This window comes from Acidipila rosea (genome assembly GCF_004339725.1).
Classification (GTDB): Bacteria; Acidobacteriota; Terriglobia; order Terriglobales; family Acidobacteriaceae; genus Acidipila; species Acidipila rosea.
This window is the reverse complement of sequence record NZ_SMGK01000002.1, coordinates 460,777-576,119: the sequence shown is the minus strand read 5'-3', so window position 1 is coordinate 576,119 and position 115,343 is coordinate 460,777. Positions and strand designations below refer to the sequence as shown.

96 protein-coding genes, 1 other RNA gene and 1 riboswitch (2 of these 98 only partly in view) are annotated in these 115,343 nt (G+C 60.8%); of the genes, 44 read left to right on the top strand and 53 right to left on the bottom strand.

What is annotated here, in order from left to right:
* The 4 genes from sdhA to C7378_RS07485 form a co-directional block, all read right to left on the bottom strand.
* Positions 1–709 carry the beginning of a succinate dehydrogenase flavoprotein subunit gene (gene sdhA, locus C7378_RS07500; protein WP_131994172.1) on the bottom strand. 1,061 nt of this gene lie to the left of the window's left edge, so the window shows 709 of its 1,770 coding nt (coding positions 1–709); the start codon lies at positions 707–709; its stop codon lies off the left edge, out of view.
* 19 nt (positions 710–728) lie between these two features.
* Positions 729–1,508, bottom strand: a complete 780-nt coding sequence (locus C7378_RS07495; RefSeq protein ID WP_131994169.1) for a succinate dehydrogenase cytochrome b558 subunit — start codon at positions 1,506–1,508, stop codon at positions 729–731.
* 187 nt (positions 1,509–1,695) lie between these two features.
* On the bottom strand, positions 1,696–3,303 hold the full coding sequence (gene bshC, locus C7378_RS07490) for a bacillithiol biosynthesis cysteine-adding enzyme BshC (RefSeq protein ID WP_131994166.1): 1,608 nt from the start codon (positions 3,301–3,303) through the stop codon (positions 1,696–1,698).
* A 28-nt stretch (positions 3,304–3,331) separates the two neighbouring features.
* Entirely contained in the window at positions 3,332–4,174 is an 843-nt protein-coding gene (locus C7378_RS07485; protein ID WP_131994163.1) for a Rossmann-like and DUF2520 domain-containing protein, read from the bottom strand.
* 38 nt (positions 4,175–4,212) lie between these two features.
* Here C7378_RS07485 and C7378_RS07480 point away from each other — a divergent pair, with 38 nt between their 5' ends.
* From C7378_RS07480 to C7378_RS07465, 4 genes are all read left to right on the top strand, one after another.
* On the top strand, positions 4,213–4,836 hold the full coding sequence (locus C7378_RS07480; protein ID WP_131994160.1) for an NUDIX hydrolase: 624 nt from the start codon (positions 4,213–4,215) through the stop codon (positions 4,834–4,836).
* A gap of 132 nt (positions 4,837–4,968) precedes the next feature.
* The gene (locus C7378_RS07475; protein ID WP_131994157.1) at positions 4,969–5,187 is read left to right on the top strand and encodes a cold shock domain-containing protein; all 219 of its coding nucleotides are present in this window, start codon (positions 4,969–4,971) and stop codon (positions 5,185–5,187) included.
* Positions 5,188–5,318: 131 nt separating this feature from the next.
* On the top strand, positions 5,319–7,061 hold the full coding sequence (gene polX / locus C7378_RS07470) for a DNA polymerase/3'-5' exonuclease PolX (protein WP_131994154.1): 1,743 nt from the start codon (positions 5,319–5,321) through the stop codon (positions 7,059–7,061).
* A gap of 26 nt (positions 7,062–7,087) precedes the next feature.
* Positions 7,088–7,636 (top strand): hypothetical protein, encoded by a 549-nt coding sequence (locus C7378_RS07465; protein WP_131994151.1) that lies wholly within the window; start codon positions 7,088–7,090, stop codon positions 7,634–7,636.
* A 50-nt stretch (positions 7,637–7,686) separates the two neighbouring features.
* Here the strand turns inward: C7378_RS07465 and C7378_RS07460 are convergent, their stop codons facing one another.
* On the bottom strand, positions 7,687–8,520 hold the full coding sequence (locus tag C7378_RS07460; protein ID WP_131994148.1) for a hypothetical protein: 834 nt from the start codon (positions 8,518–8,520) through the stop codon (positions 7,687–7,689).
* Positions 8,521–8,560: 40 nt separating this feature from the next.
* Here C7378_RS07460 and C7378_RS07455 point away from each other — a divergent pair, with 40 nt between their 5' ends.
* Both C7378_RS07455 and C7378_RS07450 read left to right on the top strand, forming a co-directional pair.
* On the top strand, positions 8,561–9,550 hold the full coding sequence (locus C7378_RS07455; RefSeq protein ID WP_131994145.1) for an NAD(P)/FAD-dependent oxidoreductase: 990 nt from the start codon (positions 8,561–8,563) through the stop codon (positions 9,548–9,550).
* A gap of 135 nt (positions 9,551–9,685) precedes the next feature.
* The gene (locus C7378_RS07450) at positions 9,686–10,819 is read left to right on the top strand and encodes a citrate synthase (protein ID WP_131994142.1); all 1,134 of its coding nucleotides are present in this window, start codon (positions 9,686–9,688) and stop codon (positions 10,817–10,819) included.
* Between the two features lie 55 nt (positions 10,820–10,874).
* Here the strand turns inward: C7378_RS07450 and C7378_RS07445 are convergent, their stop codons facing one another.
* Positions 10,875–11,426 carry a DinB family protein gene (locus C7378_RS07445; RefSeq protein ID WP_131994139.1) on the bottom strand — a complete coding sequence of 184 codons (552 nt, stop codon included), beginning with the start codon at positions 11,424–11,426 and terminating at the stop codon, positions 10,875–10,877.
* A gap of 63 nt (positions 11,427–11,489) precedes the next feature.
* Here C7378_RS07445 and C7378_RS07440 point away from each other — a divergent pair, with 63 nt between their 5' ends.
* Both C7378_RS07440 and mnmA read left to right on the top strand, forming a co-directional pair.
* A complete protein-coding gene (locus tag C7378_RS07440; RefSeq protein ID WP_131995596.1) occupies positions 11,490–12,662 on the top strand; it encodes a cysteine desulfurase family protein in 1,173 nt (390 codons plus the stop codon).
* A gap of 6 nt (positions 12,663–12,668) precedes the next feature.
* The gene (mnmA, locus tag C7378_RS07435; RefSeq protein WP_131994136.1) at positions 12,669–13,793 is read left to right on the top strand and encodes a tRNA 2-thiouridine(34) synthase MnmA; all 1,125 of its coding nucleotides are present in this window, start codon (positions 12,669–12,671) and stop codon (positions 13,791–13,793) included.
* Positions 13,794–13,797: 4 nt separating this feature from the next.
* Here mnmA and C7378_RS07430 read toward each other — a convergent pair whose 3' ends face one another.
* The 9 genes from C7378_RS07430 to rimO all read right to left on the bottom strand — a co-directional run bounded on the left by C7378_RS07430 (position 13,798) and on the right by rimO (position 23,240).
* A complete protein-coding gene (locus tag C7378_RS07430) occupies positions 13,798–14,022 on the bottom strand; it encodes a DUF2905 family protein (protein ID WP_131994133.1) in 225 nt (74 codons plus the stop codon).
* Between the two features lie 20 nt (positions 14,023–14,042).
* Positions 14,043–16,679, bottom strand: a complete 2,637-nt coding sequence (gene topA, locus C7378_RS07425) for a type I DNA topoisomerase (RefSeq protein ID WP_131994130.1) — start codon at positions 16,677–16,679, stop codon at positions 14,043–14,045.
* Between the two features lie 103 nt (positions 16,680–16,782).
* On the bottom strand, positions 16,783–17,970 hold the full coding sequence (gene dprA, locus C7378_RS07420) for a DNA-processing protein DprA (protein ID WP_243648129.1): 1,188 nt from the start codon (positions 17,968–17,970) through the stop codon (positions 16,783–16,785).
* A gap of 211 nt (positions 17,971–18,181) precedes the next feature.
* On the bottom strand, positions 18,182–18,655 hold the full coding sequence (locus C7378_RS07415; RefSeq protein ID WP_131994127.1) for a protein-tyrosine phosphatase family protein: 474 nt from the start codon (positions 18,653–18,655) through the stop codon (positions 18,182–18,184).
* A gap of 14 nt (positions 18,656–18,669) precedes the next feature.
* Positions 18,670–19,914: a competence/damage-inducible protein A gene (locus C7378_RS07410; protein WP_131994124.1), complete on the bottom strand. Its 1,245-nt coding sequence runs from the start codon at positions 19,912–19,914 to the stop codon at positions 18,670–18,672.
* A gap of 51 nt (positions 19,915–19,965) precedes the next feature.
* Positions 19,966–21,006, bottom strand: coding sequence for an SMP-30/gluconolactonase/LRE family protein (locus tag C7378_RS07405; RefSeq protein ID WP_165876701.1), 1,041 nt, complete (start codon positions 21,004–21,006; stop codon positions 19,966–19,968).
* A 42-nt stretch (positions 21,007–21,048) separates the two neighbouring features.
* Entirely contained in the window at positions 21,049–21,534 is a 486-nt protein-coding gene (locus C7378_RS07400) for a phosphatidylglycerophosphatase A family protein (RefSeq protein ID WP_341539131.1), read from the bottom strand.
* Entirely contained in the window at positions 21,527–21,739 is a 213-nt protein-coding gene (locus C7378_RS07395) for a DNA gyrase inhibitor YacG (protein ID WP_131994115.1), read from the bottom strand. Before C7378_RS07395 ends, C7378_RS07400 begins: the two co-directional genes overlap by 8 nt.
* A 4-nt stretch (positions 21,740–21,743) precedes the next feature.
* Positions 21,744–23,240, bottom strand: coding sequence for a 30S ribosomal protein S12 methylthiotransferase RimO (gene rimO, locus C7378_RS07390; RefSeq protein WP_131994112.1), 1,497 nt, complete (start codon positions 23,238–23,240; stop codon positions 21,744–21,746).
* Between the two features lie 138 nt (positions 23,241–23,378).
* Between rimO and ffs the strand changes: the two genes are divergently transcribed.
* Positions 23,379–23,476: signal recognition particle sRNA small type (ffs, locus tag C7378_RS07385), an RNA gene on the top strand.
* A 124-nt stretch (positions 23,477–23,600) separates the two neighbouring features.
* Positions 23,601–24,617, top strand: a complete 1,017-nt coding sequence (locus C7378_RS07380; protein ID WP_131994109.1) for a beta-ketoacyl-ACP synthase III — start codon at positions 23,601–23,603, stop codon at positions 24,615–24,617.
* 19 nt (positions 24,618–24,636) lie between these two features.
* Here the strand turns inward: C7378_RS07380 and C7378_RS07375 are convergent, their stop codons facing one another.
* The 5 genes from C7378_RS07375 to C7378_RS07355 form a co-directional block, all read right to left on the bottom strand.
* Positions 24,637–25,260: a YqaA family protein gene (locus tag C7378_RS07375; protein ID WP_165876700.1), complete on the bottom strand. Its 624-nt coding sequence runs from the start codon at positions 25,258–25,260 to the stop codon at positions 24,637–24,639.
* Positions 25,261–25,341: 81 nt separating this feature from the next.
* The gene (locus C7378_RS07370; protein ID WP_243648128.1) at positions 25,342–26,211 is read right to left on the bottom strand and encodes a menaquinone biosynthetic enzyme MqnA/MqnD family protein; all 870 of its coding nucleotides are present in this window, start codon (positions 26,209–26,211) and stop codon (positions 25,342–25,344) included.
* Positions 26,208–27,458 carry a TolC family protein gene (locus C7378_RS07365; RefSeq protein ID WP_131994100.1) on the bottom strand — a complete coding sequence of 417 codons (1,251 nt, stop codon included), beginning with the start codon at positions 27,456–27,458 and terminating at the stop codon, positions 26,208–26,210. Before C7378_RS07365 ends, C7378_RS07370 begins: the two co-directional genes overlap by 4 nt.
* Before the next feature lie 7 nt (positions 27,459–27,465).
* Entirely contained in the window at positions 27,466–30,603 is a 3,138-nt protein-coding gene (locus C7378_RS07360) for an efflux RND transporter permease subunit (protein WP_131994097.1), read from the bottom strand.
* Positions 30,604–30,616: 13 nt separating this feature from the next.
* Positions 30,617–31,765, bottom strand: a complete 1,149-nt coding sequence (locus C7378_RS07355; protein ID WP_243648127.1) for an efflux RND transporter periplasmic adaptor subunit — start codon at positions 31,763–31,765, stop codon at positions 30,617–30,619.
* A 207-nt stretch (positions 31,766–31,972) separates the two neighbouring features.
* Between C7378_RS07355 and C7378_RS07350 the strand changes: the two genes are divergently transcribed.
* Both C7378_RS07350 and C7378_RS07345 read left to right on the top strand, forming a co-directional pair.
* Complete coding sequence (locus tag C7378_RS07350) at positions 31,973–33,436, top strand: ATP-binding protein (protein WP_243648171.1); 1,464 nt, start codon at positions 31,973–31,975, stop codon at positions 33,434–33,436.
* A complete protein-coding gene (locus tag C7378_RS07345) occupies positions 33,405–34,073 on the top strand; it encodes a response regulator (protein ID WP_165876699.1) in 669 nt (222 codons plus the stop codon). The genes C7378_RS07350 and C7378_RS07345 overlap by 32 nt, the downstream gene beginning before the upstream one ends.
* Before the next feature lies 1 nt (position 34,074).
* Here the strand turns inward: C7378_RS07345 and C7378_RS07340 are convergent, their stop codons facing one another.
* Together C7378_RS07340 and C7378_RS07335 are read right to left on the bottom strand one after the other, a co-directional pair.
* The gene (locus C7378_RS07340) at positions 34,075–34,545 is read right to left on the bottom strand and encodes a DUF4149 domain-containing protein (RefSeq protein ID WP_131994088.1); all 471 of its coding nucleotides are present in this window, start codon (positions 34,543–34,545) and stop codon (positions 34,075–34,077) included.
* Positions 34,542–35,414 carry a zinc metalloprotease HtpX gene (locus tag C7378_RS07335; RefSeq protein WP_131994085.1) on the bottom strand — a complete coding sequence of 291 codons (873 nt, stop codon included), beginning with the start codon at positions 35,412–35,414 and terminating at the stop codon, positions 34,542–34,544. Before C7378_RS07335 ends, C7378_RS07340 begins: the two co-directional genes overlap by 4 nt.
* Before the next feature lie 287 nt (positions 35,415–35,701).
* Between C7378_RS07335 and C7378_RS07330 the strand changes: the two genes are divergently transcribed.
* Positions 35,702–39,112, top strand: a complete 3,411-nt coding sequence (locus tag C7378_RS07330) for a TonB-dependent receptor (protein ID WP_131994082.1) — start codon at positions 35,702–35,704, stop codon at positions 39,110–39,112.
* A 64-nt stretch (positions 39,113–39,176) separates the two neighbouring features.
* On the opposite strand, the gene uvrB is transcribed toward C7378_RS07330, so the two are convergent.
* Positions 39,177–41,165: an excinuclease ABC subunit UvrB gene (gene uvrB, locus C7378_RS07325; protein WP_131994079.1), complete on the bottom strand. Its 1,989-nt coding sequence runs from the start codon at positions 41,163–41,165 to the stop codon at positions 39,177–39,179.
* Positions 41,166–41,247: 82 nt separating this feature from the next.
* Between uvrB and C7378_RS07320 the strand changes: the two genes are divergently transcribed.
* Positions 41,248–43,995, top strand: coding sequence for a glycoside hydrolase family 31 protein (locus tag C7378_RS07320; RefSeq protein ID WP_131994076.1), 2,748 nt, complete (start codon positions 41,248–41,250; stop codon positions 43,993–43,995).
* A gap of 8 nt (positions 43,996–44,003) precedes the next feature.
* Here C7378_RS07320 and C7378_RS07315 read toward each other — a convergent pair whose 3' ends face one another.
* From C7378_RS07315 to C7378_RS07285, 7 genes are all read right to left on the bottom strand, one after another.
* Positions 44,004–45,332 (bottom strand): MFS transporter, encoded by a 1,329-nt coding sequence (locus C7378_RS07315; RefSeq protein ID WP_131994073.1) that lies wholly within the window; start codon positions 45,330–45,332, stop codon positions 44,004–44,006.
* A gap of 42 nt (positions 45,333–45,374) precedes the next feature.
* The gene (locus tag C7378_RS07310; protein ID WP_131994070.1) at positions 45,375–46,979 is read right to left on the bottom strand and encodes a DHA2 family efflux MFS transporter permease subunit; all 1,605 of its coding nucleotides are present in this window, start codon (positions 46,977–46,979) and stop codon (positions 45,375–45,377) included.
* A gap of 132 nt (positions 46,980–47,111) precedes the next feature.
* On the bottom strand, positions 47,112–47,783 hold the full coding sequence (locus tag C7378_RS07305) for a dienelactone hydrolase family protein (protein WP_131994067.1): 672 nt from the start codon (positions 47,781–47,783) through the stop codon (positions 47,112–47,114).
* 21 nt (positions 47,784–47,804) lie between these two features.
* Positions 47,805–48,926, bottom strand: coding sequence for a VWA domain-containing protein (locus C7378_RS07300; protein WP_165876698.1), 1,122 nt, complete (start codon positions 48,924–48,926; stop codon positions 47,805–47,807).
* A 16-nt stretch (positions 48,927–48,942) separates the two neighbouring features.
* Entirely contained in the window at positions 48,943–49,713 is a 771-nt protein-coding gene (locus C7378_RS07295) for a thiazole synthase (protein ID WP_131994061.1), read from the bottom strand.
* Between the two features lie 180 nt (positions 49,714–49,893).
* Positions 49,894–50,304, bottom strand: coding sequence for a DoxX family protein (locus C7378_RS07290; RefSeq protein WP_131994058.1), 411 nt, complete (start codon positions 50,302–50,304; stop codon positions 49,894–49,896).
* Positions 50,305–50,306: 2 nt separating this feature from the next.
* On the bottom strand, positions 50,307–51,215 hold the full coding sequence (locus tag C7378_RS07285; RefSeq protein ID WP_131994055.1) for an alpha/beta hydrolase: 909 nt from the start codon (positions 51,213–51,215) through the stop codon (positions 50,307–50,309).
* A 226-nt stretch (positions 51,216–51,441) separates the two neighbouring features.
* Here C7378_RS07285 and C7378_RS07280 point away from each other — a divergent pair, with 226 nt between their 5' ends.
* The 3 genes from C7378_RS07280 (at position 51,442) to C7378_RS07270 (ending at position 54,259) form a co-directional block, all read left to right on the top strand.
* Positions 51,442–51,750 carry a Rieske (2Fe-2S) protein gene (locus tag C7378_RS07280; protein ID WP_131994052.1) on the top strand — a complete coding sequence of 103 codons (309 nt, stop codon included), beginning with the start codon at positions 51,442–51,444 and terminating at the stop codon, positions 51,748–51,750.
* 90 nt (positions 51,751–51,840) lie between these two features.
* The gene (locus C7378_RS07275) at positions 51,841–53,475 is read left to right on the top strand and encodes a GH39 family glycosyl hydrolase (protein ID WP_131994049.1); all 1,635 of its coding nucleotides are present in this window, start codon (positions 51,841–51,843) and stop codon (positions 53,473–53,475) included.
* A gap of 58 nt (positions 53,476–53,533) precedes the next feature.
* Positions 53,534–54,259, top strand: a complete 726-nt coding sequence (locus tag C7378_RS07270) for an SGNH/GDSL hydrolase family protein (protein WP_131994046.1) — start codon at positions 53,534–53,536, stop codon at positions 54,257–54,259.
* A 48-nt stretch (positions 54,260–54,307) separates the two neighbouring features.
* Here the strand turns inward: C7378_RS07270 and C7378_RS07265 are convergent, their stop codons facing one another.
* From C7378_RS07265 to C7378_RS07240, 6 genes are all read right to left on the bottom strand, one after another.
* On the bottom strand, positions 54,308–57,439 hold the full coding sequence (locus tag C7378_RS07265) for an efflux RND transporter permease subunit (protein WP_131994043.1): 3,132 nt from the start codon (positions 57,437–57,439) through the stop codon (positions 54,308–54,310).
* Between the two features lie 13 nt (positions 57,440–57,452).
* Positions 57,453–58,514: an efflux RND transporter periplasmic adaptor subunit gene (locus C7378_RS07260; RefSeq protein WP_243648126.1), complete on the bottom strand. Its 1,062-nt coding sequence runs from the start codon at positions 58,512–58,514 to the stop codon at positions 57,453–57,455.
* 251 nt (positions 58,515–58,765) lie between these two features.
* Positions 58,766–59,452 (bottom strand): queuosine precursor transporter, encoded by a 687-nt coding sequence (locus C7378_RS07255; RefSeq protein ID WP_131994039.1) that lies wholly within the window; start codon positions 59,450–59,452, stop codon positions 58,766–58,768.
* Positions 59,453–59,632: 180 nt separating this feature from the next.
* Positions 59,633–61,249 (bottom strand): voltage-gated chloride channel family protein, encoded by a 1,617-nt coding sequence (locus C7378_RS07250; protein WP_243648125.1) that lies wholly within the window; start codon positions 61,247–61,249, stop codon positions 59,633–59,635.
* 183 nt (positions 61,250–61,432) lie between these two features.
* Positions 61,433–61,503: riboswitch (Fluoride riboswitch) on the bottom strand.
* Positions 61,504–61,627: 124 nt separating this feature from the next.
* The gene (locus C7378_RS07245) at positions 61,628–62,428 is read right to left on the bottom strand and encodes a glycoside hydrolase domain-containing protein (RefSeq protein ID WP_243648124.1); all 801 of its coding nucleotides are present in this window, start codon (positions 62,426–62,428) and stop codon (positions 61,628–61,630) included.
* A gap of 1 nt (position 62,429) precedes the next feature.
* Positions 62,430–62,738, bottom strand: coding sequence for a hypothetical protein (locus tag C7378_RS07240; protein ID WP_341539130.1), 309 nt, complete (start codon positions 62,736–62,738; stop codon positions 62,430–62,432).
* A 38-nt stretch (positions 62,739–62,776) separates the two neighbouring features.
* On the opposite strand from C7378_RS07240, the gene C7378_RS17665 reads away from it, so the two are divergent.
* Entirely contained in the window at positions 62,777–62,947 is a 171-nt protein-coding gene (locus C7378_RS17665) for a hypothetical protein (protein WP_165876697.1), read from the top strand.
* Positions 62,948–63,042: 95 nt separating this feature from the next.
* Positions 63,043–64,035 (top strand): LacI family DNA-binding transcriptional regulator, encoded by a 993-nt coding sequence (locus C7378_RS07235; protein ID WP_207901368.1) that lies wholly within the window; start codon positions 63,043–63,045, stop codon positions 64,033–64,035.
* Positions 64,036–64,055: 20 nt separating this feature from the next.
* On the opposite strand, the gene C7378_RS07230 is transcribed toward C7378_RS07235, so the two are convergent.
* The 3 genes from C7378_RS07230 to C7378_RS17660 form a co-directional block, all read right to left on the bottom strand.
* Complete coding sequence (locus C7378_RS07230) at positions 64,056–64,820, bottom strand: flagellar motor protein MotB (protein ID WP_131994030.1); 765 nt, start codon at positions 64,818–64,820, stop codon at positions 64,056–64,058.
* Between the two features lies 1 nt (position 64,821).
* Entirely contained in the window at positions 64,822–65,715 is an 894-nt protein-coding gene (gene motA, locus C7378_RS07225) for a flagellar motor stator protein MotA (protein ID WP_131994027.1), read from the bottom strand.
* A 140-nt stretch (positions 65,716–65,855) separates the two neighbouring features.
* Positions 65,856–66,629, bottom strand: coding sequence for a hypothetical protein (locus tag C7378_RS17660; protein WP_165876673.1), 774 nt, complete (start codon positions 66,627–66,629; stop codon positions 65,856–65,858).
* 156 nt (positions 66,630–66,785) lie between these two features.
* On the opposite strand from C7378_RS17660, the gene C7378_RS07215 reads away from it, so the two are divergent.
* A complete protein-coding gene (locus tag C7378_RS07215; protein WP_131994024.1) occupies positions 66,786–69,038 on the top strand; it encodes a sensor histidine kinase in 2,253 nt (750 codons plus the stop codon).
* Positions 69,035–70,387 carry a sigma-54-dependent transcriptional regulator gene (locus tag C7378_RS07210; RefSeq protein WP_131994021.1) on the top strand — a complete coding sequence of 451 codons (1,353 nt, stop codon included), beginning with the start codon at positions 69,035–69,037 and terminating at the stop codon, positions 70,385–70,387. The genes C7378_RS07215 and C7378_RS07210 overlap by 4 nt, the downstream gene beginning before the upstream one ends.
* A gap of 35 nt (positions 70,388–70,422) precedes the next feature.
* Here the strand turns inward: C7378_RS07210 and C7378_RS07205 are convergent, their stop codons facing one another.
* On the bottom strand, positions 70,423–71,313 hold the full coding sequence (locus tag C7378_RS07205) for a YqjF family protein (RefSeq protein WP_131994019.1): 891 nt from the start codon (positions 71,311–71,313) through the stop codon (positions 70,423–70,425).
* Here C7378_RS07205 and C7378_RS07200 point away from each other — a divergent pair.
* Positions 71,312–72,862 (top strand): FAD-dependent thymidylate synthase, encoded by a 1,551-nt coding sequence (locus C7378_RS07200; RefSeq protein ID WP_243648123.1) that lies wholly within the window; start codon positions 71,312–71,314, stop codon positions 72,860–72,862. The genes C7378_RS07205 and C7378_RS07200 overlap by 2 nt on opposite strands.
* Before the next feature lie 123 nt (positions 72,863–72,985).
* Positions 72,986–73,207, top strand: coding sequence for a twin-arginine translocase TatA/TatE family subunit (tatA, locus tag C7378_RS07195; RefSeq protein WP_131994014.1), 222 nt, complete (start codon positions 72,986–72,988; stop codon positions 73,205–73,207).
* Between the two features lie 91 nt (positions 73,208–73,298).
* Here tatA and mtnA read toward each other — a convergent pair whose 3' ends face one another.
* The 5 genes from mtnA to C7378_RS07170 all read right to left on the bottom strand — a co-directional run bounded on the left by mtnA (position 73,299) and on the right by C7378_RS07170 (position 78,522).
* Positions 73,299–74,357, bottom strand: coding sequence for an S-methyl-5-thioribose-1-phosphate isomerase (mtnA, locus tag C7378_RS07190; protein WP_131994011.1), 1,059 nt, complete (start codon positions 74,355–74,357; stop codon positions 73,299–73,301).
* Between the two features lie 239 nt (positions 74,358–74,596).
* Positions 74,597–75,124, bottom strand: coding sequence for a peptidylprolyl isomerase (locus C7378_RS07185; RefSeq protein WP_131994008.1), 528 nt, complete (start codon positions 75,122–75,124; stop codon positions 74,597–74,599).
* Positions 75,125–75,139: 15 nt separating this feature from the next.
* Positions 75,140–75,982, bottom strand: coding sequence for a peptidylprolyl isomerase (locus tag C7378_RS07180; RefSeq protein ID WP_131994005.1), 843 nt, complete (start codon positions 75,980–75,982; stop codon positions 75,140–75,142).
* 58 nt (positions 75,983–76,040) lie between these two features.
* Complete coding sequence (locus tag C7378_RS07175) at positions 76,041–77,549, bottom strand: sialidase family protein (protein WP_131994002.1); 1,509 nt, start codon at positions 77,547–77,549, stop codon at positions 76,041–76,043.
* A 64-nt stretch (positions 77,550–77,613) separates the two neighbouring features.
* Positions 77,614–78,522, bottom strand: a complete 909-nt coding sequence (locus C7378_RS07170) for an NADP-dependent oxidoreductase (protein ID WP_131993999.1) — start codon at positions 78,520–78,522, stop codon at positions 77,614–77,616.
* Positions 78,523–78,609: 87 nt separating this feature from the next.
* Between C7378_RS07170 and carA the strand changes: the two genes are divergently transcribed.
* The 6 genes from carA to C7378_RS07140 all read left to right on the top strand — a co-directional run bounded on the left by carA (position 78,610) and on the right by C7378_RS07140 (position 88,186).
* Positions 78,610–79,737, top strand: coding sequence for a glutamine-hydrolyzing carbamoyl-phosphate synthase small subunit (carA, locus tag C7378_RS07165; protein ID WP_131993996.1), 1,128 nt, complete (start codon positions 78,610–78,612; stop codon positions 79,735–79,737).
* 69 nt (positions 79,738–79,806) lie between these two features.
* Complete coding sequence (locus C7378_RS07160; protein ID WP_131993993.1) at positions 79,807–80,973, top strand: glycosyltransferase family 87 protein; 1,167 nt, start codon at positions 79,807–79,809, stop codon at positions 80,971–80,973.
* A 36-nt stretch (positions 80,974–81,009) separates the two neighbouring features.
* Positions 81,010–84,288 carry a carbamoyl-phosphate synthase large subunit gene (carB, locus tag C7378_RS07155; protein WP_131993990.1) on the top strand — a complete coding sequence of 1,093 codons (3,279 nt, stop codon included), beginning with the start codon at positions 81,010–81,012 and terminating at the stop codon, positions 84,286–84,288.
* Positions 84,289–84,298: 10 nt separating this feature from the next.
* A complete protein-coding gene (locus tag C7378_RS07150; protein WP_131993987.1) occupies positions 84,299–86,224 on the top strand; it encodes a sensor histidine kinase in 1,926 nt (641 codons plus the stop codon).
* Positions 86,217–86,654 (top strand): response regulator, encoded by a 438-nt coding sequence (locus C7378_RS07145; protein WP_131993984.1) that lies wholly within the window; start codon positions 86,217–86,219, stop codon positions 86,652–86,654. The genes C7378_RS07150 and C7378_RS07145 overlap by 8 nt, the downstream gene beginning before the upstream one ends.
* A complete protein-coding gene (locus C7378_RS07140) occupies positions 86,633–88,186 on the top strand; it encodes a hybrid sensor histidine kinase/response regulator (RefSeq protein ID WP_131993981.1) in 1,554 nt (517 codons plus the stop codon). Before C7378_RS07145 ends, C7378_RS07140 begins: the two co-directional genes overlap by 22 nt.
* A 33-nt stretch (positions 88,187–88,219) precedes the next feature.
* Here C7378_RS07140 and C7378_RS07135 read toward each other — a convergent pair whose 3' ends face one another.
* Positions 88,220–91,051, bottom strand: coding sequence for a PIG-L family deacetylase (locus C7378_RS07135; protein WP_207901367.1), 2,832 nt, complete (start codon positions 91,049–91,051; stop codon positions 88,220–88,222).
* 34 nt (positions 91,052–91,085) lie between these two features.
* On the opposite strand from C7378_RS07135, the gene C7378_RS07130 reads away from it, so the two are divergent.
* Positions 91,086–92,462 carry an APC family permease gene (locus C7378_RS07130; RefSeq protein WP_131993978.1) on the top strand — a complete coding sequence of 459 codons (1,377 nt, stop codon included), beginning with the start codon at positions 91,086–91,088 and terminating at the stop codon, positions 92,460–92,462.
* A gap of 444 nt (positions 92,463–92,906) precedes the next feature.
* Here the strand turns inward: C7378_RS07130 and C7378_RS07125 are convergent, their stop codons facing one another.
* Entirely contained in the window at positions 92,907–93,707 is an 801-nt protein-coding gene (locus C7378_RS07125) for a 2-keto-4-pentenoate hydratase (protein WP_243648122.1), read from the bottom strand.
* 166 nt (positions 93,708–93,873) lie between these two features.
* Positions 93,874–94,566, bottom strand: a complete 693-nt coding sequence (locus tag C7378_RS07120; protein WP_131993975.1) for a hypothetical protein — start codon at positions 94,564–94,566, stop codon at positions 93,874–93,876.
* 541 nt (positions 94,567–95,107) lie between these two features.
* On the opposite strand from C7378_RS07120, the gene C7378_RS07115 reads away from it, so the two are divergent.
* The 3 genes from C7378_RS07115 (at position 95,108) to C7378_RS07105 (ending at position 97,584) form a co-directional block, all read left to right on the top strand.
* On the top strand, positions 95,108–95,374 hold the full coding sequence (locus C7378_RS07115; protein WP_131993972.1) for a hypothetical protein: 267 nt from the start codon (positions 95,108–95,110) through the stop codon (positions 95,372–95,374).
* Positions 95,375–95,985: 611 nt separating this feature from the next.
* Positions 95,986–96,954 carry a protein-methionine-sulfoxide reductase catalytic subunit MsrP gene (gene msrP / locus C7378_RS07110; protein WP_131993969.1) on the top strand — a complete coding sequence of 323 codons (969 nt, stop codon included), beginning with the start codon at positions 95,986–95,988 and terminating at the stop codon, positions 96,952–96,954.
* Positions 96,955–96,960: 6 nt separating this feature from the next.
* A complete protein-coding gene (locus C7378_RS07105; RefSeq protein WP_131993966.1) occupies positions 96,961–97,584 on the top strand; it encodes a protein-methionine-sulfoxide reductase heme-binding subunit MsrQ in 624 nt (207 codons plus the stop codon).
* Positions 97,585–97,588: 4 nt separating this feature from the next.
* Here the strand turns inward: C7378_RS07105 and C7378_RS07100 are convergent, their stop codons facing one another.
* The 3 genes from C7378_RS07100 to C7378_RS07090 are packed head-to-tail and all read right to left on the bottom strand — an operon-like array spanning position 97,589 to position 100,369.
* Positions 97,589–98,218 (bottom strand): LutC/YkgG family protein, encoded by a 630-nt coding sequence (locus tag C7378_RS07100; protein ID WP_207901366.1) that lies wholly within the window; start codon positions 98,216–98,218, stop codon positions 97,589–97,591.
* Positions 98,211–99,635: a LutB/LldF family L-lactate oxidation iron-sulfur protein gene (locus C7378_RS07095; RefSeq protein ID WP_131993963.1), complete on the bottom strand. Its 1,425-nt coding sequence runs from the start codon at positions 99,633–99,635 to the stop codon at positions 98,211–98,213. Before C7378_RS07095 ends, C7378_RS07100 begins: the two co-directional genes overlap by 8 nt.
* Positions 99,632–100,369 carry a (Fe-S)-binding protein gene (locus C7378_RS07090; RefSeq protein ID WP_131993960.1) on the bottom strand — a complete coding sequence of 246 codons (738 nt, stop codon included), beginning with the start codon at positions 100,367–100,369 and terminating at the stop codon, positions 99,632–99,634. The genes C7378_RS07095 and C7378_RS07090 overlap by 4 nt, the downstream gene beginning before the upstream one ends.
* Positions 100,370–100,569: 200 nt before the next feature.
* On the opposite strand from C7378_RS07090, the gene C7378_RS07085 reads away from it, so the two are divergent.
* Together C7378_RS07085 and C7378_RS07080 are read left to right on the top strand one after the other, a co-directional pair.
* Positions 100,570–103,227, top strand: coding sequence for a glycoside hydrolase family 3 C-terminal domain-containing protein (locus C7378_RS07085; RefSeq protein ID WP_243648121.1), 2,658 nt, complete (start codon positions 100,570–100,572; stop codon positions 103,225–103,227).
* Positions 103,228–103,263: 36 nt separating this feature from the next.
* The gene (locus tag C7378_RS07080; protein WP_131993957.1) at positions 103,264–104,850 is read left to right on the top strand and encodes a carboxylesterase/lipase family protein; all 1,587 of its coding nucleotides are present in this window, start codon (positions 103,264–103,266) and stop codon (positions 104,848–104,850) included.
* 44 nt (positions 104,851–104,894) lie between these two features.
* Here the strand turns inward: C7378_RS07080 and opgC are convergent, their stop codons facing one another.
* Positions 104,895–106,091, bottom strand: a complete 1,197-nt coding sequence (opgC, locus tag C7378_RS07075) for an OpgC domain-containing protein (RefSeq protein WP_131993954.1) — start codon at positions 106,089–106,091, stop codon at positions 104,895–104,897.
* An 83-nt stretch (positions 106,092–106,174) separates the two neighbouring features.
* Between opgC and priA the strand changes: the two genes are divergently transcribed.
* Positions 106,175–108,640, top strand: a complete 2,466-nt coding sequence (gene priA, locus C7378_RS07070) for a replication restart helicase PriA (RefSeq protein ID WP_131993950.1) — start codon at positions 106,175–106,177, stop codon at positions 108,638–108,640.
* Positions 108,641–108,691: 51 nt separating this feature from the next.
* On the opposite strand, the gene C7378_RS07065 is transcribed toward priA, so the two are convergent.
* Entirely contained in the window at positions 108,692–108,961 is a 270-nt protein-coding gene (locus tag C7378_RS07065; protein WP_131993947.1) for an HU family DNA-binding protein, read from the bottom strand.
* Positions 108,962–109,137: 176 nt separating this feature from the next.
* Here C7378_RS07065 and dcd point away from each other — a divergent pair, with 176 nt between their 5' ends.
* The 8 genes from dcd to C7378_RS07025 all read left to right on the top strand — a co-directional run.
* Complete coding sequence (gene dcd, locus C7378_RS07060) at positions 109,138–109,692, top strand: dCTP deaminase (RefSeq protein ID WP_131993944.1); 555 nt, start codon at positions 109,138–109,140, stop codon at positions 109,690–109,692.
* Between the two features lie 43 nt (positions 109,693–109,735).
* The gene (locus tag C7378_RS07055) at positions 109,736–110,359 is read left to right on the top strand and encodes a LuxR C-terminal-related transcriptional regulator (protein ID WP_165876695.1); all 624 of its coding nucleotides are present in this window, start codon (positions 109,736–109,738) and stop codon (positions 110,357–110,359) included.
* 317 nt (positions 110,360–110,676) lie between these two features.
* Entirely contained in the window at positions 110,677–111,360 is a 684-nt protein-coding gene (locus C7378_RS07050) for a lipid-binding SYLF domain-containing protein (RefSeq protein WP_131993938.1), read from the top strand.
* Between the two features lie 96 nt (positions 111,361–111,456).
* Positions 111,457–112,359, top strand: a complete 903-nt coding sequence (locus tag C7378_RS07045) for a lysophospholipid acyltransferase family protein (RefSeq protein ID WP_131993935.1) — start codon at positions 111,457–111,459, stop codon at positions 112,357–112,359.
* A gap of 72 nt (positions 112,360–112,431) precedes the next feature.
* Positions 112,432–113,433, top strand: coding sequence for a UDP-3-O-(3-hydroxymyristoyl)glucosamine N-acyltransferase (gene lpxD, locus C7378_RS07040; protein ID WP_243648119.1), 1,002 nt, complete (start codon positions 112,432–112,434; stop codon positions 113,431–113,433).
* Position 113,434: 1 nt separating this feature from the next.
* Positions 113,435–114,085 carry a hypothetical protein gene (locus tag C7378_RS07035; protein ID WP_131993932.1) on the top strand — a complete coding sequence of 217 codons (651 nt, stop codon included), beginning with the start codon at positions 113,435–113,437 and terminating at the stop codon, positions 114,083–114,085.
* A complete protein-coding gene (locus C7378_RS07030) occupies positions 114,069–114,875 on the top strand; it encodes an ABC transporter ATP-binding protein (RefSeq protein WP_243648118.1) in 807 nt (268 codons plus the stop codon). Before C7378_RS07035 ends, C7378_RS07030 begins: the two co-directional genes overlap by 17 nt.
* 95 nt (positions 114,876–114,970) lie before the next feature.
* Positions 114,971–115,343 carry the 5' portion of a lipocalin-like domain-containing protein gene (locus C7378_RS07025; RefSeq protein ID WP_131993929.1) on the top strand. The gene runs 41 nt beyond the window's last position, so only the first 373 of its 414 coding nucleotides appear in the window; the start codon lies at positions 114,971–114,973; its stop codon lies off the right edge, out of view.

Below are 115,343 nucleotides of genomic sequence, written 5' to 3'. Positions count from 1 at the left end.
GAACCTGGATGAACTCCCCGTTCGCGTAATAGGCGCCCTGCTGATAAACAGCCGACTGGGCCGAGCCTGTGCAGACGACGGAGTTCGTGCTCTTGCCGAAGATGGCTCCAATGCCGCCGGTCGCGAGGACGATGGCATCTGCGGCAAAGGTGCGGACCTCCATGGTGCGCAGGTCCATGGCGCAGATGCCGCGGCAGACGCGGCTGCTGTCGAGAACCGCTGACAGGAACTCCCAGCCCTCATACTTCGTGACCTTGCCCTCGGACTCATAGCGGCGGACCTGCTCGTCGAGCGCGTAGAGCAGTTGCTGGCCCGTGGTTGCGCCGGCAAAGGCAGTGCGGTGATAGAGGGTTCCACCGAAGCGGCGGAAGTCCAGGAGGCCCTCGGGAGTGCGATTGAAGGGCACGCCCATGCGGTCGAGCAGATCGATGATGCCCGGCGCTGCTTCGCACATGCCCTTGACCGGTGTCTGGTTGGCAAGGAAGTCGCCGCCATAGATGGTGTCGTCAAAGTGCTGCGCAGTGGTGTCGCCTTCGCCCTTGAGATTCTTGGCGGCGTTGATGCCGCCCTGCGCGCAGACGGAGTGAGAGCGCTTGACGGGAACGATCGAGAAGAGATCGACCTTGCCGCCTGCTTCGGCGATCTTGATGACGGCGGCGAGTCCTGCGAGGCCGCCGCCTACGACGATAATTTTCGGAGCTGCTGGCATATTTCTGCTCTTTCTTCCTTTAGTTTGACGCGGGGACCTGGGCTCCGGCAGGCGCCGGAGCCATGCTGCCCTGTTCGATTTGCGCGGGACTTAAATCCGCGGGCGCATTTTTGTACATGGGTCCAACGAAGGCATAGAGACTGGCAAGACCGATGACCGTGAGCAGGACTCCGAGAGCGGCGCAGACAAAGCCGAAGCGGCGACGCGCCTTGTCACCCGGGGTGATGCCCCACTTGGCGGCAAAGAGCCAGACGCCGTAGGAGAAGTGCCAGCAGGTCGCGATCATGGCAATGGCGTAGACAGCCAGCATCCACGGGTGCGACAGCTCCATCTGCACCTTGTGAAAGGCCGCGCCCGGATGCTCAGGCAGGTTGACGCCGGAGAAGCGCTGCCGCCAGACATGCTGCACGATGTAGGCGAAGGCGATCAGTCCCGTCCAGCGCTGCATCATGTACATCCAGTTGCCGGACCACGGGTAGTAGATGACGTTCGACTTGCCGCGCGCCCAGATGTAGACGCCGTAGAGCGCGTGATAGGCGAGCGGGATGAAAATGAAAACCCACTCCAGAACTCGAACAAAAGGCAGCCCGTTGAGGAACTTGACCTGCGCGGCATAGGCGGCAGGGCCTTTGAGTGCTTCGAAGTTGGAAATGAGGTGCTCAATCAAAAAAGCGCCGATGGGGACGATGCCGCTCAGGGAGTGAAGCTTGCGCAGCAGAAAGGAGTTGCCCTGTCCGGCACGGAGTGGTTGTACGCCGCGGTGTGTGGTAGGCGCGACAGGACGTTGGGCTGTTGCCATGTGCGAGATGCTCCTTCAGGCGATCGGAAAATAAGCCGCTGCCAATGGTTCAAGGTGTGGAGATGATCAACACCCATTATTGGTATATGGAAGATCGACCGTCAAGGAAGCAGGGCAGTTGCAGGTCGATATGACGAAAAATGCAGGGATTAGGAGCATCCGGCCTGACGGGAGGTCGGCGCTCGGCCTAGAGGAAAATGGCGCGGTGCCCGGGGCACTCCTGCGCTGCATTCTCTACCAGCACGCCGGCCAGCCCGTCGCCGAACTGCGCGAGAAAGGAGACGGCGCCGATAGCGCGCTCCTGCAGGTGTTCACCGGGGTAGAGACTACGGTAGAGCGCGTCGATGTGGCGCCGGATGCTGGCGTCGCGCTCCAGTTGATGGTTCGCGGCCAGGCGGCGCAGGCGGTTCATCTGGTAGCGCATCTTGGACGCGGCGACGTTGGCCGAGCGGCCCAGGCCTTCATCGAGCGCATGCATCCAGGCCGTCAGCGACTGCAGCTCTTCGTCGAGCGCGTTGCCTGCCGCGGCCAGCTTGCGCTTGCCCTCAACTGGCATGGAGCGCGCGCCGATCCGCTGCGCAAGCTCCGCCGGTGGCGCGGCGAAGAGATCGGGCAGCGAGAGCCCATAGCGCTGCATCACGGCGGCGCTCTGCGCGTCGATCAGGGTTGCGCTCAGGCGCGGGAGCACCGGCGTGATGCGGCCGGAGAGTCGCTCATAGAGCACCGCCGATTGCGCGAAGTAGGCGATCTCAGCCGGGCCGCCGATATAGGCGCTGGTAGGCAGCAGCCAGTCCTGAAAGAGCGGGCGCAGGAGCGCGTTGGGGCTCAGCCGATGGGGTTCAGCGGCGAGGATGGCGAGCAGCTCCGCGGTGGAGTAGGTCTTTTTGCCTGCGGACCAGATGTTGTCGCCGCGCAGCTTCAACGAAAGCCGTTCGCCTGTCTCCTCATCGAGCAGGAAGAGCAAAGAGCCCTGCGGCTTGACCATTACCTGCGCGTCAAAGCCGCGCGAGGCCAGCAGCTGATTGCGTTCGAGCAGCGCGGCGTTCAACTCCACGGCGTGTTCGATGGCGTGCCGCAGCACCGGCTGGCCCAGCGCATGGAAATCGCGGGTGGAGGCGTCGATGACGATCAGTCCCTGGTCGGCAAAGACGGCGCTGATGAACCGGGCAAACGCCTGGCTGAAGGTCGCCTCAGGGGTGTAACAGCGTTCGAGCAGGTCAAGCGCTGGGGATGGCCCGAGCAGCTCCGCTGCCTGGTCGAGAGTGGCGCGTATCTGCGGCCCCAACTGGCGGCCGCCGACTGGCAGTCTGAGCGCGGCATCGGCTGTCTCAAGATGGATGGTCCTCACCTCGTGCTTTGAGGTGAGAGAAAGATGGTCGGCCTCGGCCAGGTCGTGATCTTCGCTGGCGAGCCAGAAGATGGGGACATGCGGATGCCCGGCCGCGGTGGCGTCCGCTGCCTTACGGATAGCGGTCGCTGCCTTGAGCAGCGTGTAGAGCGGGCCGCCGAAGAGCGTCACCTGCTGGCCGGTTACGACCGCGCCCGCGCCCGAGCGCAGCTGTTCGATATTAGACAGGACCTTTTCAGACGCCCCGAAGCTGCGGTTCTGTTCTGCAAGCAGGGTCGCGACGGCCTCACGCTGCGCTGAACTTGTTGTTGCGGCCTGCGACATCCACTGCTGCGACCAGGGCGTTTCGGAGTAAAACGGAGACAGCGGCTCGTGGCTGGCGGCGTAGGCGGTAAATAACTTGTTCTGCCCGGGCACGATTGAACTAGGGAAGCACTCTGTCTGCAAGACTGTTCTCCGCTCCTGTTTTGATGAACTAGTTTCTCATGCGCTTGAGGACGGTCTGCAAGCTGTGCCTGCGCGCTACCGGCAGAGCCTTGGTTGCGTAGAGGCCCAGCGAACGATAAAGCCCATGAAGCATCGGATGCCCGGCAAGGGCCCGAAGATGCAGTTCTATCGTCTCCACATCGCCGCGGGCAAAGGGGCCGCTGAAACTGTTCTCCGGGCCATGGGCAAATACGTTGGCGACGGTAGCCTGGGCGAGCGCCTGCACGAAGGCCGCAGGCTGCGCCACCCCGGCGAGCGCGGCTGTCTCCATGGCGGCGGCGAGGGCACTGACGATCAGTGGCGAGGAGAGTGTTCCGGCAGCATGGTAGAGGGCCTTCCGGCCGGATTCGATGCCGAACGGCTTGCCCCCCAGCCGCCGCACCAGCGTCGCAAGGGGTCGCTGCAGCGAGGGCGTCGCTTCAATGCCGAAGAGTACTCCGCGGAGCGGAACCGGCTGGCGGGTGGGAAAGGTCATGACTGGATGGACGGACCCGACTGCGGCGCCGGCAACTCTCGCCGGTTCAAGCGCTGCAGCTGTCAGCGCGCCGCTTGAATGAATCACAACCTGCCCCTTGAGGCGCCCTCGCTTCGCGGCGATGCGCGCGGCGGTGTCCGCGACTGCGCCATCGGGCACGCACAGCCAGAGGATCGCGGCATCGAGCTTCGCCTCCCGCCACGGGACGAATGGCAACGACTGGTCTTGGGTCAGAGGCTTCCGGGGTTTCTGCCTGACGACGATCTCCCGCAGAGGAAGTTCTGCGCTCACAAGGGCCTGCGCAAGAGAAGCACCCCAGTTGCCGTAGCCGATGATGCAGATGTCTCTGTTCTTCATTGAACCGGATGGTAACGTAAATCGAAGAGAGGACAGGAATGCCAAAGCAGATTGCAGCGCCAGCAAAGAAGACAACACGCAGACGGGGGAAGGCCGAGGTACTCTCCTCGAAGCTCGCCTATAACGGAAAGCTTTTCAAGGTCTTCAAGGATCAGGTGCGCGAGCCCGGCGCGGAGGATGCACATCTGCGCGAAGTGATTCGCCACAACGGCTCGGTCGTGATCCTCGCCGTGGATGCCAAGACGGGCAGCAGGGACCCTCTGATCGTAATGGAGCGTCAATATCGCCACGCCGCCGGGCAGTTTCTGCTGGAGGTGCCGGCGGGCAAGATGGAGGAGGGCGAAAAGCGACTGCCGGCTGCGAAGCGCGAACTCCTTGAGGAGACAGGCTTCCGCGCCAGGAAGTGGACCAAGCTGGTCCGCTACTTTGCCAGCCCCGGTTTTCTGGGGGAGTGGATGCAGGTCTTTCTCGCCGAGGAGTTAACGGCGGGTCAGGCAGCGCCGGAGGCGGACGAGAATCTCGAAATTGTGATGATGCGTCTTTCCGATGTGCTTGAGATGATTCACTCGGGCGAGATCCTCGACGGCAAAACGATTGTGTCGGTGCTGTTTTATGCGCGGATGCTGGACGAGAACAGAAAGCAAAAAAGAAAGACGGTGTGAAAAGCGCTGCGGCACTGATTTGCACCACTGAGCATGGGCAGGGAAACCAAAGTACTGCAGATCGCGTCTTTCTAGACAAGCAGGTTGGTCTTTCTCCAACCGTACTTTGCTTCAGAGAAAGGTTTGCGGCTCGTGGCTCAATATAGCGGTAAGGTGAAGTGGTTCAACAACGCGAAGGGATATGGCTTTATCGGACGCGATGACGGCCCCGACGTTTTCGTGCATTACAGCGCTATTCAGATCGACGGATACAAAAGCCTGAAGGAAGGCGACGAAGTTGAGTTCGACATCATTCAGGGGCAGAAAGGCCCCCAGGCGGACCAGGTGACGCGTCTGCGAGAGATCGCTTAGGTATCCTCGGTTAAGTTCGAAATTTTTATTTTGTGGTCTTCGTCGATGCGCAGGATCGCACCCCTGCTTAGCGATCCATAAACCCAGCTGGCCCACGGTGGCAGCTGGGTTTGTGCTTTATCCTGAGTGCAATGGACAATCGCACCATTGCGCAGCTGCTCTCGGAGACAGCCGACCTGCTGGAGATCAGCTCCGGCGATCCCTTTCGCATCCGCTCCTACCGCCGCGCCGCGGAGGCGGTCGAGTCGAGCACCATCCAGCTCTCCACCATCGCCGACGACCCGAAGAAGCTGCTGGCGATTCCCGGCATCGGCAAGGGGATGGCTGCAAATATCCAGGAGATGGAACGAGCCGGAACGCTGCCGCTGCGCGAAGAGCTGCTGGTAAAGTTTCGCCCGTCGATGCTGGAGCTGCTGAAGCTGCCCGGCATGGGGCCGAAGTCGGTCGCCCTCTTCTGGGACGCGCTCGGCATCGCCTCGGTGGATGAGCTGGCCGCGGCGATCGACCAGGGCCGGCTCAACACGCTGCCGCGCTTCGGGCAGAAGCAGATCGACAAGCTGAAGAAGGGAATCGAGGATTACCGCAGGAACAGCGGCCGCTTCCTGATCGACGAGGCGGAGACGGCGGCCGAAAAAGTAATGGCATATTTGCGGGCTTTTCCCGGCATCGACCGCCTCACCCCGGCCGGCTCCCTGCGGCGGGGGCGTGAGACCGCGGGCGATGTGGACATTCTGGCCACAGGGCCGGCCTGCGCGGAGGACTGCGTAGCCGCAGCGGTGGAGTATACGGCAGCGTATCCGCCCATCAGCGACCTGCTGGCGAAGGGGCAGAACAAGGTCAGCTTCCGGCTGCGCAATGGTCTGCAGGTAGATGTGCGGCTGCTCCCTGAGGCCTCCTATGGTGCGGCGCTCCAGTACTTTACCGGGTCCAAGATGCACAACGTCAGCATCCGGCAGCGCGCCCTGAAGCATGGGTACACCCTCAGCGAATATGCGCTGGCGCGAGTGGATGACGGCTCGACGGTTGCGGCGGCGACCGAGGAGGAAATTTACGCGGCCCTGGGCCTGGATTGGATTCCTCCGGAGCTGCGCGAGAACAATGGCGAGATCGAGGCTGCCGCCGAGCATCGCCTGCCCACGCTGATTGAGCTCAAAGACATTCGCGGCGATGTGCACATGCACACCGATGCCACCGATGGGCGGAATACGATCCGGGAGATGGCCGATGCGGCATTGGCGCGCGGCTACGAATACATAGCGATCACCGACCACTCGAAGAATTTGGCCATGACCAACGGCCTCGACGATGCGCGTGCGCTCGAACACATCCGGCGGATTCGCGAAGTCGATGCCGAGATGGGTGGCCGCCTCCGCGTCTTTCCTGGGATCGAGGTTGATATTCTCGGCGACGGCGCGCTCGATCTTTCAGACGAGGTGCTGGCGCAGATGGATGTGGTGATTGCCAGCGTCCACTCGCTCTTCAATCAGCCGATGGAGCAGATGACCGAGCGCGTGCTGCGCGCCCTGGAGAATCCCCATGTGAGGATTCTCGGACATCCGACGGGAAGGCTGCTGCTGCGGCGGGAGGCCTTCCAGGTCGATATCGCGGCTGTCATGCGGCGCGCGGCGGAACTGGGCGTGGCCATGGAGCATAACGCCTATCCTGACCGTCTCGACCTGTGCGACCGCGATCTGCGCCTGGCGAAAGAGCTTGGCTGCAGGATCGTGATCAATACGGATTCGCATCATACGAGCCACATGGAGAAGATGCGCTACGGCGTCCGGCAGCTGCGCCGGGCGTGGCTCACGAAAAACGATGTTCTGAACACGCGCCCGGCGGAGGGGTTTCTCGCCGCGCTGCGTCCAAAACCTTGAATGCAGGTCCTTGAAAGCAGGTAAGGATGAATTCTGTAACACGCGCTGTGTTGATCGTGCTCGCAGCGGTCGCCGTAATGTCTGCCGTCATCGGCGGCTATGTCTACATCAACCAGAAGCCGCCTGCCGCTGTCGGGCAGATCGAAAGCGTGCAGGTATCGCCTATCCACAGCCAGATGCGGGTCGGCGAGGGCGCGCAGGGAGTGCAGGGCGGTCTTGAAACCTATGACCAGCTCTTCGTTTTCACCAAGGTGAAAATTCACAACCAGGGAAAAATTCCGCTCTTCCTGAGTGATATGGCAGGTACCCTGACGATGCGGAATGGAGAGCAGCAGCGCAGCCTGAATGCCGGCCAGCAGGATTTTGAAAAGGTGTTCGTGGCCTATCCGCAGCTTGCGTCGTTTCGGGCGCAGCCGGTGCCGCGCGATATCACGATCTCCCCGGGGCAGACAGTCGAGGGACTTATGCTCTTTCACTACCCCATCACCCCCGCCGACTGGGATGCCCGTCAGGGATTCGTGGTGAATGTATCGTTCATTCACCAGAAAGACCTGGTCTTAGAGGCGAAGCGCTGACAGTAACAACCTCACCTCGCGCGCTGAACTCAGCCGCGGGGTGAGGCTTTTTATTTGGTCACCGTCACCGGCTGCGGAGCATTCTTCGGGGTTGAGATGTAACCCTGCACCTCGTTCTTCGAGATGCTGTTCACGACCAGTTCATAGAGAAGATTGTCTTTACCGGTGTAGAACTGCACCGGCTCATTGATGTTGCGATCCTTCTTCTCGATTTTCTTGTCGTCGGCGTAGACGTTGAGGGTATAGCGATTCCTCTTGGTGTCCGCCTTGCGCAACTCGAGTCCTACGGTCGAGACCGTGGTCGGCCGTTTGCCCTTGTGCAGGGTGAATTCGTAATAGTTGCGGTCGCCACGATGCTTCAGTGTTTCCAGTTCGCTGTGGTTGGTGGCGATAAGCCCACTCTGGACGCCTAGGTCACCCTTCATGCTCTGTAGCTGGCTTACAGCGGACTGCAGCTCGGTTTTGGTTTGCGCCACATCCGATTTCACGCCGCCAACGTCTGTCTTGACGCTGGAAACGTCGCTTGAGACCGCGCCGATCTGCTTCTGCGTATTGACCTGGGCGGCTTCAAAGCGCTGCGCATCTGCCTGCTGGCGGCGCAACAGGTCCTGTGCCCGCGCCTCCAGCTGTTTCTGCGTCAGTCCGAGGGAGTGGCCCAGCTCTTCCTGGTTGACCTTGAGGCGCGCGTTCGTCTTGTCGAGCTCAGCAGCGAGCTTGTCGTTCTGCTGCTCGGCGGTGAGCAGGTGCGCCTCTGTCTGCGAAAGCCGCGAAGACAGGGTGTAGCTCCACAGAAGCGCTGCAACCGCTCCAAGAAGCGCCATGGCAAGAAGAAAAAGGAAGAGCCCGGAATAGCTTCGCTGCTCGACTACCGTTTCGTCACTCATCGCGCGCGCCTTTCGTGTTCAACCACCATACAATAGACGTGTGGCTGATACGGAAGTATTGATCGCAGGTGGGGGAATTATTGGGCTTTCAGCGGCGCTGGAGCTGGCCGGTCACGGCCTGCGCGTCGCCGTACTGGAGCGAGGCAAGGCAATGCAGGAGGCATCCTGGGCGGCAGCCGGAATGCTCGCCGCCACCGACCCTGAGAATCCGCCCGCATTGCAGGCGCTCGCAGAGTTGAGCATTCGCCGGTACCCGGCATTTCTGCAGCGCGTGGAGCAGCTCTCCGGGCTGCGGGTGCCGCTGCGGACGGCGAAAACGCTGCAATATACCCATCAAGGCGAACAGCTTTGGCTGGAGGAGCACAGCTTTGATCCCCGCGACCTCTGCGCCGCTCTTCCGGCCGCGGTGCGTGCAGCGGGAGTGGAGCTGATCGAGGAGACCGAAGTCCTCCGCGTGACGGTGGACGGAGGCGGCGTGGTTGCCGAGACCGCCAGGGGGAGCTTTTCGGCAGCAAAGTTCATCAGCTGCTGTGGCGCGTGGCTTCCTCCGCTGGGTACGCTCCCGGTCTTTCCCGTGAAGGGACAGATGGCGACGGTTCGCCTGCCCGATGGCGTTGTGCTCGACCATGTCATCCGCACGCCGGAGCTCTACCTGGTGCCGCGCGGCGACGGACGGGTTGTGATTGGCGCGACGGTGGAGCATGGCGGCTTCGACAAGTCGGTTGAACGGAGCGCGATCGAGAGGATGCTGGCGAGCGCAACGAGGCTATGGCCGGCCATGGCGGCAGCGGAGATTGTCGAGACCTGGGCCGGGCTGCGGCCCGCGTCAGAAGACGGCCTGCCGATCCTGGGAGAATGCGTGGGAGAATTCGCAAATAGGTGCTGGGCAGCGGCGGGCCATTTCCGTAACGGCATTCTGCTGGCGCCCGCAACGGCGCATCTTATCGGCCAGTTGCTGCGTGGCGAAAAGCCCGATGTGGATATCGCCGCGTTCCGATGTGACCGTTTTGCAGTGGCCAACGTCCATTGATGAGCGGCCCGCGCAAGTGACAACCGTTTACTCACTGAGCTATAAACGAGCTTTAGACCCTTTGAAAACGCATGGTGCGCAAGGCGCATCGTAATCAGGTTTCACAGCAGGATTTACCCGAGGAGAAAAGAAAGTATGTCGACTGCAGTAGCGGCGAAAGGACTTGAAGGAATTGTGGCAGCCAACTCCGGCATCTGCTGGATCGACGGAGATGCGGGGGTCCTTGCCTACCGCGGCATCGACATCCATGAGCTTGCGGAGAAATCGACGTTTGAAGAGACCGCCTACCTGCTCTGGCACGGCAAGCTGCCGACGCAGGCCGAGCTGGCCGATTTCACCGGTAAGCTCGCGGATGCACGCCAGATAGACCCCAAGGTTGTCGAATTGCTGAAGTCGCTTCCGAAGTCCGCCACTCCGATGGAGGTGCTGCGGACAGCGGTTTCAGCGCTGAGCATGTATGACGCCGACGAAAAGGCCGTCGATCACGACTCGAATGTGCGGAAGAGTTTTGCGCTGACGGCGCAGATTCCCATGATCGTCGCGATGTTTGACCGCATCCGCAAGGGCAGCGAGATTGTCGCGGCAGACAAGTCGTTGTCGCATGCTGCGAATTTTCTGTGGATGCTGAATGGTGAAAAGCCTTCCGAGACGGCCACACGGGCCTTCGATGTTGCGTTGATTCTTCACGCAGACCACGAGTTGAATGCCTCAACCTTTGCCGCGCGCGTAATTGCCGCAACGCTGTCGGATGTTCACTCGGCGGTGACCGGCGCCATCGGCGCGCTCAAGGGCCCGCTGCACGGCGGTGCAAACGAGGCAGTCATGCGGATGCTCTTCGCCATCGACAAGGCTGGAGCCGATCCGGTGGAATATGTGAAAGAAATGCTGGCCCAGAAGAAGAAGGTCTCCGGCTTCGGTCATCGCGTTTACCACACTGAGGATCCCCGTGCGACGCACCTCCGCAAGATGTCTGAGGACCTTGGACGGGCGGCGAACAATGCCAAGTGGTTTGAGATGTCGCGCAAGGTTGAGCTGTTCGTGAAGGAAGAGAAGAAGCTCAACGCCAACGTCGATTTCTATTCGGCATCGACCTATACGACGCTGGGCATTGACCTCGACCTGTTCACGCCGATCTTCGCCATCAGCCGCATCGCAGGCTGGGCGGCGCACATCATCGAGCAGCTGGACGATAACCGGCTCATCCGTCCGCGTGCGGAGTATATCGGCCCCGAATATCCGGCGAAGTATGTTCCCATGGATCGCCGTTAGGAGCTGTACTCAGGAAGGGAAACAAGGGCGTCCTCAGCGGACGCCCTTGCTGTTTCTACATGCCGCTCTTGCGGCTGGCCGGCGGTATGATCCCGTTCATACGCAGGTACTCGACAAGCTGGCCGTAGTGATCCATGGAGTGCGCCATGCTGAAAGCAGCTATGCCGGCGCGGGTCTGCTTGCGCGCGCCCATCTGCTCAAAGGCGTTATCGGCGGTCATGGTGTTCATCGCGGCATGCGCGAAGGCATAGGAGTCGCGCAGCGCCTTCATGATGTCGTCCTTGCTGGTGAGCTTTTCAATGCTCTTCGGGTCCACGTAGTTGGGTGCACCCCAGTCCTTGAAGTAGTTGTAATTGGATTCAGCCAGATGCCTGACCTGTTCGCCAAAGGTGCGCACCCCTTTGAAGTCGCCCTGCGTGGGCGCAAAATTGTACTTGTCGGCCGGCATTGCGTCGGCTGCGCCGACAATTTCGCGCTGCAGGTTGGAGAGCAAGTGGTCGTAGACCTCTGCCGGAGCGGCTTTGGTGCCCATGGTGCCGGGCGATGGCTGAGCATAGGCGATCGGGCAACAGATGGCGAGGGCAAGCAGGGCAATGCGGAATTTCATGGAGCCTCCTCTAAAATGAACGACCTTGCAGCGTAGCAGATGAGCCCGTCTTACAATAGAAGTATGCGCCGGGTTTACATGGATGCCAATGCCACCACGCCTCTCGTTCCAGAGGTGCTGGATGTGATGCGCCCCTATTTTCTGGAACAGTTCGGGAATGCCTCCTCCGTGCACCGCCACGGCCAGCAGGCCAGGGGAGCGGTTGAGAGCGCGCGTGCAAGTGTCGCGCGACTGGTGAACTGCCGCCCTGGGGAGATCGTCTTTACCAGCGGCGGCACTGAGAGCGATAACCTGGCGCTCTTTGGGCTTATCACTCCCGGCGATCATCTCATCACCACCACCATTGAGCACCACGCCGTGCTGCATGCCGCCGAGAAGCTGCGCGATCGCGGCATCGAAGTGACCTTTCTTCCCGTGTCGAGCGAGGGTGTAGTCGATCCCGACGATGTGCGCCGCGCGCTGCGTCCGCACACGAAGCTGATCAGCGTGATGATGGCCAACAACGAGACCGGTGCGATTCAGCCGGTCGGGGAGATAGGCCGCATCGCGGCCGAGGCCGACGTATATTTCCACACCGATGCCGTGCAGGGCGCAGGCAAGCTGCCCATCGACGTAGAGGCGATTGGCTGCGACCTGCTGAGCATCTCCGGGCACAAGATGCACGCGCCGCAGGGAACGGGCATCCTTTATGTCCGCAAAGGTACGCAGCTGGAGCCGCTATTCTTCGGCGGAGCGCATGAGCGCCAGCGCCGTGCCGGTACTGAGAACGTGCCCGGAATCGTGGGGCTGGGCAAAGCTGCCGAACTCGCGCTGAAGGGTCTCGCAGATGGCTCCATAGAGCGTCTGGCGGCCCTGCGGGATGAGCTGGAGAAGGAAATCCTCGCGCGCGTGGACGAGTCCGGGGTCAATAGCGCCGGAGTTGCACGCGTGCCGAATACGACGAATCTGTGGTTCGATCATCTGGAGGGTGAGGCGCTGGTGATCTCCCTGGACCTGAAGGGGCTGGCGGTCTCCGGAGGCTCAGCCTGCGCGTCCGGCGCGACGGAGCCGTCGCACGTTCTCTCCGCCATGGGACTGGCGCCGTCGCGGGCGCGAGCCAGCCTGCGCTTCAGCCTGATGAAGCTGACTGCAAAGGAAGACGTGGAGTTTGCCCTCGAAGTAGTTCCCTCGGCGGTCAGCCGCCTGCGCGAGCTTTCGCCGGTTTACAAGCGTCCCACCGCTGTAGCAGCGGATTAGAGTTTCATGCCAGAGAGTTTCAACAACACGATAGCCATCGCCATGTCAGGCGGGGTTGATTCCTCCACGGTAGCCGCGATGCTTAAGGCCGAGGGCCACGAGCTCGTTGGCCTGACCCTGCAGCTCTGGAACCAGAAGCGGCTCGCCGGCAAGGAAGGCCTTCCCGTCGAGGTGCAGGGCCGCTGCTGCTCCATCGATGATGTCTACGACGCCCGGAGGGTAGCCGAGAAGCTTGAGATCCCCTACTACCTCGTCAATGAAGAGCGGCGCTTTGAGCAGGATGTGGTGCGGCCTTTTGTAAGCGAGTATCTGGCTGGCCGCACGCCGATTCCGTGCTCGCTCTGCAACAACCATCTCAAGTTCGACCAGCTGCTGACGACGGCTCGCCAGATTGGCGCTGATCGCATCGCCACCGGCCACTACGCACGCAATGAGTACGATCCGGCGCGGGGCCGCTGGATTCTGAAGCGGCCTGCCGACGCCAGCAAGGACCAGACCTACTTCCTCTTCGGCCTCACGCAGGAGCAGCTCTCGCGCACCATGTTTCCGCTCGGCGGATACACCAAGCCCGAGGTGCGCGACGTGGCCCGTGAACACGGGCTGGCACTCGCTGCCAAGCCTGATTCGCAGGAGATATGCTTCATTCCCGGCGGAGACTACAAGAAATTCATTGACGCCTACCTCCACGAGCAGGGCGAGCAGATGCCGGAGACCTCAGGCGAACTTGTAACGGCCAATGGTGAGGTTCTGGGGCGTCATGGCGGCGTCCACAACTTCACGGTGGGCCAGCGCAAGGGGCTGGGCGTGTCATCGCCCTCGCCGCTCTATGTGCTGCAGATCGACAGCGCCTCTCACCAGGTGACCGTCGGCGGCGAGGCGGAACTCGGCACCAGCACGTTGCGCGCGCGGGGCTTGAACTGGATTTCCATTGCCGATCTCGAAGCGCCGATGCGCGTCAAGGTAAAGATTCGCCACCGCCACGAGCCCTCCTGGGCCGTGATCGAAAAAATCGGCGAGGATGATGTGCTTGCGACTTTCGATGAGCCGGTGCGCGCTGTAACGCCCGGTCAGGCGGCCGTCTTCTACGACGAAGATGAAGTTGTCGGCGGCGGCTGGATCGCCGCCCTCTGAGCCGCTAACGGCGCATCCGCGAGAGCAGGTAAAATACCAGCGACAGCAGAATGCTGAGCAGGATGGAACTTCCCAGCGGGAAAAAGACGGAGACGTTTTTCCCACGGTAAGAGAAGTCGCCCGGCAGCCTGCCGAACGGCAGCCCCACCCTGCCGAGCAGCAAAACAAGGCCGCCTGCGATCAGCAGGAGTATTCCCAGTCCAATCAGCAGGCGGCCCAGATCATTCACACTTCAACTCCACCTGTGAGTTACGCAGGCTGTGGCTCTGGCTCGACCACCGGCCCATGTGTCCTGGCCGTTGGTTTCGCCGCGGCGGGTTTCGGCTCTTCCGGTGGAGGAGCATCGCCAATGCGCTTGGAGTAAGTACAGGCGACCTCCGTCTCCGGCTCGCCCTTCTTCTTGCGCTTCTTCGGAGCTTCATCTTCTCCGGAGGCAGGCTTCTTGTTATTGGGGCAGGTGAGGTAGACGCCTGACTTGAGAGTCTTCTCCATCAGGTACGGGCTGCCGCAATCCGGGCACTTCTGGTCGACCGGTTTGTTGTTGGCAGTGAACTCGCACTTCGGATACCGTGAGCAGCCGTAGAAGAGGTTGCCGCGGCGCGCCTTCTTCTCTACAATCTCGCCTTCACGGCACAGCGGGCACTTCATCCCGATCGTGTTCTGCTTGATGTACTTGCACTTCGGGTAGCCCGAGCAGGAGGTGAACTCTCCATACTGCCCGTGACGCAGCACAAGATGCTCGCCGCATTCCGGGCACTTCTCTTCGAGAGGCACGGCGGGTTTCTGCTGCTGCTTCTGGCTCAGGCGGCGTATCGTCTTGCACGGCGGATCTTCGCTATAGCCGGGGCAGGCCATGAAAGGCCCGAAGGGACCGTTGCGAAGCACCATCACGCGGCCGCAGTTTTCGCAGTATTCCTCTTCCTGTTCGCTCTCGCTGTCGGTCGAAGTGAGGTTCGGCTTGGCGGCAAAGTTTTCCTTGGTAAAGGTGCAGCTGTTCTTCTTCTTTTTGTCGTAGGCGCTGCAGGCGAAGAAGGAGCCGAACTTGCCCCACTTCAGAACCAGCGGGGAGCCGCACAGGTCGCACTTCTCATCCGTGGGCGTCTCCATGCGCTTGATATCAGCCATATGGGTGCTGGCGTGGGCAAGCTCCTCCGTGAAGTGGCCGTAGAAGCCGCTCAGCAGGTCGGTCCATTTCTCCTTGCCGTCTTCGATGTCGTCGAGCTCCTCTTCAAGCCTCGCCGTGTATTTCGTGTCGAAGATGTAGGGGAAATTCTCAATAAGCAGATCGGTGACAACCAATCCGATCTCCGTCGGAATAAAGCGGCCAGTCCTGCCGCCTCCCACCTTCTGCACATACTCCCGATCCTGGATCGTATTGATGATTGAGGAATAGGTCGAGGGGCGTCCGATGCCGCGTTCTTCGAGCACCTTCACCAGTGACGCTTCGTTGTAGCGCGGCGGCGGCTCAGTGAAGTGCTGTTCGGTATCGACGGAGTTGAGCTTCAGAGCTTGGCCATCCCTCAGGTCGGGCAGCTTGTTCTTGAGCGCTTCGTCGTCCTCGTCCTTCGCTTCCTTGGCCTCTTCATAGACCTTGAGAAAGCCGTCGAACTTCATGATGGAGCCGGTGACGCGGAAATCGTAGCGGCGGTCAGACACCGACTGCACCTCAACCGTCGTCTGGTCGAAGACCGCAGGCACCATCTGCGACGCAACGAAGCGCTGCCAGATGAGCTTGTAGAGCTTGTACTGCTCGTCGCTCAGGAAGCGCTTGATCTGATCCGGGTGCAGCTCAGGATTCGTAGGGCGGATGGCTTCGTGCGCGTCCTGCGCGTCCTTCTTTGACTTGAAGGCATTGGGCTGTGCGGGTAGATACTTCGCGCCCAGCTTGTTCTTGATGTATTCGCGAACGGCCTGGATGGCGTCCGGCGAGACGCGGGTCGAGTCAGTACGCATGTAGGTTATGAGGCCGACCGTGCCGTCCGGGCCAAGTTCAATGCCTTCATAGAGGCGCTGCGCCACGCCCATCGTGCGCTTCACATTGAAGCCGAGCTGGCGCGAGGCATCCTGCTGCAGCTTGCTGGTAGTGAAGGGCGGAGTGGCATTGCGGCTGCGCTCGCGCCGGTCGATGGAGCGCACAGACCACTTGCCACGCTTCGCCGCTTCCACAATGGACCGGGCCTCGTCGCCATTTGGCACAGAAGGAGCACCCACCGTTTCGATGGTTGCTTTCTTGCCGTCGATGCCGGTGAAGCGCGCAGTGAACTCCTGGCCGCTCGGGTCGGGAGTGAGCTTCGCATCGATCGTCCAGTACTCGACCGGCTTGAATTCCTTGATCTCGCGTTCACGCTCGACGATCAGGCGCACGGCAACGGTCTGCACGCGCCCGGCGGACAGGCCGCGTCGGACCTTATCCCAGAGCAGCGGAGAAATCTGGTAGCCCACGATGCGATCGAGGACGCGCCGCGTCTGCTGCGCATCGACGAGATTGGCATCGACCTTGCGCGCCTGTTTGAACGCTGCGGCGACCGCCTTCGGCGTGATCTCATTGAAGGTGACGCGATGAATCATGCTCGGTTTGACGACCATGCGCAGCTGGGTTTCAAGGTGCGCAGCGATGGCTTCGCCTTCGCGGTCAGGGTCAGGCGCGAGGTACACAGCGCTGGACTTCTCCGCCAGCTTCTTGAGGCGGTCGACGACCTTTTCCTTGCCGGGAATGACGATCAGCTCCGGCTCAAATGTGCCGTCGGTCAAATCGACGCCGATCTTGTTTTTGGGCAGGTCCATGATGTGGCCAATCGATGCTTCGACCACATAATCCTTGCCGAGATATTTGTTAATCGTCTTGGCCTTTGCTGGCGATTCGACGATCACAAGTGATTTGCTCATTGCGTTCCTTCTGCGCGGTCTGCGGGACCGTGCTTACCTTACCTTGGACGCGCTTGCGTCCACTTCGACTCATTGACTACTGTGGGGCACTCTGCGCGTGGTGTCAAAAGCACTTGACGTAGTTCTTGCCGGGAAGCTGCCTGACTCTTCCCGCAAGTTCCAGCTCGAACATCGCCGTGAAAACCTCGGAGGAGCTGAGCTCAGACTCCAGCTTTTCCATGATCTCGTCAAGTTGGAGAGATTCATCCGGTCGCAGCAGGCTGAGGATGCGGGCCTCGCTGGCGGGCAGTGGCGCCTCTGCAAATAACGATGCGGCAGCCTGCCCCTCGGATGCAATTCCCTCACGCTCTTCCACCTCGACGCGGATCTGGGTGGGGAGATCTTCCCACACATCCTCCCACGTCGCGGTGAGCTTGGCGCCCTGTTTTATCAGGGTGTTAGGCCCCCAGGCGTTCTTGGTCGTGACGTTGCCGGGAACGGCATACACGTCCCGATTCTGCTCCAGCGCGCAGCGGGCGGTCACGCGTGTTCCGCTGTTTTCGCCGGCCTCGACAACCAGCACTCCCACGCTCATGCCGCTCAGCAGGCGGTTGCGGCGGGGAAAGTTCTGCGGGGCAGGAAAAGTGCCCAGCGGGCACTCGGAGACGATGGCGCCGCCGCCTGCGATAATCTGCTCGGCCAGCGCCTTGTTTTCCTTGGGATAGATAACGTCAATGCCGGTGCCCCACACGGCGATAGTGGGCCGCTTGGCCGCGATGGAGCCCTTGTGTGCCGCTGTGTCGATGCCGCGCGCCATGCCGCTCAAAATAATGAGGCCGCGGTGCGCCAGGTCGCGGGACAGCATCTCCGCCATGCCGCTGCCATAGAGCGAAGGATGCCGCGTGCCCACGACGGCGATGGAAGGCCTGGCCAGCAGCGTCGCATCGCCGCGAATCCAAAGCACCGGCGAGGGATCGAAGATCTCACGCAACCGTTCAGGGTAGTTCGCGTCGGCGTAAGTAAGAAAACCGGCCCCGGCCCGGATGAGAAGCGATGCTTCCTCCTCCGCTGCCTTGTGGGCGCTGCCGCTGGCGATGAACTGAACCGCCGGAGCAGGGAAGTTGAAGGACTCAAGCTGCGTCAGAGGCATCTGCAGCAGGTGCGCTGCGGCGCCTGCGCGCTCCACCGCCTGCAGGATGCGCCGCGGGCCGAGCCCGGGCGTCAGAGCAAGGGCCAGCCATGCCAGCCGCTCCTCGCTGACAGGGGCAGTGGACGCAGTAGTGGAAGCAGGATCGACGTTCGCTTTGGCCAAGGTAGCAGTCCAGGCACAGCCCGGTAAGGGAGCGATGCGCTAAGGTATTCACTTCATATGCTGCTGGTTTTGTCGGAGAGTAGCCGGGGAACCGGGGAATGTCAAGCACTTAACTGGTGCGCCGGCCCCGCGTCCGTCCTCGCCAGCGGTGGCCCGCGTCTTTACGCGGCTGGAACAAATGAGGTTAAGGCTGCGAGTGGAGGCGCGGCCGTCAATCCAGCAAGCCCCATTTTTCCGTAAGGGATTGGCGAATGCCCTGGCCCGGACGATACTTCGCATACAACGTGACGAAGGCGGCCTCTGCCGCTGGAAAAGACTCCCCGGGAATTGCGCCGAGACGCTTCGCGAGAAAAAGCAGCGCCAGCGACGGCGACCGCGACTCGCCCTGGTTGCAGTGAACCAGCAGGGAGCCGCCCCGGCCGTGATGTTCCTCTGCGAAGGACAGGAAGTGCGAAAAGGTTTCGAGCCTGAAGAGCGGCAGGGGCGGATCGATGATGTTCAGGTAGAGATCATGGCTGTGCTGCAGGGCCAGGTACTGCGGGTGCTTCTGTGCGAGGCTCCCCTTGTAACCAACGGACCTCTGGTGACAGGGAGACTTGCACGCATGCGCCACGGCCAGCTCAGGAGAGCCCTGGCGGCAGCTGCCTTCATCGCCGACGTAAAGCCTTTCATGCACTTTCACCATGTCGGATCGAAGCGTTACATTAACTTGCGACGCACCAGATCGAGCGCCTGCTGGCTGGCCCACATGCGTATCCGCTCGCGGTCGCCGCTGAAGCGCTTCTCCACAACTTCAGTCTCCTTGCCATCGCTGAGGGCCACAAAAACCAGGCCGACCGGCTTCTCTTCGGTGCCTCCCATGGGACCGGCGATGCCGGTCACGCCAAGGCCGTAGGTGCTGCCCGCCCGCTTGCGAATGCCCTCGGCCAGCGCCACCGCTACCTCGCGGCTGACCGCGCCATGCTTCTCGATCATCTCCGGCGGCACATCGGCAAAGGCCGTCTTCAACTCATTGCTGTAGACGACTGCGCCGCCCAGGAACGACCGCGAGCTGCCGCTGATGCTGGTCAGCCGCTGGGCCACCAGGCCTCCAGTGCAGCTCTCGGCGACAGAAAGGGTAGAGCCGTGCATGCCGAGGTAGTAGAGCACGATCTGCTCCAGCGATTCGCCCTGCGAGGAGTAGATGAGATCGTCCAGCTCCTCTTCAATCCGGCTCGCCAGCTCATTCACCCGCTGCTGCGCCGTATCCGGCGTCCGCTTGGAGCAGATAAGGTTGAGCTGAATATCGCCCATGTGCGCGAGAATCGTCGTCTCGACGTCTTTGAACTTTGTGTAGATAGGTGCGATGCGCGTGTCCGCGGCCGACTCACCGATCATCGCCGCCTTCAGCGTGCGGGTCGCGATGTGGCGCTGCGGCAGAGCATCCCTGAGCAGGGGAATACACTGCTCGTCGAACATCGGTTTCAACTCAAGAGGAGGCCCGGGCAGCATCATCACCAGCTTGCGATGCTCGCCCCAGACGGTGTCGAGCCACTGGCCCGGCGCGGTGCCCCGGCTGTTCTCGAGGACAATTGCACCGTCGAGAATATCGGCCTGCTTCATGTTGTTGGCTGTCAGCGCGGACCGGCGTGCGGCGGCGCGGGAGTAGAGCTGCGCAACCAGGTCGGAATCGCGCTTCACCGACTTGCCCATCGCGTCAGCAACGGCTTCGCGCGTCAGATCATCTTCCGTCGGACCAAGGCCGCCCATCAGAATGACGATGTCGGCGCGCGACAGCGCAATCTTCACCGCCTCAGTCAGATGGGATCGTCGATCGCCCACAACTGTCTTGAATGCAACATTTACGCCGATCTTGTTAAGGCGTTCGGTGAGAAAAAGCGAATTCGTATCAAGTCGATACGGGGTAAGTAGTTCCGAGCCGATGGCGATGATTTCGCAGTTCATTCGAGCTGAGCAGTGCCTGAGGAGAAATAGGTATTTTGAAGGATTGCGCGTTTAGAAGAGACGCAAACCTTCAATCCCTAAGGCTAAATGATATATGGCGTTACTGGTGGAAAGAATCGTCATTCCATCAGGTGCAAAAGCCAGGCCGGAGATGCCGTTACCGGCAATAGCCAGGGACGCATCGCCTGCCTGGGTGATGCTGACGATGCCCCGCCGTCCGCCGATGGAGGCGGCGACGTGGATATTACCTGCAATATCAATAGCCAGACCCTGCGGACGCCCCAGCCCCCGGTAGAAGACGCTCGCGTTGCCGTCGCGATCGATCGCGTAGACGCAGTCGTGACTGGAGGTGGTGGGCCCGGTGACGAAGAGGGTACCATCCATGCCAAAGGCAAGATGATAGGCCGCGACGCTCGGCTCAAGCGTGGCAAAGACAAAAATCTGGCGGTCGGGGGCGATTTTGAAGATGGTTCCGCTGCGGTCGCCGACGTAGAGGTTTTGTTCGGCATCGAAAGCGAGCCCTGTGGCCACGCCCATGCCCTCGGCGTACTGCGAGGAGGCGCCGCTCGGGGAGACACGATGCACCGTGCCATCGTTACGCGAGGACACGTAGAGATAGCCATCCGCGCCCACAGCCAGGCCCGTGGCGTTGAGCAGGCCGCTCAGCAGTGGTCTCAGCTCGCCGTCGGCTCCAATGCGGTAGACGGAGACCGGCGTGCTTTGGCCGCGCGAGCCGGAGAAGGTGGTATAGATGTTGCCTTCAAGATCGACCGCCGGGCTCGTCACGGCGTGGATGCCCGTCGCCAGCAGACCGGCCACATCGAATTCGACGGTATTGCTTTGCGCGCCGTTCTGCAGCACCCGCAGGTTGCCGCTCCGGGCTTCTTCAGGAATGCGGACGGTGATCCGCTGGCTGCGGCTGAGCAACACCGGCATGGCGCTCTCGCCCAGCATTACGACCGGCTGATGATTGAGGATGGGGCCCAGATTTGCGCCCAGCAGGTCTACATCGCCGCCAGGCAGCGCGGCAGAGGGATCGGTAGACGCGATACGGGGCGCCGAAGAGGAAAGGGGTGATTCGATCTTTGGCATTCGGGGCATTTGCACTTCTTCACTTTACTTGGACGCCCCATGCTACCGCCAGTGGTGTATCAAAGCGAAAACCAGTAGTGCATACATGCCGGCAGCCATGTCGTCCATCATGATGCCGGAGCCGCCGTGTAGATTTTCCAGCTGGCGGGCAGGCCACGGCTTCGTAATATCAAAAATTCTGAAGAGCAGCAGCGCCAGCAGGGCATAGATGGCCGTCGGCGGGCAGAAGACCAGCGCCGTGAGCTGTCCCGCGACCTCATCGATGACCACAAACTGCGGATCTTCGCGGCCGTACTCGCGTTCAACCACTGAGGCGGCAGGGATGCCGATCGCCAGGGCGGCCAGGGCAGCGGCTGCGGTCGCCGCGTGCAGCAGCAGCGGTGACGGGTGCGTTAGCCGCGCAACGGCAAACCACAGGACGGCTGCTGCGACCGATCCCCACGTCCCGGGCCCCGGCTTGATCCGCCCAACCCCGAAGAAGGTGGAGACGGCCCACGCCCAGCCTGTCCGGGCCGCGGGCTCACTCATCGTCATTGCCTGGGCGCTGGGTGGAGTCCAGACCTTCGAGCACCTCAGGGTCGAGAATCGGGGAGGAGATACGATAGGCTCCGCTCGCCCATTTCCCCAGATCGATCTGACGGCAGTGGTCGCTGCAGAAAGGGAAGTCGGTGTCTTTGGTAGTCACCACGGCCCGGCAGGTCGGGCAGCGCAGGATTGTTTTCTTGGTTGCCATAGTCCTAGAGGATGCGCGCGACCACGTCGTAGTCATGCGCTTCGGTGATTTCACAGCTGTAGAAGCGGCCCGCTTCCAGGGCTTCATGGGGGCCGAAGTCGTTGATGTAAACCTTGCCGTCGATCTCAGGCGCATGGAACTCCGTGCGGCCCTCCCACAGCAACGGCGTCTCTTCCGATTCACCCTCGACAAGAACGTTCAGCGTGCGGCCCACCCACGCCGACTTGGCATTTTTGCTGAGCCCCTGCTGCAGCTTCATCAGTTTGCGCTTGCGGGCTTCGATGGTGCGCTGAGGTACTTTTTCATCGAGCGAGAAAGCCTGCGAGCCGTCTTCATCGGAATAGCCGAAGACGCCCAGCCAGTCGAACTTCGCCTCGCGAACGAAGTCGGCGAGGATGTTGAAGTCGGCCTCCGTCTCGCCGGGAAATCCGGCGATGAACGAGGTGCGCAGCGCAATGCCCGGCACCGCGGCGCGGACCTTCTCGATGGTTTTCAGGAAAATATCGGCGCTCGCCCCGCGCTTCATGCGCTTGAGCACATTGGGTGACGCGTGCTGCAGGGGAACGTCGAGATACTTGCAGATATTCGCATGGGTTGCGATGACCTCGAGCAGCCGCCCGGTAATCTTGTTCGGATAGGCGTAGAGGAAGCGCAGCCACACAAGCCCCTCGATTCGCGCGAGGCGATCCAGCAGTTGCGCGAGTCCATCCTTGAGGCCGAAGTCTTCGCCGTAGCAGGTCGTGTCCTGGCCGACCAGCGTAATCTCGCGGACGCCGCGCGCTACCAGCGCCTCGGCCTCCGAGACGACGGACTCGAAGCGGCGCGACCGGAACTTGCCGCGAAGATTCGGAATGACGCAGAAGCTGCACGGATGGTCACAGCCCTCGGCGATTTTGATATAGGCGGACGACTTGCCCGTGGCGAGCAGCCGCGGCGTCGTGTGGTCGTAGAGGTACTGCGGCAGCGCAGGCACTGCGCCGTCCCACTCGGTGCGCGAGAAGCGGCCCTGTGACTCGCGCAGGTCTCCCTCGGCGCGTGCGGCGACACCGGAGAGGATGTTGAAGGGTGAAGCTGTCTCAGTCGCGGGCGCGGGAGTATCGAGCCCCGCAGCGGCGAGGATGCTTTCGAGTTCGCCTGTGCCGACAACTGCGTCTACTTCGGGAATGTTTTTGCGGATCTCATCGCGATAGCGTTCCACCAGGCACCCGGCGACGATCAGCTTCTGCGCGTGTCCGGTGACTTTGTGCCGCGCCATTTCAAGAATCGTGTCAACCGATTCCTGCTTGGCGGAGTCGATGAAGGAGCAGGTATTGACGACCAGCACATCGGCGGACTCGGGCGATGTAGTCAGCTCCGCGCCTGCATGGGCCAGCAGCCCCATCATGACTTCGCTGTCGACAAGGTTTTTCGGGCATCCGAGACTGACGAAGCCGATGCGTTTAGGTCTTGCTGGTGTTTCGAGCACGGCTGCGGTGCTCTCGGAAGCGGATGGCGGGTTCACTTCACTATTTTAACGGAAGGGCGACCGGAGAAGATTGCGTTGGTCCGCCTCATGCAGATACGCTCCGTCTCGGCTCACGCATCGCGCTCAGTGGGTGGCCTTTAGCCATCCGTCCATCGTGTTGTATGATGAGACGTGTGCCGGGTCCTACGCGACACAATCCCGCCAACCCCGCCAGGTCCGGAAGGAAGCAACGGCAACGGGCCAGTGTGTGCGCAGTAGGTCACCCGGTACATAACCCCTCCTGATATTTCTCACCTTTCACATTCTGGACATTCCTCCACTCGCTTGGAGAGAATAGAGTTTCATTTTGCGAATGAAAAGTGGAAGTAAGCTATTGACTCAAGATGGAGAAAGCCATTGACCCTCGAACTGCGTCCGCGGACGTCGTGCCGCGCAAAGATAAGTGCCCTTGGGACGTATGTTCCGCCACGGGTTCTCACGAATGCCGACCTGGAAAGGATGGTCGACACCTCGGATGAATGGATCTACAGCCGCGTAGGAATTCGCGAACGCCACATCCTTGAGCCGGGCCTGGCCACCAGCGACATGGCAGTTGAAGCGGCGCGCAGGTGCCTCGCCGAGCGCGGCATCGATGCGACTGAGGTTGAGGCGATCATTGTCGCCACCGTCACGCCGGACATGCTCTTTCCGGCAACGGCCTGCCTGGTGCAGGACAAGCTGGGCGCGAAGGGCGCATGGGGCTTCGATCTTTCCGCCGCCTGTTCGGGCTTCGTCTACGCGCTGCAGGTAGGAGCAAAGCTCATCGAGTCCGGCGCGCACAAGAAGGTGCTGGTCATCGGCGCAGACACCATGTCGTCGATCCTCGACTACACCGATCGCACCACCTGCGTGCTCTTTGGCGATGGCGCGGGCGCAGTGCTGCTGGAGCCGGCGGCCGAGGGCGAAGTCGGCATGATCGACTATGTGCACGAGATTGACGGATCAGGCGGAAATGCCCTGAAGATGCCCGCTGGAGGCAGCCTGCATCCTCCCACTGCGGAGACCGTTGCCAACAAGATGCACTACGTTCACCAGGACGGACAGGCGGTCTACAAGTTTGCCGTGCGCAAGATGTCCGAGGTGACGGAGACCATCCTGAAGCGCAATGCGATCGGCGTGGGTGACCTCAGCTGCTTTATCCCTCATCAGGCCAACAAGCGCATCATCCTCTCCACGGCGGAGCGTCTGGGGCTGCCGCTCGAGAAGGTCATCATCAATATCGACCGCTACGGCAACACGACTGCCGCGACGATTCCTCTCGCCATCGGCACGGCGCGCGAGCGCGGCTGCCTGCAGAAGGGCAGTCTCATCCTGTTGGCAAGCGTAGGGGCTGGCTTTACGGTCGGCGCTTCCTTGCTCCGCTGGGAGATCTAAACATCGGGCCCACGTCTCTCTAGCCGGAGGCGTGGGCCGCGTTTTCTTCCGTCCGGCTTTTATTCTGCTCGTGCCGGTACTTCCAGAAGCCAAACAGCGCGCCTCCCGCAAGCAGGGCGATGAAACTCCACAGCACCACGTCGGACCAGCCCGCCAGGTACTGTTCCCATCGGTGGATGATGGGTCGGCCATAGCGCACGGCCAGCCAGGTAACAGCTCCATAGCGGGCCATCCGCGCGAACGCGAAGGACAGCACGAACTTCTTCCGCGACATGCCCAGCGCGCCTGCAGCCAGCAGGAAGGGAAGCAGGGGAATCGGGGGCGGCAGCAGGGCTGCGATGACAATGCTGGCAATGCCGCCGTTTTTCATCCAGCGCTTGATTGGTGAGAGCACCCGCGCCGGTACATACTTCTCCAGCAGCGCTTCGCCGCCCTTTTTTCCCGCGCCCCAGGTCAGGTAGCCGCCGATCACGCTTCCGCTGACAGCGGCCAGCAGCAGCAGCCACGGATTGGCCTGATGCGCCACCAGCAGCAGGATCAGCAGATCGGTGCTGCCGGGGATAGGCAGCGGAATGATGGATGAGTCGAGCAGTGCCACGACAAAGACGCCGAGCGCTCCTGTCTGGATCAGCCAGTGCGGCATGACGGAATGTTGCTTATGGGCAGCGGCGGCTGGCATCACGAAGGTTAAGACGCAGAAAGTGAGGGTTGCGTCTCGCCCTGATCATAAAAGCCTGAGCGAAGGCGTCACCGGCAGCGCCGAACACTCCGCGGCGTAGCGGTAGAAAAGCTCCAGACCCGCAAGGCAAGGGTCGTCGAGTACGTAGTGGATATTCCGCGTAAGGTACTCTTCGACCACAGCCGCGGGCAGCGACATCTTCGCCGACCACTCCGCGACCAGCTCTGGAATATGGGCCAGTCCATGGTCGCGCGACTGCTGAAAGTCGTCTACAAGCAGAGCAGTGCTCTTTCCCGCGAGCGCCTCGGTGCGCACGCCCCAGAATGCCGAAACCCACGGCAGACCGGTGCGCGAACGCCATTCATGGCCAAGGTCCAGATAGTGGAGACATTCCCCTGTCCGCTGCTGTCGCGCCTCACGATCCGCGAGCGCGTAGAGGGCCGGATCTCCGATCAGCAGCGCGGCGTCGGCACGGGCGAGCATCTCTTCAAGGTTCGGCGCGTGCGGAAGGAACTCCGCCTGCGGGTTCCAGTATTTGCGGAAGAGAATCTTCGTATAGGTTGCCGAGGTGCGCGAGGATGTGTCGAGCGCAACTGTCCGCGCAGCCTCTGGGCCATCCGAGCAGCGCACCACCAGCAGAATCGACCGGATGTGATCGAGCGATGCAATTGTGCAGCCGGGAACGATTGCCAGGGAAGGATCCATCGCATAGGCTGCGACCGGAATCAGGCCAATGTCTGCCGAGCCCTCGCGCAGCCGTTCGGCGCAGAGCGCAGGCGAGGTGTAGTTGATCGCGTAGCGCGTATTCAGCTCGCGCTGCACTGGCTCATGCTCAAAGTCCCACATCAGCGGCGCGGGATTCAGGAAGTTGATGGCGGCGATGCGAAGAAGGCTCACTTCACAGTGTAACGTCACGGCTCCACATCGGTTGCCGCGGAGTAGCTCAGCTGATGAATCGCCAGCCATGTCTGCGCGTAAGCATTCAGCGCGTCCGCCGCGGTCGAGCGATTTTCGCGGAGCGCATCGAGGTAGTCGACCAGCGCCAGCCCGCCGTGTTCGTAAGCAAACTGGGCGATGGAGAGCACATCTTTCGCTTCGTCGAGATAGTGGCCGTTGTACCGGTCGGAGAGCTCCTTCGATGTGGTGTAGCCGATCCACGCCTGGTCCACATCGGAGACCACCTGGTTGCGCGCGGCGATCTCCGCAAAGCGGCTCGACTGGGCCGCGTACTTGCTTGTCTCCTTGTTGCCCTGGTTGCGGTCAAAGATGCGCAGCGGAATGTTGATGCTGAAGCCTGCCGAGTTGTAGGTGCCGCTGCGATCGTATTCGCCCTCGAGTGTCGGGTCGGTGGTGCCGTTGGCGTACGCCAGCTTCACCCCGGCATCCGCCACACGCACGGCCTGCTGCGCGGCCTGGTAGTCCGGGCGCGAGGCGAGCGCCTGCTGCTCCAGCGATGGCAGCGCCTGCTTCACCACGGGCGGAACGACCTCTCCCGCAATGTCGAAGCCTGCACGCGGACGGTCATAGCCGAGCAGGGTCTGCAGCTGATCTGCCGCCTGCGCCACGGACTGCCTTGCATTCGCTTCGTCGCTCTCAAACTGCGCCAGTTGCAGGTCAAGCCGCTCGAAATCGAGCTTGCCGATATCGCCGGCCTTGTAGCGATCGCGGCTGATATCCAACTCCCGCCGAAAATCGTTCAAATTGTCCTGCGCCAGTTTGAGCGCGGCCTTCGCCACCAGCATGCTGGTGAAGGCCTGGCGGACATCAAGAGTGAGCAGCCGCCTCTGGTCGCGGTACTGCGCCTCCGTCTGCGCCATCGTGTCGCGCGCACTCTCCAGCCGCCACTTGCGCTTCTCCCCGCGCTCAAAGAGGCGCGAAACCTGCGCGCTATAGGTGTAGGGATTGGAGGCGCCCTGCGCAGGCAGCGTTACATCCGTTCCATAGAGAGTGAAGTAGGGATTTGCGCGAACTCCGGCCTGCACTTCCTGTCCGCGCTGCGAGAGCAGATTCTGCTGATAAGCCATCAGCGAGGGGTTATGCGCGATGGCCTCAGCGACGGCCTGCTGCATCGTCAGCGGAGCAGCAGGTTGCGTCTGCGCGAACCCGGGCTGCAGCAACGAACCAAGCAGCAGTACCGCCGAACATAGAGTGGTCTTCTTCATCGCAACCTCAGTTTTCAAACTCAAGCTCCGGCGTGGGAAGAATGTCCTGGTCGCGCGCGATCCACACGTAGAGTGTTGGCAGCAGGAAAACGCTCATCACCAGTGCCGCGAGCAGTCCGCCGACGATCACGATAGCGAAGGGGCGCTGCGAGTCAGAGCCGATACCGTGCGAGGTTGCCGCAGGCAGCAGGCCGAGTGTCGCGACCAGCATGGTCATCATGATGGGGCGCAGACGCAGCACTGCGCCCTCCGTCGCGGATTCTTCAATGCTGTTGCCCCGTGCCCGCAGCTGGTTGATGTACTCAAGCATGATGACGCCGGTCTGCACGGAAACGCCAAACAGCGCGAGGAAGCCGACGCCCGACGATACGCTGAAGTTTGTGTGTGTAATCAGCAGCGCGAGAATGCCGCCGATCGGCGCGAGCATTACATTCGCGAGGATCAGCACCGCCCACTTGCCTGACTTGAACATCGTATAGAGGATCAGGAAGATGACCAGCAGCGTGACCGGCAGAACGATCAGCAGCCGCTTGTCGGCGCGCTTCTGACTCTCGTATTCCCCGGCCCAGTCGATATGGTAGCCGGGCGGCAACTCTACCTGCTTGTTGACCTTGGCGATGGCCTCCTCGACCGTGCTCCCCAGGTCGCGCCCGCGCACGCTGTACTTGATGGCGACATAGCGCTGGCCCTCCTCGCGATAGATCTCTTCCGCCCCATCGAGGGTCTGTACTTTAGTCAGCTGCGCCAGGGAAACCCGCTCGCCGCTCGGCGCAAGCAGTCGAATATTTTCGATCGCTTCTTTCGTATCGCGATAGTGCGGCTGATAGCGCAGAGTCACGTCATAGCGGGCTTCTCCGTCCAGCACCTGCGTCAGCGCGCTGCCGCCCACCGCGGTCTGGATGGCATCCTGCACGTCGGCCACGTTGATGCCGTAGCGCGCGGCAGCTTTGCGATCTACGGTGAAGTTCAGGTTCGGCTGGCCGATCACGCGAAAGAGCCCAAGGTCCTGCACGCCGCGGATATGGCTCATGATGTCTACAATCTGGTTGCCCTTGGCCTCAAGCGTCTTCAGGTCGTCGCCGTAGACCTTCACCGCGAGTTCGCCCTTTACGCCGCTGACCGCCTCTTCCATGTTGTCGGAGATGGGCTGCGAAAAGTTCCAGATGACGCCCGGCAGATGCGACAGCGCACGATCCATCGCGGCGATCACTTCATCCTTGTTCTCATGGAAGACAGGCCGCCACTGCTCCTTCGGCAGCAGATCGACGAAGTATTCCGTATCGAAGAATCCGGTGGTATCGGTGCCGTCGTCGGGCCGCCCCGTCTGGCTCACAACATCCTTTACTTCAGGGAAGGATGCAAGAATGACCCTCGCCTGGTTGACGAAGTTCATGCTCTCTGTGGGGCCGGTGCTGGGCGCCAGCGTGCCGCGAACCCAGATCGCGCCTTCATCCAGATGAGGCAGAAATTCGGAACCGACTGCGCCGCCAAGAGCGAGATACATCGCAATGCAGAAGGCGGCGCCGACCGTGAGAACCGTAGTCCAGCGATGACGGATCGTCCAGCCCACAGCGCTGCGATAGCGCACGGTGATGAAGGTCATCACCGGGTTCTCCCACTCATGCGCGCCGCGCTTGAAGAGAAACAGGGACAACACCGGTGCAATCAGCATGGAGAAGATCAGCGCCCCCAGCAAAGCAAAGGCCACCGTCCACGCCATCGGCCTGAAGAGCCGTCCCTCGACTGCCTGCAGCGTAAAGATTGGCAGATAGGCGGTGATGATGATTCCAATCGCGTAGAAGACCGGGCGCTGCACCTCATGGGCTGCTTCCCGTATCTGCTCCCACGGGGACTTGCGCTGTGCCCCGCGCCGGTTGAGGTGCCGCACGATATTCTCGACCATCACCACCGAGCCATCGACCACCATGCCGAAATCGAGCGCACCCAGCGAGAGCAGGTTTGCAGGAATGTGCCGGAGATCGAGGCAGATCGAGGCAAAGAGCAGTGAGAAGGGAATCGTGAGCGCAACGATCAGCGCGCCGCGCAGATTTCCCAGGAAGAGGAAGAGGATGATTGAGACGAGGAGTATGCCCTCGGTCAGATTATGAAGCACCGTGTGCGTGGTGAAGTGCACCAGGTCTGCGCGGTCGAGGAAGGGAACTACCTTCACGCCGCGCGGCAGGATGTGCTCATTCAGCTCTTTCGTCTTCGCATGGATCGCCGTGAGCACCGGGTCGGAGTCGTCGCCCTTCTGCAGCAGGACGATGCCCTCGACCGTGTCCGGTTCATCGACGATCTTGCCATCGACACGATGGATCGCTTTGCCGATCTGCCCCAGTCGAATCTTCGGCCCCTGCACCACAGTAGCGATATCGCGCACACGCAGCGGTGTGCCGTTCTGCGCCTTCAGCACTGTGTTCTCTATATCCTGGACACTGGTGTAGAGCCCCACCTCGCGCACATTGATCTGCTGCTGTCCCGCCTCGATGAAGCTGCCGCCTGCATTGGTGTTGTTCGCCGCGAGTTGCTGCTCCACCTGTCCGATGCTGAGTCCATAGGTGACAAGCTTGTCCGGATCGAGACGGACCTGGTACTCCTTCGTGATTCCGCCGAAGCTCGATACATCCACAACCCCGGGCACCGATTTGAATTGCTTTTCGAGTGTCCAGTCCTGCAGCGACTTGAGCGCCATCACGTCATAAGCCGGGTTCGTACTCTCCAGCGTGTACCAGTAGATCTGTCCCACGGGGCTGAAGTCAGTGCCCATCTGCGGCTGCAGTCCTGCCGGGAGCGTGACCTGTGAGAGCCGCTCCAGCACATGCTCGCGGTTCCAGTCATTGGTCGAGCCATCGTCGAAGATGAGCATCACGCTTGACAGCCCCGCAAGCGAAGTCGAGCGCAGATGCTGAAGGTGCGGGATGCCCGCCATCTGAATCTCGATGGGGACCGTGACCTGCTGTTCAATCTCTTCCGCAGCGCGTCCCGGCCACTGCGTGATGATCTGCACGTAGTTATTCGCTACATCTGGATAGGCTTCGATCGGCAGGTTGTGGAACGAGATGATTCCCCACGCGAAGAGCAGCAGGGCTCCGCCCAGGATGATCCAGCGGTTCTTTAGTGCAAAGTCGACGAGCTGTCTGATCATTGGCCGCTACCGATCATTGCAGCTCCACCGTGCTCTGCATGGAGAGCGCGTTGGCAACAACCTGCTGGCCCGGCTCCAGGCCGGAGAGAATCTCCTGCTGCTGGCCCGGCAGCATGTCGCCGGCTTCAACGCTGATGCGCTTGAACTCACCCGCCCCGGCAGGCAGATAAACCCAGTCGCGATCATGCAGGTGGAGCACCGCCGACGCGGGGACCACAGCATGAGCCTCCAGCTTTCGTCCGTGAAAGGTAGCCGTAGCAAACATGCCGACGCGCATCAGGTGATTGGGATTCTCCACCTGGATGCGTACTTTGCCGGTATGAAGAGCCGGGTCAAGCACAGCTCCGATGTCGCTGATCGTTCCGGTGAGCACGCGGTTCGGATAAGCATTCAGGCGGATGTTTGCAGTCTCGCCCAGGTGCACCGTCGCAAGGTCGTTTTCATATACATCGCAGATCACCCACACATGCGAAAGGTCGGCGATGGTGAACAGATTCGGCGAACCGGCGAGGCTTGTGCCGGCGGCTGCGGCTTCCGTCACATTCTGCGCGATAATGACGCCCGTAGCAGGCGAATAGATATTGACGAGCGCCGAGGGGTTGTCCTTGTTGACGCCTAAAACGCGCAGCTGCTCCTCGGCAGCAGTCAGGTCTGCAGCTGCATCGGCCTCGCTGTTCTGCGCCATCTCCAGCTGCCCGTGGGAGATCGCTCCCTTGTCGTAGAGCAGCTTGGCCCGGTCCAGCTGCACCTTCGCCAGCCGCTCATCGTTGCGCGCTTTGAGGTACTGGTCAAAGGCGCCGGAGATGTCCGTGCTCTGCACCTGCATCAGCAGTTCGCCTTTTTTTACGTAGTCGCCCAGCCGCGTGCGGATTGAGACGACGCGACCATTCGCGATCGAAATTACCGGAATAGTCTTCGATACATCGGCGTTGACCGTCCCCGTTACGTTAAGGGTCGACTGAGCCTGATGGGCCTCTGCCGTCACCAGAGGAAACTGGTCCGGGTGGTCGACGTGGACCAGGTTCATGTCCGCTTTCGTCAGCACCGTCGCTTTAGGAGGCGCCTCAGCGGCCGGGTCATGGTGCTCGCTGGCGCATCCGGCCAGCAGCAGAGCGCCAAGAGAGATGGCAGACAGCATGGAATAGATGCGACTCATCATCATGAACTTAACGCTGCCCTTGTAAGTTTCGTCTAAAGAGAAAAATACGAATCTGTAAAATATGAGGCGATACCTCTTGAGTCTATTCAGTGCCAGGGCCGCCGCAGCCGTATCTTCAGTGGGCATCGCCTTATCTTCCGGGCAGCGGAACCCCTATCTTTCGGTCACAGTGAGCTGCACAAGCCATCGAAGTGCTAGCTTTGTTTGTCAGTGAACTTCATGCGCCATCACGTCTTCCGCGCTCTGCCTTTTCCAGGCAGCAGGAGGCGCGCAGCTCTGCTCGCTCAGGTTGTGCTGATGATGGCCCTCATCGCCTTTGCAGACTGGAGAGTCGATGCCGATGTCCCGCTTGGCTTCCTTTATCTGCTGCCGATGCTGGTGGCGGCGGGCACATTTGGGCCGGCGCCCATCGTGCTGCTTGCGGCTCTCTCGACAGCATTGACTGAGGCCTTTGACAGCTTTGGCTGGACACCTGCTTCAGGCATTCCGAGGGATGTTCTCTACTTCGCCGCCTTCGCGGGCTTCGGCCTCTTCGTGCATGAGATTGCTTCTCGCAGGCGTCTTTCCGCGGTTCATCTCGACCAGCTTGAGACCGAGATAAACGCACGTCGCGGCGTAGAGGAACAGCTCGAAAACCTGATCAGGAGCAGCCCCGTCGCCATCTTCACCGCCGATGGCGAGGGCCGCATTCTGAAGGCCAATGATGCGGCTGAGCCGCTCTTTCTTACCGCAGCGGGAGCCTTTGCCGGAGAGCAGATTCACCACTATCTTCCTGCGCTTGCCTCGGTCCCTGCGCTGGCTGCGGGCAAGCGGCTCTTCCGCACGGTCATGCAGTGCAAGGGGCATCGCGCCAATGGCAGCATCTTTCTGGCGGATGTCTGGTTCTCCACCTATCAGACCAGCGTAGGTCCGCGTCTTGCCGCGATGGTCGTCGATGCTTCAGAGAACCTGCGCGACCGCGAGGAGATGGGCCTGCACCAGCTGCTCTCTGGCTCGCGCATTCTCGTCGGCGCTATCTCTCACGAGATTCGGAACATCTGCGGAGCCATCGCTGTCGTGCATCAGAATCTGCTGCGCTGCGAACACCTCATCGAGAACCGCGACTTTGAGGCGCTCGGCACGCTGGTGCTCGCGCTGGAGCGGATAGCCTCCATGGAGCTGCGGCAGACCGCCGACATGGCGGTGAGCGTCGATCTCCAGTCGTTCCTTGAGGAGCTGCGGATCGTCATTGAACCAGCGCTCCTTGATGCAGAGGTTGTAATGCGATGGGAGATTCCCGTCGGCCTGCCGGCTGTCTGGGCCGATCGCCAGAGCCTGATGCAGGTCTTTCTCAATCTGGTGAAGAACAGCGAGCGTGCCCTCCATGCGCAGCCGCAGCCTCGGATCTCGATCCGGGCGGAGATCGAAGCGCATCGAGTTCTCATCTCGATTATCGACAACGGCTCCGGCGTGAGTTCGCCTGACCTGCTCTTCCGGCCTTTTCAGCCCAACTCCAAGGCCACTGGCCTCGGCCTCTATCTGTCGCGAGCTCTCATGCGCTCCTTTCGCGGAGATCTGCACTATCTCGCCCTGCCCCAGGACACTGCGGGTGCAGCCTTTGTAGTGGAGCTCGCGCGTGCCCCCTCCAGCGAAAATGATATTTATGACGAACAATCTCAAGCTGCTGCTGGTTGACGACCACAGCCTCTTTCGCGAGGGGCTGAGCAGGCTGCTGTCCGCCGAGCAGGACCTCGCTCTCGCGGGCGAATTTGCGAATGCCCGCGATGCCATTTCGGCCATGAAGACCTCGCCTGCCGACATTGTCCTGCTCGACTATGACCTCGGCGATGAGAGCGGTATGGTCTTTCTTGAGGAGGCTCGCCGACTCTATCCCGCGACCCGGATTCTCTTCGTCACCGCCGGCATGAGCGACAGCGATACCCTTCGCGCGCTTGACCGGGGCGCTGCCGGCATCTTTCTCAAGCACAGCTCTCCGGCCGATCTCTTGCAGGCTATCCGCACTGTCGCGGCTGGAGAAACATGGCTCGATCCCGGCGCCGTGCAGGCGCTCGTCTCCGCAGCCAAAGCCAGTCAGCAGAAGGTGCGCACGCGCGAGCTGTTCACAGCGCGCGAACGCGCCGTGCTGAGCGCCGTCTTCGAGGGGCTTACCAATAAGGAGATCGGCGCACGCCTCGGCATCTCCGAGGGATACGTCAAGGCCGTGCTGCAGCAGCTCTTCTCCAAGACAGGTGTGCGCAGCCGCAGCCAGCTGGTACGCATCGCGCTCGAAAACCGCGACGCCTACGGCCTTTCGCTGGAGGGAGATGAGTAAATCAGCCGCGAGCCAGCAGCACCGCGAGCGCCAGCCCCGCAACCATCACGCCCTCTTCCACGTGCACGGATGTGTTGTGTAGCTGGTTGAAGCCGACGCGCGCCGGATTGCCCTCCGGAACGCCCTCGATTGAGCCTCCGGCAGCGATGCGGAAAGTCTCCATCCGCGGAATGATGGAGAACTGGGAATAAGCCGTCAGCCCGAGCATCACGACCGTCAGCACAATGGGCGCGGCTACATGATGCAGATAGGCCTGAAGTCGATGCGCGGCCAGCAGCAGCACGATGATCAGCGTGCCGGCGATCAGGCCTTCGTAGTGCAGGAAGTTTAGACACTTGCCAACCACCGTACCGGCGGCGTGCGTGTCAGCGAGAGAGCCGAAGGCATTGGCTGCCACAACCGGGAAAAACAGCTCCCCGCCGAGCCAGATCACCACCAGCAGCAGAATCAACGCGCGTAGGAATATTTTCATTGTCCGTCCTGCACACCATAGATGCTCTTTCGCCCGATCAGGCGCTGAATACGTTCCGGAATCGGAGGATGAGTTGAAAACAGGCTTGCAAAGTCGCGTCCGCTCAGCAGCGGCGCAATGATGAAAAGGTGTGCCGTGGAGGCGGATGCCACCAGCGGAACCCGCTTGGAGTATGCATCCAGCTTCTCCAGCGCGCTTGCCAGCGCATAAGGATTGCCCGTGATATGCGCGCCCGTCGCGTCCGCTTCGTATTCCCTCGAGCGCGAGATCGCCAGCTGGATCAAGGTCGCAGCAATTGGCGCCAGAATCAGCATGAAGAGCCCCCCGAGGCCTCCGCCGCGCTCCCGGTCGCGGCTGTCACCATAGCCGCCAAAGATCGACGCCCAGTAGCCCATGCGGGCAATCAGCGTGATCGCTCCGGCCAGCGTCGCCGCAATCGAGCTGGTGAGGATATCGCGATTCCGTACATGACCCAGCTCGTGAGCCAGCACGCCCTCAAGTTCCTCGTCGTTCAATAAATTAAGGATGCCCTCCGTCACCGCAACCGAGGCGTGCTGCGGATTTCTGCCCGTCGCGAATGCGTTTGGGGAGTCGTTCGGGATGACATAAATCTTTGGCATCGGCAGGCCCATCTTCTGTGTCATCCGCTCGACCACCTGGTACACGCGGGGCAGCTGTTCGCGCGTGGCCAGCTGCGCCCGATACATTGAAAGCGCCAGCTTGTCCGAGTAGAAGTAGCTGAAGAAGTTCATCGCGGCGGCAATCGCAAACGCAAGGATGACGCCATTGCGGCCGCCAAACCGGTCGCCGATCGCCATCATGGCCAGGGTAAGAACGGTAAGAAGCAGGGCGGTCTTGAAGGTGTTCATTTTCCTATCACCTGACTCAATCTTACGCGAACCCTTGAAAGACTTTGCGTGACATCAATCTATTGTTTTCCATATACAGGGAGGGAGGCAACGCTATGACATTTAGAAGGTTGAGGGAGGGTTATCGTAAATAAGAATTATATGTAGGCTTAAACCCCTTTAATTCGAACAAATTAACGATTGGAGGGATATTTCGCTTTTGGCGTAAAAATTGCAAGTAAATTTACCGATTGTTAACCTGCTCGGCAGGTTTTGTGGTTCGTTTGAGCATCATACGGAGGGTGTAAATGCAAGGTGGTTTCGTACGGAAGTCCGGCCTCTGGTTCGGCCTTCTCGCTTCGGCGGGTTTAGTAGCAATGCAGCCATGGCTGGCGTCCCCTGCCTACGGGCAAACCGCTGTGACCGGCGCATTGACTGGTGTCGTCATTGATACGACAGGCGCAGTTGTTCCCGCCGCAAACGTTACGGTGACAGACACCGCAACCGGTGCGGTGAGAAAAGTTACGACGAATGAAGCGGGCCGCTACACGGTGTCCCTCCTCAAGCCTTCTAAGTATGAGATCAGCGCAACCGCAAATGGCCTGGAGTCGAACAAGACCACGGTTGTAGTGCTGGTAGGTCAGACGCCGAACGCAGACATTACAGTGAATCCGGCTGGCTCCAGCCAGACCGTGACCGTTTCGGCGCAGACCATTCCGCTTACGGATACACAGACCCCCTCGCAGATCACCACGTTCACCGAGCAGCAGGTTCAGAATCTGCCGGCGCCGGGTGGCGACATTACCACCGTGGCGTACACCGCTCCTGGTGTGGTTGTGAATGCCGGCGGTTCCTACGGCAATTTCAGTGCAGACGGTCTTCCTGGCACCTCTAACCTTTACGTGCTGAACGGCTTTGACAATCAAGATCCGTTCCTCAACCTGAACAATTCGGGTTCGAGCAATCTCACGCTTGGACAGGGCGAAATATCAGAAGCTGCTGTTGTGCAGAACGGCTATGGTACGCAGTATGGCCGCGCAGCAGGCGTGATCATTAACTACACGACCAAGTCTGGATCGAACCAGTTGCATGGCATGGCCAACTATTACTACAACGGCGATGTTCTTAATGCGAACGACTGGTTCCGCAACAATGCCGGTGCTCCGCGTCAGCGCGCGATCTCTAACGAGTGGGCAGCGAACGTAGGCGGTCCGATCATCAAGGACAAGCTCTTCTTTTTCGCCGACTATGAAGGTTTGCACTATGTGCTGCCGGCCTCTGGCCAGGCTATTTTCCCCAGCCAGGCATTTCAGAACTATGCTCTGGCCAATGTTCCTGCCGATTCGCTTCCGCTTTACAAGCAGGCCTTCGCCCTCTACAACTCATCGCCTTCTGCCGCTCATGCCGTCCCGGTGACGACCGGCAATGGCCAGCTGCAGGATTCAACCGGCAATCTCGGTTGCGGTGGCCTTGCCGGCACGCCAACTGGTACGGGCGGCATCTTTGGTGTCGATACCTCCTGCGAAAACGCAGCCGAGGGCAGCGCCTCTAACATCAACAAAGAGTGGCTGCTCACCAGTCGCGTCGACTGGCACATCAGTGACAAGCAGACCATCTTCGGACGTTACAAGATGGATCGGGGTACCCAGCCTACCTATACCAACTTTGTCAGCCCGCTTTTCAATACCGTATCCACCCAGCCCTCGTACGAAGGCCAGCTCAACGATACCTACGCGTTCAACTCGCATCTGACGAATCAGTTCATTTTTGCGGCTAACTGGTATACGGCCTACTTCGGCCCTGCCAATCTGCAGCAGACATTGAATACCTTTCCCACTTATCTTTACTTTGCTGACGGTGCCATTAACACCGGTGCAACCTTTGGTTCACTCGGTGCTCCATACTACTTCCCGCAGGGTCGCAATGTAACGCAATATCAATTTGTGGATGACCTTTCGTGGATCAAGGGGAACCATACCTTTCGTTTCGGGTATAACTTCCGCCGCGATGATATCTCAGACTATGACGCTCAGCAATTCGAGAATGGGCTCTACGAATTCTTCAGCCTTGCAGACTTTGCAAACGGTCAGGTCTCAGGCAGCAACTCGATCTATCAGCAGAAATTCGCTTCACAAAAGACCGCATATCTCGCTCTTTACAACATAGGCGTGTACGGCGAAGATGAGTGGCAGGCAAACCAGCGGCTGAAGGTAACACTGGGTCTTCGCTTCGATCGCACCGGCAATCCTGCTTGCAACAATAACTGCTTTGCAAGCTACAACGGCAGCTTTCCGGCCACTGGCGTGACGAACGACACTCCTTATAACCAGTCTGTTACCGCTGGTCAGCGCAACAGCTTCGCTTCGATTGAGAGCGTTGTTGCACAGCCCCGCTTCGGCTTTAACTATGACATTACTGGAGATGGCAAGACGGTTGTTCGCGGCGGTGTAGGTCTCTTTGCCGATCTGCCGGCAGCTACTTTCCTCGACAGCTATATTCAGAACTTCCCGCAGCTCTACGCGGCAACTGTTCAGAGCGGCCACATTGCTCCTGCAAATTCTCCGACCAGCGCCCCGTATTACGCTGCCCAATCCAACACCCTGCTGGGTGCAGGTTTTTCTACCGGACAGAATGCAACCCAGATCTCCAACACGCTTGCCGGTATCGGCGTGCCATTCTCCCCGCCGAACTTGGCTACGGCGCCCCATCAATGGCGTAGCCCCAAATATGTCGAGTGGAGCATGCAGATTCAGCGTCAGCTGACCAATACCGATGCCGTTATCATCGGTTACGCCGGCAACGAAGGCTATGACGAAATCATTCAGAATACAGCGCTGAATGCTTCATCACCCACCGGCTTCGGCGGCTTGCCTACAACGTCTCCAGATCCCCGTTTCAATGCAGTAACGAAATATCAGAACGAGGCGAACTCCAACTATAACGGTGTATCGGTAACCTATAAGCACATCGACCGCCATGGTTTGTCGGCAGACGTAACCTATACGTACAGCCACGCCATGGATGACGTCTCCAATGGTGGCGTAGGCGAGTACTACAATATCGGTTCAAGCACGGCGCAGCTCTCACCTTTCAGCGTTTCTGCTCTGAACTATGCAAACTCGGACTATGACATCCGTCATAACCTGGTCGCGGATTATGTGTACGAGATGCCGTTCCGTGGTCACAGCAAGTTGATGAATTCGCTGGTCGGCGGTTGGCTGTTCTCCGGCAAGACATTCTGGCGCACCGGTCAGCCCTTCTCGGTCTTCAATACGGGCCTTGCAGCTTCGGCCACGAACAGCACGATCGGTAATAATCAGATTCTGGCTGAAGTAGTAAATCCCAATATTCAACGTAACTGTCAGTGGCGCGGTCTTGACCATCCGTGCTTTAGCTCCAGCGACTTTGCCTCCTCAAGTGCTCAGAACACCTTCGGTAATGTGCGCCGTAACTACTTCACTGGCCCGCATTATTCAGACACCGATATTGCACTCAGCAAGAAGTTCCTGAACACCGAAAGAGTAAACCTGCAGATTGGTACCTATGCATTCGATGTCTTCAATCACCCGAACTTTCAGCTGCCTGCAGCCGATATAGCTGCTGGAAGCGTGGGATTGTCCGGATCGATTGCCGGACCGCCAACCAGCCCTTATGGTTCGTTCCAGGGTTCCGCAGTTTCTGGACGCGTACTTCAGGTCTTCGGCAAGGTCACGTTCTAAGCGCATCACTCACCTACAAAAAGGGCAGCCCTCGGGCTGCCCTTTTCTTCCCGCTATCCCTTTTCTAGCTGAACAGAAACTCCTTCGTCCTCAACTCCTTGACCTTATCGCGCAGCTTGGCTGCTTTTTCGAACTCGAACTTCTTCGCAGCTTCGCGCATATCGCTTTCCAGGTTGGCGATGTAGCTGTCCAGCTCCGCCTGGCTCTTGAAGTCGGGCATGTCTGCCGTCTCTTCGGTGAGGTCGGCGTAGTCGGCCTTGAGTATCTGCGCCAGCGACATATCTGTGGGGCGAATGATTGATTCCGGCGTAATGCCGTGCTCTTCGTTATAGGCACGCTGCACGGCGCGTCGCCGATCCGTTTCGCCGATGGCCTGCTTCATTGAGTCGGTCATCTTGTCGCCGTACAGAATGGCGCGGCCGTTCAGGTGGCGCGCAGCGCGGCCGATGGTTTGAATCAGCGAACCCGAGGAGCGCAGAAAGCCCTCCTTGTCAGCATCGAGAATCGCCACCAGCGAAACCTCAGGCAGGTCGAGTCCCTCGCGCAGCAGATTAATGCCGATCAGCACATCGTACTCACCCTTCCGCAGATCGCGCAGCAGTTTCACCCGCTCGAGCGTTTCAATCTCCGAGTGCATGTAGCGGCAGCGAACGCCGACCTCCGTATAGTAGCCGGAGAGATCTTCGGCCATACGCTTGGTGAGCGTTGTCACCAGCACGCGCTCGTTCTTTGCAACGCGCAGGCGAATCTCCGCCAGCAGATCATCGATCTGTCCGCGTACCGGGCGCACCTCGATCTCCGGATCGACCAGCCCAGTGGGACGGATAATCTGTTCCACGACCACGCCGGCGGACTTGGTCAGCTCATACGGACCCGGCGTTGCGGAAACGTAAATGACCTGGTTCGTGCGCGTGTCGAATTCCTCGAACTTCAGCGGACGATTGTCCATCGCCGAGGGCAGGCGAAAGCCGTAATCGACAAGGTTCTGCTTGCGTGAGCGGTCGCCGTGCCACATGCCGTGCAGCTGCGGCACCGTGACGTGCGACTCATCGATGAAGACGAGATAGTCGCGGGGAAAATAGTCGAGCAGTGTTGGCGGAGGCTCTCCAGGCAGGCGTCCGGAAAAGTGCCGCGAGTAGTTTTCAATGCCATGGCAATAGCCCATGGACTTGATCATTTCGAGATCGAAGCGAGTGCGCTGATGAATGCGTTGTGCTTCAACCATTCGGCCCTGCGATTCGAGATCCTTTTCCCACCAGGTGAGCTCATCGAGGATAGTGTTGATCGCCGACTGTTTCCGCTCCGGCTGGACGACGTAGTGGCTCTTGGGATAAATGGGCAGGCGAGCGAATTTTTGCTTGACCGTGCCGAAGAGCGGGTCGATCTGCGAGAGGGAATCGATCTCGTCACCGAAGAGCTCGATGCGAAAAGCATTCTCGTCATAGGTAGGGAACACTTCAATCACATCGCCGCGCACGCGAAAGGTGCCACGGCGGAAGTCGGCATCGTTGCGTTCGTAAAGTATCTCTACCAGTCGCCGCGTAATGTCTTCGCGCCTGATTCGCTGTCCCTTTTCGAGCAGCAGCAGCATGCCGTAGTAGGCTTCCGGCGATCCCAGGCCGTAGATGCAGGAGACGGAGGATACGATGATCGCGTCTCGCCGTTCAAACAGCGAGCGCGTCGCTGAGAGGCGCAGCTTGTCCAGCTCCTCGTTGATCGTCGCTTCCTTTTCGATATAGAGATCGCCCGAGGGAATATAAGCTTCCGGCTGGTAGTAGTCGTAGTAGGAGACAAAATACTCGACCGCATTCGAGGGGAAAAACTGTTTGAACTCGTGGAAGAGCTGTGCCGCGAGGGTCTTATTATGCGCCAGCACCAGCGCCGGCCGATTGAGCTCTTCGATGATCTTCGCCATCGTGAAGGTCTTGCCCGAGCCGGTGACGCCAAGCAGCACTTGGTGCTTTTCGCCCGAGTTCGCGCCCGAAACCAGCTCCTCGATGGCGCGAGGCTGGTCGCCGCGCGGTTTGTAGTCGCTTACTAGCTGAAAGTCCATACTTCTTTATCGTACATAGCTCAGCGGCGGGTCTGCTCCCATGCTAGGAAAAGGCTGCCCCTGCGCGTTATTCTTGCTTGTCATGAAAAATAGCGCTCGCCTTGCTGCGTCTCTTGCCCTGTTGCTTTGCTTCCACGTTTTTCAGGCCCGGGCCACCCCTGCGCCGGCAGGCAATCAACCACCGGAGGCGAGCTACAGTCCCATCGCTAATCCAGCAGCCGTGGTCACTCTCGGCCACGCCCGCTTCACCGTGCTTACGCCGCAGCTCCTGCGCATGGAGTGGGCGGCAGACGGCAAGTTTGAAGACCATGCCTCCTTCGTCTTCCTCAATCGCAAAATGCCGGTGCCAAAGTTCACTCATACTGTTCAGGCAGGTAAGCTGACGATCGATACCGGAGCGCTTCAGCTCACTTACGCTCCCGGCAGCGGCGACGGCAAGTTCACTGCAGACAATCTCAGCGTCTCGCTCACCCTGGATGGCAAGCCTGTCGTGTGGCATCCCGGCGATCCGGATACGGGCAACCTGCAGGGAACCACGCGCACGCTCGACGGAGCGCTCGGCGGCAAGACGAAGGAGCCTATCGGTGAGGGGCTTATTTCGCGCAACGGATGGGCGCTGGTGGATGACTCGAAGCGTCCGCTCTTCGATTCGGATAACTTCACCTTCTCTCAGGGTGAAAAGAGCCCGTGGCCGTGGGTGCAGCTGAGGTCGGCTGGCGCGCGGGATGATTGGTATTTCTTCGGCTATGGCCACGACTACAAGCAGGCCATGCACGACTATGTTGAGGTCGCGGGCCGCATTCCTCTGCCGCCGCGCTTCGCCTTCGGTGCATGGTGGTCGCGCTACTGGGCTTACAGCGATCAGGAGCTGGACAACCTTGTCCGTGGCTTCCACGACAATGATGTGCCGCTCGACGTGCTCGTCATCGACATGGACTGGCACCTCAACCGCGAGCAACTGGAGGCGCGGCACCTGGTCGACCAGTCGGGTGAAAACCTCGGCTGGAGCGGCTACACCTGGAACCCGCTGCTCTTTCCCGATCCTGATGCCTTTCTCAAGCACATCCATCAGGAGGGGCTGAAGGCTACTCTCAACCTGCATCCGGCGTCAGGTGTGCAGCCCTGGGAGAAGCCCTATCCGGCGATGGCGCGCGCGATGGGCCTTGATCCCGCCAGCGGCAAATATGTCCCGTTCGATATCACCAATAAAAAGTTTGCGCAGAACTACATGGATATCCTGCATCATCCGCTGGAGAAGCAGGGCATAGATTTCTGGTGGCTCGACTGGCAGCAGGAGGCGAACACCAGCACCCCGGGCGTCAATCCAACATGGTGGCTGAACTATGTTCACTTCACCGACCAGGAGCGCGAGGGCAAGCGGCCCATGCTCTTCCATCGCTGGGGCGGCCTGGGCAATCATCGCTACCAGATCGGATTCTCCGGCGACACCATCTCCGTATGGCCGTCACTGGCTTATCAGCCATGGTTCACTGCGACTGCGGCAAATGTCGGCTACGCCTACTGGAGCCACGATATCGGCGGCCACATGCCCGGTGCTGTCGATCCTGAGCTCTACACTCGATGGATTCAGTTCGGCGCCTTCAGCCCTATCCTGCGCACTCACACGACCAAGAATCCTGACTCTGAGCGTCGCATCTGGGCGTATCCTGAGCCGTTTTCGAGCATCATGCGCAACACCTTCCACCTTCGTTATGCGCTTGAGCCGTATGTCTACACCGAGGCCCGGCGGACTTACGATACAGGCGTTGCGTTTCTGCGGCCGCTCTACTACGACTGGCCCGAGGCGAGCGAGGCATACACCAGCAAAGACGAGTACACCTTCGGCGACCAGCTCATTGTTGCGCCGGTCGTGACTCCCATGGACACGGCAACCCAGCTCACCGCTGAGAGTGTCTGGCTGCCGAAGGGCGAGTGGATCGAGTGGCCGAGCGGGAAGCACTTCACCGGTCCTATGACCATCGAGCGTAAATTTTCCATCGATCAGATTCCTGTGTACGTCCGCGCAGGAGCGATCCTCCCGATGCAGCCCAAGATGCGCTACACCGGCGAGAAGCCTGTTGATCCGCTCATCGTCAATGTTTTCCCGCTTGCAGACGGACAAAGTTCCAGCTACACGCTTTATGAGGATGGCAGCAAGTCTGAGGCCTACAAGCGCGGCATCTGCGCCTGGACCAGGCTTGATGCGAAGCAGTCGGGCGATGCGCTGACCGTTGAAGTGGAGCCGGTCCGCGGACATTATCCCGGCATGTTGATGGAGCGCGGCTACGAGCTGCGGCTTCCTGGAGACTGGCCGCCGCAATCTGTAACCGTGAACGGCACAATTCTTCCGCGCAGTGCATGGAGCTACCAGGGAAACACGCTCACCACAGTGATCAGCGTTCCTCGCCGGTCGGTCATGCAGCGCACCACGATCCTCGTAACTCGCGCAAGCGGCTCGCTGGCTTCGCGTGCGCAGCTGGACGGATTCGCAGGAGCGACCACGCGGCTGCACGCCGCCTATGACTCACTCAACTCGCTGTGGCCCTTCACCTGGTCGCCTGATCCGCTGATCGACGCGTGGCAGACTGGCGACAGGCTGAGCTATCACCCTGAGGCGGCGCAGGCGCAGATTGCGCGCTTCCCGCAGGTTTACGCGCAAGCGGTAGCAATGGTGCAGAAGCTCGTCGACGGCGCAGACAAGCCCGATGCTGAGCTTCAAAAGAAACTGATGCAGAACCGCGGCACCGATACCAGCAACCAGCGCGCCGCGCGCTACAAGCTCACCTTGGCCCGAGCCCTGGCGCAGCTCAAGGATGGCGAGCCGAAATAACGACGCGGCTAATTGCCTCCGGCGTCTTCCAGCAGGGCTTCGACGTCAGGGGGGATGATGCCGAGTTCGATGTAGATCGGCCTCATCTCTCGCCGCATCATCGGCAGCCTGGTCCAGAACCAGGCTGCTCCGGCGATGACCGCCACACCGCTTATCATCACCGTCATGGGTGCGCCGATGGAGTGCGCGAGCGCGCCGGCCATCAGGCTGCCGAAGGGCGCCATTCCTACAAAGGCCACTGTGTAGTAGCTCATCACCCGGCCGCGCTTATCTTCGCTGACCAGCGTCTGGATGATCGTGTTGCTGGAAGTGAGCCCCTGCATCATGCCAAATCCCGTGATGAGCATCAGCACCAGCGACAGCCAGAGCGTGCGTGAAAACCCGAAGGCCACCAGCCCGGCGCCGAACACGGCTGCTGCGATTGGAATCATCCGGGTCAGTCCGCGAACGGATTTGCGCAGGACCAGAGACAGCCCGGAGATGAGCGATCCTACGCCCATCGCTCCCATCAGGAAGCCCAGCGTGTGCGCTCCCCCGTGCAGCACCTGCGCGGCGAAGACTGGCATCAGCACCACGAACGGCATGCCCATCAGGCTGACCAGTGCAAAGAGCAGCAGGATCGTGCGGATCGGCGCAAAGCCTGCAACATAGGTCCAGCCTTCTTTCAGCTGTTCCAGCATGGAGGTGACTGCGCGCTTTGCCTTCAGCGCCGGCAGGCGCATCATCAGCAGGGAAGCGATGACCGCGATATAGCTGATGCCGTCGATCAGGAAGCAGTAGCCTTCGTTAGTCGCCGCGATGACCAGCCCGGCGAGCGACGGCCCGATGAGCCTCGCCATATTCACCATCGACGAGTTAATCGCGATGGCATTCGACAGGTCGGCGCGGTCTTCGACCATCTGCACCATAAAGGCCTGTCTGCCCGGCATGTCAAAGGAGTTGACGATTCCCTGGAAGACACTCAGCCAGACGATTTCGTGAATCGTGACGTGGTGCGTCAGTGTAAGCGCGGCCAGCGCGAGCGACTGAATCATGGCCAGCACCTGCGTCCACACCAGCACCGTCCGCCGGTTCATGCGATCGACCAGCACTCCCGCAAACGGAGCCAGCAGAAAGGTGGGAATCTGCCCGGCGAAGCTGACCGTGCCCAGCAGCAGCGAAGATTTCGTCAGCCGGTAGACCAGCCACGAGGTGGCGATTCGCGTCATCCAGGTACCGATGAGCGAGATGCTCTGGCCCCCGAAAAACAGGCGGAAGTTTCCGTGACGCAGCGCCCGCCATGCGTGCGAGTAGTCGCGCGTCAGGCTCTCTTCTGTGTTGTCGGCAGCGTCTGTCATGCAGCGAATATCAATCTGATTGGATGCAGACCCCGGTTTTCTCTAGTGCACCGCAATTTCTCCGCTGCCTTCGCCGGGCTTGTTCTTCTTCAGCAGAAACGCCATCGGAATCATCAGCACGGATGCGGCGCAGAGAAGGTAAAAGACATCGACATAAGCCAGCGCCTGCGACTGCTGCTGCAGCTGGTTATAGATCGAGCCATGCGCAAGCTGGCTCGCATTGGCGCCTCCCGCCGAGCCTCCAAAAACGCCCTTGAGTGCCGCGAGCTCGTTCTGCAGATTCGGATTGCTCATGGACAGGTGTTTCAGCAGCTGGTTCTGATGGAACTGCCCGCGCTCGGTCACTTCAGCACTGGTGAGTGAGATCAGGATGCTTCCGCCGATGTTGCGGACAAAGTTGATCAGGCCTGAGATCTGGTTGCTCTTCTCGCGCGGCAGGCCAAAATAAGCAGCCGTCGTCACGGAGATGAAGACAAACGGAATCGCGACCATCTGGATCACGCGCAGCCAGGAGGCAGTTGAAAAGCTGAGCAGCAGGCTAAGCTTGGTCGCCGTCAGGTAGTAGGCGAGCGCAAAGCAGAAAAAGCCGAAAGCGATCAGGTTCCGCGCAGGAAATCTGCTCACTGCCTGTCCTGCGAATGGCATCACGATCACCAGCGCGATGCCGCCTCCTGAGAGTGACAGCCCCGCAATGGTTGCCGTGTAGCCCAGGTTCGTCTGCAGGAACTGCGGCTGCAACACGGTCGTAGCGTTCAGCAGTCCGCCGGTCAGCAGCATCAGGAAGCAGCACACCGCAAAGTTGCGCGACTTGAAGAGTTTCAGGTCCATCAGCGGACTCTTCGCATACCACTCGTGAATGATGAGCGCCACGAAGGTTGCGACGAAGATGATGCCAAAGGTGCGGATGAAGCCTGAACCGAACCAGTCCTTCTCTTCGCCCTTGTCGAGCATCACCTGCAGCGTGCCCATGGAGATGGTCAGCAGCGCGAGCCCGATATAGTCGATGCGGAAGAAGTTGCTCTTGTCGGCCTTGTTCCACGGTGGATCTTCGACCAGCCGATCCGTGAGGATCAGCGCAAGAATACCGACAGGGATGTTGATGTAGAAGATCCAGTTCCAGCTGTAGTTGTCGGTGATCCACCCGCCCAGCGTAGGCCCGATGGAAGGCGCGAGCACGGCCACTAAGCCGTATAGCGAGAAGGCGAGTCCTCTCTTGGAAGGCTCAAAGGAGTCGGCCATGATGGCCTGCGCCATTGGCTGCAGACCGCCGCCGCCAGCCCCCTGGAAGACGCGAAAGAGAAGCAGTAGCGGAAGAGTATTCGCAATGCCGCACAGAAAGGAACTGACTGTGAAGATGATGATGCAGAGCATGAAGAAGCGCTTGCGCCCGATCACACTCGCGGCCCATCCGCCCATTGGAAGCACGATGGCGTTCGCAACGAGATAGGCCGTCAGCACCCATGTGCTCTGGTCTTCGCTCGCGCCTAGTGATCCGGCGATGTGCGGCAGCGCCACGTTGGCAATGGAGGTGTCGAGCACCTCCATGAACGCCGCCAGAGCGACGACTGCAGCGATGAGCCATGGATTCGTTGCCGGCCGCCACTGATCCTGAACTGCAAGTGTGGGGCTGGCGGTTGCAGCTGCCATTCCTCTGCGCTCTCCTTGATCGCGGCGCAGAGAAGAGAAGCGCGCCGCATCGGTAATCTGAATCTGATCTTTTGCTTCAGCAATACAGATGCGGCTGCGCGGGTGAACGACGCGAAAAGAAGCCCGTGGTTCTTATTTCATATGCTGCTTCAGGAAAGTCACCGTGCGCTCGCGTGCAATCTTTGATGCCTCCGCGTTGTAGCTGGCGCGCTCGTCGCAGTTGAAGCCGTGGCCTGCGTCGTAGAGATACACCTCAACCTCCGGGTGCGCAGCCTTCACCTGCTCGATGCCCTCCAGCGGGATGTGCTCATCCTTCGCGCCAAAGTGCAGCATCACGGGCACGCGCGGATTTTCATAATTGAACTTGGGGATATAGCCGCCATAGTAGCCAACCGCCACATCGGGATCGAGCCGCGCAGCCGCCAGCCACGCCATCGATCCGCCGAAGCAGTAGCCGACCACGCCGCTCTTCGTGCCCGTTTCCTTTTTGACGTAGTCGAGCGCCGCACTCACATCGAGCACTGCATCGTCGATATTGATCTTCTGCGCATAGCCCATCGCGATCTGCCAGTCCTCGCCGGAGTAGCCGAGTTCCACATCGCGCTGAAAGCGGTCAAACATCGCCGGGGCCACAGCGAGGAAGCCGTCCTTCGCAAACCCATCGGCTACCGAGCGGATATGGTGATTTACCCCGAAGATTTCCTGCACCACCACCAGACCGCCGATCGGCTCTCCTGCCGGCCGTGCAACATAGGCATCCAGTTCGTGGCCATCTTTTGCTTTCAGCTTCACTATTTCTGACATTCTCTGATCTTCTCCTGTTTTTTACTGCGGCTGGGGAGCAGCGGCGTCATTCACAGCCCAGTAGCTGGTGCGGGCAACCACCCGCGCGCCGTAGTCCTGGTTGAGCTTGACGCTGATCTGGTGCAGCCCCGGCGTCAGATCCTTTGGATGAAAGCTGAGGATATAACGATTCCGCGCATGGCTGGCTACTTCCGCAATCCGGTCTTCAAATCCCTTTTCTCTCGTGAAAGAGGCATATTCGCCTCCGCTCATCACGGCCAGCTCTTTCGACACATTTTTATGGACAGCTGCTATAGCCATCATCAGCGGCGCGAGCAGATCGCCCGTGTTGCCCACCGGATCGCCATGCGCGCTTCCGCGCAGGTCATCGAGCAGCGTCGCCTTGGAAGGAGAATACGTCAGGCCGATGACCAGCGTGTTACTCGTTCCGATGCGCTGCACAAGCTGCTTCGCCGTCACTTTATGGCTGCCGTGGTCGCGCGACTCACTGATGAGCAGCAGGATGCGCCGCTGGTCGGGCGGCCGCTGTTCGAGAATATCGACCGACGTGCCCACCGCGTCCAGGATCGCAGCGCCACCATCGCCCGGCTGCAGGCGCTGTAGATCGCGTGTGATCGTCTCCGTATCGCTGGTGAAGCCTTCAAGATAAGTAGCGTGCGAGTCGAAGACCACGAGTGCCGCCTTGCCGTGGCCGTCGCCCAGAAAGAGTTGCAGCAGCGTTCCCAGCTTCGCAATCTTGTCGAACTCGAGTGCAGCCGAACGTCCGCGCTGCACTGCAACCACAATCGAAACCGGCTGCGAATCGAGATCGTCATCTACATGAATGTTCTGCTGCACACCGTTATCGTCCAGTGTGAAATCTTTGGAATTCAATCCATAGATGACCTCGCCCGACGGCTTCTCTACCAGCGTCGGCACCAGCACGATATTTGTGTTGACCCGGATCGTCGTGCCCGGATCGGGCAACGGCTGAGGTGCAGCCTGCGGTGCCTCAGCAGGCTGCTGTTCCTGCGGCGGCAGTTGCTGCTGTTGCTGCGGAGGCAGCTGCGCCGGTTCGCCGGGAAATGGTTCCTGCGCTCGGGCCTGCGCGCCAAACAGACCTGCGCAGGAACCGAGCAGGAGCAGCAGTGCGAGTTTGGCCAAGCACCCTCCCTGGGACTTACTTTGAGATGCCTTCGAGCGGAGAACTGGCCGTTGCGTAGAGTTTGCGCGGCATACGGCCCGCAACATAGGCCTGTCGTCCCGCCAGCACTGCGTGCTGCATCGCCTCGGCCATCAGCACGGGGTTCGCGGCGGCGGCGATAGCCGTATTCATCAGCACTGCGTCCGCACCCAGCTCCATCGCCAGCGCCGCATCCGAGGCCGTGCCTACGCCTGCATCGACGATCAGCGGCACCTCGGTAATACGTTCGCGCAGGATGCGCAGCGTGGCCGTGTTCTGAATGCCGAGTCCGCTGCCAATGGGCGCAGCCAGGGGCATCACCGCAGCGGCGCCCGCATCGATCAGCCTGCGCGCAAAGACAATGTCATCGGAGGTGTAGGGCAGCACCGTGAAGCCTTCCTTCACCAGCACCCGTGTCGCTTCGAGCGTCGCCTGCACGTCGGGGTAAAGCGTGGCCTGATCGCCGATCACCTCGATCTTCACCCAGTCGGAGATGCCGACCTCGCGGCCCAATCTCGCTGCGCGAATCGCTTCGTCAGCGGTATAGCATCCTGCCGTATTCGGCAGCAGAAAGTAGCGCTGAGGATCGATGAAGTCGAGCAGCGACTCCTTCGATCGGTCAAGGTTCACGCGCCGCACGGCGACCGTCACCATCTCCGCGCCCGAGGCCTCAATGGCGCTCTGCGTCTCCGCGCCGTCCTTATACTTGCCCGTGCCGACAATCAGCCGCGACTGAAATGCCCGTCCTGCGATGACCAGTGGTTCCATGATCCTTATTGTAGCGATGCCTGCGGCCTGCTCCACAACTGCCGCGTGGCAGCTTCTCCGGCCAGCGGAGCGCGCCATCTGGCGCATTCCGACTGTCCCAAGGCATCTCTCTTATTTACATACGCTTAACAGATTTTCATTAAGTTAAAGGTGAAGGCATCCAGACGGTAAACAGCGCCTTCATCCCCGGCCAAAGACGGCATCATCCACCGCCAGCAGGCCCGAGCCCGACGCCAGCAGCAGCACGCACAAGGCGAAAATCGTCAGCGGAAACTCGAAACCCTGGGGGCCGGTCAACCCGTGCCGGAGGTGAACCTTCAGGATCGCGACCGCCATATCGAGCGCCAGGCCAGCGGCCGCCAGGGGCACCAGGAACCCGAGCACCAGCAGGCAGCCGCCGAAGAACTCCGTGAAGGCCGCCACGTACCCCAGCCAGGAGGGAAGTCCCATATGACCCACCATGCCAGTGAAGCTATAGAGCGCTCCGTGCGGGAAGATTTTGTGAGCCCCGTGGATAATCATGATCGCTCCGAGGGTCAGCCGGGTCAGCAATACGGCAAAAGGGCGCAAACGGTCGAGCCAGGAAAACATTTCTATCTCCGTTCAGAGTGGGTTGCAGCGAGAGTAGCAAAAAACTTCCGTATCGCGTCGTCCGGTTGTGCGCTGGCCGCGAATTCCTTTGGAGGCGCGGCCGCGGCAAACAGCTGTCTGGCCCGCGCCTCCAGCCGGGAACCGGCAGGTGCGGCGCTGAGAAATAGCTTTGGCAGTCCGCTCTGCGCGAGCGCTGCAGCCGGTTCCAGCCGGTCCGTGGTCAGCAGCCTGACGGGCAGCAGCTTGCTGCGGGAGTCTCTCGCAATCAGCTCCAGGGCCGGCAGCCCCGGCTGGTCGAGCACCATACCGGCGGCGCTGCTGTGCCTCGCCGCAGCTTCGGCAGCAATGGCCGCGCCCGTCCCAACCCCGTAGAAGAGGATTGTCTTGGCGGGCACATGCCGCGTCTGCACCAGGTAGGTCCAGGCTGCGTCCGCATCTTCGTTCATGCTGCGCTCCGAGGGGTGCAGCGGGGCGCTCTGGCCAAAGCCCCGGTAGTCGAAGGCCAGCACATTCACTCCCGCCCTGTGCAGCTCCTCGACGCGGCCGCTCACCGCCGAGATTGAACCCTGCCCGTCATGCAGCAGCACCACCGTAAGCGGCGCATTCACTGCCGACGTCCACCATCCTGCCAGCAGCAGCTCGCCGGTCTCGGTTGCGTCGAAGCGAATGCTGTTGAAGGCAATCCCGGCTGTCGCGGGAGTCGTCGTGATCGTGTGCGAGGGTTGGTAGATCAGCTGCCACGAGCCTTGGTAGAAGAGCAGGCAGAGCACCGCATATCCGCATACGGCGGCCAGCAGGATCGTCCCTGCCAGCGCGCCCAGCAGCCAGCGCACCGTGACCAGCGGCTGCTGCGGTAGCAACGGATCCTGCCATCCTGCGGCCCGCGCCTTTGCGTGGTCGTGTCGCTTCATCAGCCGAAGGCCAGTTCGTCGGGAGATTCGAGCGGTGTGCCGCAGACGCGGCAGATCACCGCCGAGCAGTCTCCGCACACCAGCGGGTCATGAACCTCGCGGGCGCAGCGCGGACACCAGAATTGGGCAGGTTGAACTTCGTTATCCACTCTGGGAATGAGCGTAGCACGACAGCCTGATGACATACTGGAGACGATGAATCGCTATCCTCAGGAGAGCAACTTGCATGTCTGATTTTGTTCGTATTTGCAGTAAGGCTGATCTGCCCCCGGTTGGCCATGTTGCGGAGATTGCCGCAGCTGGCAAGGTACTTTGTATCGCGAATATCAAGGGTGTGATCAGCGCGCTGGATAACGAATGTCCTCACCGCGGCGGCCCGCTGGGGCAGGGAACGATCGAAGACGGCATGGTCATGTGTCCCTGGCACGCGTGGGCGTTCAACGTAAAGACCGGCTGCGCCTCCCATCATGCGCAGACCTGCGTCCAGGTTTACCCTGTCGAAATCCGCGGCGACGAAGTGATGGCCAAGCTGTAGCGCAACTCTCGCGCGTCATGATCGTGCAGGGGTAGAGCCGCGCAACACTCAGCCCGCAATTCTGTGATTCAATGAGGCGGGGTGCCCGGAATGCGTTTACTTGCTCTACTCCTGCTTGCCGCCAGCTCGGCAGCCGTCGCGCAGCAGACTTCCATCCAGGTGGATCTGGCCCGTCCGCAGGGCCGCTACACGCCCATCTACAGCTGGTTCGGCTACGATGAGGCCAACTACACCACCGCGCCGCACGGCCAACAGCTGCTGCGCGAGTTGCATGATCTCAGCCCTGTGCCGGTCCATATCCGCGCGCACAATCTGTTCACAACCGGTGACGGCGCACCGCAGCTTAAGTGGAGTTCGACCAACATTTACACGGAAGACGCGCAGGGCAAGCCCGTCTACTCCTGGACCATCCTCGACGGCATCTTCGATACTTTCGCCGCGACCGGCGTCCGGCCCATGGTCGAGTTGGGATTCATGCCCGAGGCGCTTTCCACGCATCCTGACCCCTATCACGTCCAATATCCGGCTGACATCTTCAAGGGTGGATGGGCTTATCCACCCAGGGACTACGCCCGCTGGCGGGAGTTGGTGCGCCAGTTCACCGCTCACATGGTCGCGCGCTACGGCGCAAAGACAGTCAGCCAGTGGTACTTCGAGGTTTGGAACGAGCCCGACATCGGCTACTGGCACGGTACCGCGGCCGACTATGACCGTCTCTATGACAACGCCGTGGCTGGAGTGCGCGCGGCGCTGCCGGGCGCCATTGTCGGAGGCCCTGCGACCACCGGCCCCCACAGCCCGCATGCCGCCGACTTCCTCACCCAGTTTCTCGACCACTGCGCCCGCCAGCACCAGCCGCTCGACTTCATTTCGTTTCACGTGAAGGGCGCCCCGAAGGTGATCGACGGCCACGTGCGCATGGGGCTCGATCATGAACTGGCCGATGCTGAGGCCGGCTTCAGAATCGTCAGCCGCCATAAGGCTTTCGCGAAGCTGCCGATCATTCTTAGCGAGGCAGACCCTGAGGGCTGCGCCGCCTGTTCGGCCCGCGAGCACCCTGAGAACAATTACCGCAACGGCCCCCTCTACGCGAGCTATACGGCGATGGCGATGAATGGCCTCTTTGCTCTTGCAGACAAGTATCAGGTCAACCTGCTGGCCATGCTCAGCTGGTCGTTTGAATTTGAAGGACGGCAGTACTTTGAAGGTTTCCGCTCGCTCGCGACCAACGGCATCGACAAGCCCGTGTTGAATGTCTTCCGCATGGCCGGTCTCATGGCTGGCGAACGGGTAAAGGTCACCAGCACGGCAGGCTTTCCCGTCGAGGACATCGTAGCGAACGGCGTTCGCCAGTCGCCGGATATCGATGCGCTGGCGACCCGCGGCGAGCGGCAGGCTGCGGTGATGCTCTGGAACTATCACGATGAAGATGTGCCGGCGCAGGGCGCGGAGGTCAGCGTCGCCGTCAAAAGCATTCCAGCCGGAGTGAAGCGGGTGCTCGTCCAGCATTTCCGCATCGATGACGATCACAGCAACGCCTACACGGTATGGAAGGCGATGGGCTCGCCGCAAGCTCCGACAGCTGCGCAAGTGGCGCAGCTTAAGGCCGCAGGCCAGCTGCAGCTGCTCACGTCGCCCGTGTGGGTAGACGCGAAGGACGGTGTGGTCACCTTGCCTCTCAATCTGCCGCGGCAGGCCGTCTCCTTGCTGCGCCTCTCGTGGTAATTTCTCGCGGGATTTTGTAACTTGTCGCCTATCGCTTGCCAGGGATAAAACGGGTTCTATGTCTCGACGCATTTGCTCTGTCGCCGCACTTTTCTTTCTTCCCGCATTGGCCATCGCGCAGGAGCCGCTGCCGTTCCTCCACGCGAAGGACGTGATCGTGTTTCAGGGCGACTCCATCACTGATGGCGGCCGCCAGCGTACCGGCAGCGATTACAACCACATCATGGGGCAGGATTATGCCTACATCCTCGCAGCGGAGATAGGATCCGAGTCTCCGGAGCGCAACCTCACCTTCATCAACCGGGGCATCAGCGGCGAAGGAGTTCCGCAGCTGACCGCCCGCTGGCAGCGGGATACGCTCGCGCTCCATCCCGCCCTGCTCAGCATCCTGGTCGGCATCAATGACCTTCCCTCGGCCGCGCCCACCAGGGAGACCGCAGCCGATTACGAAGCGGCCTATGACAAGCTGCTGGCCGAGACCGTAGCTGCGCTTCCTGCAACAAAAATCGTCCTCGGCGAGCCCTTCATGTTGTCGGTCGGCAGGTTCAAGGCGAACTACGCGGCTGATATGGTCGAGCTGAAAAAGCGGCAGGAGACCGTCGACCGGCTGGGAGCCAGATACCATCTGCCGGTTATTCACTATCAGAAGCTTTTCGACGCTGCGTGCAGCCGGGCTCCCGCCGACCACTGGAGTTGGGACGGGATTCATCCGACCTACGCGGGCCACGGACTCATGGCAAAGGAGTGGCTGCGGGTTGTCGATCAGCAGTGGGGTTCCAGATAGTTGCAACGCCCACGTCTCAGTTCGAGACGTGGGCGTTGCCTTTGACGATTAGTCGGCAGCTGAGTGAAGCGGGGTATTGTGGTGTGTCTTGCGTCCGATCCCGGCCAGCATCGATTGCAGCACAACATACAGCACCGGAATGAAGAACAGGTTCAGCACGGTCGAGAGCACCATGCCGCCGACAATCGTCGTTCCGACAGAGTGGCGTCCCAGCTTGCCTGCACCCGTAGCGAAGACCAGCGGCAGCACTCCGAGAATGAAGGCTACTGAGGTCATCAGGATGGGACGCAGGCGCAACTCCGCGGCCTCGATTGCGGCCTCGGCAATGCTCTTGCCCGCATGGCGCAGCTGCTCGGCGAACTCGACGATAAGAATCGAATTCTTCGCCGAGAGCCCGATGAGCATCACCAGCCCGATCTGACAGTAGATATCGTCGGGCAGTCCGCGCCACGAAACCGCGAGCAGCGCGCCGAGCACCGCCATCGGAACCGCCAGCAGGATGATGAACGGCAGCGCGAAGCTCTCATACTGCGCCGACAGCGTGAGGTAAACGACCAGGATGCCGAGGCCGAAGATGATGATCGCCTTGCCGCTCGATTCGATCTCCTCAAGCGCAAGACCGGTCCAGCTGTAGGTCATTCCGGGCATCATGTTCTGCTTGGCCACTTGCTCCATCGCCGTAAGTCCCTGGCTTGAGCTAAGCCCCGGCGCAGCAGAGCCGTCGATCTCCGCCGAGCGGAAGAGATTGTAGTGGCTGATGACCTGCGGAGCCGATGTCTGCTCGATCGTCACCAGGTTGTCGAGCGGGATCATCACGTTGTTGGACGAGCGCACGTAGAACTGTCGCAGGTCTGCGGCCGTGCGGCGAAATTGCTTGTCCGCCTGCACATAAACGCGATACGAGCGATTGTTGAAGTCGAAGTTGTTGACGTACTCCGAGCCCATGTAAACCTGCAGCGCATCGCTGATCTGCTGGAAGGGCACGCCCATCGACTTCGCCTTCTCACGATCGATATTGACCAGCACCTGCGGATCGTTCGACGTGAAGCTGGTGAAGAGCCCGGTCAGGTCCTTGCGCTGTGCGCCCTTGGCCACGATGGTATGAGCCACGCGATCAAGATCCTGCAGCGTATTGCGGCCAAGGTCCTGCAGCTCAAACTGGAATCCGCCGAAGCTGCCGATACCGTTGATAGCCGGCGGCTCAAACGGGATCACCAGCGCGCCGGGTATCCTCAGCATCTGCATGCGCAGCGCCGTGACGATGTCAGCCGCGGAGTGCCCTTTGCCCTTGCGTTGATCGAATGGGGCCAGGTTCACGAAGATCAGCCCATAGTTCGGCGCGTTTCCGGCGAAGCTGAAGCCTCCGATAGCAAAGGCTCCCTGCACGTCCTTGTTCTGCGCCAGCACAGCCTCGGCTTCGTCCTGGATGTGCGTTGTGTACGAGAGCGATGCTCCCTGTGGTGCCTGCACCTGCACGATCAGGAAGCCCTGATCCTCCTGCGGCACGAAGGCTGTCGGCACATGCTGATACATGTAGACCGTGGCAGCGAGGCCGCCAAAGAAGATGAGCAGCATCAGGTAGCGCAGCTTCAACACAACATGGATCGCCCGCGCATACGTCGAGCCCATCCACCGGATGAAGCGATCGATAGCGTGGAGCAGTCCATGATGCTCGCGCTCACGGCGAAGCAGCAGCGCTGCCAGCGCGGGTGAGAGCGTCAGCGCATTGAAGGCCGAGATGGCGATTGCAAAGGCGATCGTCAGCGAAAACTGCTTGTAGAGGATGCCCGTTGTGCCCGGGAAGAACGACACCGGGATGAAGACCGAGATCAGCACCAGTGAAGTCGCGATCACAGCGCTCGTCACCTCCGACATTGCTATCGAGGTCGCATGGTGAGGATCGGGATCGCCTTCCGTGATATGTCGCTGCACATTTTCAATGACGACGATCGCATCATCGACAACCAGTCCGGTTGCGAGAGTGATGCCGAACAGCGTCAGTGAATTGATCGAGAAGCCGAAGAGCTTGATGAAAGCAAATGTTCCCACCAGCGAGACGGGAATCGTGACCGCCGGAATGATGGTCGCCCGCCAGTCTTGCAGGAAGAGGAAGATGACCACGATGACGATCACGATGGCCTCAGCCAGCGTGATCACAACTTCATGGATCGACTGCCCGACAATGGTGGTGGTGTCGAAGGCAACCACATACTTCATCCCCGGCGGGAAGGACTTCGCCAGCTCCGCCAGCGCAGCTTTGCCTGCACGGTCCACTTCAAGCGCATTGGCGTTGCTCAACTGCTGCACGCCGAAGCCAATGGCCGGAATGCCGTTGTACTTCAGGCTGCTGGCATAGGTCTCTGCGCCAAGTTCGGCATGGCCCACGTCCTTGATCTGGACAATTCCATTGGCCGTGTTCTTGACGATGATGTTGTCGAACTGCTGCGGTGTGCTTAGTCGTCCGACAGCGTTCACTGAAATCTGAAAATGTTGATCCGGGTCGGCAGGCGGCTGGCCCAGCTGGCCGGCTGCTACTTCCACGTTCTGCTCCTGCAGCGCGCTCAAAACATCGGTTGCGGTCAGCTGCCGGGCGGCCAGCTTGACCGGATCGAGCCACACCCGCATTGCATACTTGCGCTCGCCGAAGATCTGTACATCGCCAACGCCCTTGATGCGCTTCAACGCATCCTTCACGTAGACGTCGATGTAGTTGCTCAGGAAGAGATTGCTGTACTGGCCGTTCTCGGAGTAAATGCCGGCGGCGAACACGAAGTTCGAGTTCGCTTTATTCACCGTGATGCCTGTCGAGTTCACCTCGGCCGGCAGCTGCCCCGTAGCAGTCGAGACACGGTTCTGCACGTCGACCGCTGCGATGTCCAGGTCATAGCCCGTGTCGAAGGTCGTGGTGATCGCCGAGGTGCCGTCACTGGCGCTTGTCGAGGTGATGTAGCGCATCCCCGGCACACCGTTGATCTGCTCTTCGAGCGGAATGGTGACAGCGGATTCGACGACCTGCGCATTTGCGCCGACATAGTTGCTCGTGACCGTGACCTGCGGCGGCGCGAGCTGCGGGTAGAGAGAGATGGGCAGGGTCGGAATCACAACCGCCCCCGCGAGGATGATCAGCAGCGCGCATACCGTCGCAAAGACCGGACGCCGGATGAAGAAATCAACAAACAAGCGTTACGTCCTTTCAGCCGAGCGGTTGCACTGGCGCGCCTTCTGCCAGGAATTGAGTGCCTGAGACGATGACCTTCTCGCCATTCGCCAGGCCGCCGAGTACAGCATAGTTGTTGCCGACAGTGTCCCCGAGCTGCACTTCTTTCTGGTGGGCAACATAGTCGGAGCCATGCTGGGCAGCTACGTAGACAAAGGCTTGCCCGCCAAGCCGAGTAACCGCAAGCACCGGCACGGTCGGCATCGGCTTGGTCGTCCAGATCACCCGTGCCTTTACAAGCTGGTCGGTGCGAATCACGCTGGGAGGCGAGTGGAGTTTAGCCTTCGCAAGGATCCCCTGCAGCTGATTGTCCACCTGCGGCGAAACGAAGTAGATCGTCGAGTGTTCGATCAGCTTGCCGCTGTTGTTCAGAATATCGACGGCCAGCCCTGCCCTGATCTCCGAAGCGCGCTCCGTCGGAATATAAATATATGCCTCGAAATCCCGGTCTTCATCGAGCGTCGTCAGCATCGTGCTCGTCGAGGCATAGTCGCCCAGGTGCACCGGCACGTCGCCCACCACGCCATCGAACGGCGCCGTGATCTTGTAGTAGGCCAGCTCCCGTTGCTGGGTCGCGGTCAGCGCGACCGACGAATCGTAGTCGGCCTTCGAGTTCTGGAAGGACTGCTGGGCCTGGTCAAAAGCATCCTTGCTGATGATGCCGGCCTTAAACAGCGCGCTCTGGCGCTGGAACTGGCCCTTGTTGTATTCGTAGACGGCGAGCTTCTGCTTCTCCGTCGCTTCCTGCGACTGCACCGTCGCCTCCTGCTTGGTCGGGTCGATAACCATGAGCAGTTGGCCCGCGCGAACGTGCTCGCCGGAGTGCGTAAGGATCTGGGTGATATTGCCGGCAACCTGCGGGTTAATGGTCGCCGAGCGCCGCGAGCGAATCGTGGCTACATAATCATCACTCTGCGGGACCGGCGTGGCAGCCACTGTGACCGTCTGCACGGGCATGGCGCGCATCGCAGGGGCTGCAGCGGCTTGGTTTGCGTTGCGGTTGCACCCTGCGGTGAACAATAGGAATGGCACAGCCATCGGCAAAAGGGAAGCTGCGACTCGTGGCAGGTGTTTCACTTCGTTAGGCCTCTAATATCGGATAAAGAATAGGTGCAGTCGGGGAGAGGGTCGCGCTTGCAAACGCCACGCTCAGATGTTGCCACGGAGTGGAGGTCCCGGCTGCCGCTTTCCTCGGGCAGTCCAGTCCCACAGGCCGTGCTGAATCGACAGTCTTAAAGATGCTTTGGGTTCATAAACGCTTCAAACAAAATCATACGAAGTTACAAAAGTTAAAGTTCCGTCGACGAGCGGCTCAGAACCGCAAATGGATTGAAGTCAGTGGCTTGATCGAACGCATCGACTTTTTCCACCCTCTTCAGCTGGTTCACCACCAGGTAAGTCAGCGGCGTCGCCAGTACCTCATAGACCACCTTGGTGAAATAAGAGGACAGGATCAGGATGCCGATCGTGCGCCACGAAATTCCCCAGAAGGCGATCACGATCACCGTCGCTGTATCCACGGCCTGTCCGGTAATCGTTGAGCCGATCGTTCGCGTCCACAGCCAGCGGCCCCTGGTGAACAACTTCATCTTAGCCAGCGTGTAGGAATTGGTAAACTCTCCCGCCCAGTAGGCGACAAGGCTGGCGACCGCAAACCGCGGCACCAGCCGGAAGACGGTCGCAAAGGCCTGCTGATCCTTCCATCCCGGTGCAGCCGGCAGAGCAACCGCCAGCGCTCCCATCCCGGAGAGCAGGGCCATGGCGAAGAAGCCGAGCCAGATCGCCCGCCGCGAAGCCGCATACCCGTAAACCTCCGTAAAGATGTCGCCACAGATATAGGTAATAGGAAAGAGAAGCTGGGCCCCGCTGACCTTGAGCGGTCCTATCTGGCAGATTTTGGGCCCCACCAGGTTTGAAACCAGCAGGACAACAATAAATCCGATAGTCAGGGTGTCCAGATAACGATAGCTGCGCATGGGAACTGCAGAATAGCAAAGAGTTACGACAGAAGCGCGAATCCCGCTCTGGCCGCACCCACCTGAGGGCGGAAATCACCGGTTAGGGTGTGTTCCCACCAAATTAAGGTATTCCTGATCTCTTTTGAGGGATCCCGTGGACTTTCGATGTGCTTTCCGGCGAGCAGCACCTTTTTTTGCTTAGCCCTCAGCACGTGGTTTCGCGTTGAAGCTTTCGTCACGCTCCATCTCTAGAGCCTCTTCCAATTCTTGACGTTCAATGGCGGCCTCGATCTCCGCCTCTCGACCATACAGAAATACCACTCGTACCTTTGCCAGGTGGTCGCGGTTATGCTTGACAAACGATTCCAAGTCTTCCTTGTCTCCTACAAGTTCGAGGCACTGGGGCAGACGGGCTGGCGGAATTTCTCCCGTATCCATGGCAAGCTCCTGTCCTTTCAGATAACCCCCGATGACACGATGCAAGAGCGCCTGTTCGATACCATGGTCCTTCGCCTGCTTCAGCAAGAACGCACCCAACGCCTGCGGCGCGATACGCTTCCACCACGAGTCAGGCCGCCGCATCTCTGAAGCGGAAAAGTACATGCGCAAGACGCCAAGATGTTCCATCTGCATTCCTCCAAAGAAACCATAAATGTTGAGATTGTCGAGAAGGTTCTCTTCCGGCGCGATGCGCAGCGTTGCCACGCTCCCGATCGAAAGACCCTCTTCGGCGACGTTTTTGAGATTTTTGCTCCTTCCCACCCGCTGGGCTTGATAGATTCCCGCGTGGCCCGAAAAGAGATAGCTGATCACACAAGCGATGGCTGCATACGCGCCAGCCTCCGCGCCGAAGAGTTCTACAGCCATCAACGTTGACGCGATTGGCGTATTGGCTGCACCTGCGAACACCGCCACGAATCCCATTCCCGCAAGCAGCGAAGAGGGAAGCGGCAGGACATGCGATAGCGCGTTGCCCAGCGTCGAGCCGATATAAAAGAGAGGAGTCACCTCGCCGCCCTTGAAGCCCGTGCCAAGAGTTACAGCGGTGAAGAGAATCTTCGCCGCAAAATCATAGAAAGGTAGCTTCACCATGAAGGCAGCGGAGATTGTCGGTAGTCCCAACCCGATGTACTTCAGGGTCCTCGATGTACCGATACCGAAAACAGCCACCGTTACGATCAGGCCTCCCGCTACCGGACGTAAGGTCGGATTCGCGATGAACTTTCGAGCGGTATGCGACACCAGGTGAGTGAGCTTCGCGAACGTCATCCCAATGATGCCGAAGGCAACTCCGGCAAGGATCGAATATGCGACTCCACGGACACTCATCTTCGGCACATCCATCACCTGATAGACCGCGTGATGGATTCCCCACGCGTGGGTCACGATGTCGCCGATGAATGCAGACAAGATGCATGGCGTGATCGCCTCATAGCTCAACTTGCCAATCGCCAACACTTCGAGCCCAAAGATGGCGCCCGCAAGTGGTGTTCCGAACACAGATCCAAAGCCCGCGCTGATGCCGGCCATCAGCAGGATGCGCCGGTCGTGAGGTGTCATGCGAAACGGACGCGCCAGTTGATCAGCCAGGGATGCTCCCATTTGGATCGCAGTACCCTCACGCCCCGCAGAACCTCCAAAAAAATGGGTCACGATCGTACCAAGCAAGACCAGCGGAGTCATTCGAATTGGAATAGTCGAAGTGGGGTCGTGGATCTCTTCCAGGATGAGATTGTTGCCACCCTCGACGGTTGAACCAAACTCTTTGTAAAGCAGTCCTACCAGCCATCCCGCTGGCGCGAGAAGCAGGATCAACCAGACATGATTCTCCCTGATCCTGGTGACGAAGGCTAGCGAGGCCAGCAACAATGCAGATGCCGAACCGGCCATAATTCCAACTATGGCGGAGACCGGGATCCAACGGCCTAATTCTAAGAAAAGATAGAGTTGTTCAGAGAGGGAGTTGCGAAGAGACGTTTCGGGCAATGGGCCTCCTACAAAAATGTAGGAGTCATTAGCGTCAACCGAAGGTCGTGCGTTTGGTGGCGAACTCCATCGCCTAATTTGTTTTTAGAGAATAACAAGATGCCTATTTGAGGTCAATGAGGGCCGTTAGGCGGACTTTATCAGTCCGTCTACTCTTCTTGCTGGACACCCCTAAAGATAAAAAACCTTATGAAGGAAGAGAGAATCTCAGCGGCCGGCAGACGGATCGGCGCTGGCGGCCGTATCGAGATCCAGCAGGCTCTGCGCGGTCTGCGGCAGCCCCGGAGCATAGCAGTTTCCATCGGCGCTGTAAGTCTTCACGCAGGCGGCGGTGTACTGCGGACGGCGTGGCGACTGCGCGAACTGCCACACCTCCGCTCCTGCAAATCCGCTACCGGCAGGCGGAGCCGCCCGCAGCCTGCAGCCCGGTGACGGCGGGCAGGCATCGTTGGCTACCCAGAGCGCTGCCTTCGGAAACTGGTGGTGAACATCCTGCGCCGTGCTGATCGAGCCATCGCCTTCAGGAACTGAAATGCCCGAGCAATACACCCCGGCTCGGAACCCGCCGCGCCTCACTGCATCGATCCACCCGCGAAGATACGCCGCCTGCTCTGGGAGCATTCGGCCACCCTCTTCCTGGTCCAGAAAGATCACCGCGCGCATAGGAAAGCCTTCATCAAGCGCCGCTTTCACCGCGGCCGCGCCATCTGCGCCGCCGAGCGTTGTGGCATCCCGGCCTTTGAGCTGTGCGTCGAGGCGGCCGTTGAAAAGCAGCAGGAATCCAAATCCCTGCGCACGCAGCAGTCCGCGCTTGCCCGTCCAGGGATTCGTATTCATTTGTGGTGGGTTGTTCAGCCAGTAGCAGGCGTAGGAGAAAGTCCGATGCAGCTTCGTCAGCGCCGCATCGCCCGGATAGAGGTTCTGGTCAAAGCCGAGATAGCTCTTCTGCGCGCGGGCGGCGCTCACTCCCAGCAGCAGGAGCAGCGCCCACGCGAAGTGCCGCATCATCCTAAGCCGACTGTAGAAAGGCGACAGACTGTATCCCCGCCACTTCAAAGCGCTTGCGGCAGCGAATATTCTTGCAGGCCACCTGATCGTCCCGCCGCACCATATAGGACTGAGCCTTGGCAAAACGGGCCCGGTCGCGCTCATCCGCATGACGCGGGATGCCGTTCTTCTTCCGGCGCACCAGCCATCCAAGTTGATATTCATCTGCCTTGCCGCAGTGTGGGCATGTAAGCGTGTGGTTCCGCTGTTCCTGCTTCTCGTCAAAAAATTCCCGCTCGTCCATCGCCTGTCCCCTTTTGCGTTCCCTCAAAAGTATTTCATAATGCCACAGAACGAGAGAAGCCCGACATGGCAGCGAAGAAAAGCAAAAAGAAGGTTTTTTCGACCGTCAAGGCCGTCAAGGCGAACGCCCGCGAGCGGGTGGGGCAGCCTAAGCCGGTCAGGCTCATTGCAGACAAGAAGCATGGCGCCCGGCGGAAATCCACCCTGCAAGAGATGATCGACCAGCAGGAACCCTAGTCTGGGCGGTTGTTAACTGATGCTTCATCTTGACGCCGCTCGCCGTGGATGAGAACTTTCAGGAAGCGGTGTAGCGGATGACTCGAAAGCCAACCATGAGCGACGTGGCCAAAGCGGCCGGCGTCGGTACCATGACTGTTTCACGTGTTTTGAACGGTTCGCCCCACGTACATGAGCTCACAGCCGAGCGTGTACGCCGGGCCATCGAGCGGCTGCGCTACCGGCCCAATGAGATGGCGCGCGCCCTGCGCGGTTCCCGGACACGCAGCATCGGGGTCATCGTGCCCTACCTGTACGATCCCTTCTTCGCCACGTGCGCGCATGAGATCAACGTTGTCGCCAAGAGTCACGGCTACTCCGTCATCCTCACTACCTCCAATGAAGATCCCGACGCCGAATACTGCGAAGCGCAGCTCATGCTGCAGCGCCATGTCGAGGGACTCATCGTCATCCCCGCTTCGCAGCGCCATTCCAAGCTCACCCGCGCCGAGTTTGAGAACACGCCCATCGTTACCCTTGACCGCCCCGAGCCCAGCGGGCAATACGATTCGGTTCTGGTTCACAATCGCAGCGGCAGTCGCCAGGCAGTCGAACATCTCATCAACCGGCACGGTCACAAGCGCATCGTGCTGCTCGGTCGCAATCAGAAGCTCTATACCCTCTCCGAGCGCCTGATCGGCTATCGCAAGGCCATGCGCGACCACGGTCTTGAGCCCGAGTCCAGCTTTGAGTGCTCGTCGCCCGAGGTCACCGGTGCAGTGCTTGAGGCCATGCTCCAGCGCGTCGATCCGCCTACCGCATTCTTCACCGCCAACAACCTGACCACGCGCTATGTGCTGGCTGCCTGCAATAAGCTCAAGATTCGCGTGCCGGAAGATATCGCCATCGTCGGCTTTGACGACTTCGAACTCGCCGAGCTGCTCCAGCCAACCCTTACGGTGGTCTGGCAGCCAGCCGCGGAGATAGGCCGGGTAGCGGCAGAACTGCTCTTTGACCGCCTCGGCAGCACCGACAAGGATCATAAGCCCATGCGGATGGTGTTGCCCGTCAAGCTGGTCGTGCGCCGCTCCTGCGGTTGCGAGGAATAATCTGCGGTGAGCCTGCGCCTTTAATGCGCAGCTGTATCCGGCTTTACCGGCGCGCCCGGTGGAGCAGCATCCGAATACTGCACGATCACCGATATCCGGCGATTCGACGGGTCAAAGGGCGCCTGCGGCAGGCGTAACCGCTGGTCGGCAAATCCGCGTACCTGGTTCACCTGTCCGGCACGCAGCCCTGCCTCCTCCATCAGGCGCCGCGCCGCATTGGCGCGGTCAACGGAGAGCTCCCAGTTTGAGTAGGTCCCATCTCCCGAGTAAGGTTTCGCATCCGTGTGCCCTTCGATCGAGATGCGATTCGGCAAAGCCCCGATCTGCTTCGCGAGTAGTGACAGCAACTCCTTGCCGCTGCCGCTCAGCTCCGTACCGCCGGTGTCAAAGAAGGTGCCGCGGCCCGATTCGAGCAGCTCGATCCGCAGCCCCTCGGGCGTGACCGTCATGATCACCTGGTTCTGCAGCGCCTGCAGGTGCATGTTCTGCTGGATCGATTGCTCCAGCTTCTGTTTGATCTGGTTGATGTTGTCCTTCGTCAGCGGCAGGCTGTCCGCCGATCCCGAGCGGTCCGTACCCGTCTGCGTCGATCTCCCCGACGGGTCATTGAAGTAGCCGGCCACCGCCTTCCGGACATGGTCGCTCGTATTCATCAACCACAGCACGATGAACAGCGCCATCATCGCGGTCACGAAATCCGCATACGCCACCTTCCACGCACCGCCATGGTGGCTGCTGTGACGAGCCTTGCGCTTGAGGATGATGATCGGCTGTTGTTCACTCATCCTAGGCCGCCGTCGTCGCTTCCGCAGCCACGCCAGTCGCGGCTGGCTCGCCCTTGCAGGCGGCTTCTACTTCGGCAAAGCTGGGGCGCACATGCACGGGAACCGCGCGCCGCGCCGTCTCGACCGCAAGCGCGGGTGGAGAGTTCCGCGCGGCGCAGGCGATCAGCACCCGCAGCACATGCAGATAGGAGTGTTCTTCGTCGAGCGCCTTGGTCATGTTCGAGCCCAGCGGCCCCACGAAGCCGTAGCACATCAGAATCCCAAGAAAGGTTCCCACCAGCGCCGCCGCTACCTTGTGTCCGATTGCCTCCGGCGGTCCGCCCAGCGCTCCCATGGTGATCACCACTCCCAGCACTGCAGCGACGATCCCCAGTCCGGGCAGCGCATCGGCCACAGTCGTCAGTGCGGCGATCGGCTGATTCGCGCCATGGTGCCGCACCTCCATGTCGAGCTCCATCATCTGGTCCATGGCAAAGGCGTCCACTCCGCCAGTGACGATCATCCGCATCGTGTCGCACACAAAGTCGCAGGCATGATGATCGGCCAGGAAGAGCGGATAGGCGTTGAAGATGGGGCTTTCTGCCGGCTTCTCGATATCCGCTTCGATCGCGATCACTCCCGCGCGCCGCATCTTGCCCAGCAGCTCAAACATCATCTTGAAGGTCGCAACGTAGCGGTCTTTTCCGTACACCGACTTGCCGAGCACCTGCTTCAACCCATCGGCGATTCCCTTGAGGATGTGAGTGGGGTTTGCGATCAGCAGCGTTCCCACCGCCGCTCCGCCGATGATCAGCAGCTCCGCCGGCTGCAACAAAACCGCCAGATGGCCCTTTTCCATCAGGTAGCCGCCAAGTACCGCGCCAATCACTACAACCATTCCTACGATTGCGAACATGTCTTCCTCTTGAGGGGGCAGGTTGGTATCCCGTCTGTTTTCTGTATCGGCGGGGAATTGGGGGACTTCATGCAAAAGCAAACGGCGCACCCTCAGAAGAGGATGCGCCGTTTGATAAGGCGAAAAAAAGGACTACCTGTTTAACGCATACTGACAGACTGCTCCAGCCGGAAGGTCAACGTCGTCTCCGCAGGGATCACGATCTCCTTGTTGCCCGTGAAGGCCGTTCCCGCCGTTCCGCCGCCTGCGCCGAGCAGGCCGCCGATCAGCGCGCCCTTTCCGCCGCCGGCCAGGCCGCCGATCAGTGCGCCAAGCCCAGCGCCGCCGCCGATAAAGCCGGCCGTGCGCTTGCCTTTGCCTTTTTCTACCCTCTCCACGGTGCTGGTGGCGACGTCATATTCGCGCCCTCCCACCTGGATACGGTCGAGTCGAAGAGCCAGTTGCGCCTGACCCTTGAAGCGTCCCAGCGACTTGGCCGAGATCACCGTTCCGCTGGCCCGCGAACCGGTCCGGACCACCGTCCGCCCGTTGACGACAATGGGGCTCGCAACCGTTGCCGAGAAGGAGTCGCCCGTCTGGTTGATCTTGGAGCCGAGGTCCTGGCTCAGCGTCACGCGAACCCGCGTGCCTGCGGGAATCGTAAGCGCCGGAGCGGGCGCTGGTGCCGGGGCCGAGGCCATGGCCCGCGGGGCGGGTGCCGGCGCAGGTGCAGGCGCGGACGCAGGAGCAGCAGCCGGAGCGGCTGCAGTTGCCGTCTGGTCTGCCTGTGTCGTAGGTGCCGCCGGCGGGGCGGGCGGATTTTCCTGCGCTGCATTGTTAGCCGGTGGCGTCGGGTTCTTGTTGCAGCCACTGGCCAGCAACACCCCAGCCAGGGCGATAGGGAGGATCGAGCGGGTAAGCGCGAGGTTTTTCATAACGCCTTAAGCATGCCACTAAACCGGCTTGCCGCGCGAGTGCAAACTTTGTTGGTGCCGCCGGATCTCCGAACCTCCGTAACGGCAACACACCCCGTCAAACTCAGCCCCACCTTTTGAAATCACGGTCTAGAATAAGTCGAGGCAGATCTGTAGATGAACGAAGTGCGCCTTGGAGCAGGGAATCTATGGAAGAAAAAGGCCGTGCGGGCCGTGCTCGCCTCGGTCATGTTTCTGCTGCTGCTCATCCTTGGCGCGCTCAACGCCTTCAACCTTCGCTTCCTCCGCCCGCCGAGCACCGCCGCTGTCTTTCTTTTCACCGCGCTCACGGTCGTCATCTTCCTGCTCTTCCTCACCCTCCTCGTCCTGCTTTCGAGAAACATTCTCAAGCTGCTGGCCGACCAGCAGAGCCGCGTCCTCGGCTCGCGACTGCGTTCACGCATGATGGTGGGCGCTGTCCTGCTCTCCTTCGCGCCCGCGCTCTTCATGTTTCTCTTCAGCTTCGGACTGATGAACCGCTCCATCGACCGCTGGTTCTCGCAGCCGGTCTCCGAGCTTCGCGAAGACTCGACCCGCATCGCCTTTGAGCTCTCGCACTATGTCACGGACAACGCCCGTGCCGAGGCAGACTCGCTGGCCCAGTCGAGCTCCTTCGCCGCCGCGCCTGATCCGACCGCTGCCATTCGCCGTCGCCGGATCACCTTGCAGGGCGGCTTCGCGGCTGTCTATCGCGACGGCAAGGTGATTGCGCAGTACGAGGTTCCAACGCCCGTCGTTCCGGTTTACATCCGCGCCTGGATGGATGATCGCGACGCGGAGCAGGCCGACAGCTCGGAGCCGCTTTCCGCCATCATGCTCCGCGCCTCCCAGCGCAGCGACGAGCCTGTGCTGGCCTTCGGCAACAGTGAATTTGCCCTCGGCGCGGCATCTGCTCCCAACGGCGAGGTCGTCGTGGTCGCGCTCCCCATGCCCGCGGGCCTCACCTCTACCGTTTCAGACATCCGCACCGGCTCGTCCCAGTACTGGGCCGTCTACCGCCAGCGCCGCACCATTCGTCTTACCTATCTGTTCATGCTCCTGCTGCTGACGGTCCTGGTGTTTTTCGCCAGCACCTGGCTCGCTCTTTATCTCTCCAAGCAGATCACCCGGCCCGTTGAGGCCCTGGCCGACGCCATGAATGAGATTGCCCAGGGCCACTACGGCCAGCGCGTCACCCTGGCCACGACTGAGGAGCTCGGCGAGCTCATCCGCTCCTTCAATCACATGGCCTCTGACCTTGAGCAGAGTCGCATGCTCGCCGAGCAGTCCACGCAGCAGCTCTCCGCCGCCAATCTTGCCCTTGAGGAGCGCCGCCGCGAGCTGGAGCGCATCCTCGAAACCATCCCCAGCGGTGTCGCCACCCTCGACAGTCACGGTCGCATCCAGCAGACGAATCGCGCCTTTCTCCGCTTCGTTGATGGCGCAGAGCTTGTCGGGCGGCACGTCGATGATGTCTTTTCTCCTGAGATGGCGCAGGAGTTGCTGCGCCTGGAGCGTCGCGCCCAGCGCATGGGGCAGGCGACCGCCGAGCTGGAGATGAAAGGTTCCCAGACGAAGACCAGCATCTCCGCCACCGTTTCTCTGCTCGAGCTCGGAACCGATCGCCGCGGCGCGATCCTCGTGCTTGAAGACGTCACCGAGTTCCTCAAGGCGCAGCGCCAGGTCGCGTGGAAAGAGGTCGCGCAGCGCGTCGCCCACGAAATCAAGAACCCGCTTACTCCGATCGCGCTGTCCTCCGAGCGCATCCGCCGCCACGTCGAGCGCCCCACCCCGGAGTCGCACTCCATCATCATTCGCTGCACCGAGGTGATCCTCAGCTCTGTTGAGAGCATGCGGACACTGGTTGACCAGTTCGCAGCCCTGGCCGAGTTTCCTGCAGCCCGGCCCAAGCCCGCTGACCTCAACCAGATCGCCGAGAGCGCTCTGGCGCTCTTCCATGGAAGGCTGCGGAATATCCGCATCGAAAAGCGCATGGATGCCACTCTCCCCCCGGTCATGGCCGACTGCGAATCGCTCAAGCGCGCCATCGCCAACCTGATCGACAACGCCGCCGAGGCCATGCAGGACAGCCTGCTCCGCGTGCTCACCATTGAAACCAACCTCGTCGGGGAGATGGCCGAGATCGTCATCGCCGATACCGGCTACGGCCTCACCGGCGAAATGCGCGAGCGCCTGTTCCTGCCCTACTTCTCGACCAAGCAGCGCGGAACCGGCCTCGGCCTGGCCATCGCCGCCAAGATCGTGCAGGAGCATCGCGGCACCATCCGTGCCGAGCAGAACACGCCCGCCGGAGCCCGCTTCATTCTTGAGCTGCCCCTCGCTTCGCTGCCGCTGGCCGCCGAGCCGGCCACTACAGGAACCATCGTATGAACCATGTTCTGATTGTTGACGACGAGGCCGAGATTCGGGAGTCGCTCAGCGGCATTCTGCGCGACGAAAACTACGCCGTCGTCTCGACCGCCACTGCGGAAGAAGCCCTGGTGCTGCTCCGCGACGCCAGCTACGACGCCGTTCTCCTCGACATCTGGCTGCCGGACCGCGACGGCCTCGACCTGCTCAGCGAGATTCGCACCCTCGCGCCTGAGAGCCGCCCCGAAGTCATCATCATCTCCGGCCACGGCACCATCGAGACCGCCGTCAAAGCAACCAAGCTCGGCGCTTATGATTTCCTCGAAAAGCCGCTCTCCCTCGACCGTACCCTCATCCTGCTCAAGAACGCGATTGAGGCGCGGCGGCTGCGCACAGAGAACATCGAATTCAAACGGCAGCTCACCCAGCAGGCGCCCATCACCGGCGAAAGCGTGCCCGCCAAGGCGCTCCGCCAGCAGATCCGGCTCATGGCCCCCACCAACGGCCGCGTGCTCATCTTTGGCGAGTCCGGCTGCGGCAAGGAGCTTATCGCGCGCGCCATCCACGCCCAGAGCCTCCGCCACGAGCGCGTCTTCATCGAGCTCAACTGCGCCGCGATTCCCGAGGACTATATCGAGAGCGAACTCTTCGGTTACCGCAACAACGCCGTTGCCGGAGGTCCGCCCGAGAAGCGCGGCACCTTCGAACGCGCCGACGGCGGCACCCTCTTTCTCGATGAGGTGGGCGACATGAGCCTCAAGACCCAGGCCAAGGTCCTGCGCGCGCTCGACGAGCAGCGCTTCACCCCGGTCGGAGCTGTGCAGCCGCTCAGCGTCGATGTCCGCGTCATCGCCGCCACCAACAAGGATCTCGAAGAGGAGATTGCCCGGGGCAACTTCCGCGAGGATCTTTTCTACCGCCTCAACGTCATCCCGTTCTTCGTGCCTCCGCTGCGCGAGCGTAAGGAGGATATCCCGCTCCTCGCCCGCGAATTCCTCCGCTCCTTCGGGCGCGAGTACGGCCGGCCGCGCGTGGAGATCGCCGACGATGCCCTTGAAGTCCTTCAGCAATACCACTGGCCCGGTAATGTCCGTGAGCTTCGCAACGTCATCGAGCGCGTGCTGATCCTCAACCCACAGGCTCCGCGCATCGAGCGCAGGCACCTGCCCATGCTCGTGCAGCGCAGCACCGGCCGCGGTGAAGAGTTCACCAGCCTCCACCAGGCCCGCGAAGCCTATGAGCGTGACTACATTCTCAAGAAGATTGAAGAGTGCAACGGCAACGTCAGCCGCGCCGCCGAGACCCTGGGCCTTGAACGCAGCCACCTCTACCGCAAGATGCGCTCGCTCGGCATCACCGCCCGCGAATAAAGAGGTACATCCGGCCGCGCGCTCTCCGGGGAGACTTACAACGTCTCCGCCGCAGGCAAAACCTGTGCCGCCGTGTGTTTCGCCATCGCCGAAACCTGTTCGAGCGGCCACACATATACCTTCAGCGTCCGTGAATAGTGCAGGATCGGCTCGCGCTCCGGCAGGCGCAGCCCAAACGCATCCGGCAGCTCGTTCAGCCCGATCTCGGCCTCTGCCTCTTCGAGCGGCCAGGGAAGATGGTGAATGTTGCCGCGGTAGAGCAGCCCCCGCGCGTCTGAGGTGTAGAGGCAATAGCGCTCTGTCAGAAAGTGTTCCAGGTCGCCCCTGGCAGCCTCGCGCCCCAGGCTTCGATACTTCGCCTCAAACCGCGCCGGCTCCTTCACCAGCAGCCGCTTGCTGGAGTAGCGGATACCGCCCTCCTGGTGCCGCACCCCCATGCGCGCCCAATAGTAGGGAAGCTTGAAGAAGGCCCGCGCCACGCTCACCGCCAGTGGATTGGCCGCGTCCAGCGAATAAAAATAGACCCCGGCGAGGTTCGAGTTGCGTTCCCGGACATAAGTTCGCAAGTTCAGCTCAGGAAACCGGCTCGTACCCGGAATCGGAGGCAGTCCGCGAAACCGGATGCCGTCCATCCAGAAGGGAACCACGCCCAGCCACGCATAGCCGTCAAAGGTATCCACCGCCAGCCCCTGCGGCAGATGCCCGGCGATGTCCGCAACCTGCACCGGCCAGTGGGCAAAAAGCAGATCGTTCCACTGTTGCGTCATCGCCCACGGGGAACGCGGCAGCGGCCATGGCCGGTGCTCCGTCGTTGCGAGGATGTCTGGATGGAAGCCGTTCCCGGATTGGATCCCGCGAAGCAGCTGCCCCGAATGCCGTATCCTGTTGCCTACTATGCCTGAAACTGAAGCAGTCGCCTCTGCCATGCCGTCCCGTTCGCCTGAAGCGCAGCCATCCAACCAGACCGAAGTCTTCGCTGTCCACGGCGCTGACCCTGAGGTACTGGCCTACGCCATGGCCAAGTATTCACGCTCGGCGCTCTCAATGAAGGAGTCGCTCAAAGAGATCAGCAGCCAGCGCGCAGAACAATTCCTCAATACATTCTATTTCCAATACGGCCATCGCTCCATCGCCGACCTCGCGCATGTCGCGTTCGCCATTGAGCGCCTCTCTCTGCTCGCCGCGATTGTACTCGTAGATGAGCAGCGTTGGGATGGCCAGGAGCGCTCCACCCGTTACCAGAACTTCAGGAAGAGCGGCTGGTACATGCCCGACTTCGCCGCCGACGCCGCGGCTGGGCAGCTCTACCGCGATACCGTCACCGGGCTCTTTGCCGCCTATGAGCAGGTAGCCGCCGGTGCTTTTGAATCCCTCAGGCAGCAGACCCCCCGCCCAGAGGAGATGAAGCAGGACGCCTTCGACCGCACCATGAAAGCGCGCGCCTTTGACGTCGCTCGCTACCTCCTGCCGCTCGCCACCAACACCTCCCTTGGCCAGATCGTCAACGCGCGAACCCTTGAGATGCAGATCTCCCGCCTGCTTTCGAGCCCCTTCGACGAGGTCCGCATGCTCGGCGAGCGCCTCCGCGAGGCCGCCGCCGGCCCTGCCTGGAACGTTCACGCGAGCGACTATTCCGCCCTGGCCGATGAGGTGGCAAAGCTCGATCCCGCCCTCGGCGAGCGCGCCCGAGAGCTGCTCACTCGCGAAGTGAAGACCGCCCCCACGCTGGTCAAGTACGCAAAGGAGAATGAATACCGCTCAGCTACCAGAAGGGAACTGGCGCAGGCCGCCGACGGGCTCATGAAGGGCATACCCATCCAGGCCGCCCCACTGGTCGATCTCGTCGAGGCTGGCCAGTCCCTTGAGGTGGAGCTGGCAACAACTCTCCTCTACGGCGCCTGCCACTATTCCTACCGCCAGCTCCGCGAGCGCGTCGCCGCGCTCGACAGCGTCCGCCGCGACGAAATTATCTCCCTCGGCACCAGATACCGGGGGCGTCACGACGAGCTGCTCCGCGAGTTCTCCGTGGGACAGGTTCTCCGCTTCGATATCCTCATGGACATCGGTGGCTTCCGCGATATGCATCGCCACCGCCGCTGCGTGCAGGTGATGCAGGACTTCACCACCGAGCACGGCTGGGACGTCCCCGAGGGCCTCGAACAAGCTGGCCTGAAGGCCACCTTCGACACCGCCATGAAGCAGGCCCACGCCGCCAGCCAGCGCCTCGCCGCCTCCGCCGTCCCGCAGTCCGCGCAGTACGTCCTGCCGCTAGCCACCCGCAACCGGACGCTCTTCTCCATGGATTTTGCCGAAGCGCTCTACATCTCCGAGCTGCGTTCGGCTCCGCAGGGCCACTTCTCCTACCGGCGCGTCGCCTGGGAGATGTATCAGGCGGTCCGCAAGCAGCATCCCGTTCTCGCCCAGTACTTCCGCGTTACCGACATCAACGAGCCGGTGGATTTATTGAAGCGCTAGATCCGGTCGCAACTTCTTCGGTGGGGCAGCGATTCATGCCCCGCCTGATTCCCCAAAAGGAAATTTTCACTATCATCCGTTTGGCGGCTTATAATCGTTCTGTTACGGGAGAGATTCCATATCATGCTTGATAATCTGTTTACGCCCACACACCTTCTGATCATCCTCGCGATTGCGCTGCTGGTCTTCGGCCCCAAGAAACTCCCCGACCTCGGCAAAGGGCTTGGCGAAGGGCTTCGCGGCTTTAAGGAAGGCATCAAGGGCGGCAATGACGCCGCTAAGACGGATGCAACCGCGACTAAAACAGACGCAGCCCCGACCCAGCCCACTCCGCTGGCCAAGTAGCGCCTGCCAGGCAGCGACTCACAGGTAGCGCCTTCACGGATCTTCTGCGGCGGCGCCTTCGCCTGGTGCGAGGGCGCCGCCGTTTCACGTTCTACGCCTGAACGGCTGCATTCTCCAGCTCGCTCAGCGACTCCGGATAGGGTGCCCTCAGCACGCCGCGCTCCGTGATGATCGCCGTCACATACTTCGCCGGAGTCACATCGAAGGCCGGGTTCTCAATCCCCACATTATGCGGCGTCAGCTGCTTGCCCGCATGGTGCGTCACCTCGATCGCCGCGCGCTGCTCAATGGGAATATCGTCGCCATGCGCCGTCGCCAGGTCGATCGTGGACCACGGCGCAGCCACATAGAACGGAATCCCGTGCTCTTTCGCCAGCACCGCCACCCCGTAGGTGCCGATTTTGTTGGCCACATCGCCGTTGGCCGCAATCCGGTCAGCGCCGACCACTACCGCCTTGATCTTTCCCTGCCGCATCAGGCTCGCAGCCATGTTGTCGCAGAGCACCGTCGTGGGGATGCCGTCGTGCATCAGCTCCCACGCCGTCAGCCGCGCTCCCTGCAGAAAGGGCCGCGTCTCATCGGCATAGACATGCAGCGAATGGCCCTGCTCGACCGCCGCGCGGATCACCCCCAGCGCTGTTCCATAGCCACACGTCGCCAGCGCTCCGGCGTTGCAGTGCGTGAGCACGCCGCCCGCCTCCGGCATCAGCTCGGCGCCGTTCGCCCCCAATGTGCGGCACGCCGCAATGTCCTCGTCATACATCAGCCGCGCCTCCTCGATCAGGCCGGCGGCAACGCCCTTTACCGTCATCTCCAGCTGCGCCGCCAGCTTCGTGAAGCGCTCGCGCATACGCGCAATCGCCCAGAAGAGGTTCACCGCCGTAGGGCGGGTAGCGGCCAGCGTATCGCAGATCGTCTCAAACTCGGGCTTCAGCTCAGCCAGCGTTGCCGCACGGCTGCGCTCTACGCCCAGCGCCACGCCCATCGCCGCGGAAACACCGATCGCCGGAGCGCCGCGCACAACCATGGTGGTGATGACGTCAGCTACCTGTTGGTAGCTGGTGGCCAGTACGTAAGTTTCTTCAAGCGGCAGGCGCGTCTGATCGAGAAACCGGACGCCTTCGGAGGTCCATTCAAGAGTGGGAATCATACTTCTCTAGTGTAAAGGCTGGGTCACAGGAGCGACAGCTCGGGGAAGTCCTGCTGGTAGCGCCGCGCATCCAGCGTCATCAGGCGGTCCGCCTGCAGCAGCCCATGCGCTCCGATGAGAAAGTCAGCCAGCAGCCGCTTCGGTTCTTCGCTCCCCGAACCGGTTCCGGCCTTGCTTCCCGACCTGCGCCGCCGCCCGGCATACCGGCAGGCGAGGACCGCCTGCCGGAAGCAGAGAAGCTAGACCCGCTCGATCACTACGCTGTCGATCGTCACCGGGGTCTTCGGTTTGTCCTGCGCGCCGCGAGCTACCTTGGAGATCTTGTCCGCAATCTCCTGCCCTTCGACCACTTCGCCGAAGATGGTGTGGTTGCCCGTCAGCCAGGGCGTCGCCGCTACGGTAATGAAGAACTGCGAGCCGTTCGTGTTCGGCCCCGAGTTGGCCATCGCCAGCTTTCCTGGCTTGTCGAACTTGTGCGCCGAGCCCTTGGTCTCGTCCTCAAACTTGTAGCCCGGGCCGCCGAAGCCGGTGCCCGCCGGGTCGCCGCCCTGGATCATGAAGTCAGGAATTACGCGATGGAAGATGGTGCCGTCGAAGAGCTTGTCGGTGCTCTTCTTGCCTCCGATCGGGTGGGTCCACTCGCGCTTGCCTTCGGCCAGTTCGATAAAGTTGGTGACGGTCTTAGGGGCTTCCTGCTCGAAAAGGCGGCAGACGATCTCGCCCTCGCTGGTCTTGAAGATGGCGTAGGTTCCTGCTGTGCGTGACATGTTCGGCAATACTCCTTAGGGCTGTGGTTGCGGTTGGGTGGAGGGCGCAGTGCTGGGTACAGCGGGTGCGCTCGCGGGCGCAGGGGGAATCGGTTGCCCCGGTTCCACGATGGTCACCTTGTTGAGATAAACCGGCGTCAGCGGCTTGTCCTGGTCGTCGCGCTCGACGCGCGCGATGGACTTGACCACATCGATGCTCGGGTCGTCGCACTGGCCGAAGATGGTGTATTTCTGATCGAGTTCGTCGTTGGCCGCTTCGGTAATAAAGAACTGCGAGCCATTCGTGTTCGGCCCCGAGTTCGCCATGGCCAGCCGTCCCGGTACGTCGAAGTTCAGATTCGGGTCAAACTCGTCGGCGAACATATAGCCTGGGTCGCCCATGCCGGTCGCCAGCGGGTCGCCGCCCTGGATCATGAACCCCGGAATGACCCGGTGAAACTGCGTCCCGTTGTAGAGCGGCTTGCCGGTCATTTTCTGGTGGGTCGCCGGGTCGGTCCACTCTTTGCTGCCCGTCGCCAGTCCGACGAAGTTGGCGACCGTATTCGGCGCTTCCTTCGAAAACAGCTTGCAGGTCATCCGGCCCATGCTCGTGTCAAAAATAGCCGTAGGCCCAGTCGGCTGCGGGCTCACGGGAATCTGTGTTCCTGGCGAATCCGGCAGCTCGTCCGCCGCGCTTGGCGCAGGCGCTTGCGCCGGTGGCGCCGTCTGCTGGGGTACGGTCTGCTGGGGTACGGTCTGCTGCGGTGCGGTCTGCTGTTGAGGGGTGCTGTCCTGCGAAGCTGGCTGCTGGGAGTAAAGTGGGGCTGACAGAAAGGCGAGCGAGAAGAGCAGAATTGGCAGGCGAGCGGTCGACGTCATCGTGATTCCCAACCGTCAGGGTATCGTATCGCCGCGCTGCTTGGCCAGCCTCCGCGCTTCACCTCCCGGCCGGAAACTCCGCAACGCCCACCCGGATGATCGTGTGGTTCCTCGCCGTCGGCTCCTCTTTCTTCTTCTCGCCGGACTTGTCCTGCGCCTGCTCCTTGGCCTGGTCCGGGGCCCGCTCCTTAGCCTTGTCCTGGCCTCGGTCCGGCGCTATCTTGGCAGCCGTCGCCTTCGCGGCAGGCCTGCCTCCAGTGGGAGTAGCATCCTCTGTCCACGCCCCGTAGACGCGGTTGTTATACGAGGCAATGCCGCTGTAGTCGCCCATGAACTCCTGATCATTCGCCACGAAAGGCTTCACGCTCCACGCATAGTTGTGGAAGCTCTTGCCCCCGTCCACTGACCGCGCCAGCGTGACAAACGTCTTGCGATTTTCCTGGTCTCCGCGCCGGTCGTAGAAGAGGATCGAGACAGCGCCGTTCACCGGATCGACCGTGAGCCATTGGTAGAACTGATCGCTGCCGTCATGCACCGGATCGTCGTTCACGCGCACCGGCTCGCTCCATGTCCGGCCGCCGTTCTCTGATCGGGCGCAGAAGACATCGATATCGCCATTGCGGTAGTCGCTCCACGTCACATACAGGTGTGCATGCTTGTGGTCGCCGCTGCGCGGATCGACCGCGATCTGCGGGAATCCATTGGCCCGCTGAAAATCCTGAACCGCGAACATGATCGGCGCCGTGTGGAGAATATTGCGGACCCGTGAAAAGCTCTTGCCTCCGTCCCGCGAAATGGTGAACTGGATGTCATCGCCCTCGGACCACACCGCATAGAGCGTGCTGTCTGCGCCGACCGCGCCGTCAAAGCCCTCAAGCGCGCCATTGTCGTCGCGTGGAAGCCCCGGATGCTGGTCGATCTCCACCGGCGTCGTCCAGCTCTTGCCGTCGTCCGTCGACCGCGTGAAGACCATGCGCGAGTCCTTCAGCCCCCAGCGCGTCCACGCGATATAGAGGTTCCCGGCATAGGGCCCATGACTCGTATCCGCCACCACGTAAGGCTTGTCCTCCATCGGGACACCGGGCTGCTGCTGCTGTTCAGAGACCGTGACCGGGCTCGCCTCCCACGTCTTTCCGCCGTCCAGTGAGCGGCGCAGGTAGATGCCGTTCTTGTTGGTGGCGTGCCCCCAGTAGTTGAAAGTGCCCAGCTTGTTAAAGGCGATATAGCAGACGAAGGCATGCCCCTTACTGTCATAGGTCACGGAGACATCGCCGTTTACCTTGAAATCCGCGGGTGCGACATTCTTCGCATGCAGCCACGTAGCCCCCGCATCGGTCGAATAAGCGATATGGGTCGGCACCTGGTAGGCCACCACCACCTGCTGCGGATTCCCCGGGTTCACCGCCACCGATGGCTCGCTGAAATAGCCCGGCGCAGTCAGCGTAGTAATCTGCGCTCCGGGCGCTCGCGGCATCTCCGCCGCCGGTGTTTCCGCCCCGGCCGAGGCAGTGTAAAGGCAGGAGCACAGGGACAGGGCAGTGGCAGCAGCGATCGAGCGCATCGTCATTTGAACGTAATGATAAGTCGCCGCCGGAAAACCTGCAGCATCCTGCCCCTCTCGACTCCGTCCCTCACATCACCAGGATGATCTTGCCCTTGACCTTGTGCGCCTCCGCCAGCCGGTGCGCTTCCTCGATCTCCGACAGGCGCATCGTCTTTCCAATCGGGATCGTGAACTCACCCCGCGCGACCTCGTCTGCCAGCTCATACAGCCGCGAGGCATCAGGTTGCGCCATGAAGGCATGCACCTGCACATCGACGTCCTTCGCTCCCTGGGGCTCGCCGAGCACTGAGCCGAAAACTCCGCCCGCGCGCAGCGCCTTCAGCAGTCGCGAAGCCGTCGGGCCGCCCACCGTATCCGCAACTGCATCCAGATCGTGCAGGTGAACCGTCTCCGTCTCGTCATCGAGCGCGATCACCTGGTCCGCGCCCAGCACCGCTGCTTCCGCCTTCTCCGCCGACCGCACCCCGGCCAGCACGCGGCAGCCATGCTTGCGCGCCACATGCACAGCCGAGCGGCCCACGCCGCCCAGCGCGCCCGTCACCAGCACCGTCTGGCCCGGCTGCGGCTTCACCGCCCGCTCGATCAGTTGCGCCCCGGTCAGTGTCACCAGGGGCAGGGCAGCCGCCTGCTCAAAGCTCAGCGCCTCGGGAATCGGGGCGAGAACATCGGCCTTGGCCGTCGTGAACTCGGCATAGGTGCCGTTCGCGAGCCCCATCACCCGCATGCCCTTGGCAAAGCCGACGACGCTGCGCCCCGCCTGCACCACCTCTCCGGACAGGTCGCGGCCCAGGACGGCAGGCAGTTCGACCGGGATGCGCCCCTTCGCTGCGCCGCTGCGGATCTTGTAATCGACTGGATTCACGCTGGTCGCGTGCATGCGAACGAGAACTTCGTTGTCGCCGACAGGTGGCTGTTCGGCATCTTCATAGCGCAACTGGCTGGGGTCGCCATATTCATAGAGCACGACTGCCTTCATGGGAATATCCTCTCCCCGGTGTGATGCGCGCAGGCACAGGCCGCGCTTTCCTGTTAAACTCGATTGAATCCACTCAATGGAGACGCGATGCAGGCGATTCTTGCGCTCGAAGACGGGCGCATCTTCCGCGGCGAAGGCTACGGAGCCAAAGGCGAATGCTATGGCGAAGTTGTTTTCAATACATCCCTGACCGGCTACCAGGAAATTTTCACTGACCCGTCCTATGCAGGACAGATCGTTGTCCTTACCAATCCTCAGATCGGCAACTACGGCACCAACACTGCCGATAATGAAGCCATCAGACCATTTATCGAGGGCCTGGTCACTCGGGAATTTTCCCCGATCAGCTCCAACTGGCGCTCCGAGCAGGTAGCCGATGAATATCTCGAACGCTTCAATATCCCTGTCATCTCAGAGATAGACACACGCGCCCTGGTCCGCCATCTGCGCACCCATGGCGTCATGCGCGGCGTCATTTCCACCATCGAGAGTGACGTCGCCAAGCTCGTCGCCAAGGCCCGCGCCATCCGCAAGATGGACGGCACCGACCTGGCCAGCGTGGTCACCACCAAGGCCCGCTACGAGTGGGACAACGAAGCCCACAGCGAGCTGCTGCTCGCCGGCGAAGTTGCCGCTCCGCACCCCGACCTCCACGTTGTCGCCTACGACTACGGCATCAAGCACAACATCATGCGTATGCTCGCGCAGCAGGGCTGCCGGGTTACGGTTGTGCCCGCCCAGACCTCGGCTGAGGATGTTCTCGAGCTCAAGCCCGACGGCATCTTCCTCTCGAATGGCCCCGGCGATCCGGAGCCGGTCACCTACGCTCACGACAACATCCGCAGGCTCGCCGGCCGCAAGCCCATCTTCGGGATCTGCCTCGGCCATCAGTTGATCGGTCTCGCGCTCGGCGGCAAAACCTACAAGCTTAAATTCGGCCACCACGGCGGCAATCACCCGGTGAAGTGTACGGATACGGGCAAGGTCGAGATCACGGCTCACAATCACAACTTCGCCGTCGATCCGGATTCGCTCAAGGAGAGCGAAGTCGATCTCACCCACGTCGACCTGAACGACAACACGCTCGAAGGCCTGCGCCATAAGTCGATGCCGCTCTTCAGCGTGCAGTATCACCCGGAAGCCAGCCCGGGCCCGCACGATTCGCATTATCTCTTCAAGGATTTCCGCAGGATGATGGAAGGGTGGAAACGGTGAGCCGCATCTACTGCATGCCCTCAAGCTCTCTCTATTTGCACATAACTGGCAGATAAAACCCGAGCGCATATGACTAATAGAAAGAGAATTCTTTTAAATATATTGATAGTTTTATTGTTCCCTATAGCCGTAGGAAACATAATCCTCGCATTTCATCAAGGTCTGCAGCCAGCCAGGGGGCAGGATTTTCAATGGAGCGGGACTTTTATGGTCTTGCATCACATTGATCCCTGGAAGCAGGCGTTGACGGGCGATAAACAGCATCTGATTCTTCTAAATCAGGTGCCTAATTATCTCCACGAGACCTATCTGCTATTAGTGCCGTTTGGCTTGATGGGGTTTCATAAGGCTAGGATATTGTGGGCTGTTGTCAATTGCTCGATGTGCTTGATAAGCATGTTGATCCTTGGTTCGTATTTCAGGCTTGGATCCAGACTTACTCTTCTGCTGGCACTCATCTTTTTCTCGGGCTATCCTTTCCGTCAGTCGTTGGGCTACGGTCAACAAGACTTTTTCGAACTTCTTACTTTTTGTTGTGCATTTTGCCTTGCGCCGATAGCCGTGCGAGGAATTGCGCTTGGACTGTCTTATGTGAAATACAACTTTTCTCCTGTTTTTGTTTTCTACCTGCTGTTTAAAAAGAGTTGGAAGATAGTTCTGATCTCGATGATCCCCCCATTGTTAGGTCTTCTTGGTGTCTGGATTATGGTTAGAACACCGCTAGCTACCTTGATTGTTGAACCCTTCATGGTGAGCAGAAACGGTGTTGTAGTGACAGCAGCAGATGTTATGGCTCTAACAAGATGGCTTGCAGCCTATGTACTACCGTGGCACCAGGTGGAGATGCTTTCGTATCTGGCGGGTATCGTAGCAAGCGCTGTCTATAGTTTTCATCTTTCGAAGGCTAGATACCTATCCGACAGGGCTGTAGTAGCATGCTTAGCCACAGCGAGCATCGTTATGATGCGCCATGGATTCTATGACTTCATCTTTCTAGTAGTTCCACTCGCAAATATCAAAAACCTGACTCGAGAAAGCGCCAAAGTTGCTTCAGCCTTAATTTTCGGATTCTTCTGGTATGGGGCGCGCATATCGACGCTGATGTCCGTGAACGCGCGGATGGTTTTGGATATAGTGCTGATTGCAGCTCTTCTATATTTCATCGAATCAAATGACAGGCTCAAGGACAGCGGTTCTAAAGTTCCCGTGGAACAATTTCGGCCTTCGATACCTTGACCCGAATTTCGCAGTTATCAGGGAAAGTAGCAGACCATGCCACGCAGAAATGACATCACCAAGATCCTAGTGATCGGCTCCGGGCCGATCGTCATCGGGCAGTCCGCGGAGTTTGACTACTCCGGCACTCAGGCCTGCAAGGCGCTGCGCGCCGAGGGCTATGAGGTTGTGCTGGTCAACTCCAATCCGGCCACCATCATGACCGATCCGGAACTCGCCGACCGTACTTACGTCGAGCCGCTGACGCGCGAGTATCTCGAGCACATCATCCAGCTTGAGGTTGAGATGATGCACGGCGCGGGCAAGTTCGCCCTGCTGCCCACCGTTGGCGGCCAGACGGCCCTCAACCTTGCCGTCGATCTTGCCGACGCTGGAATCCTCGACAAGTACAACGTCGAGTTGATCGGCGCCAAGCTCGACGCCATCAAAAAGGCAGAAGACCGCCTGCTCTTCAAGGATGCGATGACCCGCATCGGCCTTGACATGCCGCACTCTGCGCTGGTCAATAACATCCGCGATGGTCTGGAGTTCGCCAGTAAGATCGGCTTCCCCGTCGTCATCCGTCCTTCCTTCACGCTCGGCGGCTCCGGCGGCGGCATCGCTTACAACCGTGAAGAGCTGATGGAGATTCTCGCGCGCGGCCTCGACCTTTCGCCAGTTCACGAGTGCCTGATTGAAGAGTCCGTGCTCGGCTGGAAAGAGTATGAGCTTGAAGTTGTTCGCGACCTCGCCGACAACGTCATCATCATCTGCTCCATTGAAAACATGGACCCCATGGGCGTCCACACCGGCGACTCCATCACCGTCGCCCCTGCGCAGACCCTCACCGATCGCGAGTACCAGGCGATGCGCGATGCGGCCATCCGCGTCATCCGCGAAATCGGCGTAGAGACGGGCGGCTCCAACGTGCAGTTCGCCGTCAATCCCGCAACCGGCCGCATGACCGTCATTGAGATGAATCCGCGCGTCTCGCGCTCCTCTGCGCTTGCGTCCAAGGCCACCGGATTTCCTATCGCCAAGATCGCCGCCAAGCTCGCCGTAGGCTACACGCTCGACGAGATTCCCAATGACATCACCCGGATGACGCCTGCCTGCTTCGAGCCGACCATCGACTACGTTGTCGTCAAGATTCCGAAGTGGCAGTTTGAAAAGTTTCCCGGCGCCGACGAGAACCTCGGCCCGCAGATGAAGTCGGTTGGCGAAGTGATGGCCATGGGCCGCACCTTCAAGGAAGCACTGATGAAAGCGCTGCGCTCCCTTGAAACAGGGAAGCGCGTAGGCGCAGAGGTGCTGGAGCCGCGCCGTCTCACCCAGCGTCTCGTCACCCCTCAGCCTGAGCGCATCAACTACATCCGCTTCGCCTTTCGCCGCGGCATGTCCGTTCGTGAAGTAGCGCGCATGACTTCGATGGACCCATGGTTCCTTTACCAGATCAAGGAGATCACCGACGCTCTAGGCGTACTCGCTGACACCCCCATGGAGAATGTGTCACCGGAGCTGTTACGAAAAGCCAAGCGCATGGGCATCTCCGACGAGCGCCTCGCGGACATCTGGGCAATGCCCGGCGCAGACGGAGTAGCGCAGGTCCGCAAGCTCCGCCATCAGCACGGTCTGCGGCCTGTCTTCAAACTGGTTGACACCTGCGCGGCGGAGTTCGAGAGCAAGACGCCCTACCTCTACTCCACCTATGACGAAGAAGACGAGGCTGCGCCAACCAGCAAGCGCAAGGTCATCATTCTCGGCAGCGGTCCCAACCGCATCGGGCAGGGAATCGAGTTCGATTACTGCTGCTGCCATGCCGCCTTCGCCCTCAAAGATGCAGGCTATGAAACCATCATGGTCAACTGCAACCCGGAGACGGTTTCGACGGATTACGACACCAGCGACCGGCTTTACTTCGAGCCGTTGACTCTTGAAGATGTCCTCGCCGTCTATGAGCACGAGGCTTCGAGCGGTGCGGAAATCGGCATGATCGTGCAGTTTGGCGGCCAGACTCCGCTCAACCTCGCGCTCCGCCTCAAGGCCGCCGGTGTACCGATTCTCGGCACCTCGCCCGAGTCCATCGACCTCGCTGAAGATCGCAAGCGATTCGGCAAGCTGATTGAAGAGCTGAATATCCCGCAGCCCCCCGGCGCCATGGCCACCAGTGTCGAAGAAGCGCTCGCTGGCGCCGAGCGCATCGGCTATCCGGTGCTCGTGCGGCCTTCGTATGTGCTGGGCGGTCGCGCCATGGTCATTGCCTACGATGCTGAGGCGATCTCGCGCTACATGAAAGAGGCCGTCGAGTACTCGCAGGAGCGCCCGGTCCTCATCGACCACTTCCTCGAAGACGCAGTTGAGGTGGACGTCGACGCGCTTTGCGATGCCAATGACGTCGTCATCGCCGGCATCATGCAGCATATTGAAGAGGCCGGCATCCATTCCGGCGACTCTTCCTGCGTGCTGCCGCCAGTCGATCTCTCCCCGTCTGTCATCGCCACCCTGCGCGACTATACAAAGAAGCTCGCCCGCGCGCTCAACGTCATCGGCCTGGTCAACCTCCAGTTCGCCATTCAGCGGGACAAGGTTTACGTCATCGAGGTCAACCCCCGTGCCTCGCGAACCGTGCCCTATGTCTCGAAGGCAACCGGCGTGCCGCTCGCAAAGATCGCCTCGCTCCTCATGGCCGGATCCCGGCTGCGCGATCTTCTCCCGCAGCAGGTGGCCTCCGGGTCTGACCTTGAGACCGGCACGCACTACTTCGTCAAGTCGCCCGTCTTCCCCTGGAACAAGTTCCCCGGCGTAGACACCGTGCTCGGCCCGGAGATGAAGTCGACCGGCGAAGTCATGGGCGTGGCTGACAACTTCGGCGAGGCCTTCGCTAAGGCGCAGCTCGCCGCCGGTCTTCGTCTGCCGCTGCACGGAACGGTCTTCTTCAGCGTCAACGATCGCGACAAGGTGCAGCTCGTTCCGTTGGTCAGGCAGTATGTCGAGCTCGGCTTCCAGATCGTCGCTACTGAAGGCACCGCCAACATCCTTGAGCGCGACGGCATCGTCGTCGAGCGCGTCTTCAAGGTCAAGGAAGGCCGCCCGAACATCGTCGACCTCATCAAGGGCGAGCGCATCAACCTCATCATCAACACGCCCCACGGCCAGGACACCTTCTTCGACGAGAAGGCCATCCGCCGCGCAGCGGTGCAGCAGCGCATCCCCACCATCACCACCATCGCAGCGGCGCGGGCCGCGGCTGAGGGCATCCAGGCGCTGCAGCGTGAGCAGATTACCGTGTACGCTCTGCAACATCTGCATCAAAGGAGCATGAGCGTAGAGCGCTAGCCGCTGCCCCATGAGATTGCGCACAACCCGATCCCTCATCACCGTGCTGCTGATCCTCGCGATCATCGTTGTCTCGATGAACGCGGGGCTCGCCCTCCGCTCCATCCAGGTGCTGGGGCAGACCGAGGCCATGGTCGTTCACACCTGGCAGGTGATCGGTTCCATCGGGCGCGTGCTCGGTTCCATGCGCGATATGGACGCCGGGGAGCGAGGCTATCTGCTCACCGGCGACCAGGCATACCTTGAGCCCTACACGCATGCCGCTTCCATCCTGCCGCAGCAGATCGCCACGCTTAAGAGCCTGACAGCCGACAATCCTCTCGAGCAGCAGCGGGTTGCGCAGATGCAAGTCCTGGTCTCCCGGCGCATCGCCTTTCTCCAGGCCGGCATCGAGGCGCGGCAGCGCAACTTGTCAGACAACGCCCGCCTGCTCGAAGGCCAGGGCACCGGCAAGGCGGAGATGGATCAGGTCGTCGCGCTGACTGACAAGATGCAGGCGACCGAGCAGCAGCTTCTCACCCAGCGTCTCGTCTCCTCTTCGGCCGCACGTCAGCGCGCACGCTTCACCGCTATCCTTGCCAGCTTCATTGATCTGGTGCTCATTGTCCTGCTCTTTGCCACGCTCTCGCGCGAGCGCAGGCAGCGCATGGTCGCAGATGACAATGCCGAGCGCCTGCGGCAACTCCAGTCCATCAGCGACATCGGCCTCACCCAGCTCACGCTCCCCGAGCTCACCTCAGAGCTGCTCGATCGCCTCCGTTCCACCATTCATGCCGATGCAGCGGTCCTCTGCATGTGGCGTCGTAATGAGCTTGAAGAGGAGGAGCTTGAGGTCGTCGCCGCCAGCGGCACAGCCGCGAAGATAGGCAGACGTCTCCGGCTCAGCGAAGACGATCCCATCGTCGTCGCCGCCCGGCTCAACAAGGTCACGGCCTTCACTGACAACAGCACCCAGACCATCCCGCTTGAGAGCCTGCGCCGGGACATGCGCGCGCTGCTGGTCATCCCCCTCACCATCTCCGGCCGCGTGGTGGGGACCCTGCTCGCCGGCCGCAAAACCGCGGACGCTTTCTATGATCGCGATGAGGATCTGCTGGCCATCGCCGCCGACCGCATCGCCATGTCGCTCGACCGCGCCAACGCCTACGAGGCCGAGCGCGAAGCCCGCCGCATGGCCGAGGCCAGCGCCCTTGAGGTGCAGCGGCTCAATGAGGAACTGGAGAACCGCGTCCTGCAGCGCACCGCCGAGCTTGAGGCCACCAACCGCGAGCTTGAGGCCTTCAGCTACTCCGTCTCCCACGATCTCCGCGCCCCCCTACGCAGCGTCGATGGCTTCAGCGTGGCCCTTGAAGAGGACTATGGTGAGCTGCTCGACGGCCCCGCTCGCGATTTCCTGCGGCGTATCCGGACCGGCGTGCAGAAGATGGGAACCCTCATCGACTCGCTGCTGCAGCTCTCGCGCATCACCCGTGCGGACCTCAACCGCGAGCACGTCAACATCACTGAACTCGCAGCCGAGGTCGCCGCTGAGCTCCAGCACCAGAACCGCGACAGGAAGATCACCTTCAACATCGAGCCCGGTCTTGAGGCCGAGGCAGACCCGCGGCTGCTGCGCGTAGCCCTTGAAAATCTCCTCGGTAACGCCGTAAAGTTTACCTCCAGGCGCGAAGAAGCCATCATCGAGCTGGGACGCGATCAGGAAACGGGTGAATACTTCCTTCGTGACAACGGTGCGGGGTTTGATATGCAATATGCCGGAAAGCTGTTTACAGCCTTTCAGCGGCTGCATGGAGACAAGGATTTTGCCGGCTCCGGCATTGGCCTCGCAACCGTCGCCCGCGTCATTCGCAGGCATCATGGCTCCATCCGGGCCGAGGGGGAGATTGGCGTCGGCGCAACTTTTCGGTTTACGTTAGGATTAGGAGACTATGGCTGAGAATCAACGAGTTATCCTTCTCGTCGAAGACGATCCGGATCATGAAGTGCTTACTATCCGTGCACTACGCAAATCGAATATCGTGAACGAAATCAAGGTCGCCCATGATGGCGAAGAAGCGATAGCGATGCTCTTCGGCGATGGCGAAAACGCGATCCCCACCCCGCAGGTCATTCTCCTTGATCTCAAGCTGCCGAAGATTGAAGGGCTCGAGGTTTTGCGCCGCATCCGCGAGAGCGAGAAGACCCGCATGCTGCCGGTCGTCATTCTCACTTCCTCTGACGAAGAGAGCGACATCGTGCGCAGCTACAAGCTCGGGGTAAACAGTTATATCCGCAAGCCCGTTAACTTCAGCGAGTTTGCAGAAGCGACGCGCCAACTCGGAATGTACTGGCTGGTTCTTAACGAATGTCCGCCCAACAGCAACTGAATGCCAAGCCGCTGACTGTCCTTCTTGTCGAGGACAACGAAGAGGATGCCCTTCTTCTCGAACGGTATCTTCGCCGGGCGGCGCTGGCTCCGGAGATTACCCGGGTTGAGACGACGGAAGAAATGGCCGCAGCTCTCAACAGTCGCGGCGAGGGCTGGGACATCGTACTGGCCGACTACAATCTGCCTTCCTTCAGCGCCCCAGCGGCGCTGGAGATGCTGCAGACCAGCGGCTTCGATATCCCCTTCATCATGATGTCGGGCGCCGTCAGCGAAGAGACCGCAGTCGCGGCCATGCGCGCCGGCGCTCAGGATTACGTCACCAAGCAGAACCTCGCCCGCCTCGTCCCGGCTATTGAACGTGAAGTGGCTGAGGCTGCCGGCAGACGCAGAAAGCGCGTTGCCGAGCAGGCACTCCGCCAGAGCGAGCAGCGCTTTCACCGTCTGGTTGAGGCGATGCCGCTGGCCCTCTTTATCTGCGACTCCAGGGGGCGCATCATCTACGTCAATGACGGCTTCGAATCTCTTCTCGGGTTTTCGAGGATGGATGTCGAGGCTGGCGCTCTTACCCTGGAGCGCATTCTCGAGGGCTCTCCCGAGTCAGCTATGCCGCTGCTGAAGATGTGGTCCCAGTCGGGAACCACGACCTTCGAGATCGAGTGCTCCACCAAAGGCAGAGAGACTGTCCCGGTGCTCATCGGTGCATCCGTACTCAATCCCGAGCTGCCCCTGGAGCAGCGGCAGATTGCCGCCTTCCTCGCCGACCTCACCGAGCAGAAGCACAGCCATGAAGTCCTGCGCCGCACCGAGAAGCTGGCCGCCGCCGGCAGGCTCGCTGCCTCCATCGCTCACGAGATCAATAACCCCCTCGAAGCCGTCACCAACTGCATGTATCTGCTCTCCAAGGGCAATCTCGATGAGTCTGCCCGCACTTATCTTGAGCTTGCGCAGAGCGAACTTGATCGGGTCACGCACATCACCACGCAGACCCTGCGCTTCTATCGTCAGAGCACGCGGCCGGTGGAGACCGACGTTCATGAGCTTTTGGAGACGGTGTTGGCGCTCTACGATGCCCGCCTCCGCTCTCATTCCATCAAGGTCACCAGGCAGTTTCATGAGGTCCCGCTCATCATCGCCTACGATGGCGAGGTGCGTCAGGTTCTCGCCAACCTCGTCGGCAATTCGCTCGATGCCATGCAGCAGAGCGGGGGCAGGCTGCTGTTACGCATCTCCCGCGCCCGCGATTGGAAGACTGGCGAGCCGGGCGTCTCCGTTACTGTCGCCGATACAGGCCCAGGAATGGACAGCTACACCCTCGGGCGCATCTACGAGCCGTTTTTCTCGACGAAGGGAATTACCGGCACAGGTCTCGGACTATGGGTGAGCTATGAAATCGTGCGGAAGCATCACGGCAGCCTCCGCGTCAGAACCAGGCAGGGCGTCTCCAGCGGAACCGTCTTCCGCCTGTTCATGCCGCTGCTCCCTCTGGCCCTGTCCTCCAGGAGCGAAGATTCGCTCCCTGCCTCAGCATAGAAGCATCGTCTCACCTGCTGCCGCTTCGCGATCTTATTTCCCCGCACTCACCAGGTTGGCAAAGATTCGGTAAGCCCCCGGCACTGCTTCCGGCAGCTGGCGATAGAGCGCATACGCCACATACACATAGGTTCCTTTGCCATACTTCGCATACAGCAGCCCGCCGCGCTGCGGGTCCTGCCCCGGATCATGCGTCTCCGTCAGCGCCTTGTAGTTGCTGTCCCACGAAGTCATGAAGGAGTGGCCGCGTTCCTCCACCCAGCCATTGAAGTCGGCACTCGTAATGTGGTTCGGCGCGGTCAGCAGGGGATTGCTCGCATCCAGAATCGTAACCGGGTCGCTCTCATCGACAACCTTTTCCGGCGAGCGTCCCAGCGTGTACGGGTAGGGTCCGAGATCCTGGTTGAATTCGTCTCTCTCATACTGCACCACCAGGTTGCCGCCGTTCTTCACATAGTCCAGCAGCCGCTGGTTGTTCGCGGTCAGCTCAGGCCGCGCCGCATAGGCGCGGATCCCCAGCACGATCGTCGTGTACTGGCTGAGGTCTCCCGTTGCGATCTCGTCTGCGGTCAGCAGGTGGGCATCGACGCCGATGTTCCTGAGCGCCTCCGGCACCTCATCCCCGGTTCCCATGATGTAGCCGACCTTGATGCCGGGCGCAACCTTCACATCCACGCCGCGCGTTCTGTAGGTCGCCGGATGGTAGAGGTTATAAGGCCGCAGCCCGGGGTAGCCTACTGTTTCAAAGCCTTCGCTGAACTCTTCATTCCCGCTCCGCGCAACCGCCCGCAGCTTGTAGCTCTCCTGCCCCAGGTTTGCAGGACGCACCGTAAAGGCGACCTCGGCCTTTTCGCCCGCAGCCAGGTGGAAGTGGTCAACAGCAGGCTCACTCGTCCAGCCCTGCGGCAGTTGCAGTTGCAGATCGCCGGTGGCGTTGTCCTGCTGCTCGTTGGCAATCTTTACCGTCAGTGGAAAGCTGCTGCTGCCCAGCGGCGTCACCCCTGCGCCGGGGCTTATCGTCACCGAGAGCTGCGGCGTCACCACCAGGGGTTGAAACACCGCGCCCGGCCCGTGAACCCAGTGCATCGTCTGCGCCACCTGCCCAATCCTCACCGGCACGCCGTCATAGTCGAACTCCGCCCATCCCGCCACGGGATACGGAGCAAACGGCCGGTTCAGCCAGCGCGGATCATCCAAGTGGTAGTACGGCTGGGCAATATCCTTGCGGCTGAAATACGGTTTCGTCGCCGCTGCGCTGCGGGGCACTTCCACCCGAAAGACAATGTCTGTAACCGCGCCGGTTACGTTCTCCATTCCCGGTGCGCCGATCCGCTCCACCGGCCACTTTTCGCTCGCCGGAGTTTCCAGCCACGTGCGCGTCAGCCGCAGCTTTGTCCCCGGTCCCCATCCGCCCGCTGCCGTCACATGTAGCCGCAGGTCAAACGCCGCCCCCGGCGTTACGTTGGGGGGCGTCGCCTCAGCGCTGTTGCCGAAGCTCGAAGGGTGGTCAGACTTGGTGCGCGGCGTCACCAGCGCGTTCACCTGCAGTCCCAGCACCTGCGCCAGCGCCGTGTTGAACTGCACCAGCTTGATTCCCAGCTCATGATCGAGGTTCGCCTTGTCCTCGGCGTTCAGCGTGCTGGCGTTGACCGCGTCCATCAGCGCCTTCGTCTTCATGTAGCCGTCGTGCAGGTCCGGCAGCAGCTTCTGCGGCTCTGATGGCGTATACATCAGCATGGCGTGCGTCACATTCTGGTTGATGCCATGCAGTCCCGCTTTCAGGAAAGGCGCATCTCCGTGCGCCAGCGTAGCAATCCCCTCAAGCGACGTATCGATCCCGTCAAAGAACGACTGCTCATGCTCAGCCGCCGGCGCCAGCGAGCCGTAGCGGTGATAGCTGACATCCATCGGTCCCGGCAGCGGCGGATTCCCCCCGCCATTCTGCGACTTCTGCAGCGCCCATCCTTGGCGGGCGATCTGCAGGTAGGACTGCCCGAGAATCGGATCGAGATTGCCCTCGGGAATCTCGACATTCGTCTCCGGGGTCGTCGTCGTCCACTGCTTCGTCAGGTAGTTGTAGAAGCGCATCGGCGACCACTTGTCCGTCGCATAGTCGTAGATCTGGTTCCTGTGCATACCCGTGCTGCTGAAGAAAAATCCCGGCACGCGTTCATACACCTTCACCGGGCACCACGGCAGCAGCCCCGCCGCGATCTGGTCCGGAAAGACCTTCGGATCGCACGCCGCCTTGAAGACCTCCTGCGCCATCGCCCCGGCGACCTGGTGGTGACCGTGCCCATCCGTGATGTTGCCCGTAAACACTGAGGTGAGCACCAGTGGGCGGTTCAGCCGCACCGCGCGCACCACGTCGTAGAGCACGCGGTCGTGGCCCCACTGCTGAAAGGCCTCGTCGATCGTCTTTGAAAACCCGTAGTCCGCCACTCGCGACCAGTACTGCTCCGTACCCGTGTACTGGTCGGCCAGCAGCAGTTCATTCGTGCGAATCAGCCCCAGCGCATCATACGTCTCGCTGCCCATTGCATCCTGACCGCCTTCGCCGCGCGTCAGCGTCATCAGCGCCGTTCGCGCACCCATCCCGCGCGACTCCAGCGCCATCATGCCGCCGTCTTCGTCATCCGGGTGAGCCGTAATCATCATCAGGCTGGCCCGCGTGTGCAGCTTCTTGAGCGTCTGCCAAAGCCCATCCGCGCCCCGGTCAACGGGCAGCGTAGTGGAGTCGGCAGTAGCGGCAATGCTTGTCTGCCACGGCGTCACCTGTTGAGCGTTGGCGCTCATCAGGGCGGCCAGGGCCGAGAGCGCCGCAATCCGGCGTAGCGATGTGTGTGTGCGAGCGATGGACACCATTCGCTTCAGTGTACAATCCACGCTACCAGCGCACATGTCTACCGAACTCACAAAGCCCAGCCTTGAGCGCCGCGTAGGCCTGGGCAACGCCATCTCGCTGAACATGATCAACATGATCGGCGTCGGGCCGTTTATCACCCTGCCGCTGGTCATCGGAGCCATGGGCGGCCCGCAGGCCATGCTCGGCTGGATCCTCGGCGCGCTCATCGCCGTCTGCGACGGCCTCGTCTGGGCCGAGCTTGGCGCCGCCATGCCCGAGGCCGGCGGTTCCTACGCCTTCCTCCGCGAAATCTACGGCCGCGACGGCGCGGGCCGTTACGCCTCGTTCCTCTACATCTGGCAGCTCAGCTTCAGCGCCCCGCTCTCCATCGCTTCCGGCTGCATCGGCTTCGCCCAATATGCGCTCTTCCTCTTTCCGCAGCTCGGCGCCGTGGTCATCAGTGGCCACTCGCTGCGCTACACCAGCCTCGTCGCTGCGGCCGTATGCCTCTTCGTCGTCGCGCTGCTCTACCGCAACCTCAAGCAGATCACGCGCCTCGGATGGGTGCTCTGGGGCGGCGTTCTGCTCACCATCAACGCAGTCATCTTCGCCGGCTTCAGCCACTTTCACCCCGCGCTGCTCCATCTCGCGCCGCACGCCTTTTCCCCGGGCGTCGCCTTCTTTCAGGGCCTCGGCAGCGCCACCCTCATCGCCACTTACGATTACTGGGGCTACTACGCCGTCTGCTTCATCGGGGGAGAAGTCCGCCAGCCCGGCAAAACCATCCCTCGCGCCGTGCTCTTTTCCATCGCCATCGTTGCCACGCTCTATCTCGCCATGAACATCAGCGTCCTCGGCGTCATCCCCACCCATGAAATGGGTTCGCTCGCCGTCGTCGCGCAACTCATGCAGCGCACCTGGGGCGCCCGCGCCGCTATGGTCATGTCCGCCCTTGTCATGTGGACAGCGCTTGCGTCCGTCTTCTCCCTGCTGCTTGCCTACTCGCGCGTGCCCTACGCCGCCGCCCTCGACGGCAACTACTTCCGCATCTTCGCGCGCCTCCACCCCCGGCATAAAATCCCCCACCTCTCGCTGCTGGTCCTTGGCGCCGTCTCGGCCGTCTTCTGTCTCTTTGATCTGGCGAGCGTCATCGCCGCACTTGTGGTCATCCGCATCGTCCTGCAATACGTGCTGCAGCAGGTGGGCGTCATCCTCCTGCGCCTCCGCAAGCCGGAGATGCCGCGCCCCTTCAAAATGTGGCTCTACCCTCTGCCGCCCCTGCTCGCGCTCTGCGGATTTATCTTCATCCTCTTCTCACGTCACAACGCCCTGCGCGAATTCAGCTACGCCATCGCCGTAGCCGCAGCAGGCACGGTTGTCTATATGTGGCGCGCCATCCCGCGCAGAGAGTGGCCCTTCGGGCGTAGATAATGAGGGTGCCCCACATCTCGCTTTTGGGGTGCGGGTTTCCGGCGGTGCCAAATATCTTGATCCCCAAAACATTTCTCGGAAATAAGAGTTTCGGTCTCTCAACCCTGTTATCCCCAAAAGAAAATCGGCGATAGCATGCTGTCATGACGAAGGGTCTAACTCGTTACCAGAAATCCGGGAACCTCCACTTTGTGACCTTCAGTTGTTACCGGTCGACAAACTCATGTACATGCACCGCAACCCCCAGCTCGCGGGTTAGTCGAGAAGCCAGAGCAATGGCCCTGGTCTAGTTTCCGGCACTATCGATCGGGTCAAATAGGCGTGGTACAAGTCGAGTCACACTGGACAAACACGAAAGTAAATAAGGATTGAAACCCACATCTCACAATCGAGATGTGGGCATCCTCAGGTATCGGGAAGGGAAATTGAGATCTTGTTTCCCCACTACTCAAACCAGATCCCAATCTCTCCAAAATGCGAAAACCGCACCGTCACGCTCGACCCCTGGTTCGCCAGCGCCTTGCCTGACCAGCTTCCCGTTGTAATCCAGTCTCCGGCGTTCAGTCCGCCTGTGCGCTCCTGCCCCTGGTTCGCCAGCCAGGTCACCAGCCGCAGCAGGTCGGTTCCCGCCGTGTTCGTCGCCGTCCCCTCAAAGCGCACCGCTCCGTCGATGCTCACCGTAACCTGCTCCTGCGTCAGGTCCGCATTCTTCCAGTCTGCATACGCCGCCCCATAGACAAAGCCGCCGTTCATCTGCAGGTCGCCGATCATCGACAGCCTGTCCACCTTGTCCGGGTCCACGTAGGCTGACTCCAGCAGCTCGATCGCCGGGTGCGCGCTTGCAATCGCCGCCACCACTTCCTCCCGCGTATAGGCCTCCGCGCGCACCGGCAGGTCGCTGCCGAGTCTGAAGGCGATCTCCGCCTCCACCCCGCGCATGCGCCGCATATGCTTGGAGATCTTCTGGCCAGTCTCCGCGTAGCCGCCCAGCAGCGGCATCGGTCCGTAGAGCGGCGTAGCGTCCGGCGCCGGCGCGCCCACCTTCCATCCGCCAATCGGCTCCATCGCCAGCCCCATGATGTCCTGGATCGCATAGGCTTCCTCGAGCGTATGCGGTCTCAGCCCGACGGGCAGCTCGGGGAACGGCGTCCCATTGCGCCGCGCCCTCAGCAGTAGCTCAGCGGCCGACCGCATCCGGTCGTTTTCCATTGCAGAAATCCTGTGCTGCCTTACACTTGTAGCCATCGCGCACCTCTTCCTTCTCTTTGGGATGTATGTTGAGCGTCGGCGGTGGTTTACCGCTTTGGCGTAATCAATCCTAACCGGAGCGGCAGTGTCCTAAGAGTGCGCTGCTGGGCATAAATGAGAAATCCGCTCCGAAGAGCGGCCTCTCGAATCTATACTCCAATTATCAGCTTGCTTCATCGTCGAACGATTCTTCAAGGAATTCGATCTGCTTCTTGAGGCGTCCAATATCCGCCTTTGTGAACTCTCCGGTTAGAACCAATTGAGCATTCACGCCACGAGGGACAGACAGGGGCCAAGTCCACGCACCGGGGATCCGCTGAGCAAGGGAAGGAATAGAAGCCGGAATAGAAACGGCTGCGGTGCTCATGGTTTGTTGATCCTCTACTGCCCCAATATACTCCGCCTCCTGACCCGAAACAAACTCTGAATTGGCTTTATAGACGCGAATAACATCTTGTGCTGATTCCTCGGAAAATCCTTTTGTGACGAGAATATGCTTGAGATTGCCCTCACTGGGGAGCGCTTCTCCAAACTGGCTGTTCAATTCTGCGAATAGCGTGGGCTTGTAGATCATGCGCTTTATCGCCTCACGCTTCTCTGCGCCTTCATCTCGCACAAAGTAAGCCACAGCATCATCGGTGACGCGAAGTGCATCCCCTGACCCTTCAAGAATCCCATACTGGCGCAATGCGCCGATTAGGGTTAGAGAGCGACCATTGAGGCCCGAATAACCGAGGTCTTCAGCTACCACCGCCCTTGCAGCGGGATGCTGGCGCTCTTTGGTGTATACCTTGCGCCCCTTCTCCGCAGCATCTTGAAACGTGATCTGGGGGCAGTTGGGACTGCGATGTGCCATAAACTCACCTCATACAAATAATACCCCGTATCCTCCGCGATTGCGAGGGGTTAAATTATTCACATTATTCGCTTGTGTTCTGGCGTTAGCAGGGTTATCTTTAATACATCAAAGGCCGAATCTCAGAGTGGAGTCTGAAACCCGGCCTAGAAAGGAGGATGAGAGCAATGCGCAAAATTACTTTCACCATCGTCTTGAACGATGGAACCACCGTGGACATCACGGTGACGCCACCATAGCTGTTTTCTAACTTTGAGGCGCTCCGCCCCGGCTGGAACCGGGAACGGAGCTAATCCAAGCCGGGACTAGCCCAGACTCAGACGCCAATCACAGTTTGAGGCTTTTCCCCCAAAAAAACAAGGAAAAGCCTTATGATCTGCCACTATTGCCGTACCACCTCCAAGCGATTTGGAAAGCACAGAAATGGCATCCAACGCTTCCGCTGCAAAAACCTTCATCGAAGATCACACCGCCCCACTAGACGACATGCGCTTGTCGTTGGATAAGGCTGTGAGCATCCTCAAGCTGCTAGTTCGAGGATATGAGCGTTCGCAGTGTGGAGCGCGTCACCGGCGTTCACCGCGATACGATCCTCCGCTTGCTTGTACTGGCCGGGAACCGTTGCGAACGGATGATGCAGCGCAAGATCGAGCACTTGACGGTACAAGACGTGGAAGCCGATGAAATTTGGGGATTCGTCCAAAAGAAAGAAGGCCACAAATGGCCCCACGAGGAAGAGTCTCTAGAAATTGGGGACGTATATTGCTTCGTGGCGATGGAGCGCAACACGAAACTCGTATGGGCTTAACCACATCGGCAAGCGCGACCGGATGGCTACCGAGTCGTTTCTCACGAAACTGTGGTATGCCACATCGGAGCAACGCTTCCAGTTCACGACGGACGGATTCAGCCTTATGTGCAAGGCGTGGACTTGGTGTTGAGCGACCGCGTGGACTTTGCACAATTGATAAAGGTCTATTCATCATCCCGCGAAGGCGAGCAACGGTACAGCCCTGGTGAAGTTGTGGAGGCCGTCCCAGTCCGCATCTGCGGCAATCCGAATCCGAAGCGCATTTGCACGTCCCATATCGAACGCCAAAACCTTAGCATCCGGATGGGAATGCGCCGCATGACGCGCCTCAGCAATGCATTTTCAAAGAATTGGGAGAACCTGCAAGCCGCATATTTCCTATGGTTTGCGTTCTACAATTTCTGCCGAGGTGCATTCCAGCTTGAGGATCACGTCTGCAATGGAAAGGGGCATCACGAATCACATTTGGTCGATTGCGGAGTTAATTGCCTAGCAACGCACTTTTAGGACACTACCAACCGGAGCGGCAGGCATCTGTTCCGCGCGCCCGGGGCGTACTCTAATTATTGGTATGCGTCAAAACAATGACGGCAGACAACGGAGACCTTATGCTCATCCGCAAACCCGATCCAATTCCCTCATCGGAGATCACGCCGAAATCGGCCTACCTGAATCGCCGCCAGTTCATGGCGACCGCAGCCGCTGCTGCCGCGGGAGCAGGCGTGCTGGGCGAGCGCCTGCTCCATCCCTCCGCCACTGCACAGGCCGCCGCCACCAAGCTCAACACCGTCAAGAGCCCGCTCTCCACCACCGGCGAAACCCTCACGCCCTACAACGACGTCACCACCTACAACAACTTCTACGAGTTCGGCACCGGCAAGGGTGACCCGTCGAAGAACGCCTGGAGGCTGCACACCCGCCCCTGGACCGTCTCCGTCGATGGCCTGGTCAAGAAGCCGAAGACCTTCGACATCGACACCCTGCTCAAGATGCGCCCCATGGAGGAGCGCGTCTACCGCCATCGCTGTGTCGAGGCGTGGAGCATGGTCATTCCCTGGGCCGGCTACTCGCTCTCTGAGTTCATCAACCAGTGCGAGCCCCTCAGTTCGGCCAAATACGTCCAGTTTCTCTCCCTCGACGACCCTAAGCAGGAGCCGTGGATCAACGAGGTTTCGCTCACCTGGCCCTACTCCGAAGGTCTCCGCATGGATGAAGCCATGCACCCCCTCACTTTGCTCACCTTCGGCCTTTACGGCGAGGTGTTGCCCAATCAGGATGGCGCTCCCATACGTCTCGTCATCCCCTGGAAGTACGGCTTCAAATCCGTCAAGTCTATCGTCAAGGTGCGCTTCGTCGACAAGCAGCCGCACACCGCCTGGAACGACGCCGCGCCCAATGAATACGGCTTCTACTCCAACGTGAATCCCAACGTCGATCATCCCCGCTGGAGCCAGAAGACCGAGCGTCGCATCGGCGAGCCTATCTGGAAACAGCGCCGCACCACGCTCATGTTCAACGGATATGGAGATGAGGTCGCAAAGCTTTACACTGGCATGGACCTTCGCAAGAACTTTTAAGAGCCCATGCCCAACCGCGCCGTCGTTGCCCTCAAGGTTCTCGTCCACGCTGCCTGCCTCGCGCCGGTGGCGTGGCTCCTCTATCATCTGGCCATCAGTCAGCTCGGCCCGGACCCTACGGCAACGGTCACATTTTTCACCGGTCGCGGCACCCTGCGCCTGCTCGTTCTCTCGCTCGCCGTCACCCCGGTTCGCAAGCTCACGCCCAAGCTGGCCTGGCTCATCCGTTTCCGCCGGATGCTCGGGCTTTATGCTTTTTTCTACGCCTGCCTGCACCTGATGACGTATCTGTGGCTCTACGCGAACTTCGATGTCGCAACCATGGTCGATGACATCACCCGCCGCCGCTACATCATGGTCGGTTTCGCCGCCTGGCTCCTGCTGTTTCCCCTGGCTCTCACTTCCACGAAGTGGTCCATCCGCAAGCTCGGGGGCAAGCGCTGGCAGATCCTGCATCGACTGGCCTACCTTGCCGCCATCTGTGGCGTCGTTCATTACTGGTGGATCGTCAAGCCCGGCGTACACACGCCGTTTACCATCACCGCCGTGCTCGCCCTGCTGCTCGCCGCGCGTCCCGCGCTCGATTACGTCTCCAGCCGTCGCCGCCGTCCCGCCATGCGCGAGGCTTAAGCCCTCAGCCGCGTACCAGAACTACGTCCAGATACCTCGGCCCATGCACGCCGCGGATACGCGTCATCTCGATATCCGCTGTAGCCGACGGTCCCGAGATAAAGGTAATCGGAGCGGTTACATATTCCCGCAGCGCATCGAAGGCCTCCGGCACCGTCTCCACCACCTGCTCCTCGCGCACGATGCAGATGTGAAGATCGGGCAGCAGTGTCAGCCTTCGCGTCCCCTCGCCGGGCCCGTGCCGCAGCACCAGGGAGCCCGTGTGGGCAATTGCCACCGTACAGGTCGTCAGCACCGCCTCGATCTCTGAGAGTGGCTTTCTGTCCAGCTCGCCTTCTGGAATCATGCCGCCGAAGGCAGGCAGCCACTCCGCGGGAAACCCCTCAGGAACCACCAGGCTTTTCACCTGCCGCTGCCTGCAGAGATTCGTAACCGTCGTTGCTACATTCTCGCTGCTGGCCTCGTAAATCTGCGCGTCATACTCGCGCAGCCGGTCCAGCAGCGTCTCCACACGCGCCTCTGCGCTCAGCGAGCCCTGCCGTTCATAGTCCCGGGGCAGCGGTAGCTCAGGCCCATGCTGCACGGCAATGGCTTCGCGGATTCTCGCCAGCATCAACTCACGCGTCTCAGCCATTGCTCTTCTCCCGCTGTTTCCACCATTCACGGAACGACTGCTGCGGCATCGGCTTCAGGTCGCGAACCGCCGTCCAGTTTCCCAGCATTCCCGGCAGGTTCCTGATCCAGCCGCCTGAAATAAACGGCCACTGTCCGATCCGCCCCAGCCGCTGCGCCGCCTCGAAGCGCCGCGGGCTTCTGAAGACCATCGCCATCGCCTTCATCGCGACGCTCTCCACGTTCGCGCTCTGCTCCTCGACAATCTTCCCCCGCAGATGCACCAGCACCTCGGGAATATTGATCTTCACCGGGCAGACCTCATAGCACGCTCCGCACAGCGACGAAGCATAGGGCAGCGACTGCGAGTGCTGCATACCATGCAGTTGCGGCGTCAGGATAGCCCCGATCGGCCCTGCATAAATGGAGCCGTAAGCGTGGCCGCCCGTCTGCCGATAAACGGGGCACGTGTTCAGGCAAGCCCCGCAGCGGATGCAGTGCAGCGTCTCGCGCGCCTCCGGATTGGCCAGCACCTTCGTCCGCCCGTTATCCAGCAGCACCAGGTGAAACTCGCGCGGCCCATCGCCCTCATGCACCCCCGTCCAGATCGAGTTGTAGGGGTTCATCCGCTCGCCCGTCGCTGAACGCGGCAGCAGCTGCAGCATCACTTCAAGATCCGCGAAGCGCGGAATCACCTTCTCGATGCCCGCCACTGCGACCAGCACCTCCGGCAGCGTCAGGCACATGCGCCCATTGCCCTCTGACTCGACAATGCACACGCCGCCCGTCTCGGCGATCAGGAAATTCGCGCCGCTCACCCCGATCTTCACCTTCAGGAATTTCTCCCGCAGATAGCGCCGCGCCGCCGCCGTCAGGTCTTCCGGTCGGTCGCCGAGATCCGGCAGGTTCATCGCCCGCGCAAAAATCTCCCGCACCTGCTGGCGGTTCTTGTGCAGCGCCGGAACCACGATATGCGACGGCTTATCCGCGCCCAGCTGAACAATCATGTCCGCAAGATCGGTCTCATGCGGATGAATCCCGGCCGCTTCAAGCGCCGGGTTCAGCCCGATTTCGTCCGAGGTCATCGTCTTGATCTTGATGACCTCCTTGCCGCCATGCTGCTTCACCAGCCCGACAATGATGCGATTTGCCTCATCCGCATCCGTCGCCCAGTGCACATGGCCGCCGGCCGCGGTAAACGCCTGCTCAAACTGCAGCAGGTACTCATCCAGATGCCGCAGCGTGTGCCGCTTGATCGCGCTGCCCGCATCGCGCAGCGCCTGCCAGTCCGCCTGCTCGCCCACCACCAGCCCGCGCTTGCGCGTGATCACGTCGGTGGCGTGGCGCACATTCCTGCGCAGCTGCGTGTCGTCGAGCAGCGCCAGCGCCGCCTGCTGAAAGCTCGGCGCCGAAGCCGACTCTCCTACGCGAATGCTCATGCGCCGCTCCCGTCCGATGCCAGGATCTCCGCCAGGTGCACCGTGCGAATCCCCGTCCGCTGCCGGTGCAGTCCTCCGAAGATGTGCATCAGGCAGGAGTTGTCGACCGCCGTGCAGATCTCCGCGCCCGTGTTCTCCACGCACCGCATCTTCTCCGCCAGCATCGCCGCTGACACCTCGCCGTTTTTCACCGCAAACGTGCCGCCGAAGCCGCAGCACTGGTCGATATTCGCCAGCTCCACCAGGTCGATGCCGCGCACTTTCCTCAGCAGCCGCAGCGGCCGGTCACCAAGCTGCAGTCCTCGCAGGGAGTGGCAGCTCGCGTGATACGTCACGCGATGCGGATAGTAGGCGCCGACATCTTCGAGCCCCAGCTTATCCGTCAGCAGCTCCGTCAGTTCAAAGACGCGCGGCAGCAGCGCAGCCACTTCCTCCGCCAGCGCCGCATCTCCGCTCGCCTCTGCCATCTTCGGGTAGTGGTCGCGAATCATCGCCACGCACGACGACGAAGGGATGCAGATCGTCTCCGCGTTCCTGAACGTCTCCACGAACTGCCGCATCAGCGGCAGCGCCTCCTGCTGGTAGCCGGTGTTGTAGTGCATCTGTCCGCAGCAGGTCTGCGCCAGCGGAAAGACAACCTCATGCCCGAGCCGTTCGAGCAGCCGGACCACGCTGATCCCCGTCTCAGGGAACAGCGTGTCGTTATAGCACGTAATGAAAAGCGTGATCTGCACAGCGCCTCACACAGAAAGTCTAATCCCGGAAAAACCTAATTCTAATAGAGGAAATATTTCCACTCACGGTTCCAGGTTGCGAAACTGCCGCCCCTGGCCGGAACAAGGCCAGTCTCCGGCCTTCTCCATCCGGCGGCGGGTTACGCACTAAATCGAAAAAGTTATACACTGAGTCGCGCAACAGGAACCGACTCATGCTCATGATAAAGACTGCCTGCACCCTTCTCGCCGCTTCGCTTTTTTCTTTCACCGCCACCTCCTGCCTGGCTCAGAATGCCTCCTCCATGCCGCTTGATCAGCAGTCGCGCCAGTCGTATGAGAAGCGCGCTGCCGAGCTCGTCTCCCGCATGACCCTTGAGGAAAAGGTCTCGCAGATGAAGAACCACGCCGCTGCCATTCCGCGCCTCGGCATTCCCGAGTACGACTGGTGGAGCGAGGCGCTGCACGGCGTCGCCCGGGCCGGCTACGCAACCGTCTTTCCGCAGGCCATCGGCATGGCTGCCACCTGGGACACCGGCCTCGTGCATCAGGAGGCCGACATCATCTCCACCGAGGCGCGCGCCAAGTTTGCCCAGGCACAGGCTGCCGGCAATCACAGCATCTTCCACGGCCTCGACTTCTGGTCGCCGAACATCAACATCTTCCGCGATCCGCGCTGGGGCCGCGGCCAGGAGACCTATGGTGAAGATCCGTATCTGACCGGCCGTCTCGGCATCGCCTTCATCACCGGGCTGCAGGGCAATGACCCCTCCATGTTCAAGACCATCGCCACCGCCAAGCACTACGCGGTTCACAGCGGCCCCGAGTCCACGCGCCACAAGGTCAACATTGATCCGTCGCCCCACGATCTTGAAGATACCTATCTGCCCGCCTTCCGCGCTGCCATCACCGAGGGCAAGTCGGACTCGATCATGTGCGCCTATAACAGCGTCAATGGTCAACCCGCCTGCGCCAACACCATGCTGCTCGTCGATACCCTCCGTCGCGACTGGGGCTTCAAGGGCTACGTTGTGTCAGACTGCGATGCGGTAGATGACATGTACAGCGCAGTCGGACACCACTTCTCGCCTGACGCGGCCCACGCTTCCGCGCTGGCCGTCAAAGCGGGCACTGATCTTGACTGCGGCACGGCTTACTCCGGCCTCATTGATGCCGTCCATCAAAAGCTCATCAGCGAGGCGGATATCGATCGCGCCGTCACCCGGCTCTTTGCCGCCAGGTACGCTCTCGGCCTCTTTGACAAGCCCGGCGCCACCGCCTACTCCCGCATCGCTCCAGCGCAGAATGACACCGAGGCCGACAGCGCCGTCTCGCTCAAGGCAGCGCAGGAGTCCATCGTCCTGCTTCGCAATCAGAATCACACTCTGCCGCTCTCTCACTCCATCAAGACACTGGCCGTCATCGGTCCCAACGCTGAGGACAGCCGCGTTCTGGAGGGCAACTACAACGGCGTTCCCAGCCACCCCGTCACTCCGCTCGCCGGCATCCAGAAGACCTTCTCCGCTATGGGAACCAAGGTGCTTTACGAGCAGGGCTCGCCGCGCGTATCCGAGCTGCCGCTGGTCGTTCCCAGCAGCGCTTTCGTCGGCGGTCTCAAGGCCGAGTACTTCAAGACCGGCGATCTCACCGGTGCCTCTTCCGCCCAGCAGGATAGCCACATCGACTTTGACTGGAATCAGGCCGCGCCGCTCTCCGTTGGAGATGCTCACGACTTCAGCGTTCGCTGGAGAGGTCAGTTCCAGCCCGTCGCCGCCGGCACGCAGACCTTCCGGGTGCAGCTGCAGCAGTGCTTCCCCTGCGCCGGGACCACCTCTTACAAAATCTTCTTCGACGGCAAGCAGGTTGCCGCGCTGTCATCGCCCGACAATGACCTGCGTAAGCAGAAGTTCTCTTTCACCGTTCCATTCGCCAACACCAACCCGGTTCGCTTCCGCATGGAGTATTCGCACACCGGCGGCACTCTCGGGGCAGGCGTCACCCTCAAGTGGCAGCCGTCCGTCGAGGCTCTCCGCGCTCGCGCCGTGGATATCGCGAAGCAGGCGGACGCGGTCATCGCCGTCGTCGGCCTCTCGCCTGACCTGGAGGGTGAGGAGATGCCGGTCCACATCCCCGGCTTCTCCGGTGGAGATCGCACGGACATCAATCTCCCCGCCGTCCAGCGGCAGCTGCTTGAGGCCGTCGCTTCTACCGGCAAGCCTCTCATCGTCGTCCTCACCAGCGGCAGCGCAGTTGCGGTGGACTGGACCGCGACTCACGCCGAGGCTCTGCTTGAGGCCTGGTACCCCGGTGAAAACGGCGGCACCGCCATCGCCGATGTGCTGAGCGGCAAGGTCAATCCCGCGGGCCGTCTGCCTGTCACTGTCTATCAGTCGGTCGATCAGCTGCCCGCGTTTGAGGACTACAGCATGAAGGGGCGCACCTACCGCTACTTCACCCAGAAGCCCCTCTACAGCTTTGGCTATGGGCTCAGCTATTCCACCTTCACCTACCAGAACCTCCACCTCTCTACCGTCAGCCTGCCCGCAGGCCAGGGGCTCCACGTCGACTTCGATGTAGAGAACACGAGCAGCGTCCCCGGCGATGAGGTGGCGCAGCTCTACCTCACACCTCCCTCGTCGCCTACGAACCCGCTGCGCAAGCTGGTCGGCTTCAAGCGCATCTCCATCGGTGCTCACCAGACGCAGCATGTTTCCTTTGACGTCAGCCCGCGCTCGCTCAGCATGGTCAACGAGAAGGGCAATCGCGCGGTTCTGCCCGGCTCCTATACACTCTTCGCTGGCGGCGCGCAGCCTGCGGATGCATCCATGGGCGCAACCCAGATGTTTGAGATCACCGGCACGCAGATGCTGCCCCGCTGACAGTTGTCGTAACCAGGAAGGAAAGGCGATATCACGATGAGTTTTTTCAGCCGTTATCGGTTGTCTGCAGCAGTAATCGCGGCACTCTCTCTCACCCTCAGCGCGCATGCAGGCGATCAGCTTCGCGTCAAGACAGCCACCGGCAAGCTTGAGGGCAAGCTCTCCTCCGACGGTCAGGTGCGCGACTTCCTCGGTGTACCCTTTGCCGCGCCACCCGTCGGACCGCTGCGCTGGAAGCCGCCGCAACCGGCAGCGAAGTGGCATGGCGTCCGTCAGGCCACCAGTTTCGGCTCTCACTGCATGCAGCCGCTGGTCTTTCCCGACATGATCTTCCACGATCCCGGCCCCAGCGAAGACTGCCTCACGCTCAATGTCTGGACACCTGCGAAAGACAAGAAGGCCAAGCTTCCCGTGATGGTCTGGATCTACGGCGGCGGCTTCGCTGGCGGCGGCACCTCTGAGGCGCGGCAGGATGGTGAGCATCTCGCGCACAAGGGCGTCATTGTCGTATCTATGAATTATCGGCTCGGCATCTTCGGCTTCTTCGCGCTGCCGGAGCTGGCGTCAGAGTCCTCGCACCACGCCGCCGGCAACTATGGCCTCATGGACCAGGTGGCCGCACTCCAGTGGGTAAAGAAGAACATCGCCGCATTCGGCGGCGATCCCTCCAAGGTGACCATCTTCGGCGAATCCGCCGGATCGATCTCCGTCAGCGCGCAGATGGCCTCTCCGATGGCGCAGGGTCTCTTCGCACGCGCCATGGGTGAGAGCGGCGGCGCGCTGGGCAATATCGGCTCATCGTTTTCCTCCCTCGACGTCAGCGAGCAGCAGGATGAAAACTTCGCCCGCAAGGAGATTGGCAAGGCCAGCCTGGCCGACCTTCGCGCCATCCCTGCCGAGGAGTTGATGAAGATGGCAGGCCGTGGCCGCGCAGATGGCTTCCGCCTCTTCTGGCCCAACATCGACGGCCAGTTTCTGCCGCAGTCTCCGGAGGAGATTTACGCCGCAGGCAAGCAGGCCCATGTCCCTCTGCTCGCCGGTTGGAACATGGATGAGCAGAAGGCCTCCGTTTCCATGGCGAAGGTCAAGCCAACCTCGGAAAGCATGCGGGAGCAGGCTGAAAAGGACTTCGGTCCCCGCTCCGTCGACTTTCTGCACGCCTATGCAGTCAACCAGCAGGAAGACCTGATGCGCGTCGAGGAGGATTTCGCAGGCGACCGCTTCATCGCCTTCTCCACCTGGGCATGGCTCGAGGCGCAGGTCAACAACGGCGCTTCACCCGTCTACCGCTACCGCTTCGATCTGCCATCTCCCGGAGACTTTTTCCATTCCCCGGAGATGGGCGCCTTCCACTCGGATGACATAGAGTACGTCTTCGGCACCCTCGACTCCCGCAAGGACGCCAAGTGGCGGCCGGAGGACTACAAGCTCTCCGACCTCATGCAGACCTACTGGACCAACTTCGCCAAGACCGGCAACCCCAACGGCGCAGGGGCGCCCGACTGGCCGCAGTACAACTCCCAGGGCGACTGGCAGGTCATGCACCTCAGCCCCGAGCCGGGAGCACGTCCTAACCGTCATCGCGACCGCTACCTCTTCCTCCAGCAGGCCTGGAAGAAGTAGCTGAAACCATCCGCCGGGCGATAATGATTATCAGGTGATAATTATTATCGTTCGGCGATGATTTTGAGCTCGGAATTGGTCATTTCGACCCTTTTTTGCTCCAATTTTTCGGCTTTAAGAGTGGCCTTTTGCTTCGCCAGTTTTTTGCTCCGCACCACCTGTGCCGCGACCAGCAGCAGCCCCACAAATGTGACGATCAGCAGCCCCAGCGCATGCATTCCATGTAGCTCCGGAATGTCGTTATAGAGCAGCGCCAGCCCGAAAAAAACAAAGAAAAGGTGCGCGCAGAAAACCTGCAGCGAAGCCTTCCCCAGCGTCAGAAAAGGCTCCCGCGCCACCATTTTCACTACATATTTGCGCAGTCGATAGAACACAATCGTGAACGCGACAAGATTGAGCACGCGCAACGGGCCGATGTGCCACTTGTCCACCTGGATGGCCAGCGCCTGCTCCGTAAGCTGCGTTCCAAGCCATCCGTAGCGCACGCCGATGAAGAAGACACAGGCCGCGGCTGAGAGCGCCACCGCCCAGCGGGGAACGAGCTTGAGCGGCAAGGTTCCTTCTGCCGAACGCGCGCCCAGCCATAGTCCGGCGATCCACACACCCTGCCAGGCAAAGAGATCGAAGGCGCCCGTTTCCTGCAGCGGAATGGGTAGATGCGTAGCGCGCACCACGACGTTGTGCACCACGTCGCGCAACCCGAACTGGGCCAGCAGCCAGACGAGCCCGCTGAGGGCCAGCACGCGATTCCAGCTCCACCGGATCGCCACTGACAGCACAAATGGCGTGCCTGCAAGGAAGATGACATACATCGGCAGAATGTCCAGCAGCGGCGGGCAGTAGAGCAGCAGCAGTGACCCCAGAATGGCAACGACCGGATGCGCGATGTAGAAGTTAAGCAGGTTGTAGATAGCCGCGCGATGGGTAGTGACCGCATATCCGGCAACGACCGTGAAGGCGAGCGTCAGCAGGAGCAGGTGATAGCCGTAGATCTTGAGCGCGCGCTTCCACAGATGCGCACGCAGGCCGTCTCTGTCCTCATGCGCCTTGCGGATATAGATGCGGCTGACCAGCAGCGCCGACATGAACACGAAGCCCTCTGCCGACGTTACAAAGCCGATCGGCTGGTTCACAATGTCGCTGAAACGCGTCGGCAGATGGGTCAGCGTCATCCAGACGAGGAAGAGGCCGCGCAGTGCATCGAGTTCGGGCTGCCGCTGCAGCTTGGGAAAGTGAATCATCTGGTTGAGCCGGGGGGGAACTATATCCCTTAGACCCGGAAGGGCGCAGCAAGGTTGCGCCTTTTGTTAGTCTCAGGTGAGGTATGAGCGGTTATTGCGATGTAGCGCTTCCGGTACCCCTTGATCGCGTCTTTACCTACGCGGTCAACGGTGAAGCGCCGTCTGCCGGCTCCCGCGTCCTGGTGCCCTTTCGCAGTGAAAAAATGGCAGGTGTGGTGACGCGCGTCTATGAAGAAGCGCCTACCTTCGAAACCAAGCCGCTGCTCGCGCTTCTCGATCGTGAGCCCATCATTTCAGACGAGTTAATGAAGCTCGCCGTGTGGATTGCGAGCTACTACCTCGCGCCGCTCGGCGAGGTGCTGCGCACAATGCTGCCGCTTATGGCGGAGGTGCGGCAGCGCGTTCTTTATCGCATCACCGAAGCTGGCCGGCAGGCTCTCTACGACGGAGCGGTAAAGGGCTCGTCGCGTCGCTCGCGGAAATCCCCTGAAGACCAGGATGCGGAATACGCGATCCTCAACCGGCTGGAAGATGGCGAAGCCGCAACCTTTGCCGCGCTGCGCCGGTCGGCCGCGGCCACCCGAGAGCTGCTGACGGGCATGGTTCGCAAGAAATGGCTGGCGCGGGAGACAGAGGCCGAATCGCGGGATGCGCGACGGCTGGTGCGCTGGGCAGTGCTCGTTCCCGAAACGCGTCTGCCGAAACTCAATGAAAATCAGCAGACGATCCTGGCGGAGCTGGCGGGGGCGAACGGCGAGCTGCCTGTCGCGGAGCTGAAGCGGCTGGAGCTGCCGGACTCAACCCTCGGAACGCTGGTCAAGAGGGAACTGGTGCGCATCGAGGAGCGGGCCGCCGAATTTCACCTGACGGGTCTGGGCCAGGGCGGGCGCGGCAAGCATACCCTGAACGTGGCGCAGCAGGCTGCTTTTGATTCCATTACTTCAGCGGTCGTAACCGGCGAGTTCAGGCCGCTGCTGCTGCACGGTGTCACGGGCTCGGGCAAGACCGCGGTTTACCTGGCAGCGATGCGCCATGCGCTCGATTGGGGCCAGTCGGCCATTCTGCTGGTGCCTGAGATCGGCCTCACCCCGGCAATGGCGGCGCAGCTGCATGCGGAGTTTGGCCCGGAGGTGGCGCTGCTGCACTCGGCCCTGACGCCGGAGGAGCGCGCCGAGCAGTGGCATCGTATCCGCAGAGGCGAGGCGCGGATCGTGGTCGGAACCCGGTCGGCGATCTTTGCGCCGGTCACGAAGCTGGGCCTGATTGTCGTCGATGAAGAGCACGACTCCAGCTACAAACAGGAGGAGATGCCGCGCTACCATGCGCGCGACGTGGCGGTAATGCGGGCAAAGTTCTGTGCGGCAACGGTGGTGCTCGGCTCCGCAACGCCGTCGCTCGAGAGCTGGCACAACTCGGAGACGGGCAAATATGCGCGCATCGAGCTGCACCAGCGGGTGAACAATCGCCCCCTCCCGGAAGTGGAGTTGGTGGACATGCGCCGCGAATTCCAGGAGACGGGGCAGGAGCAGCTCTTTGCGCGCGCGCTGATCGAGCAGACGCAGCAGACGCTCGACCGTGGAGAGCAGGCGATTATCCTGCTCAACCGGCGCGGCTATTCCTTCGTGGTGCTGTGCCGCGCCTGCGGCGAAAAGCTGCAGTGCGAGAATTGCGCGATTTCGCTGACATACCACAAGCCCTCGATCAGCGAAGACGACCGTGCGCATGTTGGGCAGCGGCTGGAGTGCCACTATTGCGGCTACAAGCGCACCGTTCCCAAGATTTGCCCCAATTGCGAGAGCGAGCACCTCTACTACCTCGGCGCCGGCTCGCAACAGGGCGAGGAGCGGCTGCAGGAGATATTCCCCGGCGCCCGCATCGGGCGTATGGATCGCGACACGGTTCGCGGGCGGCATGATATGGAACGGCTGCTGATGAGGCTCCATTCTGGAGAGATCAACCTGCTGGTCGGCACGCAGATGATCGCCAAGGGCCACGACATACACGGGGTCACGCTGGTAGGAGTGGTGGGCGCTGACCATGCACTGGGGCTGCCGGATTTTCGCGCGGCAGAGCGGGTATTTCAGCTGCTGACGCAGGTGTCAGGCCGCGCGGGCAGAGGCAACCTGCCGGGCCGGGTGCTGGTGCAGACCTATCACCAGGACCACTACGCAATTCAGACCGCCGCCAAGCATGACTTCCACGCCTTTGTGGCGCGGGAGATGAAGATGCGCCGCTGGACCCACTACCCTCCATTTGGCTCGCTGGCGAATGTGCTGATTCAGAGCCCGCATCTCGAAGAGGCTGCCGGTTGGGCTGCAGCGCTGGGGAAGTGGTTCGCCGCGACCCCTCTTGACCGGATAAGGGTGCTGGGGCCTGCGGCTGCGCCCATCTCGAAGATCAAGCGAATCTATCGCTTCCACCTGATCCTGAAGGCGGAGCAGAGACAGAGCCTGAGCCGGACACTGCGTGCCGCACTCGCCCATGCCGAGGCGATAGGGATTCCACGCAGGAACCTGATTGTGGATGTGGATGCTGTGAGCCTGATGTAACGAACGGTCAGGTGCTGAGAGCTACCTGACCGCTGTGAGCGCTAAATTTTATTAGTCCAGCAGGTGAAGTTCTTTGCCTGGCTTGAAGCGGACAGCCTTGCCCGGAAGAATATTGACTTCGGTTCCGGTGCGGGGATTGCGGCCGATGCCAGTCTTGCGCGGACGTACATTGAAGACGCCAAAGCCGCGTAACTCAATACGGTCGCCCTGGGCAAGAGCTTTCTTCAGGCCTTCAAACACAGTATCGACGGCTGCCTCCGCCTTGTTGCGCGGGAGCCCGGTGCGCTCGATGACGTGGTGAATAATATCCTGTTTAATCAAAGCCTTAACCCCCTAAGCTGATTTTTTACATGCAGTTAGCAGGACTGCTTTGAATGCTAAGCTGTGAGTGATCCGTTGTCAACGTAGACAGCGCTTTGTAAGATGCAGATTCCACACTACAAATTTCTGGAAGGAGTAAATTTCTTTTCAGGAAAGAATCAGCGGGACATAGACAGATGTCAATTAAGAGTGATCGTTGGATTAGAGAGCAGGCACTGAAGAACGGGATGATCTCCCCCTTCAGCGAGAAGCAGGTAAAAGAGGGAGTCGTCTCCTACGGTCTCTCTTCTTATGGATACGATCTCAGGGTTTCCGATGAGTTCAAGATCTTTACTAACGTCAATAGCGCCATCATCGACCCGAAAAACTTTGATGAGCGCTCGTTTGTGACGGTGCAGGCGGAATCGGTGATCGTGCCGCCGAACTCCTTCGCGCTGGCGCGATCGGTGGAGTACTTTAGGATTCCGCGCGACGTCCTGACCATTTGCGTGGGCAAATCAACCTATGCGCGATGTGGCATTATCGTAAACGTCACGCCGTTTGAGCCGGAGTGGGAGGGATTCGTAACACTGGAGATCTCCAACACAACTCCGCTGCCAGCACGCGTTTATGCGAACGAAGGGCTCTGTCAGATTCTCTTTTTCCAGTCCGATGAGGTCTGCGAGGTAAGTTATGCAGACCGTCGAGGCAAATACCAGAAGCAACAGGGCATCGTATTGCCCAAGCTATGAGATGAATACCACGGGCCAAGAGCGGAGCCAGGAACGGACAAGAATGGGCCTGCTGTTGCAGGAACCCATACGCCTGGTGGGGCTTTGCGCTGTGCTCGACGGAGTTCCGTGGATCGAAGCGGTTCCAGTAGGCCTGAGGGAAGGCGTAGAGGACAAATCCCTGGCCCTGTTGCTGCTGTGCATGGTGGATAGGATGGAAGCCTTCCGCCAGTTGCGGGAGATTCGCATCCGGCGTCCCGAGCTCAAGGTCATCGCAATGTGCGCGGAGACGAGCGAAGAGACGATGATCCGCGCCATCTCCGCGGGAGCAAAGGGATTTCTGGGCGAGTCGGCCAGTCCTGATCAGCTGATGCAGTGCATCGAAGTGATGATGAGCGGGTCGATCTGGGCTCCGCGCAAGGTGCTCGCCCATGTAATTGAGCAGGCCTTGTCCGTACGGGGAGATACCTATCCTCCGACACGGCCGCCGCTTACCCAGCGTGAACAGGAAGTGGTGCGGCTGTTGGCCGCGGCGCGCAGCAACCGCGAGATAGCCAAAAAACTCGGCATCGAAGAGCGAACGGTAAAAGCGCACATGGCAAAGCTGATGCGCAAGGCCGGAGTGGAAAATCGCACGGCGCTGACGATGCAGTTGGCGCGATGGGCACATAAGGGGCCAACTGGATGAATCTGGCACATTTTTACCTTTAGGTCATAGACATTAGTAACCTTGCGCCATGGTAACTAAAAGGGTAGAAAGTAATCAGCAACAACGCAGATCTGGGGAACGGGGCTAGAGGAACCGCAGGCAACTGCTAACCATAGCCCCCATTTTTTTGTCCGGAAACGGCGTTTCAACCCTTCCGATAATTCCTGCATCTCATTGTTTGACAACGAGTCAATGCGAAGATGAAGATAAGCTTCGCTTAACTGCGGAAAGGGTGGGAGAGGAAGTCTGCTACCTTTTCTGAACTTTCGTTGAAGACATGTACGACCAGGAGAACCATGAAAAAATTCTTAGCCTTATTGTGCGCAGCAGGATTGTCGATGCCGGTGTTTGCGGCGGATGTCAAGACAGACATTTCTAACCGTCTGGATGCGGCAAAGGCCACGTTAGACGCGATTATGAAGACGCCAGATCAGGCGATTCCCAACAACATCATGCAGCAGGCTACTTGCGTGGCAGTGGTGCCGGGCCTCAAGAAGGCGGCATTCATCGTGGGTGGGGAGTATGGACAGGGCGTCGTGACCTGCCGCACGGGCCACGGATGGAGTGGACCGGCATTCATCAAGATGACGGGTGGTTCGTTCGGCTTCCAGATCGGCGGCTCCGGTACGGATCTGGTCCTGGTGGCGATGAACCAGAAGGGTATGCAGGATCTTCTGCAGAGCAAGTTCAAGATTGGCGGCAACGTGGCAGCAGCAGCAGGCCCGGTTGGTCGCTCCTCGAGCGCTTCCACTGACTGGAAGCTGAACTCTGAGTTGCTGTCTTATTCGCGCAGCAAGGGTCTCTTTGCCGGTGTCGACCTCAGCGGCGTAGCGGTTACCCAGAATGAAGACGATACGACCACGTTCTATGGCGCACCGCACACGTTCGAGCAGATTCTGAAGGGAAATGTGATGCCGCCTCCGGCAGCACGGCCCTTTGTTCGCACGGTTGCCAAGTACTTCATGAGCACCCAGAAGTAACGTAGCTCAGCAATACAGGAAGCGCGGCCCGGCTGAATTGCCGGGCCGCATTTCTTTTGCCGCGCCTTGGGCAATTTACACTGATGCAGTTAAACGATGCGGGAAAAGCTGGAGTATTGGTTTGTCTGGTTGCTGGTGCGCGGTCTTGGACTGCTGCCGCGGCCATTGGCGCGAAGAGTTGGGGCAGGGATTGGCCGGGTAGCTTATGTCGCGCTGCCGCGCCTGCGGAGAGTTGGCGAGCGCAACCTTACGCTGGCGTGGCCGGAGATGACGGCAGCCGAGCGAATCCGCCTGCTGCGGGAACTCTATCGAAGTCTCGGCTGGCTGCTGGCTGAGTTCTGCCTGATGAGGCGCTATACGCCGGATAGCACGCAGAAATTCATCCGTTATGAGGGTCTGGAGAACTACCTGGCCGCCCGCGAGGAGGGCCGGGGGGTGCTCATCATTACCGGCCACTTGGGTGCGTGGGAGCTTTCAAGCTTTTACCACTCGCTGATGGGATACCCGATGAGCATGGTGATCCGAAGGTTGGACAATGCGCGGGTGGACCGCTTCGTGAACAGCATTCGCTGTCTCCATGGGAACCGGGTGCTGCATAAGGACGATTTCGCGCGGGGATTGATTGCCGCCATGCGGCGCGGGGAATCGGTAGGCATCCTGATGGATACGAACATGACGCCGCCTCAGGGAGTGTTTGTGCCGTTCTTCGGCAGGCCTGCCTGCACAGCCTCCGGGCTGGCGCGGGTGGCGCAAAAGACAGGAGCGGCGGTTCTGCCGGGATTTCTGCTCTGGGAAGAGACGGAGAAGAAATATGTCCTGCACTTCGGCGAGCGAGTCGAGCTGGCGAATACCGGCGACGCTGAGGCCGATGCTGTGACCAATACGGCGCGGTTCACGGCGGCAATCGAGAGTTACATCCGGAAGTATCCCAGCCAGTGGCTGTGGGTGCACCGGCGGTGGAAGACCCGTCCCGAGGGCGAGCCGCCGGTCTACAGTTGAGCCACCGTGGCCGGACTTCTCCTGCTGGAAATTCAGCATAACTGCAGTAACGGAAGTTAGACTGAAAGCGCCATGATGCTGCTGAGTGAACTTGCACACAAGTTGGGAGCGGAACTGCGCGGCGCGGATGCGCCGGTGGTGAGGGTGGATGGCGCGGCGGGCGCTGGGCCCGAATCGATTGTCTTCGCGGGAGACGCTGCGGCGCTTCAGCCGGCCCTCGAGTCGCGTGCTGGGGCGGTCATTGTTTCCCCGGCGCTCGCTGAGCAGTCAGCCACTCCGAAGACTCTCTTGATCACCAGAAATCCCAAGCTGGCATTTGCGCGGGCAGCAAGCCTGCTGGCGGTCGAGCGGCCCGCGACCGGAGTTCATCCGGCGGCGGTGATTGCGCCCGGCGCAGTGCTCGGCGAAAACGTCTCCGTCGCAGCCTGCGCGGTGATCGAGAGCGGCGTCCGGGTAGGCGCGGGAACGGTGATCGGCAGCGGCGCGGTGATTGGAGAAGGCGTGGCCGTGGGCGAACGCTGTCATATCCATCCCCGGGTGGTGATTTATGCCGGGGCCGTGCTTGGGGACAGGGTGACTGTGCATGCAGGGGCTGTACTTGGCGCCGACGGCTTCGGCTACGTGCGCGATGCGGCGACGGGGGAGTATACGCAGTTTCCGCAGCAGGGGCGGCTGGTGATCGAGGACGATGTAGAGATTGGCGCCAACACCACCATCGACCGGGGGGCGCTGGAGGAGACGCGCATTGGCCGTGGGGTGAAGATCGACAACCAGGTGCACCTGGGGCATAACGTTCGCGTTGGCCGCAATGTGGTCATTGCCGCGCAGACCGGCATCTCAGGGTCATGCGTCATTGGCGAGGGCGCGGTGATCGGTGGACAGGTGGGGATGGGCGATCACGTGGAGATTGGCCCGGGCGTGATCCTCGGGTCGAGCGCGGGAGTGCTGCCGCACAAGAACCTGCGCGGGCCGGGTATGGTGTTCTGGGGCGTCCCGGCCAAGCCGCTGAAGCAGTATCTGCGCGAGCTGGCGATGATCGGGCGGCTGGGCAAAAAGAAGCAGAGCGAGGAATAGGATGGCGATAGTCGTGGTTGGCGGTCACTCGCGCAATATCGGGAAGACCTCCGTCGTAGCGGGGCTGATTGCGCGTCTGCCGGAATACCACTGGACAGCCTTCAAGATCACGCAGTACGGGCACGGATTCTGCACGGCGGACGGCGCGCCATGCGACTGCCAGACGGACGACCACACCATGGCGGTGAGCCAGGAGCGCGATGCAGCAAGCGGAACGGACAGCAGCCGGTATCTCGCGGCGGGCGCAGCGCGTTCGCTATGGGTGAGGACGCGGACAGGAATGCTGGCCGAGGCGATGCCTCGGATTCGTCGCGAGCTGCAGCAGGCGGAGAACGCGATTATCGAATCGAACAGTATCCTGCGCTTTCTGAAGCCCGACCTCTATCTCTCGGTTCTGGATGCAGGGACGGCGGACTTCAAGGAGTCCGCCCGGCTCTTTCTGGATCGGGCGGATGCGCTGCTGGTGCATGGCGGCGGTCTAGCTCCGCAATGGAAGGGCGTCTCGGCGAAGCTGATCGAGGGCAAGCCTGTTTTTGATGTCACACCGCCTGACTACCTACCAGATGAAGCGGTGAGGTTTGTAGCGGGGCGGCTTGCAGCAGCATCCATTAAGCTGAAACAGGAGAGCGAGACGGTTGAGCAGCGTTCCTGAGACGATCGAGATCAACCGGGAGGCGCCCAGCGACGAGCGCAAACCCTATATCGCTTTTGAGCATGTGCGCAAAAGCTTCGGCGACCTGTGCGTGCTTGACGATGTGAGTTTCTTTGTTTATCCCGGGGAGACGCTTTGTATCCTGGGGCGCAGCGGCGTCGGCAAGTCGGTTTCGCTGCAGCAGATTATGGGCTTCCTGAAGCCGGATTCGGGCAAGATTATTGTTGCGGACGAGGATATCTGCGGCTACACAGAGGCGCAGATGCAGGTGCTGCGGCGGAAGGTCACGATGGTCTTCCAGAATGGGGCGCTCTTCGATTCGCTGACGGTGGGGGAGAATGTAGCGTTTCCGCTGCGGGAGCGGAAGGAGTTGCTCGATGATCAGATTCAGCAGATCGTCTCCGGGCTGCTGGAGATGGTGGGAGTGGCCGATACGGCTGACCTGCTGCCGTCTGATCTGCCGGTGGGCATGAAGCGCTCCGTGGCGATTGCGCGGGCGCTGTCGGCCCAGCCGGAGGCGATTCTCTACGATGAGCCGACCACCATGGTCGACCCGCTGATTTCGCATCTGCTGGGCGACCTGATCCAGAAGTTGAAGAAGCAGTTGAAGCTGACGAGCATTGTGGTGACGCACGATATGAGGTTTGCGGAGCGGCTGGCGGACAGAGTGCTGTTTCTGCACCAGGCAAAGGCGCATTTCTTCGGCACAATGCAGGAAATGAAAGAGTCGCAGGACGAGATTATCCGGCAGTTTCTGGAGCTGGATGCGCTGGTGCTGCCGAAGGTTTGAAAGGAGCTGCGCGTTTGGCGGCTTTCCCTGCTTGTCCATTAGAAAATGTGGAGTGGCAGGGATTTAATTTTTAAGGGAACGGGTTCGGGAAGAGAGTGAGAGCGGAATTATTTATTGGAACATGGCGGCTGGTGGAGTATTGCTTTCTTCATGCTGATGGCATGGTTGAAAAGCCGTGGGGGGACGAGGTTTTCGGCTACCTGCTCTACTCCGCTGAAGGCTACATGAGCGGGAACCTGAGTCCGGCGATCAACCGGCGCGCGGCGCTGAAGACGGCAGCGCGCAAGGTGAAGGGCACGCGCGATTACATTGCCTACTCAGGCCGCTACACGGTCGAGGGCGGCACGGTGACCCATCATGTCGAGGTGAGCCTTTTCCCGAATTGGGTGGGGCTGCCGCAGGTCCGCTTTTACTCCCTGACGGAAGATACGCTGGTGCTGCAGACGCCGCCAATCGAGTCTGATAAGG

Bases quoted from the DNA above. Each gene is read 5' to 3' on its own strand.
- C7378_RS07235 (WP_207901368.1), top strand. From the start codon at position 63,043: ATGAGCGACGTGGCCAAAGCGGCCGGCGTCGGTACCATGACTGTTTCA.
- polX (WP_131994154.1), top strand. From the start codon at position 5,319: ATGGACAATCGCACCATTGCGCAGCTGCTCTCGGAGACAGCCGACCTG.
- C7378_RS07355 (WP_243648127.1), bottom strand. From the start codon at position 31,765: ATGATGATGAGTCGCATCTATTCCATGCTGTCTGCCATCTCTCTTGGC.
- C7378_RS07150 (WP_131993987.1), top strand. From the start codon at position 84,299: ATGAGATTGCGCACAACCCGATCCCTCATCACCGTGCTGCTGATCCTC.
- C7378_RS07050 (WP_131993938.1), top strand. From the start codon at position 110,677: ATGAAAAAATTCTTAGCCTTATTGTGCGCAGCAGGATTGTCGATGCCG.
- C7378_RS07415 (WP_131994127.1), bottom strand. From the start codon at position 18,655: ATGGTGAAAGTGCATGAAAGGCTTTACGTCGGCGATGAAGGCAGCTGC.
- motA (WP_131994027.1), bottom strand. From the start codon at position 65,715: ATGTTCGCAATCGTAGGAATGGTTGTAGTGATTGGCGCGGTACTTGGC.
- C7378_RS07180 (WP_131994005.1), bottom strand. From the start codon at position 75,982: ATGACGTCGACCGCTCGCCTGCCAATTCTGCTCTTCTCGCTCGCCTTT.
- C7378_RS07095 (WP_131993963.1), bottom strand. From the start codon at position 99,635: ATGAGCATTCGCGTAGGAGAGTCGGCTTCGGCGCCGAGCTTTCAGCAG.
- C7378_RS07305 (WP_131994067.1), bottom strand. From the start codon at position 47,783: ATGTCAGAAATAGTGAAGCTGAAAGCAAAAGATGGCCACGAACTGGAT.
- C7378_RS07205 (WP_131994019.1), bottom strand. From the start codon at position 71,313: ATGGCAGAGGCGACTGCTTCAGTTTCAGGCATAGTAGGCAACAGGATA.
- C7378_RS07130 (WP_131993978.1), top strand. From the start codon at position 91,086: ATGTCTACCGAACTCACAAAGCCCAGCCTTGAGCGCCGCGTAGGCCTG.
- C7378_RS17665 (WP_165876697.1), top strand. From the start codon at position 62,777: ATGGCAGCGAAGAAAAGCAAAAAGAAGGTTTTTTCGACCGTCAAGGCC.
- C7378_RS07480 (WP_131994160.1), top strand. From the start codon at position 4,213: ATGCCAAAGCAGATTGCAGCGCCAGCAAAGAAGACAACACGCAGACGG.
- carA (WP_131993996.1), top strand. From the start codon at position 78,610: ATGCAGGCGATTCTTGCGCTCGAAGACGGGCGCATCTTCCGCGGCGAA.
- mtnA (WP_131994011.1), bottom strand. From the start codon at position 74,357: ATGATTCCCACTCTTGAATGGACCTCCGAAGGCGTCCGGTTTCTCGAT.
- tatA (WP_131994014.1), top strand. From the start codon at position 72,986: ATGCTTGATAATCTGTTTACGCCCACACACCTTCTGATCATCCTCGCG.
- C7378_RS07045 (WP_131993935.1), top strand. From the start codon at position 111,457: ATGCGGGAAAAGCTGGAGTATTGGTTTGTCTGGTTGCTGGTGCGCGGT.
- C7378_RS07055 (WP_165876695.1), top strand. From the start codon at position 109,736: ATGGGCCTGCTGTTGCAGGAACCCATACGCCTGGTGGGGCTTTGCGCT.
- C7378_RS07330 (WP_131994082.1), top strand. From the start codon at position 35,702: ATGCAAGGTGGTTTCGTACGGAAGTCCGGCCTCTGGTTCGGCCTTCTC.
- topA (WP_131994130.1), bottom strand. From the start codon at position 16,679: ATGAGCAAATCACTTGTGATCGTCGAATCGCCAGCAAAGGCCAAGACG.
- C7378_RS07440 (WP_131995596.1), top strand. From the start codon at position 11,490: ATGCGCCGGGTTTACATGGATGCCAATGCCACCACGCCTCTCGTTCCA.
- C7378_RS07100 (WP_207901366.1), bottom strand. From the start codon at position 98,218: ATGGCTGAGACGCGTGAGTTGATGCTGGCGAGAATCCGCGAAGCCATT.
- C7378_RS07485 (WP_131994163.1), bottom strand. From the start codon at position 4,174: ATGAAGAACAGAGACATCTGCATCATCGGCTACGGCAACTGGGGTGCT.
- C7378_RS07495 (WP_131994169.1), bottom strand. From the start codon at position 1,508: ATGGCAACAGCCCAACGTCCTGTCGCGCCTACCACACACCGCGGCGTA.
- C7378_RS07410 (WP_131994124.1), bottom strand. From the start codon at position 19,914: ATGAACTGCGAAATCATCGCCATCGGCTCGGAACTACTTACCCCGTAT.
- C7378_RS07405 (WP_165876701.1), bottom strand. From the start codon at position 21,006: ATGCCAAAGATCGAATCACCCCTTTCCTCTTCGGCGCCCCGTATCGCG.
- C7378_RS07200 (WP_243648123.1), top strand. From the start codon at position 71,312: ATGCCGTCCCGTTCGCCTGAAGCGCAGCCATCCAACCAGACCGAAGTC.
- C7378_RS07285 (WP_131994055.1), bottom strand. From the start codon at position 51,215: ATGAAGCGACACGACCACGCAAAGGCGCGGGCCGCAGGATGGCAGGAT.
- C7378_RS07245 (WP_243648124.1), bottom strand. From the start codon at position 62,428: ATGATGCGGCACTTCGCGTGGGCGCTGCTCCTGCTGCTGGGAGTGAGC.
- C7378_RS07335 (WP_131994085.1), bottom strand. From the start codon at position 35,414: ATGAACACCTTCAAGACCGCCCTGCTTCTTACCGTTCTTACCCTGGCC.
- C7378_RS07340 (WP_131994088.1), bottom strand. From the start codon at position 34,545: ATGAAAATATTCCTACGCGCGTTGATTCTGCTGCTGGTGGTGATCTGG.
- C7378_RS07120 (WP_131993975.1), bottom strand. From the start codon at position 94,566: ATGGCACATCGCAGTCCCAACTGCCCCCAGATCACGTTTCAAGATGCT.
- C7378_RS07270 (WP_131994046.1), top strand. From the start codon at position 53,534: ATGTCTCGACGCATTTGCTCTGTCGCCGCACTTTTCTTTCTTCCCGCA.
- C7378_RS07280 (WP_131994052.1), top strand. From the start codon at position 51,442: ATGTCTGATTTTGTTCGTATTTGCAGTAAGGCTGATCTGCCCCCGGTT.
- C7378_RS07275 (WP_131994049.1), top strand. From the start codon at position 51,841: ATGCGTTTACTTGCTCTACTCCTGCTTGCCGCCAGCTCGGCAGCCGTC.
- C7378_RS07080 (WP_131993957.1), top strand. From the start codon at position 103,264: ATGAGTTTTTTCAGCCGTTATCGGTTGTCTGCAGCAGTAATCGCGGCA.
- C7378_RS07365 (WP_131994100.1), bottom strand. From the start codon at position 27,458: ATGAAGAAGACCACTCTATGTTCGGCGGTACTGCTGCTTGGTTCGTTG.
- C7378_RS07395 (WP_131994115.1), bottom strand. From the start codon at position 21,739: ATGGCAACCAAGAAAACAATCCTGCGCTGCCCGACCTGCCGGGCCGTG.
- C7378_RS07170 (WP_131993999.1), bottom strand. From the start codon at position 78,522: ATGAAGGCAGTCGTGCTCTATGAATATGGCGACCCCAGCCAGTTGCGC.
- C7378_RS07140 (WP_131993981.1), top strand. From the start codon at position 86,633: ATGTCCGCCCAACAGCAACTGAATGCCAAGCCGCTGACTGTCCTTCTT.
- C7378_RS07125 (WP_243648122.1), bottom strand. From the start codon at position 93,707: ATGGCTACAAGTGTAAGGCAGCACAGGATTTCTGCAATGGAAAACGAC.
- dcd (WP_131993944.1), top strand. From the start codon at position 109,138: ATGTCAATTAAGAGTGATCGTTGGATTAGAGAGCAGGCACTGAAGAAC.
- msrP (WP_131993969.1), top strand. From the start codon at position 95,986: ATGCTCATCCGCAAACCCGATCCAATTCCCTCATCGGAGATCACGCCG.
- C7378_RS07315 (WP_131994073.1), bottom strand. From the start codon at position 45,332: ATGACAGACGCTGCCGACAACACAGAAGAGAGCCTGACGCGCGACTAC.
- C7378_RS07460 (WP_131994148.1), bottom strand. From the start codon at position 8,520: ATGAGTGACGAAACGGTAGTCGAGCAGCGAAGCTATTCCGGGCTCTTC.
- C7378_RS07215 (WP_131994024.1), top strand. From the start codon at position 66,786: ATGAACGAAGTGCGCCTTGGAGCAGGGAATCTATGGAAGAAAAAGGCC.
- C7378_RS07345 (WP_165876699.1), top strand. From the start codon at position 33,405: ATGACGAACAATCTCAAGCTGCTGCTGGTTGACGACCACAGCCTCTTT.
- C7378_RS07105 (WP_131993966.1), top strand. From the start codon at position 96,961: ATGCCCAACCGCGCCGTCGTTGCCCTCAAGGTTCTCGTCCACGCTGCC.
- C7378_RS07400 (WP_341539131.1), bottom strand. From the start codon at position 21,534: ATGAGTGAGCCCGCGGCCCGGACAGGCTGGGCGTGGGCCGTCTCCACC.
- C7378_RS07135 (WP_207901367.1), bottom strand. From the start codon at position 91,051: ATGGTGTCCATCGCTCGCACACACACATCGCTACGCCGGATTGCGGCG.
- lpxD (WP_243648119.1), top strand. From the start codon at position 112,432: ATGATGCTGCTGAGTGAACTTGCACACAAGTTGGGAGCGGAACTGCGC.
- C7378_RS07145 (WP_131993984.1), top strand. From the start codon at position 86,217: ATGGCTGAGAATCAACGAGTTATCCTTCTCGTCGAAGACGATCCGGAT.
- priA (WP_131993950.1), top strand. From the start codon at position 106,175: ATGAGCGGTTATTGCGATGTAGCGCTTCCGGTACCCCTTGATCGCGTC.
- carB (WP_131993990.1), top strand. From the start codon at position 81,010: ATGCCACGCAGAAATGACATCACCAAGATCCTAGTGATCGGCTCCGGG.
- C7378_RS07260 (WP_243648126.1), bottom strand. From the start codon at position 58,514: ATGGCTGTGCCATTCCTATTGTTCACCGCAGGGTGCAACCGCAACGCA.
- C7378_RS07210 (WP_131994021.1), top strand. From the start codon at position 69,035: ATGAACCATGTTCTGATTGTTGACGACGAGGCCGAGATTCGGGAGTCG.
- C7378_RS07085 (WP_243648121.1), top strand. From the start codon at position 100,570: ATGATAAAGACTGCCTGCACCCTTCTCGCCGCTTCGCTTTTTTCTTTC.
- C7378_RS07035 (WP_131993932.1), top strand. From the start codon at position 113,435: ATGGCGATAGTCGTGGTTGGCGGTCACTCGCGCAATATCGGGAAGACC.
- C7378_RS07445 (WP_131994139.1), bottom strand. From the start codon at position 11,426: ATGAAATTCCGCATTGCCCTGCTTGCCCTCGCCATCTGTTGCCCGATC.
- C7378_RS07450 (WP_131994142.1), top strand. From the start codon at position 9,686: ATGTCGACTGCAGTAGCGGCGAAAGGACTTGAAGGAATTGTGGCAGCC.
- C7378_RS07465 (WP_131994151.1), top strand. From the start codon at position 7,088: ATGAATTCTGTAACACGCGCTGTGTTGATCGTGCTCGCAGCGGTCGCC.
- C7378_RS07375 (WP_165876700.1), bottom strand. From the start codon at position 25,260: ATGCCGCACTGGCTGATCCAGACAGGAGCGCTCGGCGTCTTTGTCGTG.
- C7378_RS07175 (WP_131994002.1), bottom strand. From the start codon at position 77,549: ATGACGATGCGCTCGATCGCTGCTGCCACTGCCCTGTCCCTGTGCTCC.
- C7378_RS07310 (WP_131994070.1), bottom strand. From the start codon at position 46,979: ATGGCAGCTGCAACCGCCAGCCCCACACTTGCAGTTCAGGATCAGTGG.
- C7378_RS07185 (WP_131994008.1), bottom strand. From the start codon at position 75,124: ATGTCACGCACAGCAGGAACCTACGCCATCTTCAAGACCAGCGAGGGC.
- C7378_RS07320 (WP_131994076.1), top strand. From the start codon at position 41,248: ATGAAAAATAGCGCTCGCCTTGCTGCGTCTCTTGCCCTGTTGCTTTGC.
- C7378_RS07160 (WP_131993993.1), top strand. From the start codon at position 79,807: ATGACTAATAGAAAGAGAATTCTTTTAAATATATTGATAGTTTTATTG.
- opgC (WP_131993954.1), bottom strand. From the start codon at position 106,091: ATGATTCACTTTCCCAAGCTGCAGCGGCAGCCCGAACTCGATGCACTG.
- C7378_RS07255 (WP_131994039.1), bottom strand. From the start codon at position 59,452: ATGCGCAGCTATCGTTATCTGGACACCCTGACTATCGGATTTATTGTT.
- uvrB (WP_131994079.1), bottom strand. From the start codon at position 41,165: ATGGACTTTCAGCTAGTAAGCGACTACAAACCGCGCGGCGACCAGCCT.
- mnmA (WP_131994136.1), top strand. From the start codon at position 12,669: ATGCCAGAGAGTTTCAACAACACGATAGCCATCGCCATGTCAGGCGGG.
- C7378_RS07230 (WP_131994030.1), bottom strand. From the start codon at position 64,820: ATGAGTGAACAACAGCCGATCATCATCCTCAAGCGCAAGGCTCGTCAC.
- C7378_RS07115 (WP_131993972.1), top strand. From the start codon at position 95,108: ATGAGCGTTCGCAGTGTGGAGCGCGTCACCGGCGTTCACCGCGATACG.
- C7378_RS07290 (WP_131994058.1), bottom strand. From the start codon at position 50,304: ATGTTTTCCTGGCTCGACCGTTTGCGCCCTTTTGCCGTATTGCTGACC.
- C7378_RS17660 (WP_165876673.1), bottom strand. From the start codon at position 66,629: ATGAAAAACCTCGCGCTTACCCGCTCGATCCTCCCTATCGCCCTGGCT.
- C7378_RS07360 (WP_131994097.1), bottom strand. From the start codon at position 30,603: ATGATCAGACAGCTCGTCGACTTTGCACTAAAGAACCGCTGGATCATC.
- C7378_RS07295 (WP_131994061.1), bottom strand. From the start codon at position 49,713: ATGGAACCACTGGTCATCGCAGGACGGGCATTTCAGTCGCGGCTGATT.